The organism is Streptomyces sp. NPDC001717 (assembly GCF_042892775.1).
Taxonomy (GTDB): domain Bacteria; phylum Actinomycetota; class Actinomycetes; order Streptomycetales; family Streptomycetaceae; genus Streptomyces.
The window spans coordinates 57,672-159,169 of record NZ_JBIAUK010000017.1; the positions used below are offsets into that span (position 1 = coordinate 57,672).

67 protein-coding genes (1 of these 67 only partly in view) are annotated in these 101,498 nt (G+C 72.2%); 25 read left to right on the forward strand and 42 right to left on the reverse strand.

The annotated features are described in order from the left end of the window. On the forward strand, positions 1 to 157 hold the 3' end of the coding sequence (locus ACFYZL_RS25015) for a hypothetical protein (protein ID WP_384744123.1). 296 nt of this gene lie to the left of the window's left edge; 157 of the gene's 453 nt are visible here — the last part of the coding sequence; its start codon lies off the left edge, out of view; its stop codon occupies positions 155 to 157. Here ACFYZL_RS25015 and ACFYZL_RS25020 read toward each other — a convergent pair. Both ACFYZL_RS25020 and ACFYZL_RS25025 read right to left on the reverse strand, forming a co-directional pair. Further along, complete coding sequence (locus tag ACFYZL_RS25020; protein ID WP_388681860.1) at positions 141 to 2,375, reverse strand: bifunctional salicylyl-CoA 5-hydroxylase/oxidoreductase; 2,235 nt, start codon at positions 2,373 to 2,375, stop codon at positions 141 to 143. The two genes, ACFYZL_RS25015 and ACFYZL_RS25020, sit on opposite strands and share 17 nt — an antisense overlap. A 5-nt stretch (positions 2,376 to 2,380) precedes the next feature. Further along, a complete protein-coding gene (locus tag ACFYZL_RS25025; RefSeq protein WP_384578268.1) occupies positions 2,381 to 3,208 on the reverse strand; it encodes an enoyl-CoA hydratase family protein in 828 nt (275 codons plus the stop codon). A gap of 234 nt (positions 3,209 to 3,442) precedes the next feature. Here ACFYZL_RS25025 and ACFYZL_RS25030 point away from each other — a divergent pair, with 234 nt between their 5' ends. Then, positions 3,443 to 3,853, forward strand: coding sequence for an ATP-binding protein (locus tag ACFYZL_RS25030; protein WP_384744125.1), 411 nt, complete (start codon positions 3,443 to 3,445; stop codon positions 3,851 to 3,853). Here the strand turns inward: ACFYZL_RS25030 and argF are convergent, their stop codons facing one another. The 6 genes from argF to mmuM form a co-directional block, all read right to left on the reverse strand. Beyond that, positions 3,854 to 4,870, reverse strand: a complete 1,017-nt coding sequence (gene argF, locus ACFYZL_RS25035; protein WP_384744127.1) for an ornithine carbamoyltransferase — start codon at positions 4,868 to 4,870, stop codon at positions 3,854 to 3,856. Between the two features lie 106 nt (positions 4,871 to 4,976). Next, the gene (locus tag ACFYZL_RS25040; RefSeq protein WP_384744129.1) at positions 4,977 to 6,206 is read right to left on the reverse strand and encodes an arginine deiminase; all 1,230 of its coding nucleotides are present in this window, start codon (positions 6,204 to 6,206) and stop codon (positions 4,977 to 4,979) included. 44 nt (positions 6,207 to 6,250) lie between these two features. Continuing rightward, on the reverse strand, positions 6,251 to 6,757 hold the full coding sequence (locus ACFYZL_RS25045; RefSeq protein ID WP_384744130.1) for a hypothetical protein: 507 nt from the start codon (positions 6,755 to 6,757) through the stop codon (positions 6,251 to 6,253). 199 nt (positions 6,758 to 6,956) lie between these two features. Beyond that, positions 6,957 to 9,515 (reverse strand): polynucleotide kinase-phosphatase, encoded by a 2,559-nt coding sequence (locus tag ACFYZL_RS25050; RefSeq protein ID WP_388681781.1) that lies wholly within the window; start codon positions 9,513 to 9,515, stop codon positions 6,957 to 6,959. Continuing rightward, a complete protein-coding gene (locus ACFYZL_RS25055) occupies positions 9,512 to 10,996 on the reverse strand; it encodes a 3' terminal RNA ribose 2'-O-methyltransferase Hen1 (protein ID WP_388681784.1) in 1,485 nt (494 codons plus the stop codon). The genes ACFYZL_RS25050 and ACFYZL_RS25055 overlap by 4 nt, the downstream gene beginning before the upstream one ends. A 59-nt stretch (positions 10,997 to 11,055) precedes the next feature. Beyond that, positions 11,056 to 11,961 (reverse strand): homocysteine S-methyltransferase, encoded by a 906-nt coding sequence (gene mmuM, locus ACFYZL_RS25060; protein WP_384744136.1) that lies wholly within the window; start codon positions 11,959 to 11,961, stop codon positions 11,056 to 11,058. A gap of 318 nt (positions 11,962 to 12,279) precedes the next feature. On the opposite strand from mmuM, the gene ACFYZL_RS25065 reads away from it, so the two are divergent. After that, on the forward strand, positions 12,280 to 12,549 hold the full coding sequence (locus ACFYZL_RS25065; RefSeq protein WP_384744137.1) for a hypothetical protein: 270 nt from the start codon (positions 12,280 to 12,282) through the stop codon (positions 12,547 to 12,549). A gap of 100 nt (positions 12,550 to 12,649) precedes the next feature. Here ACFYZL_RS25065 and ACFYZL_RS25070 read toward each other — a convergent pair whose 3' ends face one another. From ACFYZL_RS25070 to ACFYZL_RS25085, 4 genes are all read right to left on the reverse strand, one after another. Further along, positions 12,650 to 13,135, reverse strand: a complete 486-nt coding sequence (locus ACFYZL_RS25070; protein WP_384744139.1) for a DUF6099 family protein — start codon at positions 13,133 to 13,135, stop codon at positions 12,650 to 12,652. A 123-nt stretch (positions 13,136 to 13,258) separates the two neighbouring features. Further along, positions 13,259 to 13,645: a nucleotide pyrophosphohydrolase gene (locus ACFYZL_RS25075; protein ID WP_384744141.1), complete on the reverse strand. Its 387-nt coding sequence runs from the start codon at positions 13,643 to 13,645 to the stop codon at positions 13,259 to 13,261. A gap of 73 nt (positions 13,646 to 13,718) precedes the next feature. Beyond that, complete coding sequence (locus ACFYZL_RS25080; RefSeq protein ID WP_388681863.1) at positions 13,719 to 14,975, reverse strand: ATP-binding protein; 1,257 nt, start codon at positions 14,973 to 14,975, stop codon at positions 13,719 to 13,721. Between the two features lie 172 nt (positions 14,976 to 15,147). Next, complete coding sequence (locus tag ACFYZL_RS25085; RefSeq protein ID WP_344166147.1) at positions 15,148 to 15,543, reverse strand: cell division protein SepF; 396 nt, start codon at positions 15,541 to 15,543, stop codon at positions 15,148 to 15,150. Positions 15,544 to 15,701: 158 nt separating this feature from the next. Here ACFYZL_RS25085 and ACFYZL_RS25090 point away from each other — a divergent pair, with 158 nt between their 5' ends. Both ACFYZL_RS25090 and ACFYZL_RS25095 read left to right on the forward strand, forming a co-directional pair. Next, positions 15,702 to 16,439 (forward strand): DUF2470 domain-containing protein, encoded by a 738-nt coding sequence (locus tag ACFYZL_RS25090; RefSeq protein WP_384744145.1) that lies wholly within the window; start codon positions 15,702 to 15,704, stop codon positions 16,437 to 16,439. A 36-nt stretch (positions 16,440 to 16,475) separates the two neighbouring features. Next, positions 16,476 to 17,396 (forward strand): NADP-dependent oxidoreductase, encoded by a 921-nt coding sequence (locus ACFYZL_RS25095; RefSeq protein WP_384744147.1) that lies wholly within the window; start codon positions 16,476 to 16,478, stop codon positions 17,394 to 17,396. A gap of 64 nt (positions 17,397 to 17,460) precedes the next feature. Here ACFYZL_RS25095 and ACFYZL_RS25100 read toward each other — a convergent pair whose 3' ends face one another. From ACFYZL_RS25100 to ACFYZL_RS25135, 8 genes are all read right to left on the reverse strand, one after another. Further along, positions 17,461 to 17,814, reverse strand: coding sequence for a ferredoxin family protein (locus ACFYZL_RS25100; RefSeq protein ID WP_384744149.1), 354 nt, complete (start codon positions 17,812 to 17,814; stop codon positions 17,461 to 17,463). Continuing rightward, positions 17,811 to 19,382, reverse strand: coding sequence for an FAD-dependent oxidoreductase (locus ACFYZL_RS25105; protein ID WP_388681792.1), 1,572 nt, complete (start codon positions 19,380 to 19,382; stop codon positions 17,811 to 17,813). The genes ACFYZL_RS25100 and ACFYZL_RS25105 overlap by 4 nt, the downstream gene beginning before the upstream one ends. Further along, positions 19,379 to 20,710 carry an LLM class flavin-dependent oxidoreductase gene (locus ACFYZL_RS25110; RefSeq protein ID WP_384744152.1) on the reverse strand — a complete coding sequence of 444 codons (1,332 nt, stop codon included), beginning with the start codon at positions 20,708 to 20,710 and terminating at the stop codon, positions 19,379 to 19,381. Before ACFYZL_RS25110 ends, ACFYZL_RS25105 begins: the two co-directional genes overlap by 4 nt. A gap of 145 nt (positions 20,711 to 20,855) precedes the next feature. Continuing rightward, positions 20,856 to 21,773, reverse strand: coding sequence for an ABC transporter permease (locus ACFYZL_RS25115; RefSeq protein WP_388681796.1), 918 nt, complete (start codon positions 21,771 to 21,773; stop codon positions 20,856 to 20,858). A gap of 104 nt (positions 21,774 to 21,877) precedes the next feature. Continuing rightward, the gene (locus ACFYZL_RS25120) at positions 21,878 to 22,702 is read right to left on the reverse strand and encodes an ABC transporter ATP-binding protein (RefSeq protein WP_388681799.1); all 825 of its coding nucleotides are present in this window, start codon (positions 22,700 to 22,702) and stop codon (positions 21,878 to 21,880) included. Positions 22,703 to 22,708: 6 nt separating this feature from the next. Further along, positions 22,709 to 23,755: an ABC transporter substrate-binding protein gene (locus tag ACFYZL_RS25125; protein WP_388681802.1), complete on the reverse strand. Its 1,047-nt coding sequence runs from the start codon at positions 23,753 to 23,755 to the stop codon at positions 22,709 to 22,711. A 30-nt stretch (positions 23,756 to 23,785) separates the two neighbouring features. Next, positions 23,786 to 24,343, reverse strand: coding sequence for an NADPH-dependent FMN reductase (gene ssuE, locus ACFYZL_RS25130; RefSeq protein WP_384744159.1), 558 nt, complete (start codon positions 24,341 to 24,343; stop codon positions 23,786 to 23,788). Between the two features lie 20 nt (positions 24,344 to 24,363). After that, positions 24,364 to 25,311 (reverse strand): TauD/TfdA dioxygenase family protein, encoded by a 948-nt coding sequence (locus tag ACFYZL_RS25135; protein ID WP_384744161.1) that lies wholly within the window; start codon positions 25,309 to 25,311, stop codon positions 24,364 to 24,366. A gap of 1,190 nt (positions 25,312 to 26,501) precedes the next feature. On the opposite strand from ACFYZL_RS25135, the gene ACFYZL_RS25140 reads away from it, so the two are divergent. The 4 genes from ACFYZL_RS25140 to meaB are packed head-to-tail and all read left to right on the forward strand — an operon-like array spanning position 26,502 to position 32,814. Further along, complete coding sequence (locus tag ACFYZL_RS25140; RefSeq protein ID WP_388681806.1) at positions 26,502 to 27,746, forward strand: ROK family protein; 1,245 nt, start codon at positions 26,502 to 26,504, stop codon at positions 27,744 to 27,746. Next, the gene (locus tag ACFYZL_RS25145) at positions 27,743 to 29,611 is read left to right on the forward strand and encodes a methylmalonyl-CoA mutase family protein (RefSeq protein WP_384744627.1); all 1,869 of its coding nucleotides are present in this window, start codon (positions 27,743 to 27,745) and stop codon (positions 29,609 to 29,611) included. The genes ACFYZL_RS25140 and ACFYZL_RS25145 overlap by 4 nt, the downstream gene beginning before the upstream one ends. A 7-nt stretch (positions 29,612 to 29,618) precedes the next feature. Further along, the gene (gene scpA / locus ACFYZL_RS25150) at positions 29,619 to 31,811 is read left to right on the forward strand and encodes a methylmalonyl-CoA mutase (RefSeq protein ID WP_384744631.1); all 2,193 of its coding nucleotides are present in this window, start codon (positions 29,619 to 29,621) and stop codon (positions 31,809 to 31,811) included. Between the two features lie 7 nt (positions 31,812 to 31,818). Continuing rightward, complete coding sequence (gene meaB / locus ACFYZL_RS25155) at positions 31,819 to 32,814, forward strand: methylmalonyl Co-A mutase-associated GTPase MeaB (protein WP_384744625.1); 996 nt, start codon at positions 31,819 to 31,821, stop codon at positions 32,812 to 32,814. Here the strand turns inward: meaB and ACFYZL_RS25160 are convergent. Together ACFYZL_RS25160 and ACFYZL_RS25165 are read right to left on the reverse strand one after the other, a co-directional pair. Then, entirely contained in the window at positions 32,799 to 33,638 is an 840-nt protein-coding gene (locus ACFYZL_RS25160; RefSeq protein WP_384744624.1) for an alpha/beta fold hydrolase, read from the reverse strand. The two genes, meaB and ACFYZL_RS25160, sit on opposite strands and share 16 nt — an antisense overlap. 127 nt (positions 33,639 to 33,765) lie before the next feature. Beyond that, positions 33,766 to 34,767, reverse strand: a complete 1,002-nt coding sequence (locus ACFYZL_RS25165; RefSeq protein ID WP_384744622.1) for an asparaginase — start codon at positions 34,765 to 34,767, stop codon at positions 33,766 to 33,768. Positions 34,768 to 34,905: 138 nt separating this feature from the next. Here ACFYZL_RS25165 and ACFYZL_RS25170 point away from each other — a divergent pair, with 138 nt between their 5' ends. The 4 genes from ACFYZL_RS25170 (at position 34,906) to ACFYZL_RS25185 (ending at position 40,723) form a co-directional block, all read left to right on the forward strand. Then, positions 34,906 to 35,361, forward strand: a complete 456-nt coding sequence (locus tag ACFYZL_RS25170; RefSeq protein WP_384744620.1) for an Lrp/AsnC family transcriptional regulator — start codon at positions 34,906 to 34,908, stop codon at positions 35,359 to 35,361. Between the two features lie 68 nt (positions 35,362 to 35,429). Next, positions 35,430 to 37,529 (forward strand): PQQ-binding-like beta-propeller repeat protein, encoded by a 2,100-nt coding sequence (locus tag ACFYZL_RS25175; RefSeq protein WP_384744618.1) that lies wholly within the window; start codon positions 35,430 to 35,432, stop codon positions 37,527 to 37,529. A 45-nt stretch (positions 37,530 to 37,574) separates the two neighbouring features. Beyond that, complete coding sequence (locus ACFYZL_RS25180; RefSeq protein WP_384744617.1) at positions 37,575 to 38,501, forward strand: serine/threonine protein kinase; 927 nt, start codon at positions 37,575 to 37,577, stop codon at positions 38,499 to 38,501. 5 nt (positions 38,502 to 38,506) lie between these two features. Then, positions 38,507 to 40,723 (forward strand): PQQ-binding-like beta-propeller repeat protein, encoded by a 2,217-nt coding sequence (locus tag ACFYZL_RS25185; RefSeq protein ID WP_388681812.1) that lies wholly within the window; start codon positions 38,507 to 38,509, stop codon positions 40,721 to 40,723. A gap of 105 nt (positions 40,724 to 40,828) precedes the next feature. Here ACFYZL_RS25185 and ACFYZL_RS25190 read toward each other — a convergent pair whose 3' ends face one another. The 14 genes from ACFYZL_RS25190 to ACFYZL_RS25255 form a co-directional block, all read right to left on the reverse strand. Beyond that, the gene (locus tag ACFYZL_RS25190; protein ID WP_384744614.1) at positions 40,829 to 41,509 is read right to left on the reverse strand and encodes a response regulator; all 681 of its coding nucleotides are present in this window, start codon (positions 41,507 to 41,509) and stop codon (positions 40,829 to 40,831) included. Positions 41,510 to 41,668: 159 nt separating this feature from the next. After that, the gene (locus ACFYZL_RS25195) at positions 41,669 to 43,657 is read right to left on the reverse strand and encodes an FtsX-like permease family protein (RefSeq protein ID WP_388681815.1); all 1,989 of its coding nucleotides are present in this window, start codon (positions 43,655 to 43,657) and stop codon (positions 41,669 to 41,671) included. After that, positions 43,657 to 44,403, reverse strand: a complete 747-nt coding sequence (locus tag ACFYZL_RS25200) for an ABC transporter ATP-binding protein (RefSeq protein WP_384744612.1) — start codon at positions 44,401 to 44,403, stop codon at positions 43,657 to 43,659. The genes ACFYZL_RS25195 and ACFYZL_RS25200 overlap by 1 nt, the downstream gene beginning before the upstream one ends. Before the next feature lie 127 nt (positions 44,404 to 44,530). Further along, positions 44,531 to 45,697, reverse strand: coding sequence for a glycosyltransferase family 4 protein (locus ACFYZL_RS25205; RefSeq protein WP_384744610.1), 1,167 nt, complete (start codon positions 45,695 to 45,697; stop codon positions 44,531 to 44,533). A gap of 195 nt (positions 45,698 to 45,892) precedes the next feature. After that, positions 45,893 to 47,257: a hypothetical protein gene (locus ACFYZL_RS25210; protein ID WP_388681819.1), complete on the reverse strand. Its 1,365-nt coding sequence runs from the start codon at positions 47,255 to 47,257 to the stop codon at positions 45,893 to 45,895. 93 nt (positions 47,258 to 47,350) lie between these two features. Continuing rightward, positions 47,351 to 48,130 (reverse strand): thioesterase II family protein, encoded by a 780-nt coding sequence (locus ACFYZL_RS25215; protein WP_384744608.1) that lies wholly within the window; start codon positions 48,128 to 48,130, stop codon positions 47,351 to 47,353. Positions 48,131 to 48,171: 41 nt separating this feature from the next. Then, the gene (locus ACFYZL_RS25220) at positions 48,172 to 48,987 is read right to left on the reverse strand and encodes a winged helix-turn-helix domain-containing protein (protein ID WP_388681822.1); all 816 of its coding nucleotides are present in this window, start codon (positions 48,985 to 48,987) and stop codon (positions 48,172 to 48,174) included. Between the two features lie 41 nt (positions 48,988 to 49,028). Further along, positions 49,029 to 50,201 (reverse strand): cytochrome P450, encoded by a 1,173-nt coding sequence (locus ACFYZL_RS25225; RefSeq protein ID WP_384744605.1) that lies wholly within the window; start codon positions 50,199 to 50,201, stop codon positions 49,029 to 49,031. Between the two features lie 53 nt (positions 50,202 to 50,254). After that, a complete protein-coding gene (locus ACFYZL_RS25230) occupies positions 50,255 to 51,514 on the reverse strand; it encodes an MFS transporter (RefSeq protein WP_384744603.1) in 1,260 nt (419 codons plus the stop codon). 59 nt (positions 51,515 to 51,573) lie between these two features. After that, the gene (locus tag ACFYZL_RS25235; RefSeq protein WP_388681825.1) at positions 51,574 to 52,554 is read right to left on the reverse strand and encodes a TauD/TfdA family dioxygenase; all 981 of its coding nucleotides are present in this window, start codon (positions 52,552 to 52,554) and stop codon (positions 51,574 to 51,576) included. A 97-nt stretch (positions 52,555 to 52,651) separates the two neighbouring features. After that, positions 52,652 to 64,996 carry an amino acid adenylation domain-containing protein gene (locus ACFYZL_RS25240; protein WP_388681828.1) on the reverse strand — a complete coding sequence of 4,115 codons (12,345 nt, stop codon included), beginning with the start codon at positions 64,994 to 64,996 and terminating at the stop codon, positions 52,652 to 52,654. 169 nt (positions 64,997 to 65,165) lie between these two features. Then, a complete protein-coding gene (locus ACFYZL_RS25245) occupies positions 65,166 to 65,366 on the reverse strand; it encodes an MbtH family protein (protein WP_384744598.1) in 201 nt (66 codons plus the stop codon). An 80-nt stretch (positions 65,367 to 65,446) separates the two neighbouring features. Then, on the reverse strand, positions 65,447 to 75,703 hold the full coding sequence (locus ACFYZL_RS25250) for an amino acid adenylation domain-containing protein (RefSeq protein ID WP_388681831.1): 10,257 nt from the start codon (positions 75,701 to 75,703) through the stop codon (positions 65,447 to 65,449). A gap of 108 nt (positions 75,704 to 75,811) precedes the next feature. Next, on the reverse strand, positions 75,812 to 77,173 hold the full coding sequence (locus ACFYZL_RS25255) for a serine hydrolase domain-containing protein (protein WP_388681834.1): 1,362 nt from the start codon (positions 77,171 to 77,173) through the stop codon (positions 75,812 to 75,814). 207 nt (positions 77,174 to 77,380) lie between these two features. Here ACFYZL_RS25255 and pheA point away from each other — a divergent pair, with 207 nt between their 5' ends. Then, positions 77,381 to 78,316, forward strand: a complete 936-nt coding sequence (gene pheA / locus ACFYZL_RS25260) for a prephenate dehydratase (RefSeq protein ID WP_384744595.1) — start codon at positions 77,381 to 77,383, stop codon at positions 78,314 to 78,316. Positions 78,317 to 78,382: 66 nt separating this feature from the next. Here the strand turns inward: pheA and ACFYZL_RS25265 are convergent, their stop codons facing one another. Together ACFYZL_RS25265 and ACFYZL_RS25270 are read right to left on the reverse strand one after the other, a co-directional pair. Further along, complete coding sequence (locus ACFYZL_RS25265) at positions 78,383 to 79,045, reverse strand: response regulator (protein ID WP_384744593.1); 663 nt, start codon at positions 79,043 to 79,045, stop codon at positions 78,383 to 78,385. Beyond that, the gene (locus ACFYZL_RS25270; protein ID WP_384744629.1) at positions 79,033 to 80,286 is read right to left on the reverse strand and encodes a sensor histidine kinase; all 1,254 of its coding nucleotides are present in this window, start codon (positions 80,284 to 80,286) and stop codon (positions 79,033 to 79,035) included. Before ACFYZL_RS25270 ends, ACFYZL_RS25265 begins: the two co-directional genes overlap by 13 nt. A 361-nt stretch (positions 80,287 to 80,647) precedes the next feature. On the opposite strand from ACFYZL_RS25270, the gene ACFYZL_RS25275 reads away from it, so the two are divergent. The 6 genes from ACFYZL_RS25275 (at position 80,648) to ACFYZL_RS25300 (ending at position 88,816) form a co-directional block, all read left to right on the forward strand. Continuing rightward, positions 80,648 to 82,084, forward strand: coding sequence for a sensor histidine kinase (locus ACFYZL_RS25275; RefSeq protein ID WP_384744592.1), 1,437 nt, complete (start codon positions 80,648 to 80,650; stop codon positions 82,082 to 82,084). Between the two features lie 282 nt (positions 82,085 to 82,366). Beyond that, positions 82,367 to 83,635: a LeuA family protein gene (locus tag ACFYZL_RS25280; protein ID WP_384744591.1), complete on the forward strand. Its 1,269-nt coding sequence runs from the start codon at positions 82,367 to 82,369 to the stop codon at positions 83,633 to 83,635. Beyond that, entirely contained in the window at positions 83,619 to 85,616 is a 1,998-nt protein-coding gene (locus ACFYZL_RS25285; protein WP_388681839.1) for an aconitase family protein, read from the forward strand. Before ACFYZL_RS25280 ends, ACFYZL_RS25285 begins: the two co-directional genes overlap by 17 nt. After that, entirely contained in the window at positions 85,613 to 86,647 is a 1,035-nt protein-coding gene (locus ACFYZL_RS25290; protein WP_384744589.1) for an isocitrate/isopropylmalate dehydrogenase family protein, read from the forward strand. Before ACFYZL_RS25285 ends, ACFYZL_RS25290 begins: the two co-directional genes overlap by 4 nt. Beyond that, complete coding sequence (locus ACFYZL_RS25295; RefSeq protein ID WP_384744587.1) at positions 86,644 to 87,831, forward strand: PLP-dependent aminotransferase family protein; 1,188 nt, start codon at positions 86,644 to 86,646, stop codon at positions 87,829 to 87,831. The genes ACFYZL_RS25290 and ACFYZL_RS25295 overlap by 4 nt, the downstream gene beginning before the upstream one ends. A 229-nt stretch (positions 87,832 to 88,060) precedes the next feature. Further along, positions 88,061 to 88,816: a BTAD domain-containing putative transcriptional regulator gene (locus tag ACFYZL_RS25300; RefSeq protein ID WP_384744585.1), complete on the forward strand. Its 756-nt coding sequence runs from the start codon at positions 88,061 to 88,063 to the stop codon at positions 88,814 to 88,816. A gap of 102 nt (positions 88,817 to 88,918) precedes the next feature. On the opposite strand, the gene ACFYZL_RS25305 is transcribed toward ACFYZL_RS25300, so the two are convergent. Beyond that, complete coding sequence (locus ACFYZL_RS25305; protein ID WP_388681844.1) at positions 88,919 to 90,730, reverse strand: phosphatidylglycerol lysyltransferase domain-containing protein; 1,812 nt, start codon at positions 90,728 to 90,730, stop codon at positions 88,919 to 88,921. Between the two features lie 194 nt (positions 90,731 to 90,924). On the opposite strand from ACFYZL_RS25305, the gene ACFYZL_RS25310 reads away from it, so the two are divergent. From ACFYZL_RS25310 to ACFYZL_RS25330, 5 genes are all read left to right on the forward strand, one after another. After that, entirely contained in the window at positions 90,925 to 94,839 is a 3,915-nt protein-coding gene (locus tag ACFYZL_RS25310; protein ID WP_388681847.1) for an amino acid adenylation domain-containing protein, read from the forward strand. A gap of 74 nt (positions 94,840 to 94,913) precedes the next feature. Continuing rightward, the gene (locus ACFYZL_RS25315) at positions 94,914 to 95,891 is read left to right on the forward strand and encodes a TauD/TfdA dioxygenase family protein (protein WP_384744580.1); all 978 of its coding nucleotides are present in this window, start codon (positions 94,914 to 94,916) and stop codon (positions 95,889 to 95,891) included. A 1-nt stretch (position 95,892) separates the two neighbouring features. Then, positions 95,893 to 96,633 carry an SDR family NAD(P)-dependent oxidoreductase gene (locus tag ACFYZL_RS25320; RefSeq protein ID WP_384744579.1) on the forward strand — a complete coding sequence of 247 codons (741 nt, stop codon included), beginning with the start codon at positions 95,893 to 95,895 and terminating at the stop codon, positions 96,631 to 96,633. A gap of 53 nt (positions 96,634 to 96,686) precedes the next feature. Further along, the gene (locus ACFYZL_RS25325) at positions 96,687 to 97,499 is read left to right on the forward strand and encodes a phytanoyl-CoA dioxygenase family protein (RefSeq protein ID WP_384744578.1); all 813 of its coding nucleotides are present in this window, start codon (positions 96,687 to 96,689) and stop codon (positions 97,497 to 97,499) included. Then, positions 97,496 to 98,602 (forward strand): zinc-binding dehydrogenase, encoded by a 1,107-nt coding sequence (locus ACFYZL_RS25330; RefSeq protein ID WP_384744576.1) that lies wholly within the window; start codon positions 97,496 to 97,498, stop codon positions 98,600 to 98,602. Before ACFYZL_RS25325 ends, ACFYZL_RS25330 begins: the two co-directional genes overlap by 4 nt. 241 nt (positions 98,603 to 98,843) lie before the next feature. Here the strand turns inward: ACFYZL_RS25330 and ACFYZL_RS25335 are convergent, their stop codons facing one another. From ACFYZL_RS25335 to ACFYZL_RS25345, 3 genes are all read right to left on the reverse strand, one after another. Beyond that, positions 98,844 to 100,337: an MFS transporter gene (locus tag ACFYZL_RS25335; protein WP_388681852.1), complete on the reverse strand. Its 1,494-nt coding sequence runs from the start codon at positions 100,335 to 100,337 to the stop codon at positions 98,844 to 98,846. A gap of 57 nt (positions 100,338 to 100,394) precedes the next feature. Further along, positions 100,395 to 101,024 carry a TetR/AcrR family transcriptional regulator gene (locus tag ACFYZL_RS25340; RefSeq protein ID WP_384759235.1) on the reverse strand — a complete coding sequence of 210 codons (630 nt, stop codon included), beginning with the start codon at positions 101,022 to 101,024 and terminating at the stop codon, positions 100,395 to 100,397. Between the two features lie 105 nt (positions 101,025 to 101,129). After that, positions 101,130 to 101,498 (reverse strand): adenosylhomocysteinase (locus ACFYZL_RS25345; RefSeq protein ID WP_388681855.1); only part of this gene is annotated, 369 nt, incomplete at its 5' end.

Sequence of the window (101,498 nt, forward strand, 5' to 3'; positions counted from 1 at the left end):
GTGGTCCCACTTCTGGGGCCGGACGGCCGAAGCGGACGCGGCACGGACGGCTGCGTACATGGACCGGCACGCCAGGGCCCTGCGCAGCGAGCGCTGGCTCGACTGGCACCACCCCCAGCCGTGCCTGTGCCACGAATGCCTCAACCCCGGCCGCTAGGCGGCTTGCGGCTGCCCGCCCGGTAGGGCGCGGGCCAGGGCGCGGCCGGGCCCTCGTAGGACTGGTCGGCGGCCGCGTGCAGGGTCCAGTGCGGGTCGTAGAGGTGGGGGCGGCCCAGCGCGCAGAGGTCGGCGCGGCCCGCCAGGAGCAGGGAGTTGACGTCGTCCCAGGAGGAGATGGCGCCGACGGCGATGACGGGGACGCCGACGGCGTTCCGGATCCGGTCGGCGTAGGGGGTCTGGTACGAGCGCCCGTACTCGGGGGTCTCGTCCGCGACCACCTGTCCGGTGGAGACGTCGATGGCATCGGCGCCGTGCTCCGCGAAGGCGGCCGCGATCCGCACCGACTCCTCGGGGGTGGTGCCGCCGGGCGCCCAGTCGGTGGCGGAGAGACGGACGGTCATCGGGCGGTCCTCGGGCCAGACGGCGCGGACCGCGTCGAAGACCTCCAGCGGGAAGCGCAGCCGGTTCTCCAGCGTCCCGCCGTAGGCGTCCTCGCGGTGGTTGGTGAGCGGCGAGAGGAACCCGGACAGCAGGTAGCCGTGGGCGCAGTGCAGTTCCAGCAGGTCGAAGCCGCTGTCGGCGGCGCGGACGGCGGCGGCCGCGAATTCGGAGCGCAGCGCGGCCAGGTCGGCCGCGTCGAGGGTGCGCGGGACCGCCGAGACGCCCGGCCGGTACGGCACCGGGGAGGCGGCGACCAGCGGCCAGTTTCCCTCGGGGAGGGGATCGTCCATGCCTTCCCACATCACCCGGGTCGAGCCCTTGCGGCCGGCGTGCCCGAGCTGGACGCCGAGCGCGGTGCCGGGGGCGGAGGTGTGGACGAAGTCGGCGATGCGCTTCCAGGCCGCGGCCTGCTCCTGGGTCCAGAGGCCGGCGCAGCCGGGGGTGATGCGGCCCTCCTCGCTGACGCAGACCATCTCGGTCATCACCAGGCCCGCGCCGCCGAGGGCCCGGGCGCCGAGGTGGACGAGGTGGAAGTCCCCCGGCACGCCGCTTTCGGCGGAGTACATGTCCATCGGGGAGACGACGACCCGGTTGCGCAGGGTCAGGCCCCGCAGTCGCAGCGGGGTGAACATCGGCGGGGTGTTCTCGTCCGGGCAGCCGAAGTCCCGTTCCACGGCCCGGGTGAACCGCTCGTCGCGCAGCCGCAGGTTGTCGTGGGTGACGCGGCGGCTGCGGGTGAGGAGGTTGAAGGCGAACTGCCGGGCGGGCTGGCCGACGTACCCCTCGATCTCCTCGAACCAGCGCATGCTCGCGGCGGCCGCGCGTTGGGTACTGGCGACGGCGGGGCGCCGTTCGGCCTCGTAGGCGGCGAGCGCTGCCGGTACGTCGGGGTGGGCGCGCACCGCTTCGGCGAGGGCGAGGGCGTCCTCGACGGCGAGTTTGGTGCCGGAGCCGATGGAGAAGTGCGCGGTGTGGGCGGCGTCGCCGAGCAGGACCACGTTGCCGTGCGACCAGTGCTCGTTGACGACGGTGCGGAACCGCGTCCACGTGGAGCGGTTCCCGCGCAGCGGCCGCCCGTGGAGGGCCTCGCTGAAGGTCTTGGCGCAGCGGGCTGCGGACTCGGTCTCGTCGCACAGGTCGAAACCGGCGGCCCGCCACACTTCTTCGCGCATCTCGACGATGACGGTGGAGGAGTCGGCCGAGTAGGGGTAGCCGTGCAGTTGCATGACCCCGTGCTCGGTCTCGGCGATCTCGAAGCGGAAGGCCTCGAAGGCGAAGTCGGCGGCGAGCCAGATGTAGCGGCAGCGCCCGGGCGTCACGGACGGCCGGTGGTGCGCGGCCCCGGCCTCGCGGATGGCGCTGTGCACGCCGTCGGCGGCGACCACCAGGTCGTACGAGGCGGAGAGGTCGCGGGGGTCGGGGGCCGCCGTCCGGAACCGGAGCCGGACGCCCAGCCCGGCGCAGCGCTCGTGCAGGATCTCCAGCAGCCGGCGCCGGCCGATGGCGGCGAAGCCGTGGCCGCCGGAGGTCAGCAGTCGGCCCCTGTGCACGATCTCCACGTCGTCCCAGCGGACGAACTCCGCGCCGAGGGCGGCGTGGACGACGGTGTCCGCCCGTTCGATGCCGCCGAGGGTCTCGTCGGAGAGGACGACGCCGAATCCGAAGGTGTCGTCGGGGGCGCCCCGCTCCCAGAGCTCGACGGTGTGGCCCTGCCGGGCGAGGAGCGCGGCCGTGTAGAGCCCGCCGGGTCCGCCGCCGACGACGGCCACCCGCATGGCGGCTACCTGCCCTGCCACTGCGGCGGCCGCTTCCCGGTGAAGGCGGCGTGGAACTCGGCGTAGTCCCGGCCGTTCATCAGCAGGGCCTGGGTGGCGGCGTCCAGCTCCACCGACGCGGCCAGCGGCATGTCGAGTTCGGCGGTGAGCAGTGCCTTGGTCTGCGCGTAGGCGAGTACGGGGCCCGAGGCCAGGTGCAGCGCGAGTTCGTTCGCCCGGACGAGCGACTTGCCCTCTTCCGTGAGCTCGCTGAGCAGGCCGATCCGCTCGGCCTCGGCGGCGCGTACGGGTTCTCCGAGCATCAGCAGCCGGGTGGCGTGGCCGAGGCCGACAACCCTGGGCAGCAGGTAGGCGGCGCCCATGTCGCCGCCCGAGAGGCCGACGCGGGTGAAGAGGAAGGCGAAGCGGGCGGTGGGGTCGGCGATGCGGAAGTCCGCGGCGAGCGCGAGGACGGCTCCGGCTCCGGCGGCCACTCCGTGTACGGCGGCGATCACCGGGAAGGGGCATTCCCGGATGGCCCGCACGACCTGGCCGGTCATCCGGTTGAAGTCGAGCAGCTGGGAGGTGTCCATGGCCAGGGTGGCGCCGATGATCTCGTCCACGTCTCCGCCGGAGCAGAAACCGCGTCCCTCTCCGCCGAGCACGAGGGCGCGCACGGAGCGGTCGCGGGAGAGTTCGGCGAGCAGATCGCGCAGGTCGGCGTAGGCGCCGAAGGTGAGCGCGTTCAGCTTCTCGGGGCGGTCGAAGGTGACGGTGGCGACGCCGTCCTGCCGGGTGAGGCGGAGGTGGTGCCACCGTTCGGTCGCTGCTGTGGAACCGGTGAAGGGGCTCACGACATCGACGGTATCACCGATTCCTGACTGCCGTCACGGAAGCGCAACACGCCTGCGGTGCGATCACCCTCAGGGCGCCACACACGCCAATGGTCCAGACCTCTTGCCGACCATGGTCCCCCCGAGCCCCTCCGGGGTGCCCTACAGGAAGATCTTTCGACTTCGTATCGTTGAATCCAGTACCTGTCGACACGACACAGGCGCCGCCACCCTCACCGAACGGAGGGTTCCACCTTGTCCGACCTCCCCGCCTGGAGGATCCCCCTGCCGCACACGGCCGCCGCCGTGCCCATGGCCCGCGCACTCGTCCGCACCGCGCTGGCCGAGGTCGACGCGCCGGCCGACAGCGACACCGCGGAGTTGCTGACCGCGGAGCTGGTCGCCAACGCCGTGGAGCACACCGACCGCGGCGCCCCGATCGAACTGGTCGTGGAACTCCTGGACAACGGCTGCCAGGTCGAGGTCCACGACGGCGACCCGCAGCCGCCCGGCGACCTGACGGCCCGCCCGGACGAGCACCACCCCGACCCGTGGCAGGAGCACGGCCGCGGCCTGCTGCTGATCCGGGCCCTCAGCTCCTCCTGCGGCCACCGCCGCACCGCGCATGGCAAGGCGGTGTGGTTCACCCTGCCCGCGCGCGTATGACTATGCGCCGGACGTCGACTTCGCCATGGTGGCCACGAGTACGGCCTTGATGGTGTGCAGCCGGTTCTCGGCCTCGTCGAAGACGATGGAGTGCTCCGACTCGAACACCTCGTCCGTCACTTCGAGCGAGTCCAGCCCGTGGCTCTCGTGGATCTCCCGGGCCACCTTGGTGCCGAGGTCGTGGAAGGCCGGCAGGCAGTGCATGAACTTCACGTCCGGGTTCCCGGTGGCGCGCAGCACGTCCATGGTGACGGCGTAGGGGGACAGGGCGGCGATCCGCTCGTCCCAGACCTCCTTGGGCTCGCCCATCGACACCCAGATGTCCGTAAGGACGAAGTCGGCCTGGGCGACGCCCTCCGCGATCTCCTCGGTCAGGGTGATCCGCGCACCGCTCTCCGCCGCGAGCCTGCGCGCCTCGGCCACCACCGGCTCGGTCGGCCAGTAGGCCTTCGGCGCCACGATCCGCACGTCCATGCCCAGCAGCGCGCCGGTCACCAGGTAGGAATTGCCCATGTTGAACCGGGCGTCACCGAGGTAGGCGAAGGAGATCCGCTCCAGCGGCTTGGCGCTGTGCTCGGTCATGGTGAGGACGTCGGCCAGCATCTGCGTGGGGTGCCAGTCGTCGGTGAGGCCGTTGAAGACGGGCACGCCGGAGTAGGCGGCGAGCTCCTCCACGGTGTCCTGGCTGTCACCCCGGTACTCGATCGCGTCGAACATCCGGCCCAGCACCCGGGCCGTGTCCTTGACCGACTCCTTGTGGCCCATCTGGGAGCCGGAGGGGTCGAGGTAGGTGGTGTGGGCGCCCTGGTCGGCGGCGGCGACCTCGAAGGCGCAGCGCGTGCGCGTCGAGGTCTTCTCGAAGATCAGGCCGATGTTCCTGCCCCGGAGCCGGCGCTGCTCGATCCCGGCCTTCTTGGCCGCCTTCAGGTCGGCGGCGAGCTCGACCAGACCGCGGAACTCGGCGGCGGTGAAGTCGAGCTCCTTGAGGAAACTGCGGCCGGTGAGGTCGATGGCCATGGGGTCGCTCCAGCATCATCGTGACAAGGGGTGATGGAAGTCTATACGATCCCCTGCATTGATATACGGAAAAGTGATCGCCGCCTCATGGAACCGTCGGCGCGGCTCAGGCCACCGCGTCGCGTTCCACCGGGCAGCTCATGCAGCGCGGCCCTCCCCGGCCCCGGCCCAGCTCGCTGCCCGGGATCTCGATGACCTCGATGCCCTCCTTGCGCAGGTGGGTGTTGGTCGTCACGTTCCGCTCGTAGGCGACGACCACCCCCGGCTCCACGGCCAGCACGTTGCACCCGTCGTCCCACTGCTCGCGCTCCGCCGAGTGCACGTCCTGGGTCGCGGTCAGCACCCGGATCGAGTCCAGGCCGAGGGCCGCCGCGATCGCCCGGTGCATGTGCTCCGCCGGATGGTCGGTCACCTTCAACTCCCCCGGGACGGCGCCCGGCTCGATCGTGTAGGAGCGGAGCATGCCGAGCCCCGCGTACTGGGTGAACGTATCTGCGTCGACCATGGTCATCACGGTGTCCAGGTGCATGAAGGCCCGCCGCTTCGGCATGTCGAGGGCCACGATGCTGCGCGCCGAGCCGGCGGCGAACAGACCCCGCGCCAGCATCTCCACGGCCTGCGGGGTGGTCCGTTCGCTCATCCCGATCAGCACCGCGCCGTTGCCGATGACCAGCACGTCACCGCCCTCGATCGTCGAGGGGTAGTCCGCCTGCCCCTGCGACCAGTAGTGGAAGGCCCCGGAGGAGGTGAAGAGCGGATGGTGCCGGTAGATCGCCTCGAAGTGGACGGTCTCGCGCTGCCGGGCCGGCCAGCGCATCGCGTTGATGGAGACGCCGTCATAGATCCAGGCGGAGGTGTCCCGGGTGAAGAGGTGGTTGGGCAGCGGCCCCAGCAGGAAGCCGTCCAGATCCAGGGCGTGGAAGCGCACCGACAGCGGCTCCGCGTGCCGCTCCAGGTACTCGCGCTTGGTCATCCCGCCGACCAGCGCCTCCGCCAGCTCGGCCGAGGACAGCCCGTCGAAGTCCGACCTCAGGTGATCGGTGGCGAGCGGCCCGTACTCCTTCTCGTCGAAGACCCGGTCCAGTACGAGGTGTCTCGCCTCGGGGATGTCCAGGGCCTCGGCCAGCAGGTCGCCGAAGAGGTGGACCGCGACCCCCCGGTCGCGCAACACGTCCGCGAAGCCGTCGTGCTCCTGGCGGGCCCGGCGCACCCACAGCACGTCGTCGAAGAGGAGTGCGTCCTTGTTGCTCGGTGTGAGCCGCTTCAGCTCCAGGTCGGGCCGGTGGAGGATGACGCGGCGGAGCCGCCCGGTCTCGGAGTCGACGTGGAATCCCATGCCGTACACGTTCCCAGACGGGGCGGCTTTGATCCGGCGTCGGCTCAGCGGGCCGGAGTGAGGCCGAGAAGCGCCGACGGCGCGCCGACGAGTTCCGGGGCCACGACGCCCAGCTTGGGCAGGGTGACGTCCGGCAGACCGTAGTTGGCGGCGTTCGGCATCGTCAGCGGGGAGCCGACGACGGCGCCGGGGGTGTGGGCGCGCATGTCCGTGTCCGGGGCCGTCAGGGAGCCCTCGCCGTCCGTCGCCGGGTCGCCCAGCAGGTTCGGGACGGGCGTGGAGACGAGCGTACGGCCGAGCTCGGTGCTGAGCGGAACCGTCGGGAGCACCGGGGTCGGAAGCATGTCCCCCATGTGCTGGACCGGCGTTTCGGGCGCTCCGACGACCGGCACCGGGATCCCGGTGGCCACGCGGGGGGTGTCCACGCCCAGCGTGGTCTTCACGGCGTCCAGGGGGACACCGACCGGCACCGAGTCGGCGACGGCCGGGGTGGCAGCGCCGGCCGCGGCCATACAGGTCATGAGCGCCGCAATGCTTCCGCGCGCGGTCATCTTCATAGGTGACGTTCCGTCCTTCCAGGGTCGCGGACACTCCGCTGCCCTGGATGAACGATCCCGCCGGGTGGTTTCCCGGCGTTCTCGACGAAAGTTCCCCCATACGACCTAAAGAGGGGCCGCCCGGAGGTCTCGGCTTGACGCTCCGGGCGGCCGGCGGCCCATGCCTTCGACATGTGCCCTCGGTGATCCGGTGTCAGAGCCGGGGGTCGACCGGCTCCGATTCGAGGGCGAGTACGGCGAAGACGGCCTCGTGCACCCGCCACAGCGGCTCCTCGGCGGCCAGCCGGTCCAGCGCCTCCAGACCGAGCGCGTACTCGCGCAGCGCGAGCGAGCGCTTGTGCCCGAGGAAGCGCTGCCGCAGCCGCTCCAGGTGGTCCGGACGGGTGTACTCCGGGCCGTAGATGATCCGCAGGTACTCGCGTCCGCGCACCTTGACGCCGGGCTGCACGAGACGGCCCTTGGCGTCCCGGGCGTACGCCTGGAGCGGTTTGACGACCATGCCCTCTCCGCCGGCGGCCGTCAGTTCCAGCCACCAGTCGGTGCCGGCCCGTACGGAGGCCTCGTCCGCGGTGTCCACGAGGATCCGGCCGGTGCGGCGCAGCAGCCCCGTCCCCGCGGCCTCGTCGGCGGCGACCAGCCGGTCCAACCAGAACAGCTGCTCGTCGTGGGGTACGGCGGCCAGCGAACGCCCGGCCGCCGCCAACAGCTGGAACGGCGCGAACCGTACGCCGTCCAGCCCGTCGGTGGTCCAGCAGTAGCGCCGGTACGCCTCGGTGAACGCCGCCGCGTCGGCGGCCCGGCCCCGCTGGCGTTCCAGCAGCTCGCCGGTGTCGATGCCCCGGGCGGCGGCCGCCTCCAGTGCGGCGAGCGCACCCGGGAAGACGGCGCCGGAGGCGGCGCCCACGGCGGCGTACTGGTTGCGCAGCAGGCCGGTGGACTTCAGCGACCAGGGCAGCAGTTCCCCGTCGATCAGCAGCCAGTCCGTGCCGAGCTCCTCCCAGAGGCCGGCGTCGGTGACGGCCGAACGGAGCCGGTTCAGGACCTCCTCGGTGACCCCCGGGTCCTTGAAGAACGGCCGCCCGGTACGGGTGTACACGGAGCCGGTGGGCCCGTCCACACCGAAGCGCTCGCGGGCCGCGTCGGCGTCCTTGCAGACCAGGACGGTGGCGCGGGAGCCCATGTGCTTCTCCTCGCAGACCACCTGGGCGATGCCGTCCTTGCGGTACTGGGCGAAGGCCTCGGCCGGGTGCTCCAAGTAGCCGTCTTCCCGCGACGTCTCGGTCGGCGCCATGGTCGGCGGCAGGTACGGGACGAGGCGCGGGTCCACCGCGAAGCGGCTCATGACCTCCAGGGCGGCGGCCGCGTTCTCCTCGCGCACGTTGACGTTGCCCAGGTGCCGGGTCTCGACGACCCGGCGTCCCTGTACGTCGGCCAGGTCGAGCGGGCGGCCGTCATGGCCACCGGGCACCTCGGCGGCGAGCGGCTTGACCGGCTCGTACCAGACCTTCTCGGCCGGTACGTCGACCAGTTCGCGCTCGGGCCAGCGCAGGGCGGTCATCTTCCCGCCGAAGACCGCGCCGGTGTCCAGGCAGATCGTGTTGTTGATCCACGCGGTGTCGGGGACCGGGGTGTGGCCGTAGACCACGACGGCCTTGCCGCGGTAGTCCTCGGCCCACGGGTAGCGCACGGGCAGGCCGAACTCGTCCGTCTCGCCGGTGGTCTCCCCGTACAGGGCGTGCGAGCGGACCCGGCCGGAGGTGCGGCCGTGGTACTTCTCGGGCAGGCCGGCGTGGCAGACCACCAGCTTGCCGCCGTCGAGCACGTAGTGGCTGACGAGGCCGCGGATGAACTCCCGCACCTCGCGGACGAACTCCTCCGGCTCCTTCTCCAACTGTGCGATGGTCTCGGCGAGCCCGTGGGTCCGCTGGACCTTGGAGCCCTTGAGGTGACGGCCGAGCTTGTTCTCGTGGTTGCCGGGCACGCACAGGGCGTTGCCGGACTTCACCATGCCCATGACGCGGCGCAGGACGCCCGGGCTGTCGGGGCCGCGGTCGACGAGGTCGCCGACGAAGACGGCGGTGCGGCCCTCGGGGTGGACGCCGTCCTCGTAGCCGAGCTTGGCGAGCAGCGTCTCCAGCTCCGACGAACAGCCGTGGATGTCACCGACGATGTCGAAGGGGCCGGTGAGGTGGGTGAGGTCGTTGAAGCGCTTCTCCAGCACGACCTCGGCGCTCTCGGCCTCTTCGACGGAACGCAGTACGTGCACCTTGCGGAAACCCTCGCGCTCCAGACCGCGCAGGGAGCGCCGCAGGTCGCGGCGGTGGCGCTGGATGACGGCGCGGGGCAGTCCGGCCCGGTCGGGGCGGGCCGCGTTGCGTTCGGCACAGACCTCTTCGGGCATGTCGAGCACGATGGCGATGGGCAGTACGTCGTGCTCGCGGGCGAGCCGGACCAGGCCCCGGCGGGCCTCGGCCTGGACGCTCGTCGCGTCGACGACGGTCAGGCGCCCCGCGGCCAGCCTCTTGCCGGCGATGAAGTGCAGGACGTCGAAGGCGTCGCGGCTGACGCTCTGGTCGTTCTCGTCGTCGGAGACGAGACCCCGGCAGTAGTCGGAGGAGATGACCTCCGTCGGCTTGAAGTGCTTGCGGGCGAAGGTGGACTTGCCCGATCCGGTGGCCCCGATCAGGACGACGAGGGACAGATCGGTGACGGGAAGTACACGGTGCTTGTGGGTTTCGGTGCCGGTGGTCATGCCGCCTCGCCCTCCTTCGGGGTATCGGTGGTGGAGTCGGGGGTGGCGTCGGTCTGGGTGAAGACGGCCATCTGGGTCGGCGGCCCGACCTCGGGGTCGTCGTCGCCGACGGGGACGAACTCGACGCCGTAGCCGTGCCGGTTCGCGACGCCGCCGGCCCAGGCGCGGAACTCCTCGCGGGTCCACTCGAAGCGGTGGTCGCCGTGGCGGACCTGCCCGGCGGGCAGGGTCTCCCAGCGGACGTTGTACTCGACGTTCGGAGTGGTGACGAGGACGGTGCGGGGGCGGGCCGAGCCGAACACCGCGTACTCCAGGGCGGGCAGCCGCTCCGGGTCCAGGTGCTCGATGACCTCGCTCAGCACGGCCGCGTCGTAGCCGGCCAGCCGCTTGTCGGTGTAGGCGAGCGAACCCTGCATGAGCGTGACGCGCGAACTCTGCCGCTCGCCCATCCGCTCCAGCCGCAGCCGCTTGGCGGCCAGGTTCAGCGCCCGCACGGACACGTCCATGCCGACGATCTCGGTGAACGACACCTCCTTGAGGAGGGCCTGCACCAACTGCCCCTGTCCGCAGCCGAGGTCGAGGACGCGTGCCGCGCCCGCGGCCCGCAGCGCGGCGAGGATCGCCTCGCGCCGCTTGACGGCGAGCGGCACGGACCGCTCCGCGATCTCGTCGTCGACCGCGTTGTCGAGCTCCTCGACCTCACTGCCGTCGGACTCGGCGAGACGTACCAGTTCCAGGCGCTCCAGCGCGTCCTGGGTCAGCCGCTTGTGCCGGGCCAGGTAGCGGGAGCTGATCAGCCCGTGCTCGGGGTGGGAGGCGAGCCAGCCGTCTCCGGCGCGCAGCAGCTTGTCGACCTCGTCGGGCGCGATCCAGTAGTGCTTGGCGTCGTCGAGGACCGGCAGCAGCACGTACAGCTGCCGCAGGGCGTCGGCGAGCCTGAGCTCGCCCTCCAGTACGAGGCGCACGTACCGGGAGTCCCCCCACTCGGGGAACCGCTCGTCGAGCGGTACGGGCTCCACGTCCACGAGGTCCCAGCCCAACGGGTCGAACAGCCGGTGCACGAGCGCGGCCCCGCCGCGTGCGGGCAGTGCGGGAATCTCGACGCGCAGCGGCCGCTTCTCCCCGGGCAGCTCCGGCCGCGCGGTGCACTGACCCTTCAGTGCGCTGCGGAACACCCCGCTGAGCGCGACGGCGAGCAGCGAGGAGGCGGCGTACGGGCGGTCGTTGACGTACTGCGCGAGCGCCGCGTCGGGAGCGCCACCCCGGCCCTTGCCCTGCCCGCGCCGCACGAGCGCGACGGGATCCACCTCCAGCAGCATGGCCGCCGTGCACCGCTCGGCCGTGGCCTCGGGATAGAACACGTGGGCGTTGCCGTGGGAGGTGGAGAACGCCTGGATCTTCCCGGGATGCTTGTGCAGCAGGAAGCCCAGGTCGGTCGCGGGTCGTTCAGGGGTACCGGTGGTGGAGATCGTCAGGAACACACGTCCGAGTATGGTTCGGCGCTCCGGGCCCGGCCAACGTGTTTTCCGCGCCTGATCTGCTACGACGGGAACGTCTCGCCCAGCGCCGCGATGCGGACCGGGCCGATGCGGCAGCAGCCGCCGATGAGGCGGGCTCCGGTGTCGCGCCAGGCGGTGGTGGGCCAGGGGGCCTCGGTGTCGGGCTCGTGCCAGGTGGCGGCCGTCGCGTCCCAGACGGAGCCGTCGTTGGGGTAGGCCACGAGCGGTTTCGTGGTGGTGCCGGCGGCGGCCTCCAGGGCGGGGAGCACCTCCGCCGGGTCGCAGCAGTTGACGCCGAGGGCGATGACCTGCGGGGAGCCCGCGGCGAGGGCGAACGCCTCGGGGAGCGGGGTGCCGGAGCGGGTGCGGCCGTCCGCGACGGTGTAGCTCAGCCAGGCCGGTGCGCCCGTCCGGGCCAGGACGGTCAGCAGGGCCTCGGCCTCGTCCGGATCGGGGATGGTCTCCAGGGCGAGGACGTCCGGGCCCGCGTCGAGCAGGGCCTCGACGCGGGGCTGGTGGAAGGCGACGAGCTCGCGCACGCTCAGCCCGTACCGGCCGCGGTACTCGGAGCCGTCCGCCAGTACCGCCCCGTACGGGCCGACCGAGGCGGCCACCCAGACCTCGTGCTCCGCCGCCTCGGCGGCGCGGGCCGCGAGGTCGACGCTGCGGCGCAGCAGGGCGGAGGTCTGCGCCCGATCGTGGCCCTGGGCGGCGAAGGTCTCGTACCCGACCTGATAACTCGCGGTGATCAGCACCTCGGCGCCGGCCCGTGCGTAGGCGGTGTGGGCGGCCTCCACCTGGTCGGGCCGCTCGACGAGCACCCGGGCCGACCAGAGGCCACCGGACAGGTCGCAGCCCTGGGCGGTGAGCTGGTTGCTCAGCCCGCCGTCCAAGAGCAGGGTCCTGTGCTTCAGGGCCCTGACCAGCGGGCCGGACGCGCGTGGCATCGGGTGCTACCTCGTTCGGCGTGTGGGTGACATGACCGTCCTCTCATTGTCCCGGATGGTGACGTATGTCGCGTGCGAGTCGGGTTCACCCGCACGTTGCCGCACGGCGTCGTCGCGCCGTGCGGTCCGCCCCACCCCTGCCGAGTGAATCTTCGTCAACCGGATGTGTCGGTCCCCGATCCCGCCAGTGACCAGCCCGGACGGGGATCGTTGCTCGGAGGGAGCCGGACCGCCCGGCCCGCGCGCCGGCGGCCCCTTCGCCGGTGCGTCCACCGCACCCTTCCACCCCCGGAAGGGGCCAGGGCCGAGGAGGCCGCCATGTCCCACGAGTCCGTGCCGGAGCCCCACCGACTCACCGGCCAGACCGGACAGGCAGCACACGACCACGCACACCAGGAGCCCGCGGTGCCCGCCCAGGGCGGTGGCGCGCCGAAGGGCCTGCTCCAGCAGATGGAAGAGCTGATGGCGGCGCTGAACGCCGACCTCTCCCGACTCGACGCCGACCTCCAGTCCTCCACGGAACGCGCTCCGGCCGCCGGCTCCGGCGCGGGCTCCGAGACCGAGCTCCCGGCGCACCGGGCGTACTGACCGGGCGGGTCCCGTCGCGCGCGGCGGGACCCGTGCCGCCGGGGCCGGGCCACCGCCCTCGCCGAACGGCCCGCCGGGCCGTACCCCTCGGTCACGCCCGTCAGGCCACGCCCGAGGCGGACCCCCGCTCACGGACCGTCATCCGCCGCAGCAGCGCCCGTACCCGGTCGCTCGACTCGTCGGCCGCGTCGATCGACTCTATGCACTGCCAGTACAGGGTCTCGTCATCCGTCCCGCAGGCCACCCCGACCAGGGCTATGCCCACTTCACCCAGCAGCGCCTGCAGTCCGAGCAGCGCCTGCCGGACATCCGACATCTCGCTCAACTGCGCTGCTCTCGGCGGTCGTTCGGGTGCGATGCCCTCGCCGCGCAGGGCCGCTCTGTCGAGCACCCCGCATCCTCTGCTTCCCGCTTCCCCCAGCCCCCGCGCCTCCGATCTCAGCTCCTGCGGCCCGGTGGCCGCCAGGTAGCCCCCTATGCCCTGTGCGAGCGCCTGTGCCTGCCAGGCCTCGCCCACGATGTCCCACGCAGCCCCACTCTGTGCCAGCGCGTGCCGGCCGGCCGCGATGAGCCGTACCGCATCCATATGCCGTCCCCCGTCCGCACGACATCCCGCCGTTCTCACCACTACCCAGAGTGAGGGCAACCGGCCAGTAAAGCCAGGGGTATTCGGAAAATGTGGACAGAAACGTGATTGTGGATGACGCCATCACTCCGAAGAGTGACGATTCGGTGCCGGAGGGCCGGGCACGGGGAAGCGGAGCTCGTTCCTCTCGATCTTCGCGGCGAGCGCATCCAGCACATCCACCCCCAGGACCTCACAGAACTGCAGCAGATACGCGAGCACATCGGCCACCTCATCGGCCACGCGATGGGCGGATTCCGGTTCCTCCATGACCTTCGCAGACTGTTCGGGCGTCAGCCACTGGAAGATTTCGACCAGTTCGGACGCCTCCACGCTGAGCGCCACCGCCAGGTTCTTGGGCGTGTGGTACGGCTCCCAGCCGCGCGCGGCCGCGAAGTCCACGAGGCGGCGGCGCAGCAGGTCCAGCCTCTCCTCGGGCCGCGGTTCGCGGGCGTCGTGCGTGTCGTTCATCCCAGCCTCCTCGAACGTTCCCCCGGCCTCGGCCGGGGGCACCAACGTAGCCTCCGCCGGCGCGGTGGGGCGGTCACGCGGGCAGGTCCACCACCGCGACGCCCGGGAGGCGGCGGGCGGCGTCGGCGGTCGCCTCGCCCACGGAGGCCGCCAGCCGCACGTGTCCGCGACCGCAGGAGAGCAGGGCCAGGCGCAGCAGCTCCGCGCTCTGGCGGCGGTCGAGGCCGCGGTCGAAGTCGTCGGCGAGCACGGTCAGCACCTGCCGTGCGGAGGGCAGTTCGGCGGCCGGGTCCATGGCGAGCACGCCCGGTCCGGTCAGCAGGACGAGCGCCAGCGCGAGGAAGCGCAGCTCTCCGGAGCCGAGGCGGGCCAGCTCCGTGGCGGGCCGGCCGGGGCCGCGGTCCAGCACCGCGGTGACGGGGGCGCCGCCCGCGGGGGCCCGTACGTCCAACCCGGCGACCGTGCCCGGGCAGGCCGTACGGGCCGCCTCGGTCAGCAGCGCGTGGCGGGTGCCGCACTCGTGGCGGGTCCGGCGCAGTACGTCGGCCAGGTTGGCGCAGTCCCGCAGCAGCCGGCCCTCGCCGGGCGGTACGGGGGCGCGCATCCGGTCCGGGCCGGGGTCGCAGGGGAACACCGAGCGCAGGGCCACCACCACCTGCTCCGCCGCGGCCAGCACCTGCCGCTGTCCGGCGGTGGACCCGGCGACGCGCAGCGGGAGCAGGGCGGTGCCGAGGCGGTCGTCGGGCAGCGGAGCCCGGGTGACGCCGACGGAGCCGCCGGTCAGCCAGGCGGCCTGCACGGAGCGGCGGCCCGGGTCGCGCAGGGCCGTGGCGAGCAGGATCTGCCCGTCCTGCGAGAGCCGTTCGCCGACGATCCGCAGGGCGGGCTCGGCCTGCACGGCGAGGTCGAGTCGGACCGGCCCGGCGGGGCCGTCGACCGTGCAGCCGAGCCGGAACCCGCGCCGCCGTTCCGCGTCGGGCACGGCCCGGTCGGGGATGCGGGCGCGGGCGTCGGGGAAGGCCTCCTCCAGCGCGGCCCCGGAACCGAGCGCGGCGAGGGCCTCGTAGGCGGCCAGGACCTGGGACTTCCCGCTGCCGCTGGGCCCGGCGAAGAGGGTGACGGGCCCCACGGGGAACACCGCCGCCCGGTGCGGGCCGAAGGCGGAGAGCCGCAATTCGGTGATGACGGCCCGCAGATGCCGCTGCGCGGGCGGCGACGCCGAGGCGGCCGACACCGGCGGGCCGGTGACCGGCGGCGCGGCCACCGGCGAGACCGGCGGCCCGGTGACCGGCGAGGTCGTCGGGGCCGTGACCGGCGAGGCCGGCGGCATGCCCGGCCCGGCCGAGGGTTGCGCTTCGGCCGGGCGTGACGGGGCGTCGACTAACGGGGGAACGGGGGCGGGGCGGGGTGTTGCCGCGGGCAGGGTGGCGTCCATGCGGCGGACGGTACGGGCCGCCGGGTGCCCCGTGGGTCCGGCGAACCGTTACCTCGTACGGACCTTCCTACGATCGGGGGACGGCCGCGGCCGCGATCCCCTCGACCTCCGTGCCGACGGGCGCCAGCAGGAAGACGTTCCGGTCCACCCGGTGCATCCCGCTGCCCAGCCCGAAGACCACGCCACTGCTGAAGTCCAGGATGCGCTTGGCGACTTCGCCGTCCGCTCCGGTGAGGTCGAGCAGTACCGGGATCTGTGCGATCAGGTACTCCGCCACCTCCCGGGCGTCCGCGAAGATCTGGACCCGGATCACCACGAAGCGCCGCTGCTCCGCCGCCGACGCGCCGGGCGCCTTGGGGATCGTGCGGTGGTCCACCCGGGAGGGCCATTCGTTGCGGCTGCGCAGGGGGACCACCTGCGCGAGCCCCTCCCACTGTTCGTCCGTGACGTCGTACCTGCTCACCGGGCCGCCTCGACCGTTGGCTTCTTGTGCATCCCCCCATCCTCTCGCGTTTCACCCGTTCAGCCCAACACCGACACGAGCCACCCCGGCTACCCCCGAAAGGAGGAGTAGGTTAGGTTAGGCATACCTAAGTAATCCTCGGAGGATGGAGAGACCCGATGCGCGTGTCCGGTGCCCACTGCGCCCCCACCGACGCCGAACTGATCCGGTCCGTGCTGGCCGCCGCCCACTCCATGACCGTGGTCACCGACGGCCTGCGCAGCGAGGTCCGCCACCTCGACGGCTCCGACCCGATGGGCCGCCTGCACCTGCACCCCGCCGGACCGGACGGTGCCCACGGGCACGACGGCGGTCACGGACACGGGCACGGACACGAGCACAGGCACCAGCCCGCCATCCGGCTGGAGTTCACCGACATCGCCCCCACCCCCGTACGCGACCGGGTGCGCGCCCGCGTCACCCTGCTGGGCCGGCTCCTCACCCCCTACTCCGACGAATCCGCCGACTCCACCTGCATGGAGTTCGGCCAAGCCGTCCTGGAGACCTCGCGCGGCGTCACGTACACCGGACTCGAAGAGCTGGACGCCGCCGTCCCCGACCCGCTCGCCCCCTACGAGGCGGGCATGCTCACCCACCTCCAGGACGACCACCCCGACCTCGTCACCCTGCTCCTGCGCCTGGTCCGGCCGCTGCCCACCGCCGCCATGGTCCGCGCGCTGCCGGTGGCCCTGGACCGGTACGGGATCACCCTGCGCCTGGAGGAACGGCGCGGCCACCACGACGTGCGACTGCCCTTCCCCTCCCCGCTCGACCACGTCGAACAGTCCGGCGCGCAGATCCAGGCGCTCATCAGCGCGGCCCGGCGGCGCTCGCACCACAACACCCTCCCCGCCTGAGGAATAGCCGCGCGGGTCGCCCCGTTGGGGTTGATCATGAAAGCGATTACGTACGACGCATACGGAACTCCCGGCTCCCTGAAGCTCGTTGAGGTGCCGCAGCCCAAGGTCGGACCGGGCGAGGTGCTCGTCCGCGTGAAGGCCGCCGGCGTCAACCCGGTGGACTGGAAGCTCGCCGCCGGATACCTCGACCCGATCCTCGAAGTCCGCCACCCCGTCATACCCGGCTGGGACGTCGCCGGTGTCGTCGAGGCCGTCGGCCCCGACACCTTCGACCACGCCGTGGGCGACGAGGTGTACGGCTACGTCCGCAAGGAATGGGTGGAGCTCGGCACCTACGCCGAACTGGTCAGCGCCCCCGTCCGCACCCTCGCGCGCAAGCCCCGCGAGCTCACCTTCGAGCAGGCCGCCGGCATCCCGCTGGCCGGTCTGACGGCCTACCAGTCCCTCACCCGGGTGGGCCTCAAGGCGGGCGAGACCGTCGTCATCCACTCCGCGGCCGGCGGCACCGGCTCCTTCGGCGTACAGATCGCCGTCGCGCTCGGCCTGCGCGTCATCGGCACGGCGGGCGCCCACAACCACGACTACCTGCGCTCGCTCGGCGCCGAGCCCGTGCTCTACGGCGAGGGGCTGGCGGACCGGATCCGCGAGCTGGCGCCCGAAGGCATCGACGCGGGCCTGGACTTCTACGGCGAGGGCGCCGTCGAGATCCTCCAGTCGCTGGTCAAGGAGCGCGAGCGGGTCGTCTCCATCGCCGACTACGAGGCCGCCGCCAAGGGCGCCCACCAGCTGTGGGTGCGCCCCGACACCGCCGACCTGACCTTCCTGGCCGAACTGGCAGACGCCGGCAAGCTCACCGTCAACGTGGAGCACGCGCTGCCGCTCGCCGAGGCCGCCAAGGCCTGGGAGCTGAGCGCCGCCGGCCGCACCCGCGGCAAGATCGTCCTGACGGTCTGACGCACGCGCGAGGGGGCGGCCCACGGCGGACCGCCCCCAAGCCGTCTCTTCCGGCTCCTGCCCCTCAGGAAGTGATCGGTGGCGACGCCGGCGCCAGGGACGGCCCGACCGCCCGCAGCGCCCCGGGCGTTCGCCCCTCGCCCCAGCCGATCTCGCGCCGGTAGCTGCCGAGCAGCCCCCGGCGCACCAGCCCGGCCTCGTCCCGTACGGCCGGGTCCTCCGGCGCCGGCCGGGTCAGCGGGGACACGAACAGCGCGTCCACCGGGCAGTTGGCCTCGCACAGGAAGCAGGTCTGGCAGTCCTCCTGCCGGGCCAGGACCGGGATCCCGTCGGGACCGCGCTCGAACACGTCCGTCGGGCAGACCTCCACGCACTTGTCGCAGGCTATGCAACGCTCCGCCGAAACCAGTTCGATCACGCCGCCACCGCCGCCCGCGTCCACACCCGGTCCAGGCCGCCGACCGTGATCCGGTGGTGTTGGGCCGGATCCTGACCGGGGTGGTCCAGACGCCTGGCCATGCCCCGGGACTCGGTCCGGGCGAGCGCGGCCGCGTACATCCAGCGCGCGTGCGCCGTCATCGCCGCCGCCTGCCGGGCCCTGACCAGCTCAGCGCCCTCGCCGTGGAGCGAGGAACGCAGCCGCGACCAGGCCTCGTCGAGGGAGCTCAGCGACGCGGCCAGGACATCACCGCGGCGCAGGTAGTTCTTGTCGTACGGCAGCACCTCCTCCTGTACGAGGGCCACGGCCGCGCGGTGCTCCCCCGGGGGTCCGGGGGTCCCCGTCGGCCGCACTCCCGCTCCGCCGGCGCCGCTGACGGGGCGGGACCCGGCGTGCCCCGATCCGAGGGCGAGCGCGTGCAGGGCCGCGGCCCGGCCGGCCCAGCTGCCCGAGGAGATGGCCCAGGCGGCGTTGTGGCTGCCGCCTCCGGTGAAGCCGCCGCAGATCTCCTCGCGGGTGGCCGCGTCGCCGGCGGCGTACAGGCCGGGCACCCCGGTGGCGCAGTCGTCGTCGGTGATCCGAATGCCGCCGGTGCCGCGGACGGTGCCCTCGGCGAGCAGGGTGACGGAGAACCGGTCGCTGAAGGGGTCGATGCCGAGGCGGTCGAAGGTGAGGAAGAAGTTCGGCTGGGCATTGCGCATCGCCACCCGGGCCGGCTCGTCGGCCCGGTCGAGGCGGGCGTACACCTTGGCCCCGGTGAGCAGTTCGCGGGCGATGGCCGAGCGACCCCCCTGACTGGCGGCGCCCTCCAGGACGCTGCCGTCCTCCTGGTAGAAGGTGGCGAAGGAGTAGAAGGCGGTCTTGGTGACGGAGGTGCCCTCGGGGGCGATCCCGTAGGCGTTGGAGAACTCCATTCCGGAGAGCTCCGCACCGGCCTCGGCGGCGAACAGCGCTCCGTCGCCCGTGTTGGTGTTGGTGCCGAGCGCCCCGCTGAGGAAGGCGCAGCCGCCGGTGGCGAGGACCACGGCGCCGGCCCGGACCCGGTACGTCTCGCGGGCCTGGCGGCGGTAGCCCGCGGCCCCTGCGACGGCCCCGTCCGGGTCGGTGAGCAGCTCGGTGACCGGGCTGTGGTCCAGGATCCGCACCCCGGCGCGGCGGATCCGGATGCGCATCCGCCGCATGTACTCGGGGCCCTGGAGGCCGCCGCGCAGCTGGCGCCCGTCGGGGCCGGTGGGGAACGGGTAGCGGCCGGCGACGGCCAGCTCGTTCATCCGTTCGTACGTCTCGTCCAGGACGCGGGCCATCCAGCGGCGGTCGGCCAGGTATCCGCCGAGGCCCTCGCGGCTCGCCATGGCGGCCTCACGGGCCTCGGGCTGGGGCGGGACGTACCAGACGCCGGTGCCCCCGGCGGCGGTGGCGCCGCTCGTACCGCAGTAGCCCTTGTCGGCGAGGACGACGCGGGCCCCGGCCCGGGCCGCCTTCAGGGCGGCCCAGGTGGCGGCGGGCCCGCCGCCGACGACGAGTACGTCGGCGAGGTGTTCGCTCACGCCGACTCCTTCGTGTACCGGTTGACGGGGCGCGGCAGGCCGTAGTTCTCCCGGAGGGTGCGGCCCGTGTACTCGGTGCGGAAGAGGCCGCGGCGCTGGAGGATCGGCACGACGTGGTCGACGAAGTCGGTCAGGCCGGTCGGCAGGATCGGGGCCATGATGTTGAAGCCGTCGGCGGCCCCCTGCGTGAACCACTCCTCCAGCTGGTCCGCGATCTGCTCGGGCGTGCCGGCGAAGGTGCGGTGGCCACGGCCCGCGCCGAGGCGGGCGATCAGCTCGCGCAGGGTCAGCCCGTCGCGGCGGGCGAGCTCGGCGACGAGGGTGAAGCGGCTCTTGTTGCCGTTGATGTCCCGCTCCTCGGGGAGATCGGGCAGCGGGCCGTCGAGGGGCAGACCGGTGAGGTCCACGCCCAGCATCCCGGAGAGCTGGGCGAGGCCGTACTCGGGGATCTGGAGGTCGGTGAGCTGCTGCTCCAGGGCCTTCGCCTCGGCCTCGGTGGAGCCGATGACGGGGGCGATGCCGGGCAGCACGAGCAGGTCGCCCTCGGCGCGGCCGTGGCGGGCGAGCCGGGACTTGAGGTCCTTGTAGAAGGTCTGGCCGTCGGCGAGGGTCTGCTGGGCGGTGAAGACGGCCTCCGCGTACTGGGCCGCGAACTCCTTGCCGTCCTCGGAGGAGCCGGCCTGCACGAGGAGCGGGTATCCCTGCGGCGAGCGGGGCACGTTGAGCGGGCCGGCGACGCCGAAGTGCTCGCCGCGGTGGGCGGCGGGGTGGAGCTTGTCGGTGTCCGCGTAGATGCCTCGGTCCTTGTCGAGGACGATCGCGTCGTCCTCCCAGCTGTCCCAGAGCTTGGTGGCGACGTCGAGGAACTCGCGGGCGCGCTCGTAGCGGCGGGCGTGTTCCAGGTGCTCGTCCCGGTTGAAGTTGCGGGCCTCGTCGACGCTGCCGGAGGTGACGATGTTCCAGCCGGCGCGGCCGCCGCTGATGTGGTCGAGCGAGGCGAACTTCCGGGCCAGGTTGTACGGCTCGTTGAAGGTGGTGGAGACGGTGGCGATGAGCCCGATGTGCTCGGTGACGGCGGCGATCGCGGAGAGCAGGGTGATCGGCTCGAACCCGCCGAGGGCGTTGTAGCGGGCCTTGCCCCACAGGGCGACCCCGTCGGCGAAGAAGATCGAGTCGAGCCTGCCCCGCTCGGCGGTGCGGGCCAGCTCCTGGAAGTACGCGAGGTCGGTGGCCCGTTCGGGGGTGCTGTCGGGGTGCCGCCAGGCGGCGTCGTGGTGCCCGGCGTTCATGAGGAACGCGTTGAGGTGGAGGGTGCGGGATGCGGTCATGACTGTTCCTGGGGTGGGAAGAGGGGCGGAGCGGGCGGGGCGGGGGCGGTTACGGGAGGCGGTCGGGCGGACCCGGCCCCGAACGGGGGGCCGGGGCCGCGGGACCGCGCTGTCGGACGCCGCCCCCGCCGGGAGGCGAACGGCGTCAGGCGGCCGGGACGCGCCAGAGGCTGAGGCGACGTTCGACGGTGACCAGCAGCTGGTTGAAGGCCACCCCGATGGCGGAGATGGTGATGATGCCCGCGTACATCTGCGGGATGGCGAAGTTGAACTGGGAGGCGTTGATCAGGTAGCCGAGCCCCGCCTTCGCCCCGATCATCTCGGCGGCGACGAGTACGAGGATGGAGACGGCGCCGGCGAGCCGGATCCCGGTGAAGATGACCGGCACCGAGGCCGGGAGGATCACCTTCTGGAAGAGCCTCGGGGTGGACAGGTCCATCGAGCGGGCCAGCCTGACGAGGGTGGGGTCGGCGTTGCCGACGGCGCTGATGGTGTTCAGCAGGATCGGCCACACGCAGGCGTAGACGACGATCGAGACCTTCGACGTCTCGCCGATGCCGAGCAGCAGCACGAAGACCGGCAGCAGGGCGAGGGCCGCGGTGTTGCGGAACACCTCCAGCAGCGGCCCGAGCAGTGCGGCGACCGGCCGGTACCAGCCGATGAGCAGGCCGAGCGGGACCGCGACGACGACGGCGATCCCGAAGCCCCCGAAGGAGCGGGTGAGACTGGCCGAGGTGTGCTCGGCGAGCTGGCCGTTGCCGAGGAGGTCCCACCACGCCTGCGCGACGACGCTGAAGGGCGGCAGGAAGGTGGCGTCGACCAGGCCCAGCCGCGGCGCGGACTCCCATACGGCGAGCAGTGCGAGGAGGGCCGCCGAGCGCAGTGCGGCGGCGCGCAGCCACCTGCCCACGGCCCGCAGGGGCTGCCGGGCGGCAGCCGGAGTCGGACGGTCCTCCTCCCCGGCGCCGGGAGCAGCCTCGGACGCGGAGTCGCGCACCGCGTCGGCCGGGGCTCGGACGGCCGGCTCCGGCGCGGGGGCTTCGACGGCCGTAGTCCCAGTCACAGTCCCAGTCCCAGTCGCGGTCGCAGTCGCAGTCCCAGTCCCAGTCGCAGTCGCAGTCGCAGTGCCGACGGTGGTGGTGTCGACGGTGGTGTCGGTTCCGGTGCTCATACGGTGGCCTCCTCCTTCTCCAGTTGCTGGGCGCGGGCCACCTCGTCGTGGAGCAGGGTCCAGACCTCGTGGCGGTAGCGGGCGAACTCGGGGCTGGAGCGCAGCTCCTCGCCCTGGAGACCGGCGCTCCGCTCACCGAAGGAGACGGGGACGATCTCCTTGACGCGTCCCGGGCGCGAGGTCATCACGGCCACCCTCTGGCCGAGGTAGACCGCCTCCTCGATGCCGTGGGTGATGAAGACGACGGTCTTGCCGGTGCGCTGCCAGATGCGGCGCAGCTCGTCCTGGAGGGACTCGCGGGTCTGCGCGTCGAGCGCGGCGAACGGCTCGTCCATCAGCAGCACGTCCGGGTCGTACGCCAGTGAGCGGGCGATGGCGACGCGCTGGCGCATGCCGCCGGACAGCTCGTGCGGATGCCGGTCCTCGAATCCGCTCAGTCCGACCAGGTCCAGGAACTCCCGTGCTCGGTCGGTGCGTTCGCGCCTGGGCACGCCCGTGGCCTCCAGGCCGAACTCGACGTTGCCGAGCGCCGTCCGCCACGGCAGCAGCGCGTACTGCTGGAAGACGATGCCCCGGTCCAGACCCGGCCCGGTGATCGGCTCGCCGTCGAGCAGGATCCGCCCCGACGTCGGCCGGGACAGCCCGCCGAGGAGGTCCAGGAGGGTGGATTTGCCGCAGCCGCTGGGGCCCACGACCACCACGAACTCCCCCGCCTCGATCTCCAGGTCGATGCCGTCGAGGGCGGTGAACTCCTGCCTGCCCCGGCTCTTGTTCTTGGCCGGGAAGGTCTTGCCCACCCCCTCGAACACGATCTTCGCCATGTCCGGTCAGCCCTTTCCGAAGCCGTTGAACTCGTTGGTGTAGAGGTCGGAGGGCTTGAACTGGCCCTTCTTGATCTCGCCGCGCTCGCCGAGCCAGTCGAGCCACAGCTGGAAGGACTTGTCGGGGATCCGGCCCCCGTGCTCGGCGATCCCGTAGGAGCGCCAGTACTGCAGGGCGGCGGTGTCCTCGTTGCGGCCGCGCTTCTTGACGATCTCCGTCATCCGCGCGACGACCTCCTCGCGCGGGGTGGTGCGGGACCACTCGATGGCTTTGGCGACGCCGGTCGTGAAGGTCCGTACGGTGTCCGGGTTCTGCTTGATGAAGCGCTCGGTCATGATGTAGGTGCCCGCGCTGAACGGGCCGAGCAGCTCGGTGTCGGTGAACAGCGGGCGGATGCCGCCGGTGGCGAGGGCCTTGTCGCGCAGGATGCCGCTGAGCACGCCGACCTCGATCTGCTTCTGGCGCAGTACCTGTTCGGTGTTGACGGGCGGCACCACGAGGGGCTCGACCTTGGCCGCGTCCGCCTTGGAGAGGCCGCCCCGGCCCAGGTAGATGTCGAGGATGGCCTGGTAGTGCGCGCCCAGGGTGTTCATGCCGACCTTCTTGCCGATCAGGTCGTGGGCGGAGCGGATCGGGCTGTCCTCCAGGACGAAGTAGCCGCCGTAGGAGTACTGGTCGGAGCCGTAGGAGGAGATGACGGCCTTGATCGGGGCGTTGCCGGCGGCGAGCTTGATGACGGCGCCGTTGAAGGCGCTGCCGAAGTGGGTCTGGCCTGTGGCGGCGGACTGGATGTCCTGCGGGCCGCTGATGGTGTTGCCGACCCATTCGAGCTTGACGTCCTCGAAGTAGCCGAGGTCGGCGGCGAGTTCGGGGAGCGAGACCGAGCCGACGGCTCCCTGGTACTTCAGGGTCTTGATCTGGGAGCCCGAGCCGGAGCCCGAACCGCCGCCGTTGGCGGTGGCCGTGCCGCAGCTCACCGCGGCCGCCGAGATGCCGAGCAGGGTGAGGAACTGGCGACGGGAGGTGGAGGTCGAGGTGAAGGCTGCGGCCATGACGGTTCCTTGTCGGTACGGGTTGCGTGGTTACGGGGCGGCGGTGAGCGCGGTGGCGGGGACGGAGCGCAGGGCGTCGGCGAACTCGTCCACGGCCTGGTAGAGGTCCAGCTCCGCCTCGGGCCGCAGCCGGTCGGGGCCGTTGCCCCGCTCGACGGTGGAGTCGAGGACGAACCGGCCGGCGGTGACGTGTCGGGCGCCGAGGGCGGACAGGACCGGGCGCAGGGCGTAGTCGATGGTCAGGACGTGGGCGAGGCTGCCGCCGGTGACCAGCGGCAGGATCGTTTTGCCGGCCAGTCCGTCCTGCGGGAGCAGATCGAGGAACGCCTTGAGCAGACCGGTGTACGAGGCCTTGTAGACGGGGGTCGCGATGACCAGGCCGTCGGCCTCGGCCACGGCTTCGAGGGCCCGGCGGATCTCCGGCTCGCCGCGGCGGGCGGCGAGCAGATCGGCGGCGGGCAGGTCGCGTACGGAGAGGTGCGCGGTCTCGAAGCCGGAGTGGGCCAGGCGGCCCAGCACGTGTTCGGCGACCACGGCGGTACGGGAGTGGGCGGAGGGGCTGCCGGTGATGGCGAGCAGGCTGGGCACGGGGGCTCCTTGCGGGACGGTCAGGCGGCGGTGGTGGCAGTGGTGGTGGACGCGCCGGAGGCGATGCCGAAGGCCGGGTCCGGGACGGACTCCGGGGTGATCAGTCGCGAGGGCTCTCCGTCGGGGCCGACCGGGACGTCCCCGTCGACGGTCACGCGGCGCAGCGTGCGCTCGTGGTCGTCGGAGTCGTCCACGCCGTAGTGCTGGGTGGCGCGGTTGTCCCAGATGGCGACGTCGCCGGCCCGCCACTGCCAGCGGACGGTGTTCTCCGGGCTCTCGATGTGGGCCTGGAAGAGGTCGAGCAGGGCCCGGGAGTCCCGGCCGGTGAAGCCGTCGATCCGCTGGACGAAGTTGCCGAGCAGCAGGGTGCGTTCGCCGGTCTCGGGGTGGACGCGGACCACCGGGTGCTCGGTGAGGAACCTGGTCGAGGTGAACACCTCGCGGTACTGCGCCAGGGCCTCGGGCACCGCGTCGGGCTTGAGGGCGGCGTAGTCGTACTCGTTGGAGTGCAGGGCGCGCAGGCCGTCGGCGAGGGTCCGCAGGGGCGCCGGGAGGTTGGCGTAGGCGGTGGCGGTGTTGGCCCAGAGGGTGTTGCCGCCGTACGGGGGGATGGTGACGGCGCGCAGGATGGAGAAGGCGGGGTACGCGGGCACGAAGGTGACGTCGGTGTGCCACTGGTTGGCGCGGGCGCCGTGGTGCGAGTCGATGCCGAGGGCGTAACGGCCGTCCGCGGAGGGGACGGTGGGGTGCGCGACGGGTGCGCCGAGCAGTTGGGCGAAGGCCTCGTGGCCGGCCTCGTCGAGGTGGTCCTGGTCGCGGAAGAAGACGACCTTGTGCGCGAGGAGCGCGTCCCGGATCTCGGCGACGGTCGCCTCGGGGAGGTCTCCGCCGAGCTTCACGCCACCGATCTCGGCGCCGATGCGGCCGCCGATCCTGGTGACGGTGGTGGAGGTGGTGACGGTGGTCATGGGTGCTCCCTGGACTGGGCTGCGGCAGTTATTTCCGCTGCGGAAGAAATAGGCCTACGGAGGTACGCGGCACGGGACTGCAGGGCTACGGGGCTACGGGACGGCGGAGAGATCGCGAGTACGGGACGACGCGGGAACGGTGGCGCGGGTGGCGCGGGTGCGGGGTACGCGGGTGCGGGTGCTCGGAACGACGGGTGAAGACGACATCGGGGCGCGAGCCCCGCCCCGAGCCGGCCGGGCCGGATGCGGTTCGTACGGGACTCGGACCGGACGCCGCGGCACGGGCCCCCGCGGGACCCTTCCGACCCGGGGCACGACGCGCAGCACGCACCTGACGCGGGTCCGGACCCCACGGAACCCGGGCCTGCGCTCGGGGCACGGACCTCGGCGGGACACGGCCCCGAATCGGGACCCCGGCCCGCCGGACGCACTCGGCGCGGACTCGGGATCCGGGCCTGACGCGGATCAGGGCCCGGCTGCGCTCAGGCCCGGCGTCGGGCGTGAGCCCTTGCGGGACTCAGACCTGGCGCGGGGCGCTACAGCGGCCCGGACAGCCACCCGGCGCGGTACAGGGGCCGGGGGTGTGGAGCCGCGGGACAAGGAGTTCGTTCGCGGACATGTCCCGGAGCGTGTCAGCGCCCAAGCCCCCGGTCAACCCTCTCCCCGGGCCCTGCCACAAACCCGTCCCGCCCCCTGCCCACCCACCGTGACCTGCGCTTTCCCGCCGACCGCCCACCGCAAGACGTCTCTTCGGTCGGCCGAAAACCATGGCCGGATTTCATACCCCCGCAACGCCCCCGCCACGGGTCCGGCATCCGGTGTCCGACGTCCGGCACATCCGGCCCCGCCGGCGGTGCCAGGCGCGGGGTCCGGGGCGGAGCCCCGGGTCTTCGCCGCACCCGCCCCCGGGGCCAGGACACCCGCCTAGTGCTGTGACCGGAAAGGTTCACCGGGTCACAGCACTAGGGCCTGTCGTCAAACTCCTGTCGTCGCCCGGAGGGCGGCCCCGCGGCGTCTGGTGCGTGCTCTCGGTGCGCCGGGCGGAAGCCCGCGTACTGGACGTACTTGGGCTTTCGCCCGGTGCGGCGGGAGCGCGTGCCAGGCGTCGCGGGGCAGACGGGAGTTTGACGACAGGCCCTAGCCCCGCCGGGAACCGGCATCATCGGGGGACCCAGCCCCAGGAGCCCCGCATGCCCCCCACCGCCGGCGACAGCCGAGCCGCCGCGAACGCCGCCACCGTGCTCCGCACGGTCCTCGAGCACGGGCCCGTCGCGCGCAGCGCCATCGCCCGGCTGTCCGGGCTCAGCCCGGCCGCCGTGTCCCGGCAGACCACCGGCCTCCTCCGCAGCGGCCTGCTGCGCGAACTCCCCGGCCCCGCCGCGGGCGTCGGGCGCCCCCGGATCCCTCTCGACCTGCACACCGGCGCCATCGGCGGTCCCATCGCCGCCGGGCTGCACATCGGCGTGCCCTCGGCCACGTTCAGCCTCGTCGACCTCCGCGGCACGGTCCTCGCCCGCCGCACCTCCCCCCACCCGTCCCCCGGCGCCCCGGGCGCCGCCGGCATCGCCGACCGACTCGCCGCCTTCCTCCGCGAGTTCGACACCGGCCGCCCCCTCCTCGGCCTCGGTGTGGCCCTCGGCGGATGGGTACGGCCCGCCGACGGGACCGTCGTACGGCACGAGGCACTCGGCTGGCACGACCGCCCCCTCGCCGCCCAGCTCGCCGAGCGGCTCCGGCTCCGCGTCCGCGTCGACAACCACGCCCGCGCCGTCGCCCACTCCGAGATCCTCTTCGGCCGCCCCGAGGCCCGCCGCAGCATCGTCCACCTCTTCATCGGCAGCGTCGTCGACGCCGCGTTCGGCATCGAGGGCACCGTGCACCAGGGCCCCGGCGCGGCGGCCGGTGACGTGGCCCACCTCCCCGTGCCGGGAAGCCGTACGGTCTGCCCCTGCGGCCGCACCGGCTGCCTCCAGGCCACCGCCTCCGACGCCGCGCTCGGCGCCGAGGCCCTCCGCCTCGGCATCGTCCCGGAGCCCTCCGTCAACCTGCTCGTGGACGCCGCGGCGGCCGGCGACCCCCGCGCCGACCGGCTGCTGCGCGAGCGGGCCCGCGCCGTCGGCAGCGCGGCGGCCGTGCTCTTCGACGTCTTCAACCCTGCCGTCATGGTGATCACCGAGCTGTCGAGCGTGCTGCACGACGGCTACCTGGACGAGATCCGCGCGGCGGCCGCCGCCGTGTCCCGAACCGGCTCGGCGCCCGGTGACCCCGACCGCATCGTGGCGCCGCACGCGGGGCCCGCCGTACTGTCGGGGGCGGCCGCGACGGTCCTGCTCGGCCCGCTCTTCCGTGACCCCTCCCACCTCAATCGAGAGGGGGAGATCACACCGAGTGGTTATTGGTCGTTCACAGGCGCCCCCCTAGCATTCGAGCCATGACGGTCCTGCCTGACGACGGGCTCTCCCTGGCCGCCGAGTTCCCTGACGCGACGCATGAGCAGTGGCAGCGCCTGGTAGAAGGCGTGCTGCGCAAGTCGGGCAAGGAAGCCTCCGGCGAGGCCGCGGAAGAAGCGTTGTCCACGAAGCTCGAGGACGGGCTCACCACCCGCCCCCTGTACACCGCGCCCGCCGGCGCGCCCGACTCCGCCGGGCTGCCCGGTTTCGCCCCCTTCGTACGCGGGGGCCGGGCCGAGGGCAACGCGGCGGCCGGCTGGGACGTGCGCCAGCGCCACCTCGGCACCGACCCGGCACGGGTCAACGAGGCGGTCCTCGCCGACCTGGAGAACGGGGTCACCTCCCTCTGGCTGACCGTCGGCCAGGGCGGCGTTCCGGTCGATTCGCTGTCCCGTGCCCTGGACGGCGTCTACCTCGACCTCGCGCCCGTCTCCCTGGACGCGGGGGCCGAATACGCCGACGCCGCCCGGGCGCTGCTCGCCCTCTACGCGGAGCGCGGCATCGCACCGGAGGCCGTGCACGCCTCGCTGGGCGCGGACCCGCTGGGCCACGAGGCCCGCACCGGCGAAGCCCTCGGCCTCGCCGACGCCGTGGAGTTGGCGAAGGCGACCTCCGCCGATCACCCGCACGTGCGGGTGCTGACGGTGGACGCGCTGCCGTACCACGAGGCGGGTGGCAGCGCGGCCGAGGAGCTGGGCCTGTCGCTGGCCACCGGTGTCGCCTACCTGCGCGCCCTCACCGAGGCCGGTCTGGGCGTCGAGGCGGCCCTGGGCCGGATCGAGTTCCGCTACGCGGCGACCGCCGACCAGTTCCTGACGATCTGCAAGCTCCGCGCGGCCCGCCGCCTGTGGGCCCGCGTCGCCGAGGCGTGCGGGGCTCCGGCCTCCGGGGCCCAGCGGCAGCACGTGGTGACCTCGCCGGTGATGATGACCCGCCGCGATCCCTGGGTGAACATGCTCCGCACCACCGTGGCCTGCATGGCGGCGGGCGTCGGTGGCGCGGACTCGGTCACCGTGCTCCCCTTCGACCACGAACTGGGCCTGCCCGACGCCTTCGCGCGCCGCATCGCCCGCAACACCTCCACCATCCTGCTGGAGGAATCGCACCTGGCCCGGGTCATCGACCCGGCGGGCGGCTCCTACTACGTCGAGCGACTCACCGACGAACTCGCCCACGCGGCATGGGAGTTCTTCCAGACCGTGGAGAAGGCGGGCGGCCAGGCCGCCGCCCTGCGCTCCGGCCTGATCGCCGACCGCCTCGCCACCACCTGGGCCGAGCGGTCGAAGAAGCTCGCCAAGCGCCGCGAGCCCATCACGGGCGTCAGCGAGTTCCCGCTGCTCGCGGAGAAGCCCGTCGTACGCGAACCCGCCCCCGCGGCCCCCACCGGCGGTCTGCCCCGGGTCCGCCGCGACGAGGCCTACGAGGCGCTGCGCGCCCGCAGCGACGCCCACCTCGCCACGACCGGCTCCCGCCCGCGGATCTTCCTGGCCGCGCTCGGCCCGGCCGCCGCGCACACCGCCCGTGCCACCTTCGCCGCCAACCTCTTCCAGGCCGGCGGCATCGAACCGGTCCACGACCCGGTGTCGGTCGACCCGTCCACGGCTGCCGCGGCGTACGCCGCGAGCGGCGCCGACGGCATGGCCGTGCTCTGCTCCAGCGACGCGCTGTACGAGGAGCAGGCCGAGGCGGTGGCCGCCGCCCTGCGCGCGGCGGGCGCCACGACCGTCTACCTCGCGGGCAAGCCCGGCACCGCCGAGGCCGCCGTGGACGCGTACGTCTTCGCCGGCTGCGACGCGATCGCCGTGCTGTCCTCCGTACTCGACCGGATGGGAGTGCCTCGTGAGCAGTAGGCACAGTTTGAGCGGCACCGGAATCCCCGACTTCTCCGAGCTCGCCCTCGGCGGCCACGGCGCCGCCGCTTCCGAGGACCACTGGCGTGCGGCGGTCAAGGAGTCGACCGGCCACGCCCCCGCCGACCTCCTCTGGGAGACCCCGGAGGGCATCGGCGTCAAGCCGCTCTACACCGGCCGTGACCTCGAAGGCCTGGACTTCCTCCACACCTACCCGGGCGTGGCCCCGTACCTGCGCGGCCCCTACCCCACCATGTACGTCAACCAGCCCTGGACGATCCGGCAGTACGCCGGATTCTCCACGGCCGAGGAATCCAACGCCTTCTACCGGCGCAACCTCGCCGCGGGACAGAAGGGCCTCTCGGTCGCCTTCGACCTGCCCACCCACCGCGGATACGACAGCGACCACCCGCGCGTCACCGGCGACGTCGGCATGGCGGGCGTCGCCATCGACTCGATCTACGACATGCGGCAACTGTTCGACGGGATCCCGCTGGACAAGATGTCGGTGTCGATGACGATGAACGGCGCGGTCCTTCCGGTCCTCGCGCTCTACATCGTGGCGGCGGAGGAGCAGGGCGTCTCGCCGGACAAGCTCGCGGGGACCATCCAGAACGACATCCTCAAAGAGTTCATGGTCCGCAACACCTACATCTACCCGCCCAAGCCCTCGATGCGGATCATCTCGGACATCTTCGCGTTCACCTCGCAGAAGATGCCCCGCTACAACTCGATCTCCATCTCCGGCTACCACATCCAGGAAGCCGGAGCCACCGCCGACCTGGAACTCGCCTACACCCTCGCCGACGGCGTCGAGTACCTGCGCGCCGGACAGGCGGTCGGGCTGGACGTCGACGCGTTCGCGCCGCGCCTCTCCTTCTTCTGGGCGATCGGCATGAACTTCTTCATGGAGGTCGCCAAGCTCCGCGCGGCGCGCCTGCTGTGGGCGAAACTGGTGAAGCAGTTCGACCCGAAGAACGCCAAGTCGCTCTCCCTGCGCACCCATTCGCAGACCTCGGGCTGGTCGCTGACCGCGCAGGACGTCTTCAACAACGTGACGCGCACCTGCATCGAGGCCATGGCCGCGACCCAGGGCCACACCCAGTCCCTGCACACCAACGCCCTCGACGAGGCCCTGGCGCTGCCGACGGACTTCTCGGCGCGCATCGCCCGCAACACCCAGCTCCTGCTCCAGCAGGAGTCGGGCACCTGCCGGTCGATCGACCCGTGGGGCGGCAGCGCGTACGTGGAGAAGCTGACGTACGACCTGGCGAGGCGTGCCTGGCAGCACATCGAGGAGGTCGAGGCGGCGGGCGGCATGGCGCAGGCCATCGACGCGGGCATTCCCAAGCTCCGTGTCGAGGAGGCCGCGGCCCGCACCCAGGCCCGTATCGACTCCGGCCGCCAGCCCGTCATCGGCGTCAACAAGTACCGGGTGGAGAACGACGAGGCGATCGAGGTCCTCAAGGTCGACAACTCCTCCGTCCGCGCCCAGCAGATCGCCAAACTGCGCCGCCTGCGCGAGGAGCGCGACGAGGCCGTCACCCAGGACACCCTGCGGGCGCTGACGAACGCGGCCGAGCGCGGCGAGGGCAATCTCCTCGCCCTGGCGGTGGACGCGGCGCGCGCGAAGGCGACGGTCGGCGAGATCTCGGATGCGCTGGAGAAGGTCTACGGACGGCACGCGAGCCAGATCCGTACCATCTCGGGTGTGTACCGAACCGAAGCAGGCGAGTCCCCGTCCGTGGAGCGCACCCGTGCTCTCGTCGACCGGTTCGAGGAGGCGGAGGGACGCCGTCCACGCATCCTGGTCGCCAAGATGGGCCAGGACGGGCACGACCGGGGCCAGAAGGTGATCGCGACCGCCTTCGCCGACCTGGGCTTCGACGTCGACGTCGGCCCCCTGTTCCAGACCCCGGCGGAAGTGGCCCGCCAGGCGGTCGAGGCCGACGTCCACGTCGTGGGCGTCTCCTCGCTCGCCGCCGGCCACCTGACCCTCGTACCGGCACTGCGCGAGCAGCTGGCGGAAGAGGGACGCGAGGACATCATGATCGTGGTGGGTGGGGTCATTCCGCCGGCCGATGTCCCCACGCTGCTGGAGATGGGCGCGACGGCGGTCTTCCCGCCCGGCACGGTCATCCCGGACGCGGCCCACGACCTGGTGACGCGGCTCGCCGCGGATCTGGGTCACGAGCTGTAGGCCGGCGATGGCGCGGATCGACATCGAGGCCTACGCAAAGGGAGTGCTCGACGGGAAGCGCGCGCTGATCGCGCGCGCCATCACCCTCGTCGAGTCCACCCTGCCCGCTCACCGGGTTCTGGCGCAGAGCCTGTTGACCCAGCTGTTGCCGTACGCGGGCCGTGCGCGCCGGATCGGCATCAGCGGGGTGCCGGGCGTCGGGAAGTCCACCTTCATCGACGCCTTCGGCACCATGCTCACCGGACTCGGCCACAAGGTCGCCGTCCTCGCCGTCGACCCCTCCTCCACCCGCACCGGCGGCTCCATCCTCGGCGACAAGACCCGCATGGAACGCCTCGCCGTCGACCCCGCCGCCTTCGTCCGCCCCTCGCCCTCCGCCGGAACCCTCGGCGGAGTCGCCAAGGCCACCCGCGAATCCATGATCGTCATGGAAGCCGCCGGCTACGACGTCGTCCTCGTCGAAACCGTCGGCGTCGGCCAATCCGAAACCACCGTCGCCGGGATGGTCGACTCCTTCCTCCTGCTCAGCCTCGCCCGCACCGGCGACCAACTCCAAGGCATCAAGAAGGGCGTCCTGGAGCTGGCCGACGTACTCGCCGTCAACAAGGCCGACGGACCCCACGAGCGCGACGCGAAGGCGGCGGCAAGGGAATTGTCCGGCGCACTGCGCCTGATGCACCCCTCCGACGCCGCCTGGACCCCGCCCGTCCTCACCTGCAGCGCCCGCGAATCCACCGGACTCGACGAGGTCTGGAACCGCCTCGAACAACACCGCACGCTCCTGGACGCGGGCGGGCGGCTGGCCGCCAAGAGGGCCGCGCAGCAGGTGGAGTGGACCTGGTCGATGGTCCGCGACGAACTCCTGGAGCGTCTGCGCGCGGACCCGGCCGTCCGGGGCCTCGCACCGGGCCTGGAGGACTCGGTGCGAGCCGGCACCGTCACGCCCACCTCGGCCGCGGACCGGATCCTGGCGGCGTTCGCGTCCGGTCAGTCCACGAACTGAAGGAGCTCGGCGACGAAGGCCTTCGGGTCGTCGCGCCACGGGTAGTGACCGGCGCGGCGCTGGACGACAGGCCAGGAGTCCTCGAAGAGCTCCGCGTACTCGGCCACGGCCTCCGGCGGGGCGCCCGTGTCGACCTTGCCCGCGAGCAGCATCACGGGCCGGTCGAAGTCGGCGAGCGCGGCCCGGGTCGCGGCCGGGTCGTAGGCTCCCTCGGAACCGTAGACGGAGGCGGCCTCGTGGTTCCGCGAGGCGTCCTCGGCCTCCTTGCGGGCCTGTGCCTCGGCGTCCCAACGGCCGTGCGACAACGGCTCGATCGCCTGTCGGTTCTCCTGGGTCCACTGTCCGGCCAGGAGGGCTTCGAGGGCGGCGTAGGCCTTGGCGAACCACGGCTGGTGGGAGTGGCGCCGGGCCGTGCGGAGCCGGATCTCGGCGGAGACCTCGATGCCGACGGCGGCGACGCTCGGGGTGATCAGGACCATCCGGCCGATCCGCCGCGGGTGGCGGGCGGCGTACAGGGCGGCGAGGTTCGCGCCGGCCGAGTGCGCGAGCACGTCGATGTGCTTGAGGCCGAGGCGCTCGCGCAGGGCCTCCACGTCGTCGACGAGCCGGTCGCACCGGTAGCCGGCCGGGTCCGGGGGTATGGCGGAGCGGCCGGTCCCGCGCAGGTCCGGCACGATCAGGCGCCGGTGGGCGGAGAGCCCGCCCAGCTCGCCGAGGTAGGCGGAGTCGATCATGGGACCGCCCGGGAGGCAGACCAGCGGAGCACCGTCACCGACCTCGCGGTAGGCGAGCTCGGTGCCGTCGTATGCGGAGAAGAGGGGCATGGCCCGGATCCTGGCAGCCCCGTTCCGGGCGATCAATACATTTGCGCGCGGCCCCCGGAGCGGTGCCGAAGGGTTCCCGGAACCCGTCTGAACAGCAGCTTCCTTCCGTCAGCCGGCCATCAGACCATCAGACCTCGACGAGGACCGATCCGGGCGCCGACAGCGTCTGGCGCAGCAGCGCCGTCCGTTCGGCGGTGTCGTCGCTGCCCAGCAGGGCGGAGAGCACGGCGATCCGCGCCTGGCCCGCCCGCAGGGTGCCCGTCGGGACGGCTCCCGCCGCGACGAGGTCCACCGCGCCCCCGTGCGTGTAGATCTCGGTGACGGGCCCGGCCATCACCCGGGTGGTGAGCGCGACCAGAACCCCGCTCTGGACGGCGGCCTTCACCGCGTCCACGATCTCCGGCGTCGCGTTGCCGGCGCCCGTGCCGACGAGGACGACTCCGCGCGCCCCGGCCGCGATGGCGGCGTCGAAGAGCACCGGGTCCCCGTCGGCGTGGTGCACCACCACGTCGACGCGCGGCGGGAGTTCCGGCATCGCCGGCAGCGGGAGGGCTTGCGGCCGCTGCGGCGTGCGCAGGATGGTGACCTTGCCGAAGCCGATCTTCCCGAGGAGTTCCTTCGACGGGTCCGCGAACGCGTCCAGCGCCACCGCCTGGGTCTTCACCGTGCCCCGTGCGGCGTGCACCCGTCCCGCGAAGGAGATCAGCACGCCGAGCCCGCGCGTGTTGGCGGCGGTGAGGAGGGCGTCGTAGAGGTTCTCCGGACCGTCCCCGTCCGCGGTGCCCATGGGGCGCTGCGAGCCGGTGAAGACCACGGAACGCGCGTCGTGGTGGTGGAGGTCGACGAGGAACGCCGACTCCTCAAGGGTGTCGGTGCCGTGCGTGACGACGATGCCGTCGACGCCGGGGTCCTCGAGCACCTCGTGCACGGTGCGCAGGAGGGTCAGCTGGTGGGCGGTGGTGAGCCGGGGGCTGTTCACGCTGAACAGGTCCACCACCTCGACGGTGACCCCTTCGGGCATCGGGGCGGTGGCGATGACCTCGTTCCCGTCCGCGTCCGCCGCGAAGCCGGAACCCTGCCAGCGGCTGGCTATCGTCCCGCCGGTGCTGATGACGACGATCCGTCCCATGGCCGTTGGCCGCCCTTCCCTCGAACCCAGACAGGGCTCGTACATATGTACCTAAAGCAGCAATGATAGAGCGATCTACGCGCAATGCGATTGCGTCTTCAGGCGCGCCCGTAACATTGACTGGGGGATAATTGCGTCATGGACGCCATCGACCGAGATATCTTGCGCGAGCTCCAGGCGGACGGACGGCTCAGCAACCAGGAGCTCGCCCAGCGCGTGGGCCTCACCCCCTCCCCCTGCATGCGCCGGGTGCGCCAGCTCGAACAGGACGGGGTGATCCAGGGCTATCGCGCCGTGATCTCCCCCGAGGCGGTGGGCCGCGGCTTCGAGGTGCTCGTCTCGGTCGAGGTGCGCCGCGACCGCGAGGCCGTCGAGTCCTTCGAGGCCGCGCTCCAGGACATCCCGGACGTCATCGAGGCCTACCGCCTCTTCGGCAGCCCCGGCTGCCTCCTGCGGATCGCCGTCTCGGACCTGCGTGCGTACGAACGCCTCTGGATCGAGCAGCTGACGGCGCTCTCCGGTGTCACCGAGGTCAACTCGCAGATCATCATGAAGCGCATCAAGGAGCCGACGGGTCTGCCCATCGAACGCTGACGCGGTCGCCGGACACGAACCACAAGGCACGACACGACACGACGACACGACAGGAAGCGGCACACACCATGGAACCCCTCGGCGTCGGCGATCCCGTCCGACTCGGCCCGTACCGCATCCTCGGCGTCCTCGGCGCGGGCGGCATGGGCAAGGTGTACTTCGGCCGGGACAACGACGGCCGGACCGCCGCCGTGAAGGTGCTGCTGCCGGAGCTCGCCCACGACGCCCACCTCGCCCGGCGGTTCCTCCGCGAGGCGCACACCGCCCAGACGGTGACCAGCGGCGGCGTGGCCCGCGTGCTGGCCGCGGACAGCGAGGACAGCCGGCCCTGGATCGCCACCGAGTTCCTGTCCGGACCCACCCTCGACGACGCCGTCCGCGCGTACGGGCCCTTCGGCGTCGACGCCGTCCGCGCGCTCGCCGCCTCACTCGCGGCCACCCTGCGCGACATCCACGCGGCGGGGCTGGTGCACCGCGACCTGAAGCCGCCGAACATCGTGCTCACCTCCACGGGCCCGCGCGTCATCGACTTCGGCATCGCCCGCCCCGAGCACGGGATGACGCTCACGACCACCGGCCAGGTGCCCGTCACCCCCGGCTACGGGGCGCCCGAGCAGGTGCTCGGGCAGCGGGTCGGGCCGGCCGCGGACGTGTTCTCCCTCGGCGCGGTACTGGCCTACGCGGCGACCGGCAGGCGCACCTTCGACGGCACGCACGTGGCGGCGGTCCAGTACGAGGTGGTGCACGGGGAGCCCCGACTCGACGACGTACCCGCCGAACTGCGCCACCTGATCGCCCCCTGCCTCGCCAAGGACCCGGCGTACCGCCCGACCCCCGACGGCATCGCGGGCGCCTTCGCACCGCCTCCCGGCGCCGACCGGATCTGGCGCACGGGCCCACTGGCCGAGGACATCGCGCGCCGCGCGGGCGACGCCGAACGACAGGCCGCCACCGTCATCGGTGAGGGCTCCACGGCCGCCCCTTCCCGCCGCCGGGTCCTGCGCCTCTCCCTGGCCGCCGGCGGGGCGCTCGCCGCCGGCGGGGCCACCGGCGCCTGGTGGCTGATGCGGGACGGCGAAGGGCTGCCATCGGCGGGGAAGGCCACCGACGCGAAGCCGCTGTCCCGGCTCTCCGCCAAGTCCGGCGAGCCCCCGAAGCCGCTCTGGGGACCGCTGCCCGTGGCCGCACGGGAGGCGAACGAGCTGGCGACCGACATGCCGACGGCCCCGCTCCCCCTGCTCGACGTGGTCGTCTTCGCCGCCAAGGAGGGCGGGCTGGCAGCCCGGCTGACGACCGACGGCACGGAGAAGTGGCGGCTGCCCGACACCCTTCCCGCGGCCGGTCTCGTCGCCCTGCCCGGGCACCGGTTCGTCACCGGCGGCCCGGGCGGCGGCCTGCTCTGCCACGAGGCCTCGACCGGCAAGCGGCTGTGGACGGTGGCCGACGTCGACACCAGCCGCATCCTGGCCGCGGACGCGACGGCCGTGTTCCTGGTGACCCGGGACGGGCGGCTGCGCGCCGTGGACACCGCCGCCCGCACGGTCCGGTGGACCGTGACACTGCCGGAACGCGCGGTCAAGAGGCCCGGCCCGTACGCCGCGGCCGGCGGGAACCGTCTCGTGCTCGTCGGCGACGACGGCGACGTCCTCGCCTTCGACACCACCACCGGCGCCCCGGCCTGGACGGTCCTCTCTCAGGCGCGCTACGCCACGCAGCCGCTCATCGTGGACGACGCGGTGTACCTCGGCGGCCGCCACCTCAAGGGCGTCAGCCTCAGGACGGGCACGGAGCTGTGGGACCCCGTCGACGCGCAGGGGCTCAAGACGGACAACGCCGCGGGCTGGCGCCCGCCCGCGCGCTCCGGCGACAACCTGTGGGTCATGGACGGTACGCGGCTGACCCGGGCGCCGCTCGCCACCGGACGGACGACCCCGCTCGGCAGCGCGCTCCACGGACCGCTCCCGTACGTCCCGCCCGTCGTGCAGGCCCGCACGCTCTTCGCCGTCGAAGGGGAGGGACGGGGCGTCTCCGCCTTCGACATCGACGGCGGCGGGCGGTTTTGGACCTGGTCCCCCGACTCGCGCGGCCTTTGGGCCATGGCCGGCGCGGGCAACCGCCTCTTCACCGTCAACGGCAGGAACCTGACCGCCTTGCCGGTGGTCGACTGAACATCGCCTAGGCTCGGGCCGACCGACCGAACCGGGAGAGAGCGCATGGACCGCCTACGGCAGGACGACCCCCCGCAGATCGGGCCGTTCACGACCCTGGCGCGGCTCGATGCCGAATCCGCCGAGCGCACCGTCCCCGACCGCCGGTACCTCGCGCGCAGCGCCGACGGGGAACGCACCGTCCTCGTCGGCGTCCCCCGGGTCGGCGCCGACCCCTCCCGGTGGGCACTGGAGGCCGAGGGCGCCCGGCGGCTGGCCCTGCCGGGGCTCCTCCCCGTCACCGAGGTCGGCGGCACGGCCGGATTCCCCTGGTACGCGGCCCCCTACGCGCCGGTGCTGCCCCTGCCGGCGGTGCTCGCCGCCCACGGCGGTCCGCTGCCCGAGGACGTCGTGCGCGGCCTCGGCGCCGCCCTCGCGCAGACGCTCACGGCCGCGCACGCCCAGGGGGTGGTGCACGGTGGCCTGTCACCGGCCTCCGTACTGGTCGCCCCCGGCGGGCCGCTGCTGGCCTGCTTCGGCGCCGTGCGCGCCGCGGCTCCGAACGGGGTGGCGCGCGCCGGGCTGCCGGGGCTCGACCCGGGCTGTCTGGCCCCCGAGGAGGCCTCGGGGGCGGCGGCTCCCGGGCAGCTCGGCGACCTCTTCGCGCTGGGTTCCGTACTGGCCTTCGCGTCGACCGGCCACACCGTGCCCGAGCGCAGCGAACTGCCGGTCGGACTGCGCGAGGTGGTGGGCCGGTGCCTGGCGCGCGACCCCGCGGACCGACCCCGGTCGGCCGCGGAGCTGATGCCCCTGCTGAACGCACCGGCGCGGGTGCCCGATCCGCGCCTGCCGTCCGCGCCCGCCCCCGCGCCGGCTCCGATGCCGGGGCGGGTGGTCGCCGCGCTCGCCGCCCAGTCCGCGTGGCTGCTCGCCGCCGAACTCCCCGCCTCCCGAGAGCCGTTCACGTCGCCGTCGCCCCAGAAAGTGCACTGAACCCGATGCATCCCCTTCCGGCCCCGCTCGCCCCGCTCACGCACGACGACCCGGGGCAGCTCGGCGACTACCGGCTGCTGGCCCGGCTCGGCAGCGGCGGCATGGGCACGGTCTACCTGGCCCGCGCCGCGGGGGGCCGTACCGTCGCGCTGAAGACCGTGCACGCCCGGATCGCCGCCGACACCGCGTTCCGCACCCGGTTCCGGCTGGAGTCGGACGCGGCCCGGGTCATCGGCGACCGGTACGGGGCCCGCGTGTTCGACGCCGACCCGCTCGCGCCGACGCCGTGGCTGGCCACCGAATACGTCATCGGCCCCCGGCTCGACGAGGCGGTCCGCCTCGGCGGCCCCCTGCCCGAGGCCCTGGTGCGGGCCTTGGGCGCCGGCCTCGCCCAGGCCTTGGGCCAGTTGCACCGCTCGGACGTGGTGCACCGCGACCTCAAGCCCTCCAACATCATGGTCACCGCCGCCGGGCCCAAGGTCATCGACTTCGGCATCGCGCGCGCCCTCGGCGACCAGCGGCTGACCAGCACCGGCGCCGCCGCCGGCACCCCCGCCTACATGTCTCCCGAGCAGGCCGGCGGACTCGAACACACCCCGGCCGGCGATGTGTTCGCCCTCGCGGGCGTCCTGGTCTTCGCGGCCTGCGGCCACGGCCCCTTCGGCGGCGGCCAAGCCGCCGACCTGCTCTACCGGGTCCGGTACGCCGAACCCGACCTCACCGGCGTACCGGCGGGCCTGGCAGCGCTCCTCGCCCGCTGCCTCTCCAAGGACCCGGAACTGCGGCCGGGCACCGCCGAACTGGCGCAGCTGCTCGGCCCGGGTCCTGCCGCGTTCGCGGACGCGCTGCCGCAGCCGGTGCTCGCGGACATCGCCCGGCGCGCGGCGGCCGTCTGGCAGGACCCGCCGCCCCGGCTCCCGGTCCCCGCCACCGCGCCGGACACGGTGCCCCCGGCGGAGCCGGACCTCTCGCGGCGCCGAATGCTGCGGCTGAGCGGCGCGGCGGTCGTCGCGGGAACCGCCCTGACGGCGGGCGGCGGCTGGTGGGCCTGGCGGGCGAGCCGGCCGCGTGGGAAGCCCGCGAAGACGGGCACCGAACTGGCCGCGGCACCCCAGGCCTCGTGGTGGTCCGACGTGTGGGCTCCCCCGGTCATGCCCGAGCCGCTGTGGGTGAACGGCACCCTGGCGATCGCCGACAGGACCGCGATCCGGACGATCAACACCGACACCGGCCGGCAACTGCCGGCCTACTACAAGGGGTACGAGGACCGCTGGCGGATCGGTACTGACGGCAAGATCTTCTACGGGCTCGGGGCCGAGGACTCCTTGGACAAGGCCGTCACCCTCTGCGTCCTGCCCCAGAGAAGCGTCGAGCCGGGCAAGGAGGTCTTCCCCCCGTTCATGAGCCTGCCCGCGTACGACGGCACGCAGGTGCTCACCCAGATCCTGTGCGTGGACGGCGACACGGTGTACCTCCACGCCAAGGCGGCGAGCGGGGGACAGTGGTCCGTGGTCGCCGCGAGCGTGAAGTCGGGCAAGGAACTCTGGCGGCAGCCGTCCACGGCCCCCAAGCCGCCTGCCCCCACCACCAACAATGTCAAGGTGAGACAGCCGGCCGTCATCCGCCTGCGGCCCGTGCGCGACGGGGTGCTCCTGTGGCAGCGCCTCGAACGCGGCGACGACGTACGCCTCTCCCTCCATGACACGGCCACCGGCGCCGAACGCTGGACCACGACGGTGACCGCTCCGGGCGCCACCCCGGACCAGCCGGCGACGGACGACGAGCACGTGTACGTCGGCGCGGCCGAACTCCAGGCCCTGCGCCTCCAGGACGGCAAGCCCGCCTGGTCCTTCGGCGCGGGCCGCGACGTGGGCCGGGTACCGGACAAGCAGCGCCGCTACGGCCTCCCAACGGTCCGCGACGGTGTCGTCCACGCCGTCGAGGGCAGCCTCGGCATCGTCGCCCTCGACGCCCGAACCGGCACCGAGCGTTGGCGTGAAACCCCGCCGGAGGGCACCGTCCCCAACCGCGAAACGGCCCTGGTGGCCACGGCCGGCCACGTCTACGCGGCGGACACCCAGGGCGTCCGAGCCGTCGACACCCGCACCCACCGCACGGCCTGGCGCTACGCATCCCAGGCCCTCGCGCTCACCACCGACCCCACGGCCGGCTTCCTCTACATCCGCGAACAGAGCCGCCTGACGGCCCTCCCGATCACCTAGTACCAGGACGGGGTGAACCTTTCCGGTCACGGCACTGGCGCGCAGGCCCTGGCGATCCCGACGTCCTGGCCCCGCTCGGTGCCCCGCCCGGCCGCCCCCTGTGCGTCAGGAGGCGGAAGGCTCGGCTCCGCGGTCTCGTTCCATGCCCCGCAGGTAGTCGAGTACGGCCAGGACACGGCGGTGGTTCTCCCCGGAGGCGGGGATCTGCAGTTTGCCCAGGATCGAGGTGACGTGCTTCTCCACGGCGCGCTCCGAAATGCCCAGGCGATTGACGATGCCGGCGTTGGTGAGGCCGGTGGCGACGAGTTCGAGAACCTGGCGTTCGCGGGCGGTGAGGAGGTCCGTGGCGCGGCGCTCACGCGGGTTTCCGACGAACTGTTTGAATATTTCGGAGTCCAGGACGGTCTCGCCCTTCGCCACTCGTCTGAGGGCGCAGAGGAACTCGTCGAAGTCGCCGACCCGCTGTTTCAGCAGATAGCCGGAACCGGCCGGGGCGTTGCGCAGGAGCTCTTCCGCGTAGGCGTGCTCGATGTACTGGGAAAGAACCAGAACCGCCGTGGCGGGACAGGACTCCTGGACCTTGCGGGCGGCCCGGATTCCCTCGTCGGTGAAAGTGGGAGGCATCCGGACATCCATGATCGCCACATCGGGAGTGAGTTCACCGATTATCTGGAGGATGCTCTCGGTGTCGCCCATTGAGGCGACGACCTCAATCCCCTCGTCCGCCAGCAACCGCGCCATCCCCACCCTCAAGAGGGCGGAATCTTCGGCCAATACAACGCGCATGGCGACTCCTGAGTGCTGAAGTCGGCCCAGCGAGGGGACTGAACCGGAGGGTCAATTGCGTGGGGGGCGGGGCACGGTTTCCGCGCATGTTTTCAACTGGCCTGGCGGGCCAGGTGATCAGCATAGAGGAGCGTGCCGAAACGCCAACCCCCTTCGTGATCATTCTCGGGTGTTGAGCATGGCCAGGGCGCCTTGTCCGGCCAGGCGCCGCGTCGCCGAGACCGCCACGGCGACGGCGACCGCGAGGCACGCGACGACCAGGCCGGCGAGGACGGCCCAGGGGACGCTGACGTCCACCGTTCCGTACGCGGCCTTCATCGCTCCCCGGTACGCCCACAGGCCGAGGGTGATCACGGCGGCGGCGATGCCCGCTCCGGCCAAAGTGGTGGTGACGGTCTCCCACACGGCCATCCTGAGCAGTTGGTCCTCGCCGACGCCGACCATGCGCATTCCGGCGATCTCCCTGCCGCGCCGGCTGTAGGACATGACCAACGTGCCGGCCACCGCGATCAGCGCGTACACCGAGGCGGGGCCCACCAGTACCAGCAGGACCAGGTGGTTGAGCCGGTCCTGGTCACTGGTCGAGGCGCCGAACCACTCCTCGGTGGGGGTCACCTTCACGCCCGCGGCCCGCAGTTCACCGTTGAGCCGCGCCGCCGTCGCGCCGACGGCGCCGCGTCCGCCGTGCTCCTCGTCCAGGAGCACGGTGGCCCGCTCGGGCGCCGAGGCCCCGCTCGTGCCGGGGGCGAGGACCAGGTGCGGCACCGCCGAGCCGCCGTCCAGCACGGCCGTCACCTCGGCCGTGACCGGGTCACCGCCGAAGCGCCCGTAGGTGAGGCGGTCGCCCGCATGGACGCCGTACCAGTCGGAGAACTCCTTCGAGACCGCGACGGTGCCCGGCGCGAGTGCCCGTGCGCTGCCCTCCGGCGCGGTGATGCGGTGGGTGAGGGCGAGGCCCGGCACGTCGACGACGGCCGCGTCGTCGTCCCACACCGAGTACGGTCCGGCCACCGCGACGTCCATCGGCGCGGGCGCCGATACGGCACGTACGCCCGGTCGTTCGCGCAGCCCGGTCAGTACCTCCTGGCTCAGCCCCCGGCCCGGTGTGAGGGGTTCCACCACCAGTTGGCCCAGCGTCCGCTGCCTGTCGTCGGCCCTGACGGTGGCGCCGGTGGTGGCCATCACCGAGGCGAAGGTGCCGACGATGGCCACGATGGCGAGGACCGGCCCCACCAGCGAGGCGGTCCGGCGCCTGGACGTGCTCACCGCTTCCACCGCCAGCAGTCCGGGCACCGACCGGGTCCGCTTCAACCAGGCGGTCGACAGCCTCACCAGCGAGGGGAGATAGGCGGGCCCCAGCAGAGCGGCCGCCGAGGTCAGTGCCATCGGGCCGAAGAGGGCCAGTGGCGTGGCCGCCTCCGAGCCGGCGTTCGGCGTGAGGAGGAGCATCACGGCGCCGATGACGAGCAGGAGGGCGCCCGTCGCACCGCGGCCGACGGTCATCGTCCGGGAGTCCAGGTCCGCCTCGCGCAGCGCCTCCAGGGGCCCGGTGCGCGAAGCCTGACGAGAGGCGGCCAGCGCGCCCAGCACGGCGATGACGAAACCGCACACCGCGGCGAACGAGAGGGGGCCGCCGAGCGACCCGGCCCGCATGTCGACGGGCGACAGCCCGGTACCGTTCAGGCCGCTCACCGCCATCGGTGTGGCGGCGGCCGCCACCGCGCAGCCCACGAGCGTCGCGGGAACCGCCACCGCCACCGACTCGCCGATCACCATGCGCCGCACCTGCGGCCCGCCCGCACCGATCAGCCTCAGGAGGCCCATGTCCCGGCGGCGCAGGGCGATGCCGAACGCGCCGGTTCCGGCGATGACGAAGACCGTGACGAAGGCCGAGACGACAGCGGCGAGGACCAGGACGGTCTGTATCCCACCCATGTCGGGGGCGCCGGTGGTCAGGGTGTGATGGGCGCCCTCGCCGTCCGTGAGGGTGATCGAGGGGTGGGAGCCGGAAGGCCGCGGCACGTTCCAGGTCGCGGCCAGCGCCGCTGCCGACACCCCGACGAGCGCCACGCCGAGCGCCAGCGCGATGAACGTTCCCGCGAACAGCGCCCAGTAGTGGCGTACCGAGCGTACGGACAGACGCCACATCAGGACTCCCACCGGCCCAGACGGGCGGCGACCTGCTCGGCCGTCGGCTGGTCGATCCGATCCACGGCCCGGCCGTCGTGGAGGAAGACCACGCGGTCCGCCCAGGCCGCCGCCCCCGGGTCGTGGGTGACCATCACCACGGTCCCGCCGGCCCGGTCCACCACGTCCCGCAGCAGCGCCATGATCTGCCGGCCCGTCTGTCGGTCGAGCGAGCCGGTCGGCTCGTCGGCGAAGACGATCTCGGGCTGGACCACCAGGGTCCGGGCGATGGCCACGCGCTGCTGCTGGCCGCCGGAGAGCTGCGCGGGGCGCCGGTCCGCCTTGTCCTCGAGGCCCACCTGTCGCAGGGCCTCCATGACGTCCGCGCGCCGGGGCCGACCTCCGTTCAGCCGTAGCGGCAACGCCACGTTCTCGTAGGCCGTGAGCATGGGCAGCAGGTTGAACTGCTGGAAGACGAAGCCGATGCGACTGCGCCTGATCAGGGTCAGCTCCCGCTCGTCGCAGGCACTCAGGTCGGTGTCGCCCAGGAGCACCTGTCCCTCGGTGGGCCGGTCCAGGCCGGCGGCGCAGTGCAACAGGGTCGTCTTTCCCGCTCCGGACGGACCCATGATGGCGGTCATGGACTTCGCCGGGAACCCCAGGGTGACGTCACGCAGCACCGGTACCGGCCCCGTCGCTCCGGGGTAGGTCTTGGAGACGGAGACCAGCTGGGTCGCCGGTAGCCGGGTGTCGGTGAGCAGTGACATCGGTGGTCCTCGGGGGGTCGGAGGTGATACGTCCAGTCCAGCACGCGGGGAGTCGCCGGGCAGTGGGCCTGTGAGGAGTCTTCGCCGGGGGGTTTTCCCTACCGTCGAGCGAGTCGCCGGGCCCCGGTCAGCGTGCGTGCGCCGCCGGCTCCGCCGGCGCCTCGACGTCGGGGTCGAGCAGCTGCGTCAGTCGGCGGGCCGAGGCGTCCCAGGACCACTGCCGCTCGACCCACGCCCGTCCGGCGGCGCCCATCGCGGCGCGTTCCGGCGACAGCAGTGTCCGCACGACGGACCGGGCGACGGCCGTGACGTCCCTGCCGTCGACGACGTGCCCCGTCAGCCCTTCGAGCACGGTGTCGGGGGCGCCACCGGAATCACCGGCGATCACGGGCAGTCCGCTGGCCGCCGCTTCCAGGAAGACGATGCCCAGGCCTTCCGCCTCCAGGCCCGCGCGCCTGGTGCGGCACGGCATGGCGAAGGCGTCGGCGACCGCGTAGAACGGGGGCATTTCGGCGTGGCCCTTGCCGCCCGCGAAGACGACGGAGCCGTCCGCGGCGTGCTTGCGGGCCAGTGCGTGCAGGCGCCGCTCGTGCGGGCCCTTGCCGACGATCACCAACGCCGCTTCCGGTACCGCTCGCCGGATGAGCGGCAGAGCGCGGATGAGGGTGTCCTGCCCCTTGCGCGGCACCAGTCGCGAGGCGCACAGGACGACCTTCCTGCCGCCCAGGCCGTAGCGGTCGCGGAGCTCTTGGACGTCCCGCGCGGGGAGGTCCGGCCGGAAGTCCTCGGGGGCGACTCCCGGTACGAGCCGGCTCATCCGGGCTCGTGGGCCGAGGGCGGGCGCGATCCGGGACCGGGTGTACTCGCCGAGGTAGGTCACCACGTCCACGCTGTCGCCTATGCGCCGCAGGACCTGGCGCGCCCCGGGTGTCCGGGCCCACCAGATCTCGTGGCCGTGGGTGGTGGCGACGGTCCGCCGGATGCCGGCCCGGCGCAGCGCGGGGGCCATGTGGGCCAGTGGGGCCGCCGCGCCGAACCAGACCCGGTCACAGCCGTGTTCGCGGGCGATCTCCATCGCCCTGCGGGTGACGCGCCCGGTCGGCAGCAGGGTGCGGGTGGAGTCCCGGATCACGGGGAACGGCAGGGTCGCGTCGTACTCCGCGGCCCCCGGTTCGTTCGAGGTGTAGACCACCACGTCGTTGCCGGGCATACGGGTGGCCAGCGCGTGGACGAAGGTCTCGATGCCGCCCTGGCGCGGGGGGAAGTCGTTGGTGATGACGAGTGTGGTGCTCATGGGGGTCGCGTCGCTGCCTTCGGTATCGGTGGTCGTGGATGCCGGGCCCGGGCTCTCAGGCGACGAAGAGGCGGTTCCGGCGGTCATGGGTGATGTGGGTGGTTTCCCGTCCGGTGGGCCGGTCGGTACGGCGTACGGACCCGGATGCGCACCGGGCGGCGGCCGGTGCGGGCCGGCCGGGCGGGCGCGGACCGGTCATCGCCCTGCTCCCGTGCCGGCGGGGGCGTACGGCCGTCGGGACGGGACGAGGTGGGCGGCGCGTGCGGGTCGGCCGCCGCGTACCTCCAGGCTGCGCACCCGTTCACGCGGAGCGGCCAGTCGGGCCCACCCCACCAGCACGACGGGCAGTGCCAGGTAGCCGAAGCGTCCGGCGGGCGCCAGGGTGAAGGCCACCATCAGGCCGATCGCGAGCCGGTCGGCCGCGGCCCGCAGATGAGCGGGTGGCCGACGCACGAGGGACACGGCGACGGCGAGACCCCCGCACAGCAGCAGCCCGACGGCCGCGTACCACCCGGCCGGCCCCAGGTCGGCCAGCAGCCGGCCGGGCAGCGGACTGGCGGCCGGGGTCGGCAGGTCACCGCGTCCGGTCGGGAAGGCCAGCACCTGCTCGACCATGGCGGCGGGTGAGATCACCGCGCTGGGCAGGATCAGCAGGGTCGCGCCCGCCACCGCGGTGCCCGCGCACCGCAGGGCCGCCCGGAGGCCCGCCACACTGCCGAGCAGGACCACGGCCACCGCGATCGCGGGCCACGCGGTCCACTTGAGGGAGCACACCACGGCGAGCGCCAGGCCCGCCGCCGCCGGGCGGCCGACGGCCGCCATGGCGAGCGCCAGGCAGCACAGGCCGGTCAGCGGAAGGTCGACTCCGCTGACGCACAGGGGCAGGGCCACGACGGGAGACGCGATCAGCGCCGCCACGCCCGTTCCGTACGTCATGCGCTCACCTCCTCCCGTGGGAGTGACGGTCGGCCGGGAGCGACGCAGCGTCAGCCGAGCCCGGTGCAGGCAGAGAAGGAACACCGCGGCGCACCAGATCCGGGCGTCGCCGAGCACCCGGGCCACCCAACCGTGGTCGCCCACCAGCGCCTTGGGGATGCCGAGCAGAGCCATGGCCGGGAGGTACGGGGTGTAGTCCGTGACCTTGTGCGGGTGGGGCAGGTACGGGGTTCCCTGCTCCAGGAGCAGTCGGCCGGAGCGCTCGATCACGTCGACCTCGCTCTGGGCCCGTCCCGTCAGGACGAGGAGGACGAGGGGCACCACCACCGCGCCGATCAGCGCGATGGTCACCCCCGCCCGCCGGGCACGCGGGCCGGGGACGCCGTAGGAGACGGCTGCCGCGGCCGCGTATCCCAACGCGGCGCTCGTTCCCCAGATCCGGTGCGTGTCCAGCGAGGAGATCACGGGGAAGGCCGCGGCCCACAGGGCGGCGATCAGCCATCCTGTGGCCCACGTGCCTCGGCGGTTCCACCAGGGGTGGGAAGGCGCCGCGGGTTCGGTGACCGCGGGTTCGGTGACCGCGCCCGCGGTGGTGACCGGGTATTCGACTCGACGGAATCTCACCCTGCCATTGCAGTCTCGAGGACCGTCGGGGTCATCAGAGTCAGGTCGAGACTTCCTGGTCGGGTTTTCCCTACCGTCCCCCCGCCCGGGTGTTCACGACGCGGCCGGCCCGGGACGGTCGCGCTGCCTCGCGGTCGCGATCTCCAGCAGGCTCCTGACGTGCGACGTCAGATAGAAGTGGTCGCCGGGGAACACCCGCAGGGAGAACGCGCCCGTGGTGACCGACTCCCAGGCCTTGACCTTGGCCACGTCGACCCGGGGGTCCCGGTCGCCGGTGAGGGCCACGACGTCCGCGCGCACCGGGGCGGCTGACGGGTCCGGCCGGTAGGTGTCGAGCAGGTGGTAGTCGTTGCGGATGATGTCGAGCACCATGGCCCGCAGGTCCGGGTCGTCCAGCACCGCCGAGCGGGTGCCGCCGAGGTCGGCCATCGTCGCCAGCAGGTCGTCGTCGCCGCGCGGCCCGGGGTCGACCGGTTCGGAGTCGACCGTCTCGGAGAACTCCGCCAACTCCCGCCCCGACACGCACAGGCGGGTGACGCGGGAGGTTCCCGCCGCCTCCAGCAGGCGCAACGACTCGTAGGCGACCGCGGCGCCCATGCTGTGGCCGAACAGGATGGTTTCCCGGCTCCGATCGGCGCCGAGCGCCTCGGCCGCTCCGGCCGCCAGTTCCCCCATCGAGCCCATCAGCGGTTCCGTTATTCGGCTCTCCCGCCCGGGGTACTGGACCACCTGCAGCTCGACGTCCGGACCGATGTGCCCGGCCCACGCGCGGTAGAAGCTGGCGCTGCCGCCGGCATGCGGAAAGCAGACGACGCGGCGATCCGCCGATGGGTTTCGCCGGTACGTCACCAGCCAGGACGATGTGTTGGACATGTACTGATCTCCCCGTTGTGTGTTCGACCGAGAACCGGTCCTCAGCCCAGAACCGCTTCGCCCAGCAGCGTCAGCCGGTGGACGGTGGCGTTGTTCTTCCGTTCCGTCGTCACGAAACCGGACCGTCTGAGAACACCCACGTGTTTGCTCGCCGATGGATTCGATATGTGAAGCCTGCGCGAAATCTCGCCCGTGGAACCGGGCACCCGTACGCTCTCCAGAACGCTCGCCCGGGTGTGCCCGAGGAGTTCGCTCAAGGCCGACCCGCCCTCGGCGCCCTGCCAGAGCGTGGAGGCGGTATCGGAATCCGGCACGACGGTGTACACGAGGGTCGGCGTCCCCTGCCATCCGGTGCTCGAATCCAGCAGCAGGGGGTTCACCGCGAAGAGCGACGGGGCGAGCACCAACCCTTTGCCGGTGAGTTCGATCTCCCTGTCGTGCGGGCCCTGGTTCACCCGCAACACCGGGGCTTCCCAACTGATGGCGGGATGGAGATTGTTGAGCACGCTCTCCACTCCGCCCGAGACGATGGCCCGCCCGCACACCTCTCGGGCCAGCTCCAGGTAGTTCTGTATCTGTGCCCAGAAGGGTTCCACGGCCATCGCGTGGAAACTCCGGTCACCGCCTGCCGAGGAATGGGGCAGGGACCTCGGCCCGGTGCGGGAGTTGATCGCGGAGGCCTCGACCGGGCCCATGGCCCGTAAGCGTCGCTTGACCTTCCGCCGCCATTCGACGAATACGTCCTGTTGCGACTCGGCGAACCTCGCCTCGGCACAGCGGGTTTCGAATTCGGCACCCAGGGTTCCGATGAATCGGATTCTGGATAGATCCTCAAAAGTGAGACGTAATGAGACCATTGTGCATTTCCCCCTTGTTTCAACCCGCGGTTGACGCCCGCTCAGCGCCAGTCCACGGACACACCCAGTCCGCTGTATCCCTGGACCAGATTCGATCGCATCCACGTGGGACCGCTCGCCAGTCGTACGGAACGCGCTTGGTCGGCCAGCCGGACCAGCAGGCTGCGCAGTTCGAAACGGGCCAGCGCGGCTCCGAGGCAATGGTGCGGCCCGGTGCCGAAACCCATGTGGCGGTTGGGCTTACGATCCGGCCGGAAGGCATGCGGATCGGCGAAGAGTCGCTCGTCGCGATTGGCCGCGGACAACCAGGCGACCACCGGCTCCCCCTTCCGGATCCGCTGTTCTCCGATCGTGCAGTCTTCGGTGGCGACCCGAAGCACGTGCATCGCGGGTGAAGTCCACCGAACGACCTCCTCAACAGCAAGATCGATTATACCGCTGTCCTCGCGGATCCGATCCAGGACATCGGGATAGGCGTGGAGTATGTGGAAGAGACCGGTGATCGAGTGTCGGGTCGTCTCGTTGCCGCCGATAAGGACGTTGTCACAGTTGATGACCACGTCGTCGACGCTCAGCCGGCCATCGGCGAGCAACGCGCTGACCAGGTCGTCACCCGGCCTCTTCTCCCGTTCCGCAACCAACTCGTGGAAGTAGAAGAGGATTTCCGAGTGGGCCTCGGCGGGCGACATCCGGTCGAATGAGCTCTCCTCGCCCCCGAAGGCGTGGTTGGTCAGCTCGATGAGGTCGTCCCGCTCACTGAGCGGCACCCCGATCACCTCGCACACGATGGCGGCGGGGAGACGGGGCCCGACGTCCGAGGCGACGTCGGTTGTTTCCCGGGACTTCATCCGGGCGATGATTTCCCCGACTTCGCGCTCCAGGACCGCGTGCAGCTCCGGTTCGCGCAGCCGGGAAAGGAACGGTCCGATCAGTCGCTTGAGATTCGAATGCCAGCTTCCGTCGGTCACCACGAGCATGCGTCCGCCGGAACTGTCGGAATTCTCGGCGTCGAACCCGATCATCATGCCGTGCTCGGAGGTGAAGGGCGCCTTGGGGGACAGGACGGCGCTGCAGTCCTGATGGGAGAAGACGGACCAGAAGCCGTTCGGGGAGAATCCCGGTTCGCTCCAGATCTTCGCGTCCGACGACGCGTACTCCCGCCACATCTCGAAGCGTGCTTCGCTCGTGTAGAGATCCGGGTTTGCCAAGTCCATGGTGGTGTGTCTTTCCTCAGCGGTCGATCGATGGGGGGTGAGGCGAGGGGAGCTCAGGCGGCGGTGTTCACGACCCGCTCCGGCTGTTCTTCTTCGTCGTCCGGCGCACCGTGGGGCGACGGGGGGTTGCGCATGACCCGGCTCAGTACGGCGCACAGCGCGACCAGACCGAGGACGCCGCCACAGACCAGCAGGCTGACGAGGCGGCCGCACAGCTCGTAGACCAGCCCGCCGGCCAGGGGGGCGATCGCGCCGCCGCCCGCGCTGCAGATGTTCGCCACGCTCATCACCCGACCCCGGTGGGTGTCCGGGGTGAGCAGCAACTGGTACGTGGTGAAGTAGGCGTTGGCCGTCGGCGCCGTGAAGGCCGTGATCCCGAGCAGGATGCCCGGGGTGTAGCTGCCGGGGAGCAGCGCGATCGCGACGGTGAGCGCGGCGAAGAGCCACAGGACGACGAAGATCGGGCGCGAGCCGGTCAGGACGCGCTGGAGCTTCGGCGCGGCCAGCGCCCCGAGCAGTCCGCCGACCCCCAGGAGGGCCGCCATGACCCCGATCAGCCCGGAGTTCATGCCGCTGGTCTTCGCCGACGCGATGACGATGAAGTAGACCGTGCCGTAGAAGAAGTTCGTGGCCGTCGCGAAGCCGAGGCCGAGCCGCAGGAACGGCTGCGTCCTGATCCAGGTGATGCCCTCCAGCACCTCGCCCGCCGACCATCCCTTGGACTCCGGTCGCCGGGCCACCGGTTGACGCCTCATGAACAGCAGCAGGACGAAGCCGACGAGATGGGCCGCGGCCCCGGCGAGGAACGGGAAGGCGTTCTTGGCGGCCTGGAGGAACCCGCCCGCCGAGGTTCCGACGAGCTGGCCGGCGTAGGTGCGCGCCGAGTTCATCGCGACGGCGTCCGACACCTTCTCCGGTGCGACCAGCGTCGGGATCATGGCCTCGCCCGTGGCGAGCATGACCGCCGTGGCGGCGCCGTTGACCAGGGCCAGGGCCAGCAGTGCGGTCAGCGACACGGCCCCGGCCCACAACATCACCGCCATGGCTCCGAAGACCACCACCAGGACGGCTTCGCACCACAGCATGACGGCCCTGCGGTCGTAGCGGTCGGCGATGGCGCCGGCCGGGAGGCCGGCCGCCAGGATGGCCACCGCGTCGGCGAACCCGACGAGGCCGGCCTGGCCGGCCGAGCCGGTGACCGTCAGGACGAGCAGCGGCAGGACGATCAGGGAGGTGCTGTACGCGAACTCGCCGAAGGTCTGGCTCGCCCACAACAGGGTGAAGTCCCGCTTGCCGCGTTGCGGATGAGTCATGCGTGCTCCTTCGTCGGTGGTCCGGGGCGGCGACGTGCCCAGGGGGAACGGCTGGGTGCTCAGCCCAGGACGCGGGCGCGGGCCCGGGTGTGGACGTAGGTCCGGCGCAGGTCGCGGACCATGCTGGTGCGCTTGAGCCAGCGGTCCGTGCCGTCGTAGCGCGGGGTGAAGACGTCCCGGCCGTGCACGACGCGGTAGTTGTCCAGGAAGGCCGCCTCGCCGGGCTCCAGGACGACACGCTCGGCGGAGTCCCGCAGCAGCTCCGCGCACTCCTTCAGGGCCGCCTCGGCCTCGATGTCTCCGGGCAGCGGGCTGGTGAAGTCCGCGTCTATGCGCAGGTACGGGGCTTCCCCGGGACCGAAGAGCACGGACGCCCGCTCGTGCTCGCGCTCGTCCAGTGCGGCCCGCTCCCCCGAGGCGGTCTCCCGCTGGGGGACGTGGGAGTCGTCCGGGTAGAACAGGAAGCGGTCCTGCGCCAGCACCTCGCGCAGGGACCGCGGAAGCGTGACGGAGTCCAGGCTCGCCACGGTGGTGCCCACCCGGTCCGGGTTGCGCAGGCACATCAGCGCCACGTAGTCGCCACGGCAGGTGTGGAAGACGTCTTCGGTGTGCAGGGTCAGCTGGGTTTCGCTGCTCGCGCTGGTCAGCGACGCCTCCTGGCCCTTGGAGGGGCAGACGTCGTGGACGAGCCGTCCGTTCTGCTGGTTCTGCCAGGCGAACGGGTCACCGAGCAGGGAGGCGATCAGGAGCAGGACCAGTTCCTCACGGTGCGCGGCGCCCTCCTTCTCCGCGATCTGCCAGCTCGGCGGCGTCGGAACGAGGTTCTCGCTCAGGGGCAGGTCGGCCACCTGGATGACGGCTTCCTCGCCGGCCCGGGAGGCGGCGAGGAACTGTCGGACGCCCAGGGGGAGCCTCTCGGCCTCGGCCCTGATGTCGTCGACCTGGTGGAGCGGCTCCCAGGTGTGGTGGCTCTTCAGGAACTGATCGGCGATCTTCGCCGTTGCCAGCTTTTCGTATGCGTTGAGAACGTACCGGGCCACTGGGGGCACCTTTCAGTCGTTGGCCGGCCCCGCGCCGGGGCGCGGGGCCTTCGCAAGGGGTGGCGCGCCGGCCCGCTCGGCGGCCGGGCGCGGGCGGCTACTCGGCGATCTCCCGCAATCCCGTGAGGAATTGGTCGGCGAGGCGCTCGATGGTGGCCGTGTGGTGGATGGCGGTGGAATGGATCCATTCGATCCGCAGCTCGCCGTCGATGACGGCCGCCACGATGTCGATCAGATGCGGTCGGGGCTGCTCGGGCGCCTGGTCCTGGCCGAGCCCGTCCAGCTGTCCGCGGACGAGGCCGTCCTGGTCGGCGGTGAGGTCCCACTGCCCCATGTAGTTGAAGCTGATGTGCGGCTGTTCCTGGAAGGCCAGCGCGCCGCCCGGCCGGTCCGCCTCGGACAGGTAGCGCAGGGCGCCGTACCCCAGGCCCCGTCCGGGCACCTGGCGCAGGCTGCGCTTGACCGTCTTCAGGGCGCGTCCCCAGTCCCCGTCGGGGACGTCGAGGGTGACCGGGTAGATCGTCGTGAACCAGCCGACCGTGCGGGAGAGGTCCACGTCCTCGAAGAGTTCCTCGCGTCCGTGCCCCTCGAGGGCGATCGTGACCGGAGTCCCGGCCCACCGGCCCAGCACCCGGCCCAGTACCGCCAGCAGCACGTCGTTGATCTGGGTGCGGTACAGGCCGGGCACCCGGGTCAGCAGGGACTCGGTGGCCTCACGACCCAGCCGTACGGTCGTCGCCACGGTGTCGCCGTAGGTGTTGACGGCCGATCCGTCGCGGGGGATCGCGGGCGAACCGCCGGCGGCGGCCCAGTACTCGACCTCGTCGTCCAGTCCGCCGGAGCGGACGTGGTCGGTCAGGCGCCGCGACCACAGCTGGTAGCTGCTGGTCCTGCCGCCCAGGTCGACCGGCCGGCCGGCGACGAGTCGGGCGTACGCCGTGGCGAGGTCCTCCAGCACCACGCGCCACGACACGCCGTCCATCACCAGGTGGTGCACGACGAGGAACAGCCGGGGGAGCCGGCCTTCGCCCAGCCGGAAGAAGACGCCCTGCAGCAGGGTGCCGGCGGTCAGGTCGAGCGAGCTCTGAGCGGTCGACGCGGCCTCTTCGAGGGAACGTTCGAGGCCGGCGTCGTCCTCCGTGGACAGGTCGCGCACCAGCAGCTGCGGCGCGACCGCGTCGCCGTACTCCTGGCTCCACCCGTCATCCGTACGGACGTAGCGCATCCGCAGCGCGTCGTGATGGGCGACGACGGCGGCCAGGGCCCGGCCGAGCAGGGTGCTGTCGGTGTCGGGAGCCAGCTCGACGTGCACCGACATCGCGTACCGGTCCGGGTTGACGGTGTGCTCGGCGAGGAACCACCGCTGGATGGGGGTGAGGCCGACCTCGCCCGAGACGGCGGCGGAGTCGCCGCCGGTGACGGACGCCCGCTCCACCAGCCGGGACAGCGCGGCGATGCTCTGGTGGAGGAAGAGCAGCTTGGAGGTCAGCTGCAGACCCTGCTGCCGCGCCCGGGAGACGACCTGGATGGAGAGGATCGAGTCGCCGCCGAGGTGGAAGAAGTTGTCGTGGATGCCGACCTTCTCCACGCCCAGGACCTCGGCCCAGACCGCGGCCAGGATCTCCTCGGTCTCGTCGCGCGGGGCGGCGTACTGCGAACCGAGCCGGTCCGTGTGCACCTCCGGGGCGGGCAGGGCGCGCCGGTCGACCTTGCCGCTCGGGGTCAGCGGGAGGGCGTCCAGCGTGACGAACACGGCCGGGACCATGTAGTCGGGCAGCGAGCCGGCCAGATGCTCGCGCAGCTCGGGCGTGGAGACGTCCCGGTCACCGACGACGTAGGCGACCAGCCTGCGGTGCCCGCTCTCCTGCCGGTGGGCCACCACGACGGCCTCGCGCACCCCGACGCATCGGACCAGCACCGTCTCGATCTCGCCCAGCTCGATGCGGAACCCGCGGATCTTGACCTGGTCGTCGGCCCGGCCGAGGTGTTCCAGTGTGCCGTCGGCGCGCCAGCGGGCGATGTCGCCGGAGCGGTACATCCGCTCCCCCGGCTCGCCGTAGGGGTTGGCCGGGAAGCGCTCGGCGGTGAGCTCGGGCCGGTGCAGATAGCCGCGCGCCAGGCCGGCGCCGCTCACGTGGATCTCGCCCGGGACGCCGACGGGAACGGGCGCGCCCGCCTCGTCGAGCAGCAGCACCCGGTAGCTCGGCAGGGGCCTGCCCGCCGGGATGCGGCCGCCGGCCGCCACGTGCTCGGCCAGCACCTCCTGGTAGGTGACGTGCACCGTCGTCTCGGTGATGCCGTACATGTTCACCAGCCGGGCCGCGCCGTCGCCGAAGCGGTCGAACCAGGTCATCAGGTGCTTCGGCTCCAGGGCCTCGCCTCCGAAGACCACCCAGCGCAGCTCGCGCAGGGTCCCGGCGTCGCGCTCCGCCGCGCTCTCCACGAGTTCGCGGAACATCGACGGCGTCTGGTTGAGCACCGTCACGCCCTCGTCGCGCAGGAGCGTCCACATCGCCTCGGGGCTGCGGGCGACGTCGTGCGGCACGATCACCGCGTGGCCGCCCGTGCTCAGGCAGCCCCACAGTTCCCAGACCGAGAAGTCGAACGCGTACGAGTGGAAGACGGTCCACACGTCCCGCTCGTGGAACCCGTAGGCCGGTTGGCTGTTCGCCAGCAGGTTGAGCACCGTGTGGTGTTCCACGGCGACGCCCTTGGGGCGCCCGGTGGAGCCGGAGGTGTAGATGACGTACGCCAGGTCCGCCCCGGTCACGGGGGCCTGGGGTGCCGTGGCCGGGAGGGCGCCGATCGCGGCGGCGTCGCGGTCCAGGTCGACGACCACGGCGTCGGCCGCCGGGAGGCGCCGCTGCAGGCCCCGGTGCGTGACCAGGAGCCCGGCTCCGGAGTCCTTCAGCATGTACTCCAGCCGGTCCGCCGGATACGCGGGGTCCAGCGGCACGTACGCCGCACCGGACTTCAGGATTCCCAGCAGGCCGACGACCATCTGCGCACTGCGTTCGACGGACAGGCCGACCAGCAGGCCGGGGCCGGCTCCCAGGGCGATCAGGTGGTGGGCGAGCCGGTTCGCCCGCTCGTCCAGCTCCCGGTAGGTCAGGGTCTCCCCGCCGCAGGACACCGCCGTGGCGTCCGGGGTGGCGGCGGCCCTCGCGGCGACGTGCTCGTGGATGCCGCCGGCCGGTACGGGCTCGGCGCCCGTCGCGTTCCACTCGTGCACCACGCGCTCCAGCTCGGCCCCCGTGACCATCGGGAGGGCCGACACGGGGCCCTTGGGCTCGGCGGCCACGCCGTCCAGGAAGACGCCCACGTGCTCGGCGAACCGGGCGATCGTCGCCTCGTCGAACAGCTCGGTGCCGTACTCGACCAGGACCGACAGCCCCGACTCGTGTTCCTCGAACTCGATGGTGAGGTCGTACAGGGCGCTGTCCCGCTCCATCGCGAAGTCCCCGACCCGGACGCCGGGCAGCTCCGGGTTCATCCCGGGGGCGTTCTGCATGACGACCATGACCTGGAAGAGCGGTGTGCGGCTGGTGTCGCGCTCCCGCTGCACCGCCTCCACCACCCGTTCGAAGGGCACCTCCTCGTGCGCGAAGGCGTCCAGGACCGTCTCGCGGACCTGCCCCACGAGCTCACCGAAGGACAGCTGCGGGTCGATGTGCGAGCGCAGTACGACGGTGTTCACGAGGAACCCGACCAGCTGCTCCAGGCCGGCGTGCCCGCGGCCCGCCGAGGCGGTGCCGACCGCGACGTCCCGCTGTCCGGAGTACCGGGAGAAGATCACCTTCAGTGCGGTGGTCAACGCCATGAACAGGGTCGCGCCCTGTTCGCGGGCCACCTTCCGGACCCCCTCGACGACGGGCAGCGGCACCTCGAAACCGTAGGCCGCGCCGGCCGAGGAACGCACCGCGGGCCGCGGCCGGTCCGTGGGCAGCTCCAGCGGGGCGATGCCCTCCAGCCGCTCGCGCCACCAGGCCAGCTGGGTGTCCAGCAGACCGCCGTCCTCCAGCCGGCCGCGCTGCCACGCGGCGAAGTCGGGGTACTGCACCGGGACCTGCGGCAGTCGCGGGTCGGTGCCGCCCACCCGGGCCGCGTACAGCTCACCCAGCTCGTGGGCGACGATGCCCACCGACCAGCCGTCGGTGACGATGTGGTGCATGCCGATGGCGAAGACGTACTCGTCGGCGGTCAGTCGCACCAGCAGGAGCCGCAGCAGCGGGCCGTTCTCGAGGTCGTACGGCCGTGCCAACTCGCCGCGGACGATCTCCGCCAGGCGCTCCTCGCGTTCGTCGGCGGCGGCCTCGGACAGGTCGGCGGTGGTCCAGCGCGGCTCCAGGACGGGGTGGACGCGCTGCAGGCCCCGGCCGTCGGCCATGACGAACGTGGTGCGCAGCGACTCGTGCCGGCCGACCAGGTCGGTGGTGGCGGCGCGCAGCGCGGCCGTGTCCAGGTCACCGGTCAGCCGCATGGCGGCCGTCGAGTGGTACTCCGTGCTGTCCTGGTTGAAGTCCTGGAGGAACCACAGGCGCTGCTGTCCGAAGGACATCGGCAGCGGGCCCGTGCGGTCGGCCACCGGGATCGAGGTGTCGGCGGGCGCCCGGTCGGGTGCCAGCGACTCGGCCGCCTGCGCGACGGTCGGGGCGTCGAACAGCACGCGCGGCGAGAGCTGGACGCCCAGGGCCCGGTGGACCCGGGAGACCACCTGGATGGCGATGATGGAGTTGCCGCCCAGGTCGAAGAAGTTGTCGTGGACGCCGACGCGTTCGGCTCCGAGCACTTCGGCCCAGATCCCGGCCAGGACCTCCTCGGCCGCATCGCGCGGGGCGACGTACGGCGAGCCCGCCGGGTCGCCCTGGATCTCGGGCCGCGGCAGCGCCTTCACGTCGATCTTGCCGTTCGGGGTCACCGGCATCCGCTCCATGGGGACGAACGCCGCCGGCACCATGTGGTCGGGCAGCGAGGCCGCCAGGGCCGAGCGCAGCCCCCCGCTCGTGAGCTCCCGGTCCGCGGTGAAGTAGGCGACCAGCCTCTTGTCGCCGGGGTTGTCCTCCCGAACGAGCACGGAGACCAGGCCGACTCCTTCCCGGGCACCGAGCGCGGCCTCGATCTCGCCCAGCTCGATGCGGTAGCCACGGACCTTGACCTGGCCGTCGGCGCGGCCGATGAACTCCAGTCGGCCGTCGCCGCGCCAGCGCACCACGTCCCCGGTCCGGTACATCCGCCCGCCGGGGGCGCCGAAGGGGCAGGCCACGAACCGTTCCGCGGTCAGCCCCGGCCGGTTGAGGTATCCGCGGGCCAGCACGGGGCCGGTCGCGTACAGCTCGCCGGCCACGCCTTCCGGTACCGGACGCAGGTCCGCGTCGAGCACGAGCAGGGCGGCGTTCGCGATCGGGCCGCCGATCGGGACCGTGTCGCCGTCGCCGCCACCGCGGTATTCGGCCGCGGTGACCTGGATGGTGGCCTCGGTGGGCCCGTAGAGGTTGACCAGCGGGACGTCCCACGCCGCGCACAGCGCGTCCGCGAGGCCCTTGGGCAGGGTCTCCCCGCCGATGAATATCCGCTTGAGCGCCTTGGGCCTGCGTTCCAGCGGGATCGCGGCCAGCAGGGAGGGCACGAACTCCGCGAGGGTGATGCCGCGCCGGTCCATGAAGTCGGCGAGTCGGAACGGGTCCTTGGACACGTCGGCGGAGACGATGTGGCCCGTGGCCCCGGAGAGCACCGACAGCATCAGTTCCCACACCGAGACGTCGAAGCTGATGGAGGTCCGCAGCAGGACCTGGTCATCGGGGTCGACGGGGAAGGTCGCGTCGAGCCACGCGAGGTGGTTGACCAGGTTGGCGTGCGGGACGCCGACGCCCTTGGGCTTCCCGGTGGAGCCGGAGGTGTAGATCACGTAGGCCAGGTCCGCACCGTCCGGGCCGGGCTCGGGGGCGCAGGAGGGCCGTTCGCGCAGTGCCGCCGCGTCGGCGTCCAGGTCCACCGGCTCGGCCCCGGTGTCGGGCAGCCGGTCCCGTACGCCGTCGTGGGTCACGAGCAGCCGCGCGCCGGAGTCGTTCAGCATGTACGCCAGGCGCTCGGCCGGGTAGGCCGGGTCCAGCGGAACGTAGGCGGCGCCGGACTTCAGGATGCCCAGCAGGCCGACCATCATGTGCAGGCCGCGTTCGGCGGCCAGACCCACCACCTGGTCGGGGCCGGCCCCGCGTGCGATCAGGTGGTGGGCGAGCCGGTTCGCCCGCTCGTCCAGCTCCCGGTAGGTCAGTGACGCGTCTTCGAAGGTGACGGCGACGGCGTCCGGCCTGGCGGCCACCCATTCGGCGAACCGTTCGAGGACGGAGTCCTGCGAGACCTCCACCTGACTCGTCGCGTTCCATTCGCGCACGACCCGGGAGAACTCGCCGTCCGACAGCATCGGCAGCGCCGACACCGGCCGACGGGGGTCGGCGACCATGGCGGTCAGCAAGGTCGCGAAGTGCCGTGCCAGGCGCGCGACGGTGGGCTCGTCGAACAGCTCCGCGTCGTAGGACAGGGAGTAGGCGAACTCGTCGCCGGCGTAGGCGATCAGGTTCAGCGGGAAGTTGGTCGCCTCCACGCCCTCCAGGCCCCGCAGCCGCAGGCCCTGGTCGGCGGCGGTCCGGTCGTTCATCGGGTAGTTCTCGAAGACGACCAGGCTGTCGAAGAGGTTGGTGCCGCGTTCGACGCCGCTCCAGCTCTGGATCTGCCCCAGCGGTACGTACTCGTAGCCGCGCGCCTCGACCTGTGCCCGCTGCACCTCGGCCAGCCACTGGACGACGGGCGTGCTCGTGCCGGCCGTGATCCGTACCGGCAGGGTGTTGATCATCATGCCGACGATCGAGTCGATGCCCGGCAGGTCGGCGGGGCGGCCCGAGACCGTCGCGCCGAAGACCACGTCCCGCTCGCCGGCGTACCGGGAGAGCAGCAGCGCCCAGGCGCCCTGGACCACAGCGTTCACCGTCAGCCGGTGCCGCCGCGCGAAGTCGAACAGCTCCTTGGACGCCTGCGCCGAGAACTGCTCGACCAGGCTGTCCGTGGACCGCGACCGGTGGCTGGACGCCGGGCGGCGGTCGTACGGCAGCGGCGTCGGCTCGTCGAAGTCCGCCAGCAGGCCTCGCCAGTACTCCTCGGCCTGCGTCAGGTCCTGTTCCTCCAGCCAGCGGACGTAGGCGCCGAACGGCCGTCGGGCCGGCAGCTGCGGCGTCCGACCGGCGGCGAGCGCGCCGTAGGCCGAGGACAGCTCGGAGAGCACCTGGAAGGTGCTCCAGCCGTCCAGGAGGACGTGGTGGGAGGTGCGCACGACGCGGACGCTGGTGTCCGAGGTGCGGATCAGGGCCAGCCGGGCCAGCGGCGCGACGGTCAGGTCCAGACCCTGTGCGCGGTCCTCGGCCAGGAAGCGCTCCAGCGCCTCCTGCTGCTCCGCCTCCGTCATCCCCCGCCAGTCCAGGTGCCGCACGGGCAGCTCGGCCTGCCGGCTGATCACCATCAGGGGCCGGTCCACCCGGTCCCAGACCAGCGAGCCGCGCAGGATCTCCAGGTGGTCGGTGACCGCCTGCCAGGCGCGGGCGAGCAGGTCCGGGTCCGAGACGCCGTCGAAGACGAAGGCCATCTGCTCGAAGTAGGTGGGCGAATCGGGGTCGGCCAGCGTGTGGAAGAGCATTCCGGCCTGCATCGGCGTCAGCGGATAGACGTCCTCGATCGCGCGTCCGTCGCCGACGATCCGGTCGACGCCCGCCTGGTCGAGACCGGCCAGCGGGAAGTCCGACGGGGTGGCGCCGCCGCTGCCCGGCGCCAGGCAGTGGCCGACGATCTCGCGCAGCGCGGTGAGGAACTCGCGGGCCACCCGCTCGATCGTGGCGGGGTCGAAGACCCGGTCGGAGAAGGTCCAGCTCACGCCGAGCCGACCGTCTTCGACCATGCCGATGACGTCGAGGAGGTACGGGCGGGGCTGGTCCGGCTCGTTGTCGAGGCCCAGGGCCGGCAGGCGGTCGCGGATCAGGCCGTCGTGGCCGGTCGTGCCGTGCAACTGGCCGTGGTAGTTGAAGCTGATCTGCGGCAGCCGGTCCCCGTGCAGCGCGTGGCCCGGGGTGCCGGGCAGGGACAGGAAGCGCAGCGCGTCGTAGCCCAGGCCGCGGCCGGGGATCGCGCGCAGCTGCTCCTTGACGGACTTGACGGTCTCGCCCCAGGAGCGGTCGCCGGGCACGGTGAGCGCGACGGGGAAGTGGGAGGTGAACCAGCCGACGGTACGGGACAGGTCGAGGTCGTCGAACAGCTCCTCGCGTCCGTGGCCCTCCAGGCCGATGACCACCCGGTCCTGGCCGATCCATCCGGCCATGGCCCGGCCCAGCGCGCTGACCAGGATGTCGTTGATCTGCGTGCGGTAGACGGAGGGCACCCGGTGCAGGAGGGCGTCCGTCTCCTCCCGGCTCAGCCGTACGTCGACGGTCCGCTCGTGCGCGGTGACGTTCTCGCCGTCGTGGTCGGTGGGCAGGAGCGGGGCGCCGTCCGGGTCCACGTCGGACCAGTGCCCGATCTCGTGGTCGAGCCCGCCGGAGCGTACGTGGTCGGTCAGGCGCCGCGACCACTGCTGGTAGCTGCTGGTCTTGCCGCCCAGGTCGGCCGGTCGGCCGGCGGCGAGCTGGGCGTACGCCGTGGCCAGGTCCTCCAGCACCACGCGCCACGACACGCCGTCCATCACCACGTGGTGCACCGCGAGGAACAGGCGGGGCGCCTCGCCCTCGACCGGCCGGATGAAGACGCCCTTCACGAGATCGCCCGCGGACAGGTCGTGCGACCGCTGCGCGGCCAGGGCGGCGTCGTGGAGGGCTTGGTCGCGTGCGGTCGCGTCCAGGCCGGCGAGGTCGAGCTCGTCCAGCAGGGCGCCGGCCGGGCGGCTGCCGTACTCCTGGACCCGTCGTCCGTCGGCTGCGACGTAGCGCATCCGCAGGGCGTCGTGGTGCGCGACCACGGCGTCCAGGGCGCGACCCAGGACGGCTCCGTCCGTACCGGGGGCCAGTTCGACCTGCACCGACATCGTGTAGTGGTCCGGGTTGACGGTGTGCGTCGTGAAGAACCACTCCTGGATCGGGGTGAGTTCGACCCGCCCGGAGACCGCGGCCGTCCCGGCGGCCGGCGTGGTGACGGCGGCCTTCCCCACGACGGCGGCCAGTGCGGCGACGCTCTGGTGGACGAAGAGCAGCTTGGAGGTCAGCGCGAGGCCCGCCTGGCGGGCCCGGGAGACGACCTGGATGGACAGGATCGAGTCGCCGCCCAGTTCGAAGAAGTTGTCGTGGATGCCGACGCGTTCGACGCCCAGGACCTCCGCCCAGGCACGGGCCAGGATCTCCTCGGTCTCGTCGCGTGGCGCCACGTACTGCTCGTCGGGCAGGCCGGCTCCCGCTTCGGGCTCCGGCAGGGCGCGGCGGTCCACCTTGCCGCTCGGGGTCAGCGGCAGCGCGTCCAGGGTGACGAACGCGGCCGGGACCATGTAGTCCGGCAGCAGGCCGCCGAGGTGGCCGCGCAGGTCGGCAGGGCGGAGGTCACGGGTGGTGACGAGGTAGGCCACCAGGCGCCGGCGCCCGGAGTCCTCCTGGCGGGCCACGACGACGGCGTCCTCGACGTCCGGGTGCGACAGGACGGCGCTCTCGACCTCGCCGAGTTCGACGCGGAAGCCGCGGATCTTGACCTGGTCGTCCGCCCGGCCGAGGAACTCCAGGTCTCCTCCGGGCAGCAGGCGCGCCCGGTCGCCCGTGCGGTAGAGCCGGTCCGTGCTGTCGAACGGGCTGGTCACGAAGCGCTCGGCGGTCAGGTCGGGACGGTTGTGGTAGCCACGGCCGATGCCGTCGCCGCCGATGTGGATCTCGCCGGGCACGCCCACCGGGACGGGCCGCATCGCGGCGTCCAGGACGTAGACCCGGGTACGGGGCAGGGGCCGGCCGATGGGGACGAACACGCTGTCGCCCAGCGCGTCGTGGGAGGGGACGAAGACGGTGGAGTCGACCGTGGCCTCCGTCCCGCCGTACGCGTTGACGATGACGGCGTCGTGCCGGACCTGGCGCAGCAGCGCCCGGCAGTCCTCGACCCGCCAGCCCTCGGAGCCGACGGAGATCAGCCGCAGCGGGGGGAATCCGTCGCCGCGCCGCTCGACCTCGTGCAGGACGGCGTTCATCAGGGAGGGCACGATCTCGATGCCGGTGGCGCCGGTCCGCTCGATCAGGTCGAGGAGTGCGGACGGGTCGGTGGCGACGTCCTTGGACGCGATGATCAGCGCGCCGCCGAAGGGCAGCGAGCGGATCAGGTCCGCGAAGAAGAGGTCCACGGAGAGGCTGGAGACGGACAGGAAGCGCAGCCGCAGCCCGCTCAGGTCGTACTGCTCGTCCCAGGCGGCGCAGATGTGCCGGACGTTGCGGTGCTCGATGGCGACGCCCTTGGGGTTGCCCGTGGAGCCCGAGGTGTAGATGACGTAGGCCAGGTCGGTGGCACGGACTCCGGTCTCGGGCGCCGTGACGGGCCGTTCCGCGATCGCGGCGCGGTCGGCGTCCAGGTCCACGAGCACCGCGTCCGTGGGCGGGAGGATGCCGCGGGTCCCGTCGTGCGTGACGATCAGGCCGGCGCCGGACTCCTGGAGCATGTAGGCGAGGCGTTCGGCCGGGAAGGCCGGGTCGAGCGGTACGTAGGCCGCCCCCGCCTTGAGGATGCCGAGCAGGCCGACGGCCATCCGGCTGCCGCGCTCGACGCACAGGCCGACCAGGGAGCCCGGTCCCGCGCCGTGCTCACGGAGGTGGTGGGCGAGCTGGTTGGCGCGCTCGTCCAGTTCACGGTGGGTGAGGGTGTCGTCGCCTTCGCCGATGACGGCCACCGCGTCCGGGGTCCGCAGGGCCTGCTCGGCGAGCCGCTCGTGGACGAACGCGTCGGATCCTTCGCTCGAACGCGTCGCGTTCCAGTCCACGACGATCTGCCGGTACTCGTCCTCGGTCAGCATCGACAGTTCCGACACCGCCCGTTCGGGGTCGGCGACGACCGAGGCGAGGAGGGTGCCCAGGTGATCGGTCAGCCGGGTGATCGTCGTCGCGTCGAAGAGTTCGGTGCTGTACTCGACCAGGCCGATCAGCCTGCCGTCGCGCTCCTCGAACTCCAGGGTGAGGTCGAGCAGGGACGCGTCGCGGTCCAGCGGGTATTCGGTGGCCTCGACCGAGGGGAACGCCGCGGCGTCGGCGGGGGCGTTCTGCAGGACGACGCTCGCCTGGACCAGCGGCGTACGGCTGGTGTCGCGCTCCGGTTGCAGCGCCTCCACCAGCCGGTCGAAGGGCACGTCCTCGTGGGCGAACGCGTCGAAGACGGTCTCCTTGACCTGTCCCAGCAGGTCGCCGAAGGACATGTCCGGGTCGACCCGGGAGCGCAGCACGACGGTGTTGACCAGGAACCCGACCAGTTGCTCCAGCTCCGGCAGGCTCCGGCCCGACGAAGAGGTGCCGAGCGCGATGTCCCGCTGCCCCGAGTAGCGGGCGAGGAGCACGTTGACCGCCGCCGTCAGGGCCATGAACAGCGTGGCACCCCTCCGGCGCGCCAGCTCCTTGATCCCGGTGAGCGTCCTCGCGGGCACCTCGAAGAGCTGTGCTGCGCCGGCCGAGGAGCGTACGGCGGGCCGGGGGCGGTCGGTGGGCAGCTCCAGCGGCTCGAGTCCCGCCAGCCGTTCGCGCCACCAGTCCAGCTGCCCGGTGAGCAGCTTCCCGTCCTCCAGTCGGGCGCGCTGCCAGGCGGCGAAGTCCGGGTACTGGACTGCCGCGTCGGGCAGCTTCGCATCCCGCTGTTCCACCCGGGCCGCGTACAGCTCGCCCCACTCGCGCGCCGCGATCCCCATCGACCAGCCGTCCGTGACGATGTGGTGCATTCCCAGGACGCAGATGTGCTCGGCGGCCGAGAGCCTCACCAGCAGTACGCGGACCAGCGGGCCGTTCCCGAAGTCGTACGGGCGGCCCATCTCGGTCCGCACCAGCTCACGGGCCCGCTCCTCGCGGTGGGCCTCGGAGACGTCCGACACGTCCGCGGTGGTCCACTGGGGCGCGGCGTCGGGGCGCAGCACCTGGACGCCGCGGCCGTCCACCATCTCGAAGGTGGTGTGCAGCGACTCGTGCCGCGCCACCAGTTCCCCGGCCGCCGCCCGCAGGGCCTCCGCGTCGAGCGGACCGGTCAGCCGCAGGGCCAGCGCGAGATGGTAGTCGGCGCTGCCCGGCGCGAAGTCCTCCATGAACCACAGGCGCTGCTGCCCGTAGGACATGGGCATGGCCTCCGCGCGCGAGACCACCGGAATCGCGGGTCCGGCGGCTTCGGACCGGCCGGCGAGGCGCTTCGCGAGCGCGTCTCGCAGGTGCGCGGGAAGCGCGGCGATCCGGTCCTCGCGAGAAGACGGCGTGTTCATAAGGACTCCCAGGAGACGTGGACGCCTGCCGGCAGGCGAACCACAAGAGGCGAACCGCAGAATGTGTGCGCCAGGGGGTGGCGGGCGGCGCGGGGCCGCCCGCCGTCACCTCCGGCAAAGAGTGGTGCGGTGGTGTCGAAAGGTGCTGGTGGGGCTGAGGCGGCGTGGGTCAGCCGGTGGCGAGGGACTTGGGCCGCATGTCGGTCCAGTTGGTCTCCACGTACGTGAGGCACTCCTCACGCGGCCGGTCCGCCAGGACGACGGTCCAACCGGCCGGCACCTCGTTGCCGGCGGGCCACAGCGAGTGCTGCCCCTCGTCGTTCACCAGAACGCTGAAGGAACGGTCGGACTGCTCAAAGGGGTTGGACATGATCTCCGGCCTTTCGATGGTGGGGTGGGCGGCGGCCCGCGCCGGGCCGCCGCCGTGGTGATCCGTGGCGCGCGACCGCGTCAGGAAGTGGTGGTGCTCTGCTCCAGCTCGGCGAGGATCCGCTCCTCGACCTCGACGGCCGTTTCGGCGATCGTCGGCCGGTCGAAGAGGGTCCGGGGCGAGAGGGCGGTACCGAAGAGCGCGTTGATCCGTGAGGCCATGCGCACCGCGAGCAGCGAGTCGCCGCCCGCCTCGAAGAAGTTGTCGTGCACACCGACACGTGCGACGCCGAGGAGTTCCCGCCAGATCTCCGCCAGGGCTTCCTCGGTGACGGTGGCCGGCGCCTCGTAGGCGGCGCCGGTGGACACCCGCTCCTGCGGCTCGGGCAGCGCCCTGCGGTCGACCTTGCCGCTGGGGGTCAGCGGCATCTCGTCCAGCCGGCGGAAGACCGCCGGCACCATGAACTCCGGCAGGGTCCTCAGCAGGTGGTCGCGCAGCTCGGTGGTGTGCAGCTCGCCCCGGTCCGCCACGACCACGTGGCCGACGAGGACGGTGCGGTCGTCGTCCGTGTGGGCCACGACCGCCGCGTCCGCGATCCGCGGGTGGGTGACGAGGGCCGCCTCGATCTCACCGGTCTCGATCCTGAAACCGCGGATCTTGACCTGGCCGTCGGCCCGCCCCAGGTACTCCACCGTGCCGTCCGCGCGCCACCTCGCCAGGTCGCCCGAGCGGTACATGCGCTCGCCCGGCCCGCCGAACGGGTCGCGCACGAAGCGCTCGTCGGTCAGCTCCGGCCGGTTCAGGTATCCGCGGGCCAGGCCGGCTCCCGCCACGTGGAGTTCACCGGTGACCCCGACCGGGACCGGCACGCCGATCTCGTCCAGCAGCAGCACCCGGTAGCCGGGCAGCGGGCGCCCGATCGGCATCGGGCCTCCGGCGTGGACGTGCTCCGCCGTGATCTCCTGGCGGGTCACGTACACCGTGGCCTCGGTCGGCCCGTACATGTTGACCAGCCGGGCCGCCCCGGTGTCGTACCGGTCGAACCAGGCCGTGAGGTGCTTGGGCTCCAGCGCCTCACCGGCCAGTACCACCCAGCGCAGGTCCCGCGGCGCGGGCCCGCCGGAGGCGGCGGCGGCCTCCACCAGGGCGCGGAACATCGACGGTGTCTGGCTCAGCACGGTGACGCCCTCGTCCCGCAGCATCGCCCAGGTCGCGACCGGGTTCTGCGCCCAGTCCTGCGGAACCACGACCACCCGCCCCCCGGACGTCAGGCAGCCCCACATCTCCCACACGGAGACGTCGAAGGCGTAGGAGTGGAAGACGGTCCACACGTCGCTCGCGCCGAACCCGAACTGCGGCCGGGTGTTCTCCAGCAGGTTCAGCACCGTGCGGTGCTCGATCGCCACGCCCTTGGGCCGGCCCGTGGAACCCGACGTGTAGATCACGTAGGCGAGGTCCTCGCCGGCCACCGGGACCGCGGGCGCCGACACCGGCAGCCGGGAGATGGCGGCCCAATCGGTGTCGAGGTCCACGACCGGCACCTCGTCGACGCTCAGCCGCTCCTGGATGCCCCGGTGCGTCACCAGCACCGCGGCCCCCGAGTCGCGCAGCATGTACTCCAGGCGGTCGGTCGGATAGGCGGGGTCCAGCGGGACATAGGCTGCGCCCGACTTCATGATGCCGAGCAGGCCGACCAGCAGTTGTACGCCGCGCTCGGCCGCGAGACCCACCACCTGTCCCGGACCCGCGCCCAGCGTGATCAGGTGACGTGCGAGCTGGTTTGCGCGCTCGTCCAGCTCCCGGTACGTGAGGGACTCACGGCCGGACGTGACCGCTGTCGCGTCCGGCGTGGCGGCCGCCTGCCGGGCGACCCGCTCGTGCAGGACACCGGTCGGTGCGGGCGTCCCGCCGGTCGCGTTCCACTCGTGCACCACACGGTCGAACTCGCCGTCCGACAGCATGGGCACCGCCGCCACGGCCCGCTCCGGGTCCTCGACCAGACCCGCCAGCAAGGCGTTGAAGTGTCCCGACATCCGCTCGATGGTCCGTGTGTCGAACAGGTCGGCGTCGTAGGCCAGCGTGTAGGAGAACTCCTCGTCGGCGTAGGCGAGCAGGTTCAGCGGGAAGTTGGTGACGTCCATGCCCTCCAGGTCCCGCAGTCGCAGGCCCCGGGCCGCCATCGCCCCCTCGTCCTTGGGGTAGTTCTCGAAGACGACGAGGCTCTCGAAGAGGCCGGTGCCCCGCTCGACGTCGCTCCAGCCCTGTACCTGCCCCAGCGGTACGAACTCGTAGCCGCGGGCCTCGACCTGGTCGCGCTGGACCCGGCCCAGCCACTCGGCCACCGGCGCCCGGCCGTCGACCTCGATGCGGGCGGGCAGGGTGTTGATCAGCATGCCCGCGATCGAGTCGGCCTGCGCCAGGTCCGTGGGCCGTCCGGACACCGTCGCGCCGAAGACCACGTCGGACTCGCCGGCGTACCGGGCGAGCAGCAGCGCCCATGCTCCCTGTACGAGGGTGTTGACCGTCAGCCGGTGCCTGCGGGCGAAGTCGAACAGCTCCCGCGACTGCCGCGGGGAGAGCCCGGCGGTCAGCCGGCTGGTGGACTGCGTGCTGTGGCTCGCCCGCGGACGTCGGTCGTACGGCAGCGCCGTGGGCTCGCCGAATCCGGAGAGCAGCCCCCGCCAGTACTTCTCGGCCTGTTCGAGGTCTTGTTCCGCGAGCCACTCCACGTACGACCGCAGCGGCCGGCGCGCCGGCAGTACGGGCGTCTCGCCCGCGGCCAGCGCCGCGTAGGCGGTGATCACCTCGGTGAGCACGCTGAAGGTGCTCCAGCCGTCGAGCAGCAGGTGGTGGAAGGAGCCGGCCAGGCGTACGGCGGTGTCGGAGACGCGGATCAGGGCCAGCCGCATCAGGGGGGCGGCCGTCAGGTCCAGGCCGTCGCCGCGGGCCGCGGCCAGGTGCTCTTCCAGCGCACGCGCCTGTTCCGGCTCGGACATCTCCCGCCAGTCGAGCCGCTGGACCGGCAGTTCCGCATGGCGGTGGACCACCATCAGGGGACGTTCGACCTGCTCCCAGACCACCGAGGCGCGCAGTACCTCCAAGTGGTCGGCCACCGTCTGCCAGGCGCGGGCCAGGAGGTCCACGTCCTCCACTCCGTCGAAGACGCAGGTCATCTGCTCGAAGTAGGTGGGCGACTGGGGGTCGGCCAGCGTGTGGAAGAGCATCCCGGCCTGCATCGGCGTCAGCGGGAAGACGTCCTCCACCGTGCGTCCGTCGCCGACGATCCGGTCGACGCCCGCCTGGTCGAGACCGGCCGACGGGAAGTCCGACGGCGTGGCGCCGCCGCTGCCCTCCGCGAGGCAGTGGCCGATGACCTCGTCCAGCGCCGCCAGGAACTCCCCGGCGAGCCGCTCGACCGTGTCGGAGCTGTGGTTGGCGGGCGAGTGGATCCAGTCGATCCGCAACTCGCCGTCGTTGACGGCGGCCACGATGTCCATCAGGTGCGGGCGGGGCAGCCCGGGTGCCTGGTCCCGGCCGAGTCCGTCCAGGCGCCTGCGCACCAGGCCGTCCCGGCTGGTCGAACCGTCCCACTGGCCGAGGTAGTTGAAGCTGATCTGCGGTCCCGTGCCGTCGGCCGGGATGCGGCTCGGGCCGTCCGCGGTGGGCAGGTGGCGCAGCGCGCCGTAGCCCAGGCCCCGGCCCGGGATGGCCCGGATCCGCTCCTTGACCGCCTTCAGGGCCGTGCCCCAGTCCTGGGCCGGTACGTCCAGGGAGACCGGGTAGACGGTGGTGAACCAGCCGAGCGTGCGGGACAGGTCGATGTCGTCGAAGAGGTCCTCGCGGCCGTGGCCCTCCAGCGCGATGGTGACCGGGGAGCCGGCCCACCGGTGCAGGACCCGGCCCAGTGCCGTGAGCAGCACGTCGTTGATCTGCGTGCGGTAGACCGCAGGTACCCGCTGGAGCAGTGCCCTGGTCCGCGTGCGGTCCAGGCGTACGGACGCCACCGCGGAGGAGCCGAAGGTGTTGGGGCCCTCGCCGTCGCGGGGTATCGCGTGGTGCCGCGAGACGTCTTGCCAGTACGGCAGTTCGTGGTCGAAGCCACCGGAGCGCGCGTGTTCCGCCAGTCGGCTCGCCCACTGCTGGTAGCTGCTGGACTTGGCTCCCAGGCCGGCTCCGCGGCCCTCGGCGAGCCCGGCGTACGCGGTGGCCAGGTCCTCCAGCAGTACCCGCCAGGAAACGCCGTCCATGACGAGGTGGTGCGCGGTCAGGAAGAGGCGGGGCAGTCGGCCCGCGCCCAGGCGGAAGAAGACGCCCTTGAGCAGGGTGCCCGAGGCCAGGTCCAGGGACCGCTGGGCGGCCAGGGCGGCCTCGTCGAGGGCGTGCGCCCGCTCGCTCTCGCCGAGGCCGGAGACGTCCCTCACCGTCAGCAGCAGGTCCGGGGCCCGGTCGCCGTACTCCTGGGTCCAGCGGTCCTGGTCGCGGACGTAGCGCATCCGCAGGGCGTCGTGGTGGGCGGCGACCGCGGTCAGCGCCCGTTCCAGGACGGCGGTGTCCGTGTCGGGGGCCAACTCGACCTGGACCGACATGGCGTAGTGGTCGGGGGCGTCGGGGTGCTCCTCGAAGAACCGCCGCTGGATGGGGGTCGCCTCGACGCGTCCGGCGACCACGGTGGGCGCCGTCGAGACGTCGGCGAGGATGCCGACGGCCGGGGCCAGTGTGGCCACGCTCTGGTGGACGAACAGCAGCTTCGAGGTGAGCCGGAGACCGGCCTGCCGGGCGCGCGAGACGACCTGGAGGGACAGGATCGAGTCGCCGCCCAGATCGAAGAAGTTGTCGTGGATGCCGACGCGTTCGACGCCCAGCACCTCGGCCCACACCTCGGCCAGCGCCTCTTCGGTGGGGTTGCGCGGGGCGGCGTAGTCCGAACCGAGGCGGCTCGCCTGGATCTCGGGCTCCGGCAGCCGTCGCCGGTCCACCTTGCCGTTCGCGGTCAGCGGCAGCTTCTCCAGCGGCACGAAGACGGCGGGCGTCATGTAGTCGGGCAGCGACAGGGCGAGGTGGGCGCGCAGTTCGCCGACGGTCACCTCGCGGCCGGCGACCACGTACGCCACCAGCCGGCGGTGCCCCGTGTCGCCCTGGTGGGCCACGACGACGGCGTCCACCACGTCCGGGTGGTTCTTGAGCGCGCTCTCGACTTCGCCCAATTCGATGCGGAAGCCGCGGATCTTGACCTGTCCGTCGGTGCGCCCGAGGAACTCCAGCACCCCGTCGTGACGCCAACGGGCCAGGTCGCCGGAGCGGTACATCCGGGTGCCGGCGTCGCCGTAGGGGTCCGCGACGAAGTGCCCGGCCGTCAGGCCCGGCCGGCCCAGATAGCCCCGGGCCAGACCCGGCCCGGCGATGTACAGCTCGCCCGGCACGCCGACCGGCGCGGGCTCCAGCGTCTCGGTGAGGACGTAGACCCGGGTGTTGCCGATGGGGGTGCCCAGCGGCACCGGTGCCGAGGGGTCGAGACCGGCGCTCACCCCATGGGTGGTGGTCAACGAGGTGGCCTCGGTCGGCCCGTAGCCATTGCCGAGCCCGATCGCGGGGTGCGCCGCGAGCAGCCGGGCGCAGTGCTCGGGCGAGACCTTGTCGCCACCGGCGACGATCTGCCGCAGGCCGCCCAGCGCGCCGGGATCGTCGTCGACGACCTGGTGGAACAGGCCGGCGGTGATGGCCAGATGGGTGACCCCGTGCTCCTCCAGGAAGCTGCCGAGCTCGCTGCCGGTGGGCGCGGACGGCGGGTGGACCGCCAGCCGCGCACCATTCAGCAGCGCGGACCACACCTCCAGGGTGGAGGCGTCGAAGGACACGGACGCGAACTGGGCGACGACGTCGCCCGGCCGTACGTCGAACACCCCGGACTCGTGGATCAGGCGGACCACGGCGCGGTGCGAGGTCATCACGCCCTTGGGGGCGCCGGTGGAGCCGGAGGTGTAGATGACGTACGCGAGGTGGTCCGGGCTGAGGGCGACCTCGGGGGCGGTGGCCGGGTGGTGCGCCGACTCCTCCCCGCCCGGTTCCACGTCGATGAGGCGGGCACCGGTCCCGGTCAGTCGGTGGTGAAGGTGCGGCTGGGTGACCAGCAGCCGGACGGCGGCGTCCTCGATCATGTACGCGAGCCGGTCGGCCGGGTACTCGGGGTCCAGCGGCACGTAGGCGGCGCCCGCCTTGAGGATCGCGAGCAGCGCCACGATGGTCAGGGCGCCGCGCTCCATGCACAGCCCGACGAGCACGTCCGGGCCCGCGCCCTGCTCCGTCAGGTGGTGGGCGAGCCGGTTGGCCCGCTCGTCGAGCTCGCGGTAGGTCAGCTTCTCCTCGCCGTAGGAGAGGGCGACCGCGTCGGGACGGCGGGCCACCTCGGCGGCGAACAGTTCGGGCAGCGCCGCGTCCGGCAGGTCTCGGGCGGTGTCGTTCCAGGTGTGCAGGACGTCCCGGAACTCTCCCTCGTCGAGCATCGGCAGGGCGGCGACGGCCCTGTCGGGCGTGGTGGCCGCGGCGCCGAGCAACACGCACAGGTGGCCGGCGAGGCGGGCGACGGTGGCTTCGTCGAACAGCGCGGTGCTGTAGATGATCCGGCCCGTGAGGCCCGTGTCCGTCTCGGAGAACTCGACCGTCAGGTCGAAGGGCGCCGCCACCCGGTGCACGGGGTGGTCGCGGACTTCGACGCCGGGCAGCACGACCTGGTCGTTCGAGGCGTTCTGCAGTACGACCATGGTCTGGATCAGCGGCGTGCGGCTGGTGTCCCGCTCGGTCTGGAGCACTTCGACCAGCCGCTCGAACGGCACGTCCTCGTGGGCGAAGGCTTCCAGGACGGTCTCCTTGACCTGGTCGAGGAAGGCGCCGAAGGACTGGTGGGGGTCGACCCGGGAGCGCAGCACGACCGTGTTCACCAGGAACCCGACGAGCTGTTCCAGGTCGCGGTGGCCCCGGCCCGACGACGCCGTGCCGATCGCGATGTCCGTCTGTCCGGAGTAGCGGGCGAAGACCGCCTTGACCGCGGCGGTCAGCACCATGAACAGCGTGGCGCCGCGGGCACCCGCCAGCTCCTTGGCGCCGGCGACGGTCGTGACCGGCACCTCGAAGGCGTACTCTCCGCCGGCGGTGGAGCGCACCACCGGGCGGGGCCGGTCCGTCGGCAGCTCCAGCGGGGTGATGCCGGTCAGTCGTTCGCGCCACCAGTCCAGCTGCCGGCCCAGCAGGCCGCTGCCCTCCAGCCGGCCGCGCTGCCAGGCGGCGAAGTCCGCGTACTGCACGGGCACACCGGGCAGGGCCGAGGGGCGCGGGAGCGCCCGGGCCGCGTACAGCTCGCCCAGTTCCCGGGCGACCACGCCCATCGACCAGCCGTCGGTCACGATGTGGTGCATGCCGAGGACGAAGACGTACTCGTCGGCGGCGAGGGCGACCAGGAGGACGCGGACCAGCGGTCCGCCCTGCAGGTCGTACGGCCTCGTCACCTCGGCGCGGACCAGCTCGCCCAGTCGGTCCTCGCGCAGGTCCGCGGCGACGGTGGTGAGATCGGTGGTCTTCCACTCCGGCTCCAGGGCCGGGTGGATCACCTGGACGCCGCGTCCGCCGACCACGCCGAAGGTGGTGCGCAACGATTCGTGACGGGCCATGAGGTCGTGCACGGCGCCCCGCAGGGCGTCCACGTCGAGTTCGCCCGTCAGCCGCAGCCCGGTGGCCGTGTGGTACTCGGCACTGCCCGGGTCGAAGTCCTCCAGGAACCACAGGCGCTGCTGCCCGTAGGACATCGGCAGTTCGCCCTCGCGGGAGACGGCCGGGATCGGGGCGTCGCCGCCCTGCTCCGCCGTGGCGACCGACGCGGCGAGGGCGGCGACGGTCGGGGTGTCGAACAGGACGCGCGGGGAGAGTTTGATGCCCAGCGCCTTGCGCATGCGGGCGACGGCGCGCACGGAGAGGATCGAGTTGCCGCCCAGGGCGAAGAAGTCGTCGTCGACGCCGAAGCCCTCGATCTCGAGCACTTCGGACCAGACGCCCGCGATGGTCTCCTCGATGGCGTTGCGCGGCGCGATGCGGCCGGCGGCCCGCTCCTGCGCGGTCGCCGGGTCGGGCAGCGCCTTGCGGTCGACCTTGCCGTTGGGGGTCAGCGGCAGGGTGTCGAGCACCACGATCGCCGACGGCACCATGTAGTCGGGCAGGGTCGCCGCGAGGTGGGTCTTGATCTCCTCGGCCGTGGGGCGCGCGGCGCCGAGCGGGGAGACGTACGCCAGCAGGTTGGTGTTGTGGGTGACGACGACGGCCTGCGCCAGGTCCGGGTGCCGGACCAGCGCGCTCTCGATCTCGCCGAGTTCGATGCGGAAGCCGCGGACCTTGACCTGGTCGTCCGCGCGACCGAGGTACTCCAGCACGCCGTCGGCGGTCCAGCGGGCCACGTCACCGGTGCGGTACATCCGGCGACCCGGCTCGCCGAACGGGTTGGCGACGAACCGCTCCGCGGTCAGTCCGGCCCGGCCGTGGTATCCACGGGCCAGCCCGGCGCCGGCGATGTAGAGCTCGCCACGGACGCCCGCGGGCACCGGGTGCAGGGCGTCGTCGAGGACGTAGACCTGCGTGTTGGCGATCGGCGCGCCGATCGGCGGCACCGCACCGCCGCTCAGCGGCGCGCTCATGGTCGCGCACACGGTGGTCTCCGTCGGGCCGTACGCGTTGACCATGCGGCGACCGGCGGACCAGCGCGCCACGAGGTCACCGGTGCTCGCCTCGCCGGCGACGACGAGCGTGGCGTCGGCGGGCAGACCACGGCCCTCCGGCAGGACGGCGACGGTGGCGGGGGTCAGCGTGGCGTGGGTGACCCCGTGCTCCACGGCGTACGCGGCCAGCGGCTCGCCGGGAAGCATGGCGTCCTTCGAGCCCATGACCAGCGTGGCGCCGGTGACGAGGCCCATGCACATCTCCCAGAACGCCGCGTCGAAGCTGGCGGAGGCGAACTGCAGGATCCGGCTGTCCGGTGTGACGTCGAAGTGCTCGGTCTGTACGGCCGCGAGGTTGCCGATGCCGGCGTGCGAGACGAGCACGCCCTTGGGCCGGCCGGTGGAGCCGGAGGTGTAGATGACGTACGCGAGGTCCTGCGGGGACATCTCGACGTCCGGCGCGGTGGACGGGTAGGGGTGCCCGTCGGCCTGCGTCGGCTCCTCGTCCACACCGACCAGGACGGCGTCGGTGCTCGGCAGCCGGTCGCCCAGGCCCTTCTGCGTCACGACCAGTCGCGCGCCGGAGTCCTGGAGCATGTAGGCGAGCCTGTCGGCCGGATAGTCGACGTCCAGCGGCAGATAGGCGGCGCCCGCCTTCATGATGCCGAGCAGTCCGACGGCCATCGGGGCGCCGCGCTCCACGCACAGGCCGACCAGGACGTCCCTGCCCGCGCCGAGTCCGCGCAGGTGGTGCGCGAGGCGGTTGGCCCGCTCGTCCAGCTCCCGGTAGGTCACCGAGCCGTGCTCGTCGATGACGGCCACGGCGTCCGGGCGGGAGGCCGCGTGGGCGGCGAAGAGCTCGGGGAAGGTGCCGGTGGGGACCTGTCGGCCCGTGGCGTTCCACTCCCGTACGATCCGGTCGAACTCGCCGTCCGTCAGCATCGGCAGCGCCGAGACCGTGCGCCGGGGGTCTTCGGCGGCGCCCGCGAGCAGGACGCCGAGATGGCCCGCGAGCCGGGCGATGGTGGACTCGTCGAAGAGGGCCGTGCTGAAGCGGATGCGGACCGTCGGCCGCTCCGCCGGGCCGGCGAACTCCAGCGAGAGGTCCAGCGGGTCGAAGGCGGCCGGGAGCGCGTCGCCGTCCTCCCGCACGACGACCATGGCCTGGACGAACGGGGTCACGCTGGTGTCCTGCTGCGGTGCCAGCACGTCGACGAGGTGCGCGAGCGAAACGCCGTCGTGCTCGAAGGCGTCCCGCACCGTCTCCCTGACCTGGGCGACGAGCTCTGCGAACGAGGCCCCCGACTCGACCCGGCCGCGCAGCACGACGGTGTGGCCGTTGCGCGGGGAGAGCGTGCCGACGGCTATGTCGTCCTGGCCCGAGTAGCGCGTGAGCAGCGCCTTCACGGCGGCCACGAACACCTCGTGCGGCGTGGCCCCGTGACGTGCGGCCATGTCCCGTACGGCCTTGGCCAGGCCGAGCGGGACATCGATGTCGTACGTCTGCGTCCCGGCCGACCGTACGACGGGCCGCTGTCGGTCCGTCGGCAGTTCGAGGGGAGTGATCCCCGCCAACCGCTGACGCCAGAATTCCACGTGCCGGGAGGGTTCCCGGTTGGCCGACGCTGCAGCGCGAGTCACGCTGTACCTCCAGGATTGACGGACTCCGGCAACGGCTGCCCCCGGCCTGGGGCGGGGGGCGGCTGCCGAGAAGTCGGAGAAGAGTGGTCAGGACGCGGCGGGAAGCCGTCAGACCGCGGCGCGGACGCGCATGGCGGAGCGCCCTGCGAGCTGCAGGAGGGCGATCTCGCCCGTACCGCCGTCCAGGACGAAGCGTCCGACGTAGGGGGCGGCGTCGGTGTCGACGCGCCGGGCGGTGAAGTTCAGGCCGTCGTTCAAGGTGACGTCGGCGACCAGGCCGGTGCGGTCGCTGAGCCGGATGCCGTCGTGGTGGCGTCGGACGGAGAAGACGGTGTCGCCGTTTGCGTAGTCGCCCACGAGCCGTTCGGTCTCCTGCGGGCCGGTGCCGGTGCCGGCTCCGGAGGCCGCGGGGTGGGGCGCGGGGACGCCGGGCCGGTGGTCGCCGACGTCGATGCCCAGGGTGCGCAGTTCCTCCACCACGTCGGGCCAGAGGCTGGACCCGGTGGTGGCGTTGGTGGTCAGGGCGACGGCGAGGCCCGATCCGGGGTGGAAGCGCAGGTGCGCCGTACCGCCGTCCACCGTGCCGTCGTGGCCGAGCCAGCGGTTGTCCGCACTGCCGTAGTGCCCCAGGCCCAGGGCCCAGGCGTCGGCCATGCCGAAGGCGTCGGCTCCGGGCACGGGCGTGCGCATCTCGACGCGCTGCTCGTCCTCCAGGAGGGCGGCGACCTTCGGGTCGGTGCCGATGTGCAGCCGGGCGAGCACGACGAGGTCCCGGGCGCTTCCGCTGAGGCCGCCGGCCGGTGTCCACGTGGGCGGCAGGAACTGGTCGACCGGGCGGGCCTCGCGCTGTCCGGGCCGGACCGCGTGCCCCGTGGTGAGGGGCCGGGCCGGCCCGTCGGGGCTGTGATCGACGTAGGGGTCGACGCCCAGCGGGCGCAGCAGGAAGTCCTGGAGCGCGTCGCGCCACTTCAGACCGGTGACCTCCTCGACGACCCGGCCCAGGATGTTGTAGCCGGTGTTCGAGTACGAGAAGGAGTTCCCGGGGCGGTCCAGCAGCGGGAGCTCGGCGACGCTCTTCGCGTAACGGAACAGGGACCGCTCGTCGGTCTCGTCGAGTTCGTGGTCCGCGACCAGGCCGCTGGTGTGGCTCAGGAGCTGCCGGGCGGTGACCGAGGCCAGCCGGGCGTCCGCCGGCTCGCGGAATTCCGCGAGGACGTCGGAAACGGGCCGGTCGAGGTCCAGGTCGCCGTCGGACACGAGCTGGAGCACCAGCGTCGCGGCGAAGACCTTGGTCACGGATCCGTAGGCGAACGCCGAGCGGGGGTCGACCGCGCGGGTTCCGTCACAGCACTCGGTTCCGGCGACGGCATCGACGGTCTCGGTGCCGGTGTGCACGGAGAGCTGCGCCCCCGGGACGGCGTGAGCGTGCGTCAGTTCCTCTAATCGGCTCGCAAGGTGCCGTGCTTCCATGTTTTCCCCCGTAGTCGAACGACCGGCGGAATTCCGCCGGTACGGGTACCCGCACCCATGTGGTGCGGGTACCCGTACCTCTCCATCCTTGATCGTTCTGCCAATCCAGGGCAAGCCGTTTCCCTGGGAGGAAAAAGCCCAGGTCAGAGGCCTCTTGGCGGACTCCGCGGCAGACCACGCGGAAACCCGACCCACTAGGGTGACGGCATGTCAGCCACCCGTTACACCTATCTGGGTCCGGAGGGCACCTTCACCGAAGCCGCGCTCCGCACGCTTCCCGAAGCGGCCACCCGGGAACTCGTACCCATGATGTCCGTGACCGCGGCGCTCGACGCCGTACGCAGCGGCGAAGCCGCCGCCGCCCTCGTCCCGATCGAGAACTCGGTGGACGGCGGGGTCACCACCACGCTCGACGAACTCGCCGACGGCGAACCGCTGATGATCTACCGAGAGGTGCTCCTTCCCATCACCTTCGCACTGTTGGTACGCCCCGGCACCCACCTGGACGACATCAAGACGGTCACGGGCCACCCGGTCGCACAGCCCCAGGTGCGCAACTGGCTGGCGGCGAAGCTGCCCGACGCCCGGTGGGAGTCGGCGGCCTCCAACGCGGACGGCGCCCGACTCGTCCAGGAGGGACTTTACGACGCCGCGTTCGCCGCCGAATTCGCGGCGGCGACGTACGGACTCGAACCGCTGGTCACCCGGATCCACGACGCGGAGAACGCCGAGACCCGCTTCGTGCTCGTCGGCCGGCCGGCACGGCCGTCGGCACCGACCGGCGCCGACCGGACGTCGTTGATCGTCTGGCTGGGCGACGACCATTCGGGCGCGCTGCTCGAACTGCTCCAGGAACTCGCCGTACGCGGTGTCAACCTGATGCTGATCCAGTCGCGGCCGACGGGCGCGGGGATCGGCAACTACTGGTTCGCCCTGGACACCGAGGGCCACATCACCGAGCGGCGGGTCACCGAGGCCCTGATGGGGCTCAAACGCCGCGCCCCCCGGGTCCGCTTCCTCGGCTCCTATCCTCGGGCCGGGATGACGCCGAGGGACACGCGTGCGCCGCTGCCCGGCACCAGCGACCCGGAGTTCACGAACGCGGCGGACTGGCTGACGCGCATCCAGGACGGCCAGCCCTGAGGCGAGGCGCCGGACCCCGACCCGGGACCGCGGGCCCGGGGAGGCCCGGGGCGGGCCGTCCCGGCCTCACGAGGACGCGCCCCGCAGATGGGCGAGGACGGCGAGCACCCGCCGGTTGCCGTCGGTGGGGCCGAGGTCCAGCTTCATGAAGATGTTGCTGGAGTGCTTGACCACGGAGGCCTCGGTCACCGTCAGCCGTCGCGCGATCAGCTGGTTGTTGAGGCCCTCCGCCATCAGCGCCAGCACCTCGCGCTCGCGCGGGGTGAGCCGGCTCAGCGGCCGGCTCGCGGTCTGCTGGGCGAGCAGGACGCGCACCACCTCGGGGTCGATGACGGTGTGGCCGTCAGCGACCCGCCGCAGGGCGTCCAGGAACTCCGAGACCTCCCCCACCCTGTCCTTGAGCAGATACCCCAACCCGGCCGCTTCCCGGCCGTCACCGCTCAGCAACTGGGTGGCGTACGCGGTGGCGACGTACTGCGAGAGCACCAGGACCGGCAGCCGGTCGTGGCGGGCGCGCAACTCCACCGCGGCCTTGAGCCCTTCGTCCCGGAAGCCGGGCGGCATCCGGACGTCGGTGATCACCACGTCCGGACGGTGCTCCTCGACGGCGCCGGCCAGCGCCTCGGCGTCGCCGACCGCGGCGACCACCTCGTGGCCGCCGCGGGTGAGGAGTTCGACGAGCCCGGCGCGCAGCAGCACGGCGTCCTCGGCCAGCACTACCCGGAGCACGGGACCTCCACTCGAAGCTGGGTCGGGCCGCCCCTGGGGCTGGACACCACCAGCCGGCCCTTGAGAATCGCCATACGGTCCGCCAATCCCGACAGCCCGGTTCCCCCGGCGGGGTCCGCGCCACCGTGTCCGTCATCGGTGATCAGCAGGATAAGCCGGTCGTCGCGGTACTCGCCGACGACCGCGACCTGCGAAGCACCGCTGTGCTTGGCCGCGTTGGTGAGCGCCTCCGTCACGGTGAAGTACGCCGTGGTCTCGACCATGCCGGGCAGCCGGTGCGGAAGGTCGATGTCGACCGTGACGGGGAGCGGGTGGCCCTGTGCGACCTCTTCCACCGCGGCGGCGAGCCCGTGGTCGGTCAACACCTGCGGGTAGATGCCGCGGACGAGCCTGCGCAGCTCGTCCAAGGCCTGCCGCGCCTCGCGGCGGGCCCGGGAGACGAGCTCGCCGGCCGGTGAGTCACGCTCCCCCATCTCCATCTCGGCCAGTCCCAAGGTCATGGTGAGCGCGACCAGTTGCTGCTGGGCGCCGTCGTGAAGATCGCGTTCGATCCGGCGCCGTTCGGCCTCGAAGGCGTCGGCCAGCCGGATACGGGAGCGGGTGAGTTCGATGACGTGGCTCCGCGACGGCTCGTCGCGCGGGGAGAGCAGGAAGAAGGCCGTCTTGACCTGAACCGCCGTGAGCAGGCCCGCCCCGTAGGCGCTCAGCACCAGACCGAGCAGCCCCACGACGGAGAACGGCAGCGCGGCCACCGGACCGGGGATCGCCTGCCCGGGAATGATCATCACGGTCTCGGGAGCGAGCGCCCAGACGACGACCGGGGTCGCCAGCAGCATGAGCGACATGCCCAGCAGGGCCACGAGACCGGCGTTCGCCCCGGTGAAGAAGACGCCGAGGACGACGGCATACCCCAGTTCCCGCCAGGTCGCGCGTTCTCGAAGCCGTGTACGCAGCCACGACCAGGCACCGGCCCCCGCCGGGGAGCCGTGCGGGTCCGGCGGGGGCACCGGCTCCACCAGCCGCAGTCGCCGGCGCTCCACGCCGGCGACGGGGAGCCCGAAGACCGTGATGGCCGTCAGCATCACCAGGCCCACGCCCACGACGGAGAGCAGCGCCCCGAATACGATCAGTGCGGCAAGGCTCACCAGCACCACCAGGCCGAGCAGCAGGCCGCCGAAGAGGAAGGCCCAACAGCGCAGGGGCCAGCCGGAGGTGAGGAAGCGCAGCGGATGCTCCCGCATCGCCACCCACACGGCAACGCTCGGCGCGTCCTGTTCCGGTGCGGGTGAGGGCTGCGGTGGTTGCCCGGCAGGCGTCAGTCGAGACCCGTACGCCTGCCCTGACATGTGTGTAGCCTCCTGCTGCGCCCCGAAACCCGTGCGATCCACGGCAATTGTAGTCCGGTGTCCGGGAGTCCGACGGTGGAGAAGCCCACGCCCACCCCCTGCCGCAATCCGGTCGGCCCGGCCCCGATAGGTCTTCTCGGCTTCCTCCGGGGGCAGTTGCGCCGGACGGCGTTGTTGAGGGACGCTCACGATTCATGCGCCCCACCAGTGAAATGACCCATGTTCAAAACGAATGAATTACGGCGGTCTTGGAGTGATGAGAAACCGTACAGCGCCGTCGAATGACGCGGAAAGACCCGTCTGGGACGGCCCGTCGGCGCAGTCCCGGATCGCAGCAGGGGTCATCTACCTGTCCGTCGGCAGCCTGGTCGGAATCCTTCTGATCCCTCTGACCATCGCGGAGATGGCGCTGAGAGCGATATCCGCACTCCTGGGCACGCTTCCCTTGATGGCGGCACTGCTCGTCCAGGTGCTCACCGATCTGACGCGCCGCGTCATCGGCCTGGTCGTCCCCCGGGCCGCGCGGCCGCGGGAGCACGAGCGGGAGCGCGGGCCGGGACCCACCCTGCTCAAGCTGCGGAACCGGCTGGCCGACATGAGTTCGGCGTTCTCGGGCCTGCCGCTCCTGCGCGCGGTCGCCGACGTGGAACTGCTGCTCGCGGCATCGGTGATGCAGAATCCGGCCTCCCCGGGAAGGCGACTCGAATCCCCCGTCTCCGACGAGGGCGAGCACCGGCGGAAGGCCTCCGGGTGGGGGGCGTCCGGTTACCTGTGCCTGCTCCTGCTGGGGATGCTCTGGCTGTTGCCGGTCTTCACGATGACGCTGCCGGTGGTCGCCTTCACGACGAGTCTCCCCTTCGGCACGACCGAACAGCTGGCCTTCGGCCCCGCGGGCACCATCGTCGTCGAAGGCGGTGTCACGCGCCTGTGCGTGGCCGTCAGCGCCGTCGCGCTCTTCGCCGCGCAGGTGATGGTGCTCTTCTGGCTGGGCAAGCTGCGGGCGCGGCTGGTCCGCCGGGTACTCGGCCGCGTGGACGAGGACGAGAGGCGCCGGCGCGAGGAGCTGGCCGAGCGGCAGCGTATCGCCGCGCTGCGCGTCAACGACTCCGACTACCGGCGCATAGACCGGGACCTGCACGACGGCGCACAGGCCAGGTTGGCCGTGCTGCTGATGCGGATTTCCCACGCGACGCGACGGAAGGACCCGAGCGCCGAAGCCCTGCACGGGCTTCTGGAGGAAACCCACCGGGAAATCGGCAAGGCCCTCGACGAAATACGCGATCTGGTCCGCGGAATCCAGCCGCCGATCCTCAGCGACCGCGGACTGCACGCCGCCGTCACCGCTTTGACCGAGACGTTCCACGTCCCCGTCCACGTGTCCTCCACATTGGAACAGCGGCCGGCCATCCAGGTGGAATCCACGGCCTATTTCATCATCGCGGAATCCCTGGCGAACGCCGTCAAGCACTCCTCGGCCACGCGCATTCACGTCTCCATGGAGCGCGCCGACGACTGTCTGGTGGTCGTGGTCACCGACAACGGGGTGGGGGGTGCCACGCTGGACGCCGGGACCGGGCTGCGCGGGCTGGTCGACCGTGCCGTCGCCCTGCGCGGCAAGCTCGATCTCACGAGTCCGGCCGGCGGCCCTACCACCGCCCGCGCCATCCTGCCGTGGTCGCTGGGCGGCCTCTGACCTGGCCTTTTTCCTCCCATGGAAACTGCTTGCCCTCGGCTGGGTGGACGATCAAGGATGGAGAGGTACGGCTACCCGCACCCCCTTTAAGGCGGGTAGCCGTACCGGCGAAGTCCGGCCGGCCTGTCGGTACACGCGAGCCGGAACTCTCCCGCCGACGGTTTTCCGACCTGTCCGGACCTTGCGTTCCTGCCGTGCCCCGGCGCAGCTCCCCATGCTCCCGGAGCACGCGCCAGTCGCCGGTGCGGGGCACAACGCATCACAAGAAACTCGGAGATCGCAGTGAACGGAAAAGCTTCCGACAGCTCCAGTCCGAGCCCCGATGTCTGGTTCAACTGGAACGCCATCAGGGTGGCGGCACAGCGGCCTGTTCCGGAGCCTCCTTATACGGGGACCTTTTTCGACGAGACCCTGCGCGACGGGCTCCAGGCCCCGAACATCCGCAATCCCACACCGGAGCAGAAGCTGGAGCTGGTGGACCACATGGCCCGCGCCGGCGTCACCTCCGCGGACCTGGGATTCCCCGGCTCGGACCCCGCCGCCCTCCGGACCTGTGTGGAGATCTCGCGGCACATCCTCGACAGCGGCCACCCGATCTCACAGGGCTACGCGGGCCGCACCCACCCCTCGGACATCAACGCGATCTGCGAGATAGCCCAGCAGGTGGGGGTGCCCGTGGACGCCTACGTCTTCATCGGTGTCAGCCCCATCCGGCAGTACGTGGAGGACTGGGACGTCCGGCTGATCCAGCGCCACATCCGCGAGTCGGTGGCCGAATGCCGGCGCGGAGGCGCGGAGTTCGTGCTGGTCCTGGAGGACGCGGTGCGGTGCACTCCGGAAGTGCTGGGCCACGTGTTCGACGTCGCCATCGACACGGGCGTACGGCGTGTGACCTTGTGCGACACCGTGGGTGCGGCATTACCCGGCGGCGTCGAATCGCTCCTCCACTGGTCGCACCAGTACTTCCGGGAGCGCGGCCACCAGGTCGGCTTCGAGTGGCACGGACACAACGACCGGGGCCTGGCGCTGGCCAACTCCCTGACCGCCCTCGCCCACGGCTGCGAGCGGGTGCACGGCACGATCCTGGGCATCGGCGAGCGGGCCGGAAACGCCTCCATCGACCAGCTCATGGTCAACAGCCACCTCGACGAGCACGGACGGTACGACCTCAAGGCGCTGCGTGACTACTCCGCCTACGCCGCGTCCGTGCTCGGGGTCGAGATCCCGCAGAACTACCCGGCACTCGGCCGGGACGTCTTCAAGACCAGTGCCGGAGTGCACGCCTCCGCCATCCTCAAGGCCCACGAGAAGGGCAACGTGCTGGTGAAGGACGCGGTCTACTCCAGCGTCCCGGCCAGCTACCTGGGCCGTGAGCAGGAAGTCCTCATCGACGAGGCATCCGGCGCCAACAACGTCAAGTACTGGCTGACGGTGCACGGTTACGACAGCGACAACACCTCCTTCATCAAGCAGGTGCTGGACCAGGCGAAGTCGGGCCGTGGCCCCCTGACCGACGAACAGATAAGGCAGATCATTGCGAACGCTGCGTGAACCGACCGGCGACAGCCGCACGCGCACCATCCGGCTCAGCGGCAACCTCCTGGTCATCACCGAGGACACCGATCTGCTCGCCGCGCAGCTGGACGGCACCGGCACGGCGACACCGGCGGAGCTGCTGCGGGCGCCGCTGATGAACAACATCTCGACCGACGAGATCATCCCCGGCTGGTGCTGCTACTGGTACGACGAGAAGCTCGGCGAGTACGCGTACCTGGGCCTGCGGGACAAGAAGTTCGGCCAGGGCGCGGTGAAGGCCTTCGCCCCGCAGATCATCGTCAGCGGCGAGGCGAAGGGCTGCGGTTCGTCCCGGGAGCACGCCGTCTACGCCGAGAAGTACGCCGGCGTGGAGATCGTGTTCGCCCGGTCCTTCGAGCGGATCTACGAGCAGAACTGCCGCAACGTCGGCATCGTCACCTGCGACGACTTCAGCGTCCTGGACGCCCTGCTGGCGGGTGAGGAACTGCCGCTGGACGCCTTCACGCGCCGGGCGAACGACATCGAGCGGGCCGTCATCGACCTGGGCGGCCTGTTCGGGTTCAACCGCGAGACCCGCGAGGGCACGCAGTCCCCCATCAAGCCCCGCTTCGACGCGCCGCGCCCGCTGAACGCCGTCGAGAAGATCATCCAGAGCCGTCTGTCCTCCCGCAACCGGTCCCCCGAGGACGCCACCGTGCGGATCGGGGAGTCGTACTTCGTCGAGGCGGACGTCAGGTTCTCGCACGAGTACGTGACGCCCATGGCCGCCGGCATGTTCGCCCAGCAGTTCGGCGCGGACGCCGCGCTCGCGAGCCCCGAGTCCTGCTACTTCTTCCAGGACCACCTCTCGCTGGCGGAGCCGGTCCTCAAGCGGCGCGCCAACGGCCTGGAGCTGATCGAGCGCGTGGAGAACCTCGGCAAGCGGCAGCAGGAGTTCGCGACCCTGAGCGGCGGGAACTTCATCGGCCCCGCGGACACCGGCGGCAGCCGTGCGATCTGCCACAACTACATCGTCGAGAACGTCGCCAAGCCGGGTGACGTGATCATCGGTACCGACAGCCACACGTGCACGGCGGGCGCCGTCGGCGCCTTCGCCTTCGGCGTGGGTGCCACCGACATCGCCAACTCCTGGTACAACCGCGAGATCCTGGTGAAGGTCCCGGCGGTGATCCAGGTCAACCTGCTGGGCGAACTGGCACCGGGCGTGTGCGCGAAGGACCTCATGCTGGCGCTGCTGGCGCACCCGTCCATCCAGGGCAGCCAGACGCTGGGCAAGGTCATCCTCTTCGGCGGTCCCGGATGCGCGTCGATGAACCTCGACGAGCGCGCCACGCTGTGCAACATGGCCGTGGAGGCGGGCGGCATGACCGCCATGTTCGAGCCCGACCAGGTGACCCACGCCCACCTGGCGCTGCGCGGCCCGAACGCGTCCGCCGGGACGGACGTGCACTCCGACCGGGGCGCGATGTACTCGGCCGTGGTGGACGTCGAACTGGGCGGTGTCCAGGCGATGGTCGCCCTTCCCGGGGACCCGCGGAACTCCGTTCCGCTGGCCTCCGTCGACGCGGAGGTCAAGGTCGACAAGGTCTACGGCGGGTCCTGCACCGGCGGCAAGGCCTACGACATGGACATGTACGCGAGCGTGTTCGAGCGGGCTCGCGCACAGGGCGCGACCGTGCCCGAGGGCGTCCAGGCGTACATCCAGGTGGGCAGCGAGGCCGTCATGCGCTACGCGGTCGACCGGGGCTACATCGACCTCTTCGAGGAGGTCGGCGTGAGCGTGCTGCCGCCCTCCTGCGGGGCCTGCATCAACGCCGGGCCGGGCGTCTCGGAAAGCCCGGAGGAGGTCACGGTGAGCGCGCAGAACCGCAACTTCCCCGGCCGGTCGGGACCGGGTCACGTGTACCTGGCCTCCCCCTACGTCGTCGCCGCCACCGCGATCGCCGGCCGCCTCAGCTCCGTCGAGGACATGCTCAAGACTCGGACGCAATCATGAAGATCGCAGTGGTCCCCGGTGACGGAATCGGCCGGGAGGTGGTTCCGGCGGTCCTGCCCGCCCTGGAACACCTCAACGAGGCCTACGGCCTCGGCATCGAGTACGAGGTGTTCCCCTGGGGAGCCGACGAGTGGCTCGAGACGGGGATCGGTCTGCCCGCCGGGGCGATCGACCTGCTGTCGAACGAGTACGCGGCCGTCTTCCTGGGCGCGTTGGGCGACCCGCGCATCCCGGACATGGCCCATGGCCGGGACATCCTGCTGGGGATGCGCGTGGGGCTCGACCTCTACGTCAACCACCGCCCGATCACCCTGCCGAGCGGGGTCATCGACCTGTACCGCGAGAACACCCAGGGGCTCTACGTCGGCATCGGCGGCACGGTCGCCAATGCCGGCAGGGTCAGCGTGGCGATCGACGAATGCGTCTACACCCGGGAGACCGTCGAGAAGTTCGTACGCTTCTGTCTCGGACAGCTCCGCGACAAGGGGCGGCGGAAGGTGACCCTGGTCCACAAGTCCAACGCCGTACCGAACACCGGCCGCCTGTGGCAGGACGTCTTCCGCCGGGAACTGCGGGACTTCCCGGAGCTGGTGGGCTCCGAGGAGTACGTCGACTCCTTCTGCTACAACCTGGTGCGCGACGCGACGCCGTACGAGGGCATCCTGGCGTCGAACCTCTTCGGAGACATCGTCAGCGACATCGGCGCGGCCCTGATGGGCGGCCTCGGCCTGGCATCGAGCGCGAGCATCTGCCCCGAGACCGGCCTCGCCCTGTTCGAGCCCGTGCACGGCAGCGCTCCCGACATCGCGGGCAAGGGCATCGCGAACCCCTGTGCCGCGGCGATGTCGCTGGCGATGATGCTCGACCACCTCGGGCACGGCCGGCCGGCAGAACTGCTCCGCGCGTGCGTGATCGAGGTGTCGCAGAGCGAGGCGGCCACCCCCGACCTCGGCGGACGGGGAACCACCGAGGGGTTCATGAACCAGGTGGTGGCGTTGCTCGCGCGTGGAACGGACGACCGGACCTCATGAACACCCGTGTGGCTCCTCCCGCTTTCGCCGCCCGGGCCGCCTCGGCGGGGGGCTCCGTCATCCGGGAGGCCCTCGCCCTGACGGCCCGGCCCGAGGTGATCTCCTTCGCCGGCGGTCTGCCCGCCTCGGAACTGCTCGATGTCGAGGGGATTCGCGCGGCCTACGACCACGTGCTGACCGAATCCCCGCATCGCGCCCTCCAGTATTCGACGACGGAGGGCGACCCCCGGCTGCGCGAGGTCGTCGCGGCCCGGCTGTCCGCGCGGGGGCTGCCTTCGCGTGCGGACGACCTGCTGGTGACGACGGGGTCGCAGCAGGCGCTGGCGCTGTTGGCGACCGCGCTGCTCGAACCCGGGGACACGGTGCTGGTCGAGAACCCGACCTATCTCGCGGCCCTCCAGTGCTTCGCCCAGGCGGGCGCGCGGGTCGTCCCGGTGGCGACCGACGACGAGGGGATCGTCGTCGAGGCCCTGGAGCGGACCGTGGCGGAGGAACGTCCGAAGCTGCTCTACCTGGTGCCCACCTTCCAGAACCCCACCGGGCGGACCCTTCCCGTCGAGCGCCGTCGAGCGGTGGCACGCATCGCCGCCGAACAGGGGATGTGGATCGCCGAGGACGACCCGTACGGCGAACTGAGGTTCCGCGGCGAGCACGTGCCGTGGATCGCGTCCCTGGACGACGCCGCGGACCGCACCGTGCTGCTGGGGAGCCTGTCCAAGATCATGTCTCCGGGCATGCGGTTGGGGTGGCTGCGCGCCCCGGAGTCGCTGCGTGGCGTGTGCACGCTGGTCAAGCAGGCCCTCGATCTGCACACTTCCACGATCGACCAGGCAGCCGCCGCGCACTACCTGGGGGAATCCGACCTCGACGCGCGCCTGGTGCGCGCCTCGAACGTCTACCGGGAACGCTGTGACGCGATGCTCGGCGCGCTCGCGGAAGCGCTGCCGCCCGGCAGCACCTGGAGCAGGCCCGACGGGGGAATGTTCATCTGGGTCCGGCTGCCCGACGGCCACGACGCGATCCGGCTGCTGCCCGAGGCCGTCGCCCATGACGTCGCCTACGTTCCCGGCGCCCCGTTCTTCGCGGAGCGGGCCGACCCGGCCACGCTGCGGATGTCCTTCGCCGGATACGAACCGGCACGGATCGAGGAGGGAGTGAAGAGGCTGGCCCGGCTCTTTCGATGACGGGCACCGAGCCGGAACCCGCCTTTCACGAGGCGGGTTCCGTCCGCGGCCCCTGTTCCCCGCCCGCAGCCTTGCCGACTCGACCGGTCGCAGGGCTCGTCGGCGCGGGTTCTGTTCTTCTTTGCATTTCCATGCCCGGACTCACCGGACCGCCGGTTCACGAGTCCGGGCCCTTTGACCACGGGGGATGAGCAAGACCGTGTATTTTCGCGTTCTCGGAGCATTTGCGGTGGAGACGGACGACGGGACGCTGCGTACTCCGCAGGCGTTGAAACTCCGCACCCTGCTGGCATTGTTGTGCCTGAACGACGGCCGCCCGCTGTCCGCGTCGCAGCTCATCGACGCCCTCTGGTCGGGTGAGCCGCCGCGCACCGCGTCCACCGCGCTCCAGGTGTACGTCTCCCGGCTGCGCAAGCACCTCGCGGGCCCGGGCTTCGACGGGTCCAGGCTGCTGACCCGGCCGTCCGGCTACATGATGGACCTCCCTCCGCTCGGCCTGGACCTGCACCGGTTCGAAGCCCTGCACCTGCGGGGCGTCCAGCTGCGGGCCGCGGGCCGACTGGAGGAGGCCTCGCCGGTGCTCTCCGAGGCGCTCGGGCTGTGGGCCGGCCCCGCCGTGGCGGACCTGCGCACGGTTCCGGCACTGCAGAACCTGGGGCGCCTGCTGGACGAGAAGCGGTCGGCCGCCCTGGAGGAGCGGGCCGAGACGGAGCTGCTCCTGGGGCGGCACAAGCCGCTGATCGGCGAGCTCTACGGGCTGATCGACGAGCAGCCGATGCGGGAGAGCCTCTACGGTCTCCTGATGCTCGCGCTCTACCGCAGCGGCCGCCCGGCCGAAGCCCTCATGGTCTACCACCGCATCCGGCGCGTCCTCATCGACGAGCTCGGCATCGAACCGGGTCCCCGGCTGGCGCAGTTGCAGCAGTCGGTCCTGGCGCGGGACGCCGGACTCGAAGAGCGCACCCTCGCCCATCTCGCCTCCTGAACGGACCCCGTTCCCGACCGATCCGCCCCGCCCCGCCCCGCCCCACCCACCTGCGAATCCTTCGGCCCCGCGACGCGCTCCGCTCGCGGGGCCGCAGGCTTCTCACCCGCGGCCGCGGGCTCCGGCCGCGGGGGCGACGCGGAGCCACTTCGGCCGGCCGAGGGTGATGAACGCTTCCGCCTGCATCGCCGCGAGCCCGATCCGCGGCAGGTCGCGGGTGTGCGGGAAGACCAGGAAGCGCGGCACCCACTCCGGCTGGAACTTCGCGTTGAACTTGTAGAGCGACTCGATCTGGAACCAGCGCGAGAGCAGCACGAGCAGCCACCGCCAGGCCCGCAGCACCGGCCCGGCGCCCAGCCGCTCGCCCCTGGCCAGAGCCGAGCGGAACATGGCGAAGTTGAGGGAGACGCGGCGTATCCCGAGCGCGGGCGCCGCCTGCAGGACGGCCACGATCAGCAGTTCGTTGAGGCCGGGGTCGGCGGCGCGGTCCCGGCGCATCAGCTCCAGCGAGATCCCCTCGGGGCCCCACGGCACGAAGTGCAGTACGGCCTTGAGGTCGTCGACCTCCGGCGTCCCGCCCGCCCCGCCCTCCCCGGCCGCGTCGCCCTGCGGGGCCTGGTGCGCGGTGACCACCACACAACCGGTGTCCTCCGCGTCGCCGAAGCGGCCGAGGGCGGTGGAGAAGCCCCGCTCGATGTCGGTGTCGCGCCAGCGGGCGGCCGCGTCCGTGATCCGCGCCCGCTCCGCGTCGTCGAGATCGCAGACCCGGCGGACCTTGCAGGAGTAGCCGTTGCGCTCGATGCGCTTGACCATCTGCCGCACGTTGCGCATGGCCCGTCCGCTCAGCGAGAAGTCGGCGGTGTGCACGACGGCCTCGTCGCCCAGCTCCAGGGCGTCGAGTCCCGCCTCGCGCATCCACACCTCGCCGCCGGTCTCGCCGCACCCGATCACGGCGGGCACCCAGGCCTGCCGCCTGGCCTCGTCCATGAACACGCTGATGGCCCCCGGCCAGGCCTCGACGTCGCCGATGGGGTCGCCGGAGGCGAGCATCACGCCCGACTCGACGCGGTAGGCGATGGCGGCCTTGCCCGTCGGCGAGAACAGCACGCTCTTGTCGCGCCGCAGGGCGAAGTACCCGAGCGAGTCGCGCGCTCCGTGCCGCTCCAGCAGCTCGCGCACCCGCGCCTCGTCCCCCGCGGAGAGCTCCGCCCGCGGCTTCTGGGGCCGCAGGAACAGGTAGGAGGTGGTCAGCAGGGTGATCAGGCCGAGCGCGCCGAGCGAGTAGCCGACCAGGTCCCCGACCCGCTCCGAGGTGTAGCGCACCGGCCCCTCGACTCCGACGAGCCCGTACACGGTGTGCCGCAGCCGCTGCTCCAGGGAGGGCGAGCCGGCCTCGTAGTCCGGGTGCACATTGGTGATCAGCAGCCCCAGTACGAGGGAGACGCCGCCCACCGCGACGAAGTTCAGCAGCGCCCGCCAGCGGGTGCGCGGGTCGGACAGGGCGTAGAACTCCCGCCGGTACCACAGCATCACCAGGAGCAGCGCGAACGACAGCACGCCGGCGGCCGTGGTGTGCCACCGCAGCAGGTGGAGCAGCCCGCCCACCGGAAGCAGCACCGCCACCGCCCGCCAGGCCCGCCGTTTGCGGCGCCGCAGTCCGTGCGCCAGCAGTACGAGCAGCACGCCCACCATCAGCGAGCCGACCGCGGCCGCCGTCGTGGTGCCACCGGGAAGGTGACCGGCCAGCAGACGCAACCGGTTGTGGCGGAAGCCGGGGAAGACGGCGGCCGCGAGGTCGATCAGCCCGATCAGCAGGCAGGCGTACGCGGTGAGGGTGGGAACGCGCGGCCGGGACGCGGCGGCCGGGCGACGGCTCGTTTCCGCATCCGGACGCGCAGGCGCTGAACTGTTCATGGAAAGCAAACCTAAACGCCGGGCCCGACCATTTCCGTCATCCCCGGGAATGAGCTCCGAAGGATTAAGGTCCGGTTTAGCGAAGCGCAATGCAAGTGACGTGTATGCAAGATTTTAGGTCCCGTGTCTAGCATTCTTCTTGCATTCGGCGGGAATTCGCCGACCGGCGCGATGTATCGAGGAGTGTGGGAGAAGTGTCAGGGTCCGGATCCGACGGCATGCACCTTCCCGTGTCGACGGCCCAGCGCGAGATGTGGCTGGCCGAGCAGGTCGATCCGGCCGCCCCGCAGCAGCGCATCGGCGAGTACCTGGAACTCCGGGGTCCCATCGACCCCGAGCTCTTCGAAAGGGCGATGCGGCAGGCCATCGCGGAGGCCGTCCCGATGCACGCCCGGTTCGTCGAGGAGGACGGTGAGCCCCGGCAGTACGTGGTCCCCTTCGAGGACTGGGAGTTCCCGGTCCTCGACTTCGGAGCCGAACCGGACCCCGCCGCCGCCGCGCGGGCCTGGATGCGGGCCGACCTGGCCCGCCGGATGGACCTCTCCCGAGGGCCGCTGTTCTCCTACGCACTGCTCGGCCTGGGGCCGGACCGCAGCTTCTGGTACCTCAGCGCCCACCACGCCGTCGCGGACGGACACACGGGCGCGCTCATCGCCGGGCGGGTGTCCGAGCTCTACACCGCCATGGCGTCGGCGCTCCCCCTGCCCGCCAACCCGTTCGGGACCATCGGGGAGATGCTGGCCGACGACTCGGCCTACCAGGCTTCCGACCGGGCCGCGGCCGACCGCTCGTACTGGACGACCCGGTTCGCGGACGTGCCGGAGGTGGCCACCCTCGCCGCCCGGCCGGTCACCGCTGCCGCCGCGCAGGGGCAGATCAGCCACACCGGCAGCCTCACCGCGGCGGAGACCGAAGGGCTCAAGGCCGCCGCCCGGGCGGCCCGCACCCACTGGTCGGTCCTGGTGATCGCCGCCGCGGCCGCCCAGGTCCACCGGCTCTCCGGTGAGCAGGACGTCATCCTGAGTCTGCCGATGGCCGCCCGCACCGACGCCGCGGCGCGCACCACGCCGGGGATGTACTCCAACGTCCTGCCCCTGCGCGTGAACGTCCGCCCCGATCTGACGGCGCACCGGCTCATACGTGACGTCGCGGGGGCGTTCCGCGAGATGATCCGGCACCAGCGGCACCGGGGTGAACACCTGGGGCGCGACCTCGGCCTGCCCGACACGGGGCGCTACCGGACCGGTCCCATGGTCAACATCATGGCCTTCGACTACGGCCTGGAATTCGCGGGGCAGCCCGCCACCGCCCACCACCTGACCCAGGGGCCCGTGGAGGACCTGTCGTTCACCGCCTTCGACCGCGCGGACGGCCGGGGGCTGCGCATCGATCTCGTCGCCGACTCCGCCCGCTACGACGCCGACGAGCTGGCCGCGCACCACGCGCGCTTCCTGCGCGTCCTGCGCGCCTTCATCTCGGACCGGGACGTGCCCGTCGGCTCGGTCGAGCTGCTCACCGAGGGCGAGCGGCTCCGGCTGCTCACCGAGCTCGGCGGCCCCGAACGCAAGTACCGGGAAGCCACCCTGCCCGAGCTGTTCGCCCGCCAGGCCGCGCAGACCCCGCACCTGCCGGCCGTCGTCTCGGCGGAAGCCACCCTCACCTACCGGGAGTTGGACGCCGCCTCGAACCGGCTCGCCCGGCTCCTCATATCGCGGGGCGTCGGGCCCGAGCGGATCGTCGCCGTGGCCCTGCCCCGGTCGGCCGGCCTCGCCGTCGCGGTCCTCGCCGTCCTCAAGGCCGGCGGCTGCTACCTCCCCGTCGACCCCGAATACCCGGCCGACCGACTGTCGTTCATGTTGCGCGACACCGCGCCCGCCGTCGTGCTGACCACCGCGGACACGGCCCGGCTGCTGCCGCACTCGGAGGCCCCCCGGCTGGTCCTCGACGACCCCCGGACCGTGGGCGAGTCGGCGCGCTCGGCCGACACGGAGATCGGCGACGGGGAGCGGCTGCGCCGGCTCGATCCCGCCCATCCCGCGTACGTCATCTACACCTCGGGCACCACCGGCCGCCCGAAGGGCGTGGTGATGCCCGGCCAGGCGATGGTCAACCTCCTGCTCTGGCACCACGAGGCCTTCCCCTCGGCCGCCGGGACCCGGATCGCCCAGTTCACCGCGCTGAGCTTCGACGTCTCCGTACAGGAGATCCTGTCCGCGCTCCTGTTCGGCAAGACCCTGGTGGTGCCGACCGACGAGGTCCGGCGCAACCCCGAGCTGCTCGCCGCCTGGCTCGACGCGGAGCGCGTGAACGAGTTCTTCGCCCCCAACCTCGTCCTGGAGGCCCTGTGCGAGGCGGCCCTCGAACAGGGGCGGACCATCCCGTCGCTGCGGGTCCTGGCGCAGGGCGGCGAGGCCCTCACCCCAAGCGCCACGGTGCGCGCGTTCGTAGGCGGTCACGAGGGGCGCCGGCTGCACAACCACTACGGCCCGAGCGAGACGCACCTGGTGACGGCCCACACCTTGGCGGCCGACGTCGACACGTGGCCGCACGCCGCCCCGATCGGCGGACCGATCCCCAACATCCGGGCGTACGTCCTGGATTCCGCCCTGCGCCTGGTTCCGGAAGGCGCGCGCGGAGAGCTGTACCTCGCCGGGGCCGGGGTGGCCCGCGGCTACCTGAACCGCCCCGGGCTGACCGCCGAACGGTTCGTTGCCGACCCCCACGGAGCCCCGGGAAGCCGGATGTACCGCACCGGGGACGTGGTCCGCTGGCTGCCCGGGGGGCAGCTGGAGTACCACGGCCGGTCCGACGACCAGATCAAGATCCGCGGATTCCGGATCGAGCCCGGTGAGATCAAGGCGGCCCTCGCCGCCTGCCCCGGCATCGTCCACGCCGAGGTGGTGGCCCGCGAGGTCCGACCCGGGGACCGGCAGCTCGTCGGGTACGTCGTCCCGCAGACGCCGGGGTGCGACACGGCCGCGGTGCGCGCGTTCGTACGGACCAGGCTGCCCGCCCACATGGTGCCCTCGGCCGTCGTCGAACTGGCGGAGCTTCCGCTCACGCCGAACGGGAAGCTCGACCGCCGGGCGCTCCCCGAGCCCGGGCCCACCGGCGCCGCACCGGCGCGGGAACCGGCCGACGAGCGCGAGCGCGTCCTGTGCGACCTGTTCGCCCGGGTACTGGAGCTGCCCGCGGTCGGCGTCGACGAGAACTTCTTCGACCTCGGCGGGCATTCCCTGCTCGCCGCCCGCCTCGTCGCGCGGATCCGGGCCGCGTTCGGCACTCCGTTGGAGGTGCACGCCCTGTTCGAATCCCCGAGCCCGGCCGGGCTCGCCCGGCGGATCGCCGACCCGTCGTCCGGCGCCGCGCCGAAGTCGCTGCTGCCGCTGCGCGCGGAGGGCTCCCGGCCGCCGCTGTTCTGCGTCCATCCGGCCGCCGGGATGGGCTGGCCGTACGCGGGTCTCCTGCCCTACCTCGGCCCCGACCAGCCCGTGTACGCGCTCCAGGCCCGCGGGCCCGCGGAGGCGCCCGGCCTCCCGGCCACGGTCGAGGAGATGGCCGCCGACTACGTGGCACGGATCCGCGCGGTGCGTCCCGAAGGCCCCTACCGCATCCTCGGCTGGTCGTTCGGCGGTCTGGTGGCCCACGCCATGGCGAGCCTCCTCCAGCGCGAGGGCGCGGTGGTCGACCTGCTCGTGATGGTGGACTCGTATCCCGTGCGGGAACACCTCCGGTCCGATCTGCCCCCGTTCAGCGAGGACGAGTTCCACCGCGCACTGCTCCAGTCGGCGGGCGACGACGAGTTCCCCCTCGGGGACGACCGGGCCCGTGCCGTGCTCCGCGACGTCTACCGCAACAACCTCGACCTGATGGCCGGGTTCAGGCCCGGCGGGTACCACGGCGACCTGCTGTTCTTCCGGGCCGCGGAGGCCGACCCCGAAGACCCGTACGAGGCGGGTCGCAGCACGGCGGCGGCCTGGGCCGGCCACATCGGCTCCGCCGTCGAGTCCCACGACGTGGCGGCGACCCACCACCGCATGATGCGGCCGCCGGCCCTGGCGGAGATCGGACCGGTCCTCTCCGCGCGGCTGCGGTCCGCGGACGCGTAACGGCGCCACCCCGAGGCGGCCCGCCCACCCTCCCCCGGCGCACCCGCGCCCCGAACACGAGAAGGTCCACCCCCATGACAGTCACCCCGCCCCGCGCCGAGACGGCGGCCGTCGACGTCGATCCGGCCGACGTGCGCTCGCTGGCCCGCCGTGGCATCGAAGGCCGGACGGACTACCACGGCCCCCGGCTCCTGCGCAGGCTCGCCGAGGGCCAGTGCGGCGGCCCGTACGAGCACTTCGAGTTACGCCCGTGCGGACCGCTGATCGGCGCCGAGATCCACGGCGTCGACCTGCGCACCCCGCTGGGCGACGAGGTGTTCGGCGAACTCGACCGGGCCCTGCTCGAATGGAAGGTGCTCTTCTTCCGCGACCAGGACGTCACCGCCGAACAGCAGCGGGCCTTCGCGTCCCGGTGGGGCGTGATCGAGGGGCACCCGTTCCTCCCGGCGGGAACGGGCGAGGACGTCGTGCGGTTGGAGAAGGGCAAGCGGAATCCCGGCTTCGAGAACATCTGGCACTACGACTTCCCGTGGGTCGAGCGGCCGCCGCTGGGCGCCGTCCTGCGCATGGTGGAGCTGCCCCGAGGTGGCGGCGGCGACACGCTGTTCGCGGACGCGGCCGCGGCGTACGACAACCTCCCCGAGGAGGTGAAGGCGCGCATCGACGGGCTGACGACGGTCAACGACTTCACCCCGTCGGCGAACTACCGCGAGCTGATGACCGACGAGCAGCGGGCGCACTTCCAGGCGGTCTACCCGCCGGTGGAGCACCCGCTGGTCCGCACCCACCCGAAGACCGGGCGCAAGACCCTGTTCCTGACGTCGATCTTCACCACGCACATCGCGGGCCTGCCGGCCGAGGAGAGCGAGGAACTGCTCCGCTACCTCTTCCGTCAGCTGGAGTACCCCGAGTACCAGGTGCGCTTCCGCTGGGAGGCGAAGTCCATCGCCTTCTGGGACAACCGGGCCGTGCAGCACTACGCCACCTCGGACTACCACCCGCACCGCCGGGTCGTGGACCGGACGGCCATCGCCGGCGACAGGCCGTTCTGACATGGCCGAGTCTTTCGCCGTGGTCAGCGGCGGCACCCGGGGCATCGGCCTCGCGCTCAGCCTGCGGCTGGCCCACCTCGGCCACCGGGTGGCCGCCCTCTACCGGGGCGACCACCGGGCCGCGCGGGAGGCCGCCGCGCTCGGTGCGGGCCGGATCGAGACCCACCAGGTCGACATGACCCGCCCCGACCGGGTGCGTGAGGTGTGCGAGCGGCTGCTCGCCGAGCACGGCGCACCCGAGGTGCTCGTGAACAACGCCGGGATCAACCGGGACCGACCGTTCCTGGAACTCAGTGACGAGGACTGGGACCAGGTCCTGGCGACGAACCTCTCCGGACCGTTCCACCTGACCCGGGCCCTGGCTCCGGCGATGGTGGCGGCGGGCCGCGGGACGATCGTCAACGTCGGTGCGACCACCGGCATCCGTCCGCGGGTCAACGGGGTCAACTACTGCACCAGCAAGGCCGGTCTGCTGCACTTCACCCGGTGTCTGGCGCTGGAGCTCGCCCCCACGATCCGGGTCAACTCGCTCATACCCGGGTTCACCGACACCGCGGAGGTGGTCGAACGGTACGGGCTGGAGGATCCGGACCGACGGGCCGAGGTCCTCGGGCAGATCCCGCTGCGCTCCCTGGGCACGGTCGAGGACATCGCCGACGCGCTGGAGTTCCTCGTCGGGCGCCCGGGCCGCTACGTCACCGGGCAACAACTCGTCATCGACGGCGGCAACTTCATGGGCTGAGCACCCGCCCGGCCACGACACACCGCCATTCATCCCCATACGGAGAAACATCCATGCGTCTCAGTGAAGAACAGATCGCCCGCTACCACGAGGACGGGTTCCTCCTCGTGGAGTCCGCGCTGGACGAGCGGGAGGTGGAACGGCTGCGGGACGCGTTCCGCCGCGACTGCGAGGTCCCCGGCCCGCAGGTGATCAGGGAGGAGTCCCGCAACGAGGTGCGGGCCGTGTACGCCTCGCACCACCGGCAGCCCGAGTACGCCGGGCTGATGCGGGACCCCCGGGTGCTCGGTCCGGTGCGGCAGCTGCTCACGGACGACGTGTACGTCTACCAGTTCAAGATCAACGCCAAGCCGGCGTTCGGCGGCGAGAAGTGGTCCTGGCACCAGGACTACGTCGCCTGGCGCATCGCCGACCAGCTGCCCGCCCCGCTCCAGGTCAACGTCGGCGTCTTCCTCGACGCCGTCGACGAGTTCAACGGCCCCGTGATCTTCCTGCCCGGATCGCACCGCTCCGGCCTGGTGCGCGACAGCCGTGCCGCAGAGGCCAGGTCCGCCCAGCACCTCGACCCGGACGACATCGCGCTGACCCCCGACCAGCTCTCCGCCCTGGTCGCCGAGCGCGGCATGGTCAGCCCCAAGGGCCCGGCCGGCTCGCTCGTCTTCTTCTCGCCCGAGATCGTGCACGGCTCGGCACCCAACATGTCGCCCTTCCCGCGCCGCCTGCTCATCGCCACCTACAACGACACCACCAACCTGCCCAGCTGGCCCGGTGAAGCCCGCCCCGACTACGTCGTGTGCCGGGACACCGAGCCCCTGCGCGTTCTCGGCGCGCCCTTCCTGGACGCCCTCGAGGGGGTGGCGGCATGACGCGCGCGAAGGCCGTCGTCCTGGAGGAGTTCGGCGAGCCGCCGGCCCTGCGCGAGTACGAGGTCCCGCCCGCCCCGGCCGGTGGAATGGTCGTCGCCTGCCTCCACGGCGGCATCTGCGGCACCGACCTCCACCTCCAGCAGGGTCATCTGCCCATCCCCACCCCGCTGGTACTCGGCCACGAAGGACTCGGCACCGTCCGCGAGCTGGGCCCCGGCGCGCCCGCGCACGACGCCACGGGGGCCGCCCTGCGCACCGGCGACAGGGTGATGTGGGCCTCCTCGATCGCCTGTGGTGCCTGCGTGCCGTGCCGACTGCACCGCGAGCCGACGCTGTGCGAGAACCGCCGCACGTACGGGGTCAACCGCGCGATCACCGACGGCCCCGAACTCTCCGGAGCCTGGGCCGAGTTCATCGTGCTGCAGGCCGGAACCACCGTCGTCAGGCTCGACGACGGCATCGACCCGCTCGCCGCCATGTCGCTGGCCTGCGCGGGGCCGACCGTCGTGCACGCCCTCTACGAGCGGCGGCCGGTGCGCCTCGGCGAGACCGTCGTGGTCCAGGGCAGCGGCCCGGTGGGCCTCGCGGCCGCCGCGTTCGCCCGGCTCGCCGGGGCCGCCAAGGTCATCCTCGTGGGCGGTCCCGAGAGCCGCCTGGCCCTCGCGGCCGCCGCGGGCATCGGCGACGTGCACCTCGACATCACCGCACCGGGCGGCGCCGAGGCGGTCCTGGACCGGGTCCTCGCGGAGACCGGGGGCGCGGGCGCCGACCTCGTCATCGAGTGCGCCGGTGTGCCCGCGGCCGTGGCCCAGGGCCTCACCCTCGCCCGCCGCGGCGGCTCGTACCTCGTCATCGGCCAGTACACGGACGCGGGCGACACCCTGCTCAACCCGCACCAGATCGTGTACCGGCAGCTCGACGTCGTCGGATCCTGGGCGTTCACCGGCGCTCACCTCGTCGAGTACGTACGCCTGCTGCCCGCGCTCACCGCCCGCTTCGACCTGGGCAGCCTGGTGTCGTCCTACCCGCTGGACGACCACGGGACCGCGCTCGCGGCCGTGTCGGACGGTTCCGTGATGAAGGCGGTCCTCACGAACCGATAGGCGTGTGTGGCTGTTACGCGTGAGGCGCCACCGGATCGACTCCGGCGGCGCCTCACGCGTTTCGGCGCTAGGGCCTGTCGTCAAACTCCTGTCGTCGCCCGGAGGGCGGCCCCGCGGCGTCTGGTGCGTGCTCTCGGTGCGCCGGGCGGAAGCCCGCGTACTGGACGTACTTGGCTTTCGCCCGGTGCGGCGAGAGCGCGTGCCAGGCGTCGCGGGGCAGACGGGAGTTTGACGACAGGCCCTAGTGGAAGGCCGGCGCGGGCTCGGCGTCGACCTTCGTTCCGGCCCCCGTGCCGCCGTTCTGCCGCTCGGCGTCGATGAGGAGGAGGGCGACGGCCGCGGCCAGGACGAGGATGCCGACCGCCCACCAGATCGCGGTGGCATAGCCGTGCACGGCTGCCGCGTCGGCCAGCCGGGCCCGGTCGGCCGCGGAACGGGCGTGCTCGGCGAGCCAGTCGGTGGTGGCACCTGCCGCGATGGTGTTCAGCAGGGCCGTGCCGATGGAACCGCCGACCTGCTGGGAGGCGCTGATCAGGGCGGAGGCGACGCCGGCGTCCTGGGGCCGCACGCTGCGGGTGGCCAGGCTCATCGCCGGCATGAACGCCGTGCCCATGCCGAGGCCGAGGAGCACCTGCGCGGGCAGGATCAGGGCGACGTACGAACTGTCGACCTCGATCTGCGTGAGCAGTGCGATGCCGAGGCCCGAGGTCAGGAAGCCCGGACCCATCAGGAGTCGGGGCGGCAGGCGGGTCATCAGCCGGCTCCCGATCTGCGTCGACCCGATCACCATGCCGACGATCATGGGCAGGAAGGCGAATCCGGTGAGAACGGGGGTGTATCCCTTGACGACCTGCAAGTAGTAGGTCAGGAACAGGAAGAGCCCGAACATGCCGATCACGGCCAGCCCCAGGGAGAGGTAGATGCCTCCCCGGTTGCGTTCGGTCACCACCCGCAGCGGAAGCAGGGGGGCCGACACCCTGCTCTCGACCAGGACGAACGCGCCGAGCAGGACCACCGAGGCGGCGAAGAGCGCGACGGTGACGGGAGCGGTCCAGCCGTCGGACTCGGCGCGGGTGAACCCGTACACCAGCGACAGCAGTCCGGTGGTGGCGAGGACGACACCGGAGAGGTCCAGGCGGGCGCCGTTGCGGGCACCGGCCGGCTCGCGCAGCACGGTGACGGCGCCGAAGGCGGCCGTGACGGCGAACGGGATGTTGACGAACAGCGCCCAGCGCCAGTTCAGGTACTCGGTCAGCGCACCGCCCACGATCAGGCCGAAGGCGCCGCCGGCGCCGGAGATCGCGCTGTAGATCCCGAACGCTTTGGCCCGTTCCCTCGGTTCGGTGAAGGTGACCGCGAGCAGCGAGAGCGCGGCCGGGGCGAGCAGCGCGCCGAACACTCCTTGCAGGGCCCGGGCTCCGAGCAGCATCCCGGGGTTGACCGCGAAGCCCCCGAGCGCGGACGCGGCCGCGAAGCCGAGCAGTCCGACGATGAAGGCCCGCCTGCGCCCGGTGAGGTCCGCGATGCGACCACCGAAGAGGAGCAGGCTTCCGAACGCCAGCGAGTAAGCGGTGATCACCCACTGCCGATTGCCGTCGGATATGCCGAGGTCCTGCTGGGCCGAGGGCAGGGCGATGTTCACGATGGTCGTGTCGAGCACGACCATCAACTGGGCTAAGCCGATGAATACCAGCGCTTTCCAGCGCCGCGGATCCGGCTGGGGGATTGCGTGCATGACGTCTCTCGATTGACCGGGCGACCGGAAATGGGCAGAACTACTCAAAGTGGCCGCTCAGCGCGGCGGCTGTTCCAGCGAGGGCAGCAGGGTCGGCAGCAGCTGGGCGAACACCTCGACCGCGGCCCCCAGGGATTCGTCGCTACCGGGCCCGCCCGTGGCGGTCCGGGCGAGGATGCCTTCGCGGGAAGCGAGCAGGAACGTGGCGAGGCTCTGCGCGCCGACGCTCGCACCGCTCCGCTCCAGCAGGAGCGCGAGGGCCTCGGTGACGATCTTCTCGTGTTCGTGGAGCCGCGCGCTGAGCTCGGGGCTGCGGGCGGCGTCGAGCCGGAACTCCAGGAAGAGCAGGATCCAGCCCCGCTCATCGGAATCGACGGTCAGGAGCAGCTCCCCGATCCGTCGCGCCGCCCCCGGCTCCGGATCGCGCAGCAGGTTCCCCAGTTGTTCGAGCCTGTGCGCGGAATGACGGTCGAACAGCGCGAGGACGAGGTCCTGCTTGCTCTGGAAGTTGGAGTAGAAGGCCCCCCGGGTATACCCGGCCGCCGCACACACGTCCTCGATGGTGGTCCTCGCGTACCCCCGCTCGACCAACACCCGCCCGGCGGCATCGAGCAGCCGCTCACGCGTGTGCGCACGCCGCCGGGGCGGCCGGTCGGGTTCGGTGGGAGTGATCTTCGATGCAGACACACGGGAACGATACATCATGTATTTAATACACTGCGTATCGAACTGTCTGCCCGTACGGGGCTCCGGCCTGGCTGGTCTCGCCCCGTCACCGTGTTGCCTCCCGGATCAGTAGCGGTAGTGGTCCGGCTTGTAGGGACCGTCGACGTCGACGCCGATGTAGGCGGCCTGCTCGGGGCGCAGGGTGGTGAGCTTGACGCCGAGGGCGTCGAGGTGGAGGCGGGCGACCTTCTCGTCGAGGTGCTTGGGCAGCACGTAGACGTCGGTCGGGTACTCCTCGGGCTTGGTGAAGAGCTCGATCTGGGCCAGGGTCTGGTCCGCGAAGGAGTTCGACATGACGAAGGACGGGTGTCCGGTCGCGTTGCCGAGGTTGAGGAGACGACCCTCGGACAGGACGATGAGGACCTTGCCGTCGGGGAACGTCCAGGTGTGGACCTGCGGCTTGACCTCGTCCTTGACGATGCCCTCGACCTTGGC

What these genes read in the sequence shown, in the direction of transcription:
- ACFYZL_RS25190 (WP_384744614.1), bottom strand. Translation starts at nt 41,509, where the DNA reads ATGCGCGTTGTATTGGCCGAAGATTCCGCCCTCTTGAGGGTGGGGATG.
- ACFYZL_RS25170 (WP_384744620.1), top strand. Translation starts at nt 34,906, where the DNA reads ATGGACGCCATCGACCGAGATATCTTGCGCGAGCTCCAGGCGGACGGA.
- ACFYZL_RS25335 (WP_388681852.1), bottom strand. Translation starts at nt 100,337, where the DNA reads ATGCACGCAATCCCCCAGCCGGATCCGCGGCGCTGGAAAGCGCTGGTA.
- ACFYZL_RS25140 (WP_388681806.1), top strand. Translation starts at nt 26,502, where the DNA reads ATGCCCCCCACCGCCGGCGACAGCCGAGCCGCCGCGAACGCCGCCACC.
- ACFYZL_RS25045 (WP_384744130.1), bottom strand. Translation starts at nt 6,757, where the DNA reads ATGACCGCGCGCGGAAGCATTGCGGCGCTCATGACCTGTATGGCCGCG.
- ACFYZL_RS25305 (WP_388681844.1), bottom strand. Translation starts at nt 90,730, where the DNA reads ATGAACAGTTCAGCGCCTGCGCGTCCGGATGCGGAAACGAGCCGTCGC.
- meaB (WP_384744625.1), top strand. Translation starts at nt 31,819, where the DNA reads ATGGCGCGGATCGACATCGAGGCCTACGCAAAGGGAGTGCTCGACGGG.
- ACFYZL_RS25230 (WP_384744603.1), bottom strand. Translation starts at nt 51,514, where the DNA reads ATGACTCATCCGCAACGCGGCAAGCGGGACTTCACCCTGTTGTGGGCG.
- ACFYZL_RS25110 (WP_384744152.1), bottom strand. Translation starts at nt 20,710, where the DNA reads ATGACCGCATCCCGCACCCTCCACCTCAACGCGTTCCTCATGAACGCC.
- mmuM (WP_384744136.1), bottom strand. Translation starts at nt 11,961, where the DNA reads ATGCCACGCGCGTCCGGCCCGCTGGTCAGGGCCCTGAAGCACAGGACC.
- ACFYZL_RS25125 (WP_388681802.1), bottom strand. Translation starts at nt 23,755, where the DNA reads ATGGCCGCAGCCTTCACCTCGACCTCCACCTCCCGTCGCCAGTTCCTC.
- ACFYZL_RS25165 (WP_384744622.1), bottom strand. Translation starts at nt 34,767, where the DNA reads ATGGGACGGATCGTCGTCATCAGCACCGGCGGGACGATAGCCAGCCGC.
- ACFYZL_RS25050 (WP_388681781.1), bottom strand. Translation starts at nt 9,515, where the DNA reads ATGACCACCGGCACCGAAACCCACAAGCACCGTGTACTTCCCGTCACC.
- ACFYZL_RS25185 (WP_388681812.1), top strand. Translation starts at nt 38,507, where the DNA reads ATGCATCCCCTTCCGGCCCCGCTCGCCCCGCTCACGCACGACGACCCG.
- ACFYZL_RS25090 (WP_384744145.1), top strand. Translation starts at nt 15,702, where the DNA reads ATGCGCGTGTCCGGTGCCCACTGCGCCCCCACCGACGCCGAACTGATC.
- ACFYZL_RS25145 (WP_384744627.1), top strand. Translation starts at nt 27,743, where the DNA reads ATGACGGTCCTGCCTGACGACGGGCTCTCCCTGGCCGCCGAGTTCCCT.
- ACFYZL_RS25220 (WP_388681822.1), bottom strand. Translation starts at nt 48,987, where the DNA reads ATGGTCTCATTACGTCTCACTTTTGAGGATCTATCCAGAATCCGATTC.
- ACFYZL_RS25065 (WP_384744137.1), top strand. Translation starts at nt 12,280, where the DNA reads ATGTCCCACGAGTCCGTGCCGGAGCCCCACCGACTCACCGGCCAGACC.
- ACFYZL_RS25255 (WP_388681834.1), bottom strand. Translation starts at nt 77,173, where the DNA reads ATGGAAGCACGGCACCTTGCGAGCCGATTAGAGGAACTGACGCACGCT.
- ACFYZL_RS25290 (WP_384744589.1), top strand. Translation starts at nt 85,613, where the DNA reads ATGAAGATCGCAGTGGTCCCCGGTGACGGAATCGGCCGGGAGGTGGTT.
- ACFYZL_RS25080 (WP_388681863.1), bottom strand. Translation starts at nt 14,975, where the DNA reads ATGCCGCCGGCCTCGCCGGTCACGGCCCCGACGACCTCGCCGGTCACC.
- argF (WP_384744127.1), bottom strand. Translation starts at nt 4,870, where the DNA reads ATGGCCATCGACCTCACCGGCCGCAGTTTCCTCAAGGAGCTCGACTTC.
- ACFYZL_RS25275 (WP_384744592.1), top strand. Translation starts at nt 80,648, where the DNA reads ATGAGAAACCGTACAGCGCCGTCGAATGACGCGGAAAGACCCGTCTGG.
- ACFYZL_RS25225 (WP_384744605.1), bottom strand. Translation starts at nt 50,201, where the DNA reads ATGGACTTGGCAAACCCGGATCTCTACACGAGCGAAGCACGCTTCGAG.
- ACFYZL_RS25270 (WP_384744629.1), bottom strand. Translation starts at nt 80,286, where the DNA reads ATGCGGGAGCATCCGCTGCGCTTCCTCACCTCCGGCTGGCCCCTGCGC.
- ACFYZL_RS25325 (WP_384744578.1), top strand. Translation starts at nt 96,687, where the DNA reads ATGCGTCTCAGTGAAGAACAGATCGCCCGCTACCACGAGGACGGGTTC.
- ACFYZL_RS25240 (WP_388681828.1), bottom strand. Translation starts at nt 64,996, where the DNA reads ATGAACACGCCGTCTTCTCGCGAGGACCGGATCGCCGCGCTTCCCGCG.
- ACFYZL_RS25135 (WP_384744161.1), bottom strand. Translation starts at nt 25,311, where the DNA reads ATGACCACCGTCACCACCTCCACCACCGTCACCAGGATCGGCGGCCGC.
- ACFYZL_RS25330 (WP_384744576.1), top strand. Translation starts at nt 97,496, where the DNA reads ATGACGCGCGCGAAGGCCGTCGTCCTGGAGGAGTTCGGCGAGCCGCCG.
- ACFYZL_RS25070 (WP_384744139.1), bottom strand. Translation starts at nt 13,135, where the DNA reads ATGGATGCGGTACGGCTCATCGCGGCCGGCCGGCACGCGCTGGCACAG.
- ACFYZL_RS25075 (WP_384744141.1), bottom strand. Translation starts at nt 13,645, where the DNA reads ATGAACGACACGCACGACGCCCGCGAACCGCGGCCCGAGGAGAGGCTG.
- ACFYZL_RS25040 (WP_384744129.1), bottom strand. Translation starts at nt 6,206, where the DNA reads ATGGGATTCCACGTCGACTCCGAGACCGGGCGGCTCCGCCGCGTCATC.
- ACFYZL_RS25315 (WP_384744580.1), top strand. Translation starts at nt 94,914, where the DNA reads ATGACAGTCACCCCGCCCCGCGCCGAGACGGCGGCCGTCGACGTCGAT.
- ACFYZL_RS25295 (WP_384744587.1), top strand. Translation starts at nt 86,644, where the DNA reads ATGAACACCCGTGTGGCTCCTCCCGCTTTCGCCGCCCGGGCCGCCTCG.
- ACFYZL_RS25175 (WP_384744618.1), top strand. Translation starts at nt 35,430, where the DNA reads ATGGAACCCCTCGGCGTCGGCGATCCCGTCCGACTCGGCCCGTACCGC.
- ACFYZL_RS25195 (WP_388681815.1), bottom strand. Translation starts at nt 43,657, where the DNA reads ATGTGGCGTCTGTCCGTACGCTCGGTACGCCACTACTGGGCGCTGTTC.
- ACFYZL_RS25120 (WP_388681799.1), bottom strand. Translation starts at nt 22,702, where the DNA reads ATGGCGAAGATCGTGTTCGAGGGGGTGGGCAAGACCTTCCCGGCCAAG.
- ACFYZL_RS25020 (WP_388681860.1), bottom strand. Translation starts at nt 2,375, where the DNA reads ATGCGGGTGGCCGTCGTCGGCGGCGGACCCGGCGGGCTCTACACGGCC.
- ACFYZL_RS25215 (WP_384744608.1), bottom strand. Translation starts at nt 48,130, where the DNA reads ATGTCCAACACATCGTCCTGGCTGGTGACGTACCGGCGAAACCCATCG.
- ACFYZL_RS25205 (WP_384744610.1), bottom strand. Translation starts at nt 45,697, where the DNA reads ATGAGCACCACACTCGTCATCACCAACGACTTCCCCCCGCGCCAGGGC.
- ACFYZL_RS25200 (WP_384744612.1), bottom strand. Translation starts at nt 44,403, where the DNA reads ATGTCACTGCTCACCGACACCCGGCTACCGGCGACCCAGCTGGTCTCC.
- pheA (WP_384744595.1), top strand. Translation starts at nt 77,381, where the DNA reads ATGTCAGCCACCCGTTACACCTATCTGGGTCCGGAGGGCACCTTCACC.
- ACFYZL_RS25245 (WP_384744598.1), bottom strand. Translation starts at nt 65,366, where the DNA reads ATGTCCAACCCCTTTGAGCAGTCCGACCGTTCCTTCAGCGTTCTGGTG.
- ACFYZL_RS25180 (WP_384744617.1), top strand. Translation starts at nt 37,575, where the DNA reads ATGGACCGCCTACGGCAGGACGACCCCCCGCAGATCGGGCCGTTCACG.
- ACFYZL_RS25095 (WP_384744147.1), top strand. Translation starts at nt 16,476, where the DNA reads ATGAAAGCGATTACGTACGACGCATACGGAACTCCCGGCTCCCTGAAG.
- ACFYZL_RS25320 (WP_384744579.1), top strand. Translation starts at nt 95,893, where the DNA reads ATGGCCGAGTCTTTCGCCGTGGTCAGCGGCGGCACCCGGGGCATCGGC.
- ACFYZL_RS25160 (WP_384744624.1), bottom strand. Translation starts at nt 33,638, where the DNA reads ATGCCCCTCTTCTCCGCATACGACGGCACCGAGCTCGCCTACCGCGAG.